The organism is Gilliamella sp. Nev6-6, from assembly GCF_001690605.1.
Classification (GTDB): domain Bacteria; phylum Pseudomonadota; class Gammaproteobacteria; order Enterobacterales; family Orbaceae; genus Gilliamella; species Gilliamella apicola_C.
The window spans coordinates 1-96,423 of sequence record NZ_LZHP01000068.1 but is presented as its reverse complement, the minus strand read 5'-3'; the positions used below and the strand labels follow the sequence as shown (position 1 = coordinate 96,423).

The 96,423-nt window shown below is 35.4% G+C and carries 80 protein-coding genes, 2 tRNA genes, 1 rRNA gene and 3 pseudogenes; 37 read left to right on the top strand and 49 right to left on the bottom strand.

Going from position 1 to position 96,423, the window contains the following annotated elements; genetic code table 11:
• Both A9G42_RS13375 and A9G42_RS14825 read left to right on the top strand, forming a co-directional pair.
• On the top strand, positions 1–337 hold a 337-nt coding region (locus tag A9G42_RS13375; protein WP_143426133.1), incomplete at its 5' end, for a DDE-type integrase/transposase/recombinase.
• A 12-nt stretch (positions 338–349) separates the two neighbouring features.
• Positions 350–544, top strand: a pseudogene (locus A9G42_RS14825) (integrase core domain-containing protein); the annotation flags it as partial.
• A gap of 366 nt (positions 545–910) precedes the next feature.
• Here A9G42_RS14825 and lysS read toward each other — a convergent pair.
• The 19 genes from lysS to A9G42_RS08335 all read right to left on the bottom strand — a co-directional run bounded on the left by lysS (position 911) and on the right by A9G42_RS08335 (position 23,351).
• Positions 911–2,425, bottom strand: coding sequence for a lysine--tRNA ligase (gene lysS / locus A9G42_RS08420; protein ID WP_065653184.1), 1,515 nt, complete (start codon positions 2,423–2,425; stop codon positions 911–913).
• A 31-nt stretch (positions 2,426–2,456) separates the two neighbouring features.
• Positions 2,457–3,555, bottom strand: a protein-coding gene (prfB, locus tag A9G42_RS08415; protein WP_141674654.1) for a peptide chain release factor 2 whose coding sequence is annotated in 2 segments (ribosomal slippage) — positions 2,457–3,479 and positions 3,481–3,555 — 1,098 coding nt in all. Because the reading frame shifts where the segments join, the coding sequence is not laid out codon by codon here.
• 184 nt (positions 3,556–3,739) lie between these two features.
• Positions 3,740–4,366 carry a Fe-Mn family superoxide dismutase gene (locus A9G42_RS08410; protein ID WP_065653182.1) on the bottom strand — a complete coding sequence of 209 codons (627 nt, stop codon included), beginning with the start codon at positions 4,364–4,366 and terminating at the stop codon, positions 3,740–3,742.
• 134 nt (positions 4,367–4,500) lie between these two features.
• Positions 4,501–5,328, bottom strand: a complete 828-nt coding sequence (locus tag A9G42_RS08405; RefSeq protein WP_065653181.1) for a VanW family protein — start codon at positions 5,326–5,328, stop codon at positions 4,501–4,503.
• 34 nt (positions 5,329–5,362) lie between these two features.
• Positions 5,363–6,091, bottom strand: coding sequence for a type 1 glutamine amidotransferase (locus A9G42_RS08400; RefSeq protein ID WP_065653180.1), 729 nt, complete (start codon positions 6,089–6,091; stop codon positions 5,363–5,365).
• A gap of 213 nt (positions 6,092–6,304) precedes the next feature.
• A tRNA-Asn gene (locus A9G42_RS08395) sits at positions 6,305–6,380 on the bottom strand.
• 80 nt (positions 6,381–6,460) lie between these two features.
• The gene (locus A9G42_RS08390) at positions 6,461–7,042 is read right to left on the bottom strand and encodes a YiiX/YebB-like N1pC/P60 family cysteine hydrolase (protein WP_065653179.1); all 582 of its coding nucleotides are present in this window, start codon (positions 7,040–7,042) and stop codon (positions 6,461–6,463) included.
• Positions 7,026–7,613 (bottom strand): biotin transporter BioY, encoded by a 588-nt coding sequence (locus A9G42_RS08385; protein WP_065653178.1) that lies wholly within the window; start codon positions 7,611–7,613, stop codon positions 7,026–7,028. Before A9G42_RS08385 ends, A9G42_RS08390 begins: the two co-directional genes overlap by 17 nt.
• A gap of 163 nt (positions 7,614–7,776) precedes the next feature.
• The gene (locus tag A9G42_RS08380) at positions 7,777–8,409 is read right to left on the bottom strand and encodes an MBL fold metallo-hydrolase (RefSeq protein WP_065587992.1); all 633 of its coding nucleotides are present in this window, start codon (positions 8,407–8,409) and stop codon (positions 7,777–7,779) included.
• Between the two features lie 4 nt (positions 8,410–8,413).
• Positions 8,414–9,817, bottom strand: coding sequence for a DHA2 family efflux MFS transporter permease subunit (locus tag A9G42_RS08375; protein ID WP_065653177.1), 1,404 nt, complete (start codon positions 9,815–9,817; stop codon positions 8,414–8,416).
• A gap of 128 nt (positions 9,818–9,945) precedes the next feature.
• Positions 9,946–10,911, bottom strand: a complete 966-nt coding sequence (gene panS, locus A9G42_RS08370; RefSeq protein ID WP_065653176.1) for a ketopantoate/pantoate/pantothenate transporter PanS — start codon at positions 10,909–10,911, stop codon at positions 9,946–9,948.
• 64 nt (positions 10,912–10,975) lie between these two features.
• Positions 10,976–11,755, bottom strand: a complete 780-nt coding sequence (locus tag A9G42_RS08365) for a TatD family hydrolase (RefSeq protein WP_065653175.1) — start codon at positions 11,753–11,755, stop codon at positions 10,976–10,978.
• Positions 11,756–11,764: 9 nt separating this feature from the next.
• Complete coding sequence (gene recC, locus A9G42_RS08360) at positions 11,765–14,974, bottom strand: exodeoxyribonuclease V subunit gamma (protein WP_065653174.1); 3,210 nt, start codon at positions 14,972–14,974, stop codon at positions 11,765–11,767.
• A gap of 77 nt (positions 14,975–15,051) precedes the next feature.
• A complete protein-coding gene (locus A9G42_RS13935) occupies positions 15,052–15,189 on the bottom strand; it encodes a hypothetical protein (protein ID WP_176700828.1) in 138 nt (45 codons plus the stop codon).
• Between the two features lie 176 nt (positions 15,190–15,365).
• Positions 15,366–17,039, bottom strand: coding sequence for an alpha,alpha-phosphotrehalase (treC, locus tag A9G42_RS08355; RefSeq protein WP_065653173.1), 1,674 nt, complete (start codon positions 17,037–17,039; stop codon positions 15,366–15,368).
• A gap of 74 nt (positions 17,040–17,113) precedes the next feature.
• A complete protein-coding gene (gene treB, locus A9G42_RS08350) occupies positions 17,114–18,541 on the bottom strand; it encodes a PTS trehalose transporter subunit IIBC (RefSeq protein ID WP_065653172.1) in 1,428 nt (475 codons plus the stop codon).
• Between the two features lie 178 nt (positions 18,542–18,719).
• Positions 18,720–19,682, bottom strand: a complete 963-nt coding sequence (gene treR / locus A9G42_RS08345; RefSeq protein ID WP_065653171.1) for a trehalose operon repressor TreR — start codon at positions 19,680–19,682, stop codon at positions 18,720–18,722.
• Positions 19,683–20,091: 409 nt separating this feature from the next.
• Entirely contained in the window at positions 20,092–21,204 is a 1,113-nt protein-coding gene (locus A9G42_RS08340) for a 5-methylcytosine restriction system specificity protein McrC (protein WP_065653170.1), read from the bottom strand.
• Positions 21,204–23,351: an AAA family ATPase gene (locus A9G42_RS08335; protein ID WP_065653169.1), complete on the bottom strand. Its 2,148-nt coding sequence runs from the start codon at positions 23,349–23,351 to the stop codon at positions 21,204–21,206. Before A9G42_RS08335 ends, A9G42_RS08340 begins: the two co-directional genes overlap by 1 nt.
• A gap of 466 nt (positions 23,352–23,817) precedes the next feature.
• Between A9G42_RS08335 and A9G42_RS08330 the strand changes: the two genes are divergently transcribed.
• Positions 23,818–24,345, top strand: coding sequence for a hypothetical protein (locus tag A9G42_RS08330; protein WP_065653168.1), 528 nt, complete (start codon positions 23,818–23,820; stop codon positions 24,343–24,345).
• 29 nt (positions 24,346–24,374) lie between these two features.
• Here A9G42_RS08330 and A9G42_RS08325 read toward each other — a convergent pair whose 3' ends face one another.
• The gene (locus A9G42_RS08325; RefSeq protein ID WP_065583189.1) at positions 24,375–24,704 is read right to left on the bottom strand and encodes a winged helix-turn-helix transcriptional regulator; all 330 of its coding nucleotides are present in this window, start codon (positions 24,702–24,704) and stop codon (positions 24,375–24,377) included.
• Between the two features lie 185 nt (positions 24,705–24,889).
• Between A9G42_RS08325 and A9G42_RS08320 the strand changes: the two genes are divergently transcribed.
• Complete coding sequence (locus tag A9G42_RS08320) at positions 24,890–25,525, top strand: NAD(P)-dependent oxidoreductase (protein WP_065589063.1); 636 nt, start codon at positions 24,890–24,892, stop codon at positions 25,523–25,525.
• A 396-nt stretch (positions 25,526–25,921) separates the two neighbouring features.
• On the opposite strand, the gene A9G42_RS08315 is transcribed toward A9G42_RS08320, so the two are convergent.
• Entirely contained in the window at positions 25,922–26,428 is a 507-nt protein-coding gene (locus tag A9G42_RS08315) for an NADAR family protein (protein ID WP_065583187.1), read from the bottom strand.
• Positions 26,429–26,759: 331 nt separating this feature from the next.
• On the opposite strand from A9G42_RS08315, the gene A9G42_RS08310 reads away from it, so the two are divergent.
• The 5 genes from A9G42_RS08310 (at position 26,760) to A9G42_RS08290 (ending at position 35,891) form a co-directional block, all read left to right on the top strand.
• Positions 26,760–29,339 carry a type I restriction-modification system subunit M gene (locus tag A9G42_RS08310; protein ID WP_065653167.1) on the top strand — a complete coding sequence of 860 codons (2,580 nt, stop codon included), beginning with the start codon at positions 26,760–26,762 and terminating at the stop codon, positions 29,337–29,339.
• Positions 29,336–30,505, top strand: coding sequence for a restriction endonuclease subunit S (locus tag A9G42_RS08305; protein ID WP_065653166.1), 1,170 nt, complete (start codon positions 29,336–29,338; stop codon positions 30,503–30,505). Before A9G42_RS08310 ends, A9G42_RS08305 begins: the two co-directional genes overlap by 4 nt.
• Before the next feature lie 13 nt (positions 30,506–30,518).
• On the top strand, positions 30,519–33,599 hold the full coding sequence (locus tag A9G42_RS08300; RefSeq protein WP_065653165.1) for a type I restriction endonuclease subunit R: 3,081 nt from the start codon (positions 30,519–30,521) through the stop codon (positions 33,597–33,599).
• A gap of 59 nt (positions 33,600–33,658) precedes the next feature.
• The gene (locus tag A9G42_RS08295) at positions 33,659–34,765 is read left to right on the top strand and encodes a hypothetical protein (RefSeq protein ID WP_065653164.1); all 1,107 of its coding nucleotides are present in this window, start codon (positions 33,659–33,661) and stop codon (positions 34,763–34,765) included.
• 1,049 nt (positions 34,766–35,814) lie between these two features.
• Positions 35,815–35,891 (top strand) — tRNA-Met (locus A9G42_RS08290).
• 39 nt (positions 35,892–35,930) lie between these two features.
• Here A9G42_RS08290 and metF read toward each other — a convergent pair.
• The 3 genes from metF to A9G42_RS08275 form a co-directional block, all read right to left on the bottom strand.
• Positions 35,931–36,806, bottom strand: coding sequence for a methylenetetrahydrofolate reductase [NAD(P)H] (gene metF, locus A9G42_RS08285; protein ID WP_065583329.1), 876 nt, complete (start codon positions 36,804–36,806; stop codon positions 35,931–35,933).
• A 132-nt stretch (positions 36,807–36,938) separates the two neighbouring features.
• Positions 36,939–39,212, bottom strand: a complete 2,274-nt coding sequence (gene metE, locus A9G42_RS08280) for a 5-methyltetrahydropteroyltriglutamate--homocysteine S-methyltransferase (RefSeq protein WP_065653163.1) — start codon at positions 39,210–39,212, stop codon at positions 36,939–36,941.
• A gap of 178 nt (positions 39,213–39,390) precedes the next feature.
• Positions 39,391–39,942, bottom strand: coding sequence for a YagU family protein (locus A9G42_RS08275; protein WP_141672105.1), 552 nt, complete (start codon positions 39,940–39,942; stop codon positions 39,391–39,393).
• Positions 39,943–40,188: 246 nt separating this feature from the next.
• Here A9G42_RS08275 and A9G42_RS08270 point away from each other — a divergent pair, with 246 nt between their 5' ends.
• From A9G42_RS08270 to A9G42_RS08245, 6 genes are all read left to right on the top strand, one after another.
• Positions 40,189–40,509, top strand: coding sequence for a hypothetical protein (locus tag A9G42_RS08270; protein ID WP_065589057.1), 321 nt, complete (start codon positions 40,189–40,191; stop codon positions 40,507–40,509).
• Positions 40,510–40,764: 255 nt separating this feature from the next.
• Entirely contained in the window at positions 40,765–42,426 is a 1,662-nt protein-coding gene (recN, locus tag A9G42_RS08265) for a DNA repair protein RecN (RefSeq protein ID WP_065589056.1), read from the top strand.
• A 51-nt stretch (positions 42,427–42,477) separates the two neighbouring features.
• Positions 42,478–43,704 (top strand): bifunctional phosphopantothenoylcysteine decarboxylase/phosphopantothenate--cysteine ligase CoaBC, encoded by a 1,227-nt coding sequence (gene coaBC, locus A9G42_RS08260; protein WP_065653162.1) that lies wholly within the window; start codon positions 42,478–42,480, stop codon positions 43,702–43,704.
• Positions 43,688–44,146 carry a dUTP diphosphatase gene (gene dut / locus A9G42_RS08255; RefSeq protein ID WP_065583177.1) on the top strand — a complete coding sequence of 153 codons (459 nt, stop codon included), beginning with the start codon at positions 43,688–43,690 and terminating at the stop codon, positions 44,144–44,146. The genes coaBC and dut overlap by 17 nt, the downstream gene beginning before the upstream one ends.
• Positions 44,143–44,736 (top strand): nucleoid occlusion factor SlmA, encoded by a 594-nt coding sequence (gene slmA / locus A9G42_RS08250; protein ID WP_065583176.1) that lies wholly within the window; start codon positions 44,143–44,145, stop codon positions 44,734–44,736. Before dut ends, slmA begins: the two co-directional genes overlap by 4 nt.
• 61 nt (positions 44,737–44,797) lie before the next feature.
• Complete coding sequence (locus tag A9G42_RS08245) at positions 44,798–45,631, top strand: mechanosensitive ion channel domain-containing protein (protein ID WP_065653161.1); 834 nt, start codon at positions 44,798–44,800, stop codon at positions 45,629–45,631.
• A 63-nt stretch (positions 45,632–45,694) separates the two neighbouring features.
• Here A9G42_RS08245 and cysE read toward each other — a convergent pair whose 3' ends face one another.
• Entirely contained in the window at positions 45,695–46,456 is a 762-nt protein-coding gene (gene cysE, locus A9G42_RS08240) for a serine O-acetyltransferase (RefSeq protein ID WP_065583328.1), read from the bottom strand.
• Positions 46,457–46,644: 188 nt separating this feature from the next.
• Positions 46,645–47,886, bottom strand: coding sequence for an oligosaccharide MFS transporter (locus A9G42_RS08235; RefSeq protein WP_065583174.1), 1,242 nt, complete (start codon positions 47,884–47,886; stop codon positions 46,645–46,647).
• Between the two features lie 210 nt (positions 47,887–48,096).
• On the opposite strand from A9G42_RS08235, the gene A9G42_RS08225 reads away from it, so the two are divergent.
• Both A9G42_RS08225 and A9G42_RS08220 read left to right on the top strand, forming a co-directional pair.
• Positions 48,097–49,101, top strand: coding sequence for a LacI family DNA-binding transcriptional regulator (locus A9G42_RS08225; RefSeq protein WP_065583172.1), 1,005 nt, complete (start codon positions 48,097–48,099; stop codon positions 49,099–49,101).
• A 558-nt stretch (positions 49,102–49,659) separates the two neighbouring features.
• On the top strand, positions 49,660–51,141 hold the full coding sequence (locus tag A9G42_RS08220; protein WP_065653160.1) for a SulP family inorganic anion transporter: 1,482 nt from the start codon (positions 49,660–49,662) through the stop codon (positions 51,139–51,141).
• A gap of 202 nt (positions 51,142–51,343) precedes the next feature.
• Here the strand turns inward: A9G42_RS08220 and A9G42_RS08215 are convergent, their stop codons facing one another.
• Positions 51,344–52,813: a glycoside hydrolase family 32 protein gene (locus A9G42_RS08215; protein WP_065653159.1), complete on the bottom strand. Its 1,470-nt coding sequence runs from the start codon at positions 52,811–52,813 to the stop codon at positions 51,344–51,346.
• Positions 52,814–53,128: 315 nt separating this feature from the next.
• Between A9G42_RS08215 and A9G42_RS08210 the strand changes: the two genes are divergently transcribed.
• Positions 53,129–54,088 carry an aminoimidazole riboside kinase gene (locus A9G42_RS08210; protein ID WP_065588942.1) on the top strand — a complete coding sequence of 320 codons (960 nt, stop codon included), beginning with the start codon at positions 53,129–53,131 and terminating at the stop codon, positions 54,086–54,088.
• A 96-nt stretch (positions 54,089–54,184) separates the two neighbouring features.
• On the opposite strand, the gene ispC is transcribed toward A9G42_RS08210, so the two are convergent.
• From ispC to deoC, 3 genes are read right to left on the bottom strand one after another with little or no spacing between them, the layout of a single operon-like run.
• Positions 54,185–55,363 (bottom strand): 1-deoxy-D-xylulose-5-phosphate reductoisomerase, encoded by a 1,179-nt coding sequence (gene ispC / locus A9G42_RS08205; protein WP_065653158.1) that lies wholly within the window; start codon positions 55,361–55,363, stop codon positions 54,185–54,187.
• Between the two features lies 1 nt (position 55,364).
• Positions 55,365–56,126: a DNA-binding transcriptional repressor DeoR gene (deoR, locus tag A9G42_RS08200; protein WP_065653157.1), complete on the bottom strand. Its 762-nt coding sequence runs from the start codon at positions 56,124–56,126 to the stop codon at positions 55,365–55,367.
• Positions 56,127–56,183: 57 nt separating this feature from the next.
• Positions 56,184–56,849, bottom strand: a complete 666-nt coding sequence (gene deoC / locus A9G42_RS08195; RefSeq protein WP_065588940.1) for a deoxyribose-phosphate aldolase — start codon at positions 56,847–56,849, stop codon at positions 56,184–56,186.
• Between the two features lie 986 nt (positions 56,850–57,835).
• Here deoC and A9G42_RS14330 point away from each other — a divergent pair.
• Positions 57,836–58,571, top strand: a pseudogene (locus A9G42_RS14330) (IS256 family transposase); the annotation flags it as partial.
• Between the two features lie 14 nt (positions 58,572–58,585).
• Here the strand turns inward: A9G42_RS14330 and A9G42_RS08185 are convergent.
• Together A9G42_RS08185 and A9G42_RS08180 are read right to left on the bottom strand one after the other, a co-directional pair.
• Complete coding sequence (locus tag A9G42_RS08185; protein ID WP_065653155.1) at positions 58,586–59,104, bottom strand: hypothetical protein; 519 nt, start codon at positions 59,102–59,104, stop codon at positions 58,586–58,588.
• 196 nt (positions 59,105–59,300) lie between these two features.
• Positions 59,301–59,993 (bottom strand): JAB domain-containing protein, encoded by a 693-nt coding sequence (locus A9G42_RS08180; RefSeq protein WP_065588936.1) that lies wholly within the window; start codon positions 59,991–59,993, stop codon positions 59,301–59,303.
• A 153-nt stretch (positions 59,994–60,146) separates the two neighbouring features.
• Here A9G42_RS08180 and A9G42_RS08175 point away from each other — a divergent pair, with 153 nt between their 5' ends.
• Positions 60,147–60,896, top strand: a complete 750-nt coding sequence (locus A9G42_RS08175) for a hypothetical protein (protein ID WP_065653154.1) — start codon at positions 60,147–60,149, stop codon at positions 60,894–60,896.
• Between the two features lie 437 nt (positions 60,897–61,333).
• Here the strand turns inward: A9G42_RS08175 and A9G42_RS08170 are convergent, their stop codons facing one another.
• Positions 61,334–61,771: a hypothetical protein gene (locus A9G42_RS08170; RefSeq protein ID WP_065653153.1), complete on the bottom strand. Its 438-nt coding sequence runs from the start codon at positions 61,769–61,771 to the stop codon at positions 61,334–61,336.
• A 90-nt stretch (positions 61,772–61,861) separates the two neighbouring features.
• Positions 61,862–61,939 (bottom strand): IS3 family transposase, encoded by a 78-nt coding sequence (locus A9G42_RS14820; protein WP_442903048.1) that lies wholly within the window; start codon positions 61,937–61,939, stop codon positions 61,862–61,864.
• A 524-nt stretch (positions 61,940–62,463) separates the two neighbouring features.
• Between A9G42_RS14820 and A9G42_RS08160 the strand changes: the two genes are divergently transcribed.
• The 3 genes from A9G42_RS08160 to A9G42_RS08150 all read left to right on the top strand — a co-directional run bounded on the left by A9G42_RS08160 (position 62,464) and on the right by A9G42_RS08150 (position 65,204).
• Positions 62,464–63,540: a hypothetical protein gene (locus A9G42_RS08160; RefSeq protein ID WP_065653151.1), complete on the top strand. Its 1,077-nt coding sequence runs from the start codon at positions 62,464–62,466 to the stop codon at positions 63,538–63,540.
• Positions 63,541–63,654: 114 nt separating this feature from the next.
• The gene (locus A9G42_RS08155) at positions 63,655–64,620 is read left to right on the top strand and encodes a hypothetical protein (RefSeq protein WP_065653150.1); all 966 of its coding nucleotides are present in this window, start codon (positions 63,655–63,657) and stop codon (positions 64,618–64,620) included.
• Positions 64,621–64,754: 134 nt separating this feature from the next.
• Complete coding sequence (locus A9G42_RS08150; protein ID WP_065580044.1) at positions 64,755–65,204, top strand: hypothetical protein; 450 nt, start codon at positions 64,755–64,757, stop codon at positions 65,202–65,204.
• A 158-nt stretch (positions 65,205–65,362) separates the two neighbouring features.
• On the opposite strand, the gene frr is transcribed toward A9G42_RS08150, so the two are convergent.
• The 10 genes from frr to miaB all read right to left on the bottom strand — a co-directional run bounded on the left by frr (position 65,363) and on the right by miaB (position 76,292).
• Positions 65,363–65,920 (bottom strand): ribosome recycling factor, encoded by a 558-nt coding sequence (frr, locus tag A9G42_RS08145; RefSeq protein ID WP_065568208.1) that lies wholly within the window; start codon positions 65,918–65,920, stop codon positions 65,363–65,365.
• Positions 65,921–65,949: 29 nt separating this feature from the next.
• The gene (gene pyrH / locus A9G42_RS08140; protein ID WP_065568207.1) at positions 65,950–66,684 is read right to left on the bottom strand and encodes a UMP kinase; all 735 of its coding nucleotides are present in this window, start codon (positions 66,682–66,684) and stop codon (positions 65,950–65,952) included.
• Positions 66,685–66,802: 118 nt separating this feature from the next.
• Positions 66,803–67,660 carry a translation elongation factor Ts gene (tsf, locus tag A9G42_RS08135; RefSeq protein WP_065568206.1) on the bottom strand — a complete coding sequence of 286 codons (858 nt, stop codon included), beginning with the start codon at positions 67,658–67,660 and terminating at the stop codon, positions 66,803–66,805.
• A gap of 84 nt (positions 67,661–67,744) precedes the next feature.
• Entirely contained in the window at positions 67,745–68,482 is a 738-nt protein-coding gene (rpsB, locus tag A9G42_RS08130) for a 30S ribosomal protein S2 (RefSeq protein ID WP_065581553.1), read from the bottom strand.
• 480 nt (positions 68,483–68,962) lie between these two features.
• Positions 68,963–70,144: a serine hydrolase gene (locus A9G42_RS08125; RefSeq protein WP_065653149.1), complete on the bottom strand. Its 1,182-nt coding sequence runs from the start codon at positions 70,142–70,144 to the stop codon at positions 68,963–68,965.
• A gap of 14 nt (positions 70,145–70,158) precedes the next feature.
• Positions 70,159–71,265, bottom strand: coding sequence for a peptidoglycan glycosyltransferase MrdB (gene mrdB / locus A9G42_RS08120; RefSeq protein WP_081302107.1), 1,107 nt, complete (start codon positions 71,263–71,265; stop codon positions 70,159–70,161).
• Positions 71,266–71,267: 2 nt separating this feature from the next.
• Positions 71,268–73,205, bottom strand: coding sequence for a penicillin-binding protein 2 (mrdA, locus tag A9G42_RS08115; RefSeq protein ID WP_065653148.1), 1,938 nt, complete (start codon positions 73,203–73,205; stop codon positions 71,268–71,270).
• An 18-nt stretch (positions 73,206–73,223) separates the two neighbouring features.
• Positions 73,224–74,255, bottom strand: coding sequence for a PhoH family protein (locus A9G42_RS08110; RefSeq protein WP_065567304.1), 1,032 nt, complete (start codon positions 74,253–74,255; stop codon positions 73,224–73,226).
• A 24-nt stretch (positions 74,256–74,279) separates the two neighbouring features.
• Positions 74,280–74,759, bottom strand: coding sequence for a zinc-ribbon domain-containing protein (locus tag A9G42_RS08105; RefSeq protein WP_065653147.1), 480 nt, complete (start codon positions 74,757–74,759; stop codon positions 74,280–74,282).
• Positions 74,760–74,864: 105 nt separating this feature from the next.
• Entirely contained in the window at positions 74,865–76,292 is a 1,428-nt protein-coding gene (gene miaB / locus A9G42_RS08100; protein ID WP_065581559.1) for a tRNA (N6-isopentenyl adenosine(37)-C2)-methylthiotransferase MiaB, read from the bottom strand.
• 444 nt (positions 76,293–76,736) lie between these two features.
• Between miaB and A9G42_RS08095 the strand changes: the two genes are divergently transcribed.
• On the top strand, positions 76,737–77,972 hold the full coding sequence (locus A9G42_RS08095; protein ID WP_065580051.1) for an N-acetylmuramoyl-L-alanine amidase: 1,236 nt from the start codon (positions 76,737–76,739) through the stop codon (positions 77,970–77,972).
• A gap of 44 nt (positions 77,973–78,016) precedes the next feature.
• Here A9G42_RS08095 and rsmG read toward each other — a convergent pair whose 3' ends face one another.
• Positions 78,017–78,616, bottom strand: coding sequence for a 16S rRNA (guanine(527)-N(7))-methyltransferase RsmG (rsmG, locus tag A9G42_RS08090; protein WP_065653146.1), 600 nt, complete (start codon positions 78,614–78,616; stop codon positions 78,017–78,019).
• Positions 78,594–80,486: a tRNA uridine-5-carboxymethylaminomethyl(34) synthesis enzyme MnmG gene (gene mnmG, locus A9G42_RS08085; protein WP_065588120.1), complete on the bottom strand. Its 1,893-nt coding sequence runs from the start codon at positions 80,484–80,486 to the stop codon at positions 78,594–78,596. Before mnmG ends, rsmG begins: the two co-directional genes overlap by 23 nt.
• 1,001 nt (positions 80,487–81,487) lie before the next feature.
• On the opposite strand from mnmG, the gene hda reads away from it, so the two are divergent.
• Positions 81,488–82,171 carry a DnaA inactivator Hda gene (hda, locus tag A9G42_RS08080; protein WP_065580053.1) on the top strand — a complete coding sequence of 228 codons (684 nt, stop codon included), beginning with the start codon at positions 81,488–81,490 and terminating at the stop codon, positions 82,169–82,171.
• Position 82,172: 1 nt separating this feature from the next.
• The gene (locus A9G42_RS08075; RefSeq protein WP_065567297.1) at positions 82,173–82,952 is read left to right on the top strand and encodes a Cof-type HAD-IIB family hydrolase; all 780 of its coding nucleotides are present in this window, start codon (positions 82,173–82,175) and stop codon (positions 82,950–82,952) included.
• 23 nt (positions 82,953–82,975) lie between these two features.
• Here the strand turns inward: A9G42_RS08075 and A9G42_RS08070 are convergent, their stop codons facing one another.
• The 3 genes from A9G42_RS08070 to tusB all read right to left on the bottom strand — a co-directional run bounded on the left by A9G42_RS08070 (position 82,976) and on the right by tusB (position 85,050).
• Complete coding sequence (locus A9G42_RS08070; RefSeq protein WP_065653145.1) at positions 82,976–84,082, bottom strand: anhydro-N-acetylmuramic acid kinase; 1,107 nt, start codon at positions 84,080–84,082, stop codon at positions 82,976–82,978.
• A 4-nt stretch (positions 84,083–84,086) separates the two neighbouring features.
• Positions 84,087–84,650, bottom strand: coding sequence for a Sua5/YciO/YrdC/YwlC family protein (locus A9G42_RS08065; RefSeq protein ID WP_065581564.1), 564 nt, complete (start codon positions 84,648–84,650; stop codon positions 84,087–84,089).
• 118 nt (positions 84,651–84,768) lie between these two features.
• Positions 84,769–85,050 (bottom strand): sulfurtransferase complex subunit TusB, encoded by a 282-nt coding sequence (gene tusB, locus A9G42_RS08060; RefSeq protein ID WP_065581565.1) that lies wholly within the window; start codon positions 85,048–85,050, stop codon positions 84,769–84,771.
• Positions 85,051–85,182: 132 nt separating this feature from the next.
• Here tusB and tsaE point away from each other — a divergent pair, with 132 nt between their 5' ends.
• From tsaE to A9G42_RS08005, 11 genes and pseudogenes are all read left to right on the top strand, one after another.
• Positions 85,183–85,656 (top strand): tRNA (adenosine(37)-N6)-threonylcarbamoyltransferase complex ATPase subunit type 1 TsaE, encoded by a 474-nt coding sequence (gene tsaE, locus A9G42_RS08055; protein WP_065581566.1) that lies wholly within the window; start codon positions 85,183–85,185, stop codon positions 85,654–85,656.
• A 62-nt stretch (positions 85,657–85,718) separates the two neighbouring features.
• A pseudogene (locus A9G42_RS08050) lies at positions 85,719–86,423 on the top strand (N-acetylmuramoyl-L-alanine amidase); the annotation flags it as partial.
• A 20-nt stretch (positions 86,424–86,443) separates the two neighbouring features.
• Positions 86,444–88,294 (top strand): DNA mismatch repair endonuclease MutL, encoded by a 1,851-nt coding sequence (gene mutL / locus A9G42_RS08045; RefSeq protein WP_065653143.1) that lies wholly within the window; start codon positions 86,444–86,446, stop codon positions 88,292–88,294.
• Positions 88,291–89,202 carry a tRNA (adenosine(37)-N6)-dimethylallyltransferase MiaA gene (gene miaA, locus A9G42_RS08040; protein ID WP_065653142.1) on the top strand — a complete coding sequence of 304 codons (912 nt, stop codon included), beginning with the start codon at positions 88,291–88,293 and terminating at the stop codon, positions 89,200–89,202. Before mutL ends, miaA begins: the two co-directional genes overlap by 4 nt.
• 279 nt (positions 89,203–89,481) lie before the next feature.
• The gene (hfq, locus tag A9G42_RS08035) at positions 89,482–89,727 is read left to right on the top strand and encodes an RNA chaperone Hfq (RefSeq protein WP_065567290.1); all 246 of its coding nucleotides are present in this window, start codon (positions 89,482–89,484) and stop codon (positions 89,725–89,727) included.
• A gap of 20 nt (positions 89,728–89,747) precedes the next feature.
• Positions 89,748–91,043, top strand: a complete 1,296-nt coding sequence (gene hflX / locus A9G42_RS08030; RefSeq protein WP_065653141.1) for a ribosome rescue GTPase HflX — start codon at positions 89,748–89,750, stop codon at positions 91,041–91,043.
• Positions 91,044–91,066: 23 nt separating this feature from the next.
• Positions 91,067–92,299 (top strand): FtsH protease activity modulator HflK, encoded by a 1,233-nt coding sequence (gene hflK / locus A9G42_RS08025; RefSeq protein WP_065653140.1) that lies wholly within the window; start codon positions 91,067–91,069, stop codon positions 92,297–92,299.
• Between the two features lie 9 nt (positions 92,300–92,308).
• Positions 92,309–93,268 (top strand): protease modulator HflC, encoded by a 960-nt coding sequence (gene hflC / locus A9G42_RS08020; protein ID WP_065653139.1) that lies wholly within the window; start codon positions 92,309–92,311, stop codon positions 93,266–93,268.
• A gap of 20 nt (positions 93,269–93,288) precedes the next feature.
• Positions 93,289–94,587, top strand: a complete 1,299-nt coding sequence (locus tag A9G42_RS08015; protein WP_065581573.1) for an adenylosuccinate synthase — start codon at positions 93,289–93,291, stop codon at positions 94,585–94,587.
• A 92-nt stretch (positions 94,588–94,679) separates the two neighbouring features.
• Positions 94,680–95,861, top strand: coding sequence for a formate-dependent phosphoribosylglycinamide formyltransferase (gene purT / locus A9G42_RS08010; RefSeq protein ID WP_065581574.1), 1,182 nt, complete (start codon positions 94,680–94,682; stop codon positions 95,859–95,861).
• 302 nt (positions 95,862–96,163) lie between these two features.
• Positions 96,164–96,423 (top strand): 16S ribosomal RNA (locus tag A9G42_RS08005); the annotation flags it as partial.

The following is a 96,423-nucleotide window of genomic DNA, read 5'->3' as shown; positions in this document are numbered from 1 at the left end:
GGTAAAGCGTAAAAAACGCATTCCTCCACGATGCCCGGAAAGGTTATTAGTCCCCAATAAACAAGGTGAATGTTGGTCAATGGATTTTATGAGTGACAGTAGTCGTAATCAACGTCGCTTTAGAACATTCAATGTCATCGATGACTTTAATCGTGAGGCATTAGGGATTGATATTGCAGTAAGCTTACCGGCAGGAAGGATTACCCGTTACTTAGATAAACTGGCCGAATATCATGGGTATCCATTAAAAATATGGGTCGATAATGGGCCAGAATTTACAGGAAAAACCTTTACCAACTGGGCTAAATTACATGGTATAACCATTGATTATATCTAGCCCGGTAGCCCGTATCAAAATGGCTATATTGAACGATTTAATCGTACCTATCGCACTGAGGTACTCGATTTATATCTATTTAATAATCTAGAACAAGCAAGAAAGGTAACCGAAGAATGGCTAACCATTTATAACACCGAAAGACCGCATGAGGCATTAAATAACATGACACCAATTGAATACAAAACACTAAAACAGGCAGCTTAATTTTCTACGTGAGTTGTTTTACTAAGTTGGGGATATTTACATGATAGATATAGGGATTAACATAAATTATTTTTAATAACGAAACGGTATAGATTCCTCAAAGTTTTTTACAAAAATAACCTGATAAGCGAACAAGTACGTCAAAATTTCAAAATTGCTATAAAATTCACATATAACATTACGTGAGCTGCTTTATGTTCAATCGATTTTACACATTTCTTTGTGACATAACGAAGTTGTTGTTTGTGACTTATTGTTTTTTTTATTATTGCTGTTATTTATAAAAAGCTTTAAGGATAGTCGGGAGGGGATTGGGTATAAAAACACACTTATCAGAAAATAAGTGCGTTTTTAGCAATAAACGCCTTATTTCACTGGTCGCATGGTTGGGAATAAAATAACATCACGAATTGTATGGCTATTTGTAAATAGCATTACTGTTCGGTCAATACCAATTCCTAATCCTGCTGTAGGCGGTAAACCATGCTCAAGGGCAGTAATGTAATCTTCATCATAGAACATTGCCTCATCATCGCCAGCGTCTTTTTGGGATACTTGATCTGCAAAACGTTGTGCTTGATCTTCGGCATCATTGAGTTCTGAGAATCCATTGCCAATTTCACGTCCACCAATAAAAAATTCAAATCGATCAGTAACAAATGGGTTTTCATCATTACGACGAGCCAGAGGTGAAACTTCTGCTGGATACTCAGTAATAAAGGTTGGTTGAATTAAATTTGCTTCAGCCACTTCTTCAAAAATTTCAGTGACAACACGACCAAGTCCCCAGCCTTTTTCAATTTTGATGCCAACTGATTGCGCAATGGCACAGGCTTTATCAAAATCATCTAAATCGGCATTATTGGTTTCTGGGCGATAGTGGCAAATGGCTTCACGCATTGTCATCTTGATAAATGGCTTACCAAAATCAAAAGTATGATCGCCATATTGCACAACAGCATCGCCAGTTACGGCAATAGCTAAACGACGGAATAATGCTTCTGTCAATACAATCAGATCTTTGTAGTCAGCGTAAGCCATATACATTTCCATCATGGTGAATTCTGGATTATGTCTTGGCGACACCCCTTCATTACGGAAGTTACGGTTAATTTCAAATACACGTTCAAAGCCCCCAACAACTAAACGTTTTAAATAAAGCTCTGGTGCAATTCGTAAGTACATATCTAAATCAAGCGCATTATGATGCGTAATAAAAGGCTTAGCTGATGCGCCACCAGGGATAACTTGCATCATTGGCGTTTCAACTTCCATAAAGCTATTTTCAATCATAAAATTACGGATTTCACTGACCACCTTTGAGCGCGCTTTAAACGTCTCTCTTGATTCTTGATTAGTGATAAGATCCAAGTAACGCTGGCGATATCGCATTTCTTGATCAGCCAGTCCATGAAACTTATCAGGTAATGGGCGTAGTGCTTTGGTTAGCAAGCGGATTTCTTCACAATGAATAGAAAGCTCACCTGTTTTAGTTTTAAATAGGTAACCTTTAGCACCGACAATATCCCCCAAATCCCATTTTTTAAATTGTTCGTTATAAAAACCTTCAGGAAGATCATCACGAGTAACATAAAGTTGGATTTGCCCAGCAACATCTTGTAAAGAAACGAACGAAGCTTTACCCATAATACGGCGCATCATCATACGCCCAGCAACAGTTACAATAATTTTATTTTCAATCAATTCTTCATTCGTTTTATCGCCATACTGTTTATGAAGATCGCTTGAAATTGCGTCACGACGAAAATCATTCGGGAAAGCAATGCCTTGTTCGCGAATTGCAGATAATTTTTCACGACGTATTGTAAGCTCGTTATTTAACTCTTCAATATGGTTTTGTTGCTCTTGCTGTGTTGACATAATTTTACCTTTTATTTATCACCAAGCAGGGTTATAAACCTGCTTTTAAGCTTTCTTCAATAAATTGATCTAAATCACCGTCTAAAACGGCTTGGGTATTGCGTGTTTCGACACCGGTACGTAAATCTTTGATTCGTGAATCATCAAGTACGTAAGAACGAATTTGGCTGCCCCAGCCAATGTCAGATTTATTTTCTTCCATCTGTTGTTTTTCGGCATTTTTCTTCTGCATTTCAAGCTCATACAGTTTTGCTTTTAACTGTTTCATTGCTTGATCTTTATTGCTGTGTTGTGAGCGGTTATTTTGGCACTGCGTCACAATCCCGGTTGGAACATGTGTAATACGTACTGCAGACTCAGTTTTATTCACGTGTTGCCCACCAGCACCTGATGCCCGGTAAACATCAATACGGAGATCTGCTGGATTAATGTCAATATCAATATCATCATCTACTTCAGGATAAACAAATACTGAAGCAAACGAAGTGTGGCGCCGATTGCCTGAGTCAAATGGACTTTTACGAACTAATCGATGCACCCCTGTTTCAGTACGTAACCAACCGTAAGCATAATCGCCAGACACTTTAATTGTTGCTGATTTGATGCCCGCAACATCACCATCTGACACTTCCATTACTTCTGTTGTAAAACTTTTTGATTCAGCCCAACGCAAATACATTCTAAGTAACATCTCTGCCCAATCTTGTGCTTCTGTACCACCTGATCCTGATTGGATATCTAAATAACAATCGGCACTATCGTAATTGCCAGAAAACATACGTCGAAACTCAAGGCTTACCAGTTTTTTTTCTAGTTGATCAAGCTCGCTGATTGCTTCATCGAAAGTATCTTGATCTTCAGCTTCAATAGCAAGCTCAAGTAGACCTTCAACATCGTCAAGGCCGTGAGTTAATGAATTGAGAGTACCGATGATTTCATCAAGTGCGACGCGTTCTTTACCTAAAGCTTGTGCTTTTTCTGGATCTGCCCACACTTCGGGCTGTTCTAATTCAGCATTGACTTCTTCTAGTCGTTCTTTTTTTACATCATAGTCAAAGATACCCCCGAATCACAGCCGTGCGTTCGGTAAGTTCAGCGATCTTTGACTTAACAGGGTTAATTTCAAACATGATTTAAATTGATCTGCTCAGTTTATGATTTTTTAAACAAGCACCCATTGTAGCGGATTTAGTCATAAATTAGCAATTGCCAATTTTAGAGGCTGTATTGATGAATAATCTATTGATGATAAAAAGATGACACATAAAATGCCATCTTTAACAGGTTGGATAGAAGCTTTATTGTAATAACTATTTATTTTTTAGCTTCTGCGTAGAGTTCAGCAACTTTATCCCAGTTAACTACATTCCAAAACGCACCAATATAATCAACACGACGATTTTGGTATTTTAAATAATAAGCGTGTTCCCACACATCAAGAGTTAAAATAGGTGTGCCAGAAACGCTGGCAAATTTTTCACCCATCATTGGTGAATCTTGGTTAGCGGTTGACACAATTTCAAGCTTGCCATTTTGTAATACTAACCATGCCCAACCTGAACCAAATCGAGTGGCTGCCACTGCGGCAAATTTTTCTTTAAAAGCATCAACTGAACCAAAATCGTTTTCGATGGCAGTTTTAAGTTCACCTTTAAGCTCGGTACCGACTTTTAATAATTCCCAGAAAAGAGTATGGTTAACATGTCCACCTACGTTATTTTTAACACCAGTAACTTTGTCGGCAGGGACTTTATCTAAATTTTTTAATAAATCACTTGGACATAAATCTTTCAATTCAGCCGGCAATGTTTCAAGGATAGTATTTGCATTGTTTACATAAGTTTGATGATGCTTATCATGATGAAGATGCATCGTTTCTGAATCAATATAAGGTTCTAATGCATCATAAGCATAAGGTAAGGGAGGTAAAGTATAAGCCATGAAATTTGCTCCTTTCATATAATTAGGTATTAACTACTATTTATAATGAGTATAAGGACTATTAGTATAGCCCTCAAACTATCACTTAGATAGCTGATGACTATCTATTGTTAAGATAATTATTGTATTTTCAATTACGCTTCATTATTTGCGATAAATGGAGTGTACATCATAATAGCGTGATTTTCACTGATGAGTTTCTCTTCCGTATGGTTATCAATTAAATGGGTTTTACGTTGCCAGATTTTATTATGTCTAGTGTAGCCTCCCCACCATTGTTGCTCAATACGGTGATCAGTTTCAAATACTTCATAATCATAAGACAAAGGCGAATCTGCAAGCAATTCACCATGTAAGTATTGATCATCAAGCCACAGGTTAAGTCGATAAGTTGTATTAGTTTTATTGATCAACTGTAAATCGACATAGTTATAAGACAAGGTTGCCCCGCAAGCAAATGGAATTGTACGATTAATATCAGGGAAAACATCAAAGCTGTGCCGCCAACGCTCCAGAATTGTTAAATCAGAATGTAATACAATCCAATAAATCAAATTACCTAATTGGCATAATCCACCACCAATATCTTTGCCTATCTGTCCATTATGTAATGATAGCCCTTCTAAAAATCCTCGTTTTTTGGATGGACGCCCTACTTTTTGCCAGATCGAAAAACGTTGATTGGGCTTAATGATTGAACCATTAAGTTTTTCAATGGCTAATCTAAGATTCGTGATCTTGTTATATTGTAAATACATATCAACATCTTTTAGTGGTCTTAATAAAACAGACTGATGTTTTTTGTGTGAATAACAACAGGTATTATTATTTATGTCGACAGTACTATAAATGTTACGATGTCGCCACCAATCTAATTTTCGTTTTAAGATAAAATACTCTTTGCCTAATTTCAGCCTTAATTTACTGCGTTTTATCGGTTTATCGACAATGATATCTTTCATATTTTCCATTCCCTTATCTACAATATATAATCAGTTATTTTTCTAAAGATGATTGATAGTGCTGGCTCAACTTGCCGAGAAAAGCGAAAAGTTTTTGATTCATTGCCGTGTAATCATGCGAGCGAAGCATTTCAGGCGTATCAACAAAGCGGTAATTGGCAGCTTGATTAAGCTCTTTTTGCGAATGGGCAATCAGCAATTCAACAACTTCAGGCGTGAACTCCATATGGCATTGAAACCCATAAACGAATTTATTATAAGCAATGATTTGGCGAGGGCAGCCTTCACTATAAGCAATAATTTGGGCATCTTTGGTTAAACCTGGCATATCATTGTGCCAATGGCCAACTTCTAATGCACTTCCAAAATCAGCAAATAAAGGATTGGCTTTACCGATTTCAGTTAGTGTAATAGGAAACTTCCCAATCTCTTTTTCTGGGCTTTTGGCATAGTTTGCTCCTAATGCTTCGCCAATTAATTGCGCCCCTAAACACACACCAATGACCATTTTACCCGCTTTTATCGCAGACAAGATCACACCTTGTTCTGCTATAGAGTCAAAATATGCACACTCTTGTTGAGTTGTTGACGGTGATTGAGGCCCGCCCATGATAATAAGAATATCAATCTTATCAATATGGTGAGGAAGCGATTCACCTAGATAAACACGAGAATAGGTTATTGTGTGATGATGCATCATGGCCCACTGCTCATAGGCACCAGGCGCTTCAAAAGCTTCATGAATAATAAAATGTACATGCATTGCTCATTCCTCCTTACCGATAAATATATCATCAACTTTATGATCGAATGGAGCTTTATATATCTAGCTCTGATAGATCTATTGCTAAATTATTATGAATAATTTATTTGTAAATACAATATAGATTGCTGATATTAACGTGATAAAAGGTGGATAAGATGACTTGGTATTAAAATATTATCTATTAAAGGTGAGATTTTAAAACATGAAAGTTGGCTCCTCCAACAGGACTTGAACCTGTGACATACGGATTAACAGTCCGCCGTTCTACCGACTGAACTATGGAGGAACCGAAATGTAGCGCGCATATTATAGATTTAATGGCACTATGTCAATAGTAAAATGCTTTTTTGTGTTAATTACCTCCTTTTAGGATAATTCAAGTGTTAGAATTGTCTTGAATAAGTGGTCTTGTCTAAGTAATTGCTGTGGATGTGAGCCAAGCTCTTGTTGTGGGATCCTCTGCTTTAGCTTACGATAATAATCAATCCAATAAGGTAAAATTTGATTTGTCGTTAAATCCTTAAAATTCATTGGATATAATGCGAAATAGTCACTACCATGCTTAGTTTTGAAAGTATAAGTGATCAGCTCACTACAATAAAATCCGTCCGAATCGGGATAAAAGCTATGATTGTAAGGTGAACCTAAACAAGTTTTAACTCGCTTAATTGCATTTTTAATAACAACTAAATCATCGATTCTGCCAATAATATTGCGCTTAGCTGCACAAACAAAATCAGCCAGTGGTTGTTCAATCACACCATATTGTTGCGTTGCTTCAATAACGATATTATTTCCGATATATAAACCGACATGATTGATATTTTTTGTTATTTTATCCATGTTAGGCACTGCGCCAGAACAGTTTATCGCGTCACTAAAATCATTATCTTCGTTAAGGCTTTGGAAGATGATATCGCCACTTTGAATATTATTGATTTTTAGCACGATAACGCCATAGAGAAAACATTACACAAGTTGCAATAATAAATTTGAGTGCATCAATACCGACAAATGGAAAGTAACCCACTTTTAAAGCATCAATAAAACTAATGTGCAAATAGCCCATCAAATAAACAACACCAAATGCAAATAATAATTGATGCGCACAAGCAAATGCAATTAAACCGAAAATAAAGCGACGATCATATCCCTTTTCTGCTGCAAACCCCGCTAAATAAGCGCTAAATACATAGCCGTATAAGTAACCAGAAGATGGTGAAGCCAGCGCCATAATTCCACCACTACCATTGGCAAATAGCGGTAATCCGATCGCACCTAGAAAAAGGTATTGAATTATTGCTAATGCACCTAATTTACGACCTAAAAAAGCGCCAATTAACAACACAGCTAATGATTGTAATGTAAATGGAACTGGATAAGTTGGAATACTAATATTAGCCGCTAGCCCTAAGAGTAATGCCGCACTTGTGGTAGCCAATAGTTTTCGTTGCCAAGAAGATAAGCTAACCAATGTGGTAATAAACGTTGGATAATACGAAGTCAGTTGTTGTTTCATTATTTTCTACCTTTTATTCATAAATAGTAGAACTATAATAACGTAATGCGTCTCAATGTAAACTATTTGTATAAAAAATAGTTTACATTGAGAGTAATGAGAGGGCTTTTATTATTACGCGCTAAAATAAAAATGTAATAACAAAGGCAATGTATTTCTTAAGTTAGATTAGATAAGGATTGCTAATTCGTTCATGACCAAAACTCGACATCGGCCCATGCCCTGGCACAAAAATAAAGTCATCGCCAAGAGGTAATAATTTATGGGTAATTGACGAAATCAAATCAGCATGGTTGCCACGAGGAAAATCAGTTCGCCCTATACTGCCTTTAAATAATACATCGCCGACAAAAGCCAATTTATCCAAATGATTAATAAAAACAATATGTCCTGGAGTATGCCCTGGGCAAAAAAGCACATCAAGGGTAATTTTACCTATTTGGATCTGATCCCCTTCTTTTAACCAACGATCAGGTAAAAAACTGTTAGTATGTGGAAAACCAAACTGTACGCATTGTTGTGGCAAAGAGGTTAATAAAAATTCATCTTCTTGGCTTGGCCCAATAATTTTAACGTTGTAATACTTAGCTAATTCAGCTGCTGCACCAACATGATCTAAATGCCCATGGGTTAATAAAATTTGTTTAATATTAACACCTAGTTTTTCAATCGCTTTTTTAAGTAGCTCTGGCTCACCACCAGGATCAATAACAGCCCCTTCCATAGTTTTATCACACCAAATAATGCTACAATTTTCTTGGAAAGCGGTAACTGGGATAATTTGGTATTGGAACATATGCTTATCTCCTTGTTTCTTGATGATGAGCAGTTAAATTTTGTCCATCTTCTCTTTTTAATTGCGCAAAAATAAAACTTGATAATATGGTAACGACACCAAGTATAACAAATGTCAGTTGGAATGCGTAAATAGTATTAGTCGTATTGCTTATCAATCTGAGTAAAACCGCCCCAAATCCTGTACCAAAACTAATTGCTAATTGTTGGTTAACTGCCATTAAGCTATTGCCACTACTTATTGTTTCACCTTGTAAATCAGCTAAAGTTATACTATTCATAGCCGTATATTGCATAGAGTTAATACCGCCGATACAAAATAATAACAAGCTGATTAGTATAAGTGATGTTGATAAATTTAACTGAGACATTAGCACAATCATTACACCCGCTAAAATCGTATTAGCGACAAGTACTAAACGATAGCCTAGGCGAGCTAAAATATGTGGAATAAAAATACGGGTGCAAATTGACGCAATCGCCATTGGTACAAGCATAATACCTGCAAAAATAGCCGAGTAGCCGAACCCCACTTGTAATAACAAGGGAATAAGAAATGGCACACCAGATATTCCTAATCGACAGATTAAATTTCCAATAATGCCTATTTTGAATGTGCGAATCTTAAAAAGCGATAGTGGAAATAATGGAGCCTGTTTTTTTCTTGCATATCGACGATAAATAACCAAAAAGAGCAGGCTAATGGCAGCAAGTAGCAATGGAAGATCATATTTCTGATTTTGGTTTAAAATCTCTACACTTAAAGTGGCACTAATAAAGGCAATAACAATAAATATAAAACCAAACAGATCAAAAGGCATCTGTTCACCTTTTAAATTGGGCATATATTTCCAACTAATGATTACACCTAAAATACCAATAGGCAAATTAATAAAAAACACCCAATGCCAACTTACCATATCAACCAGATAGCCACCCAATACAGGACCTAAAACAGGCCCAATTAGGCCTGGAATGGTGGCTGTATTTAAAGCCGCTAGAAAGTCACTACGTTTAAAAGATTTAATTAACACCAAACGTGATATGGGGACCATCATTGAACCACCAATACCCTGAATAATGCGTGATATATCTAAAAAAAGTAATGAATTGGATAAAGCGCAAAGCAAAGAACCAAGTGTAAATAGCGAAACAGCCATGACAAAAATATTTCTTGTGCCAAATTTATCCGACAAAAAACCGCTGACAGGAATAAACAATGCTAAAGTCAATGCATAACTTATTACTGCTGATTGCATATTTAAGGGGGACTCATTAAGATCTTTAGCCATAGTGGGTAGGGCTGTATTTAATATTGACGTATCAAGTGATTGCATAAAGAATGCAAACGCTGCAATCCACGGTAATATACGATAGACAAACGGTGGTAACTGTAATTCGCTATTCATTTTAATTTGGCCTAAAATTAATTTAAATGCTAGTGGAGCGGTTGGATATAAACTCTGAAAATTAAGCTCTCTTACTTAGAGTTGATTAAGAAAGAGAGCAGATGAACGCTATTTTACAATATTATTTGTTAATGATTGGATTTTTTCTTATTCTTTACTGGTTTACCTTGCCAATAGCCAGCCAGTAATGAGCCCGAAATATTATGCCAAACCGAAAATACTGCAGCAGGCAGAGCCGATAAAGCCGAAAAGTAGGTGGTGCCTAAAGTAGCTGCGAGAGCAGAATTTTGCATTCCTACTTCAAGTGACATGGTTCGGCAAGTTGATTCATCAAAACCAAATAAACGCCCTCCCCAGTAACCGCCAAGCAATCCTAACGCATTATGAATCACAACTGCAAAAATAACAGTGCCACCCACTTGGCCAATTTGAGTATGGCTACCTGCTACTACAATACAAAGAATTAATAAAACACAGATCATCGATAAAAGTGGTAAAAATTGTTCACATTTTTTAACGATAGGATTTAACAAATGGTGGATAATTAAACCCAATATAATTGGTATTAAAACAATCTGTACAATATGTACAAGCATTCCCCAAACAGGGACTTCAACTGTTGTGCCAACTAATAGCAGTGTTATCAGCGGTGTTATAACTACCCCCACAAGTGTCGAAACAGATGAAATTGTAACAGACAATGCAACATCACCTTTGGCAAGATAAATCATCACATTTGATGCCGTTCCACTAGCTACGCTTCCAACTAACACCATGCCAACCAATAGTTCTGGTCTCATTGTAAACAGTTTTGCTAAAATTAGAGCAGTTAACGGCATAACAATATAATGTAGTAAAGTACAAATTACCACCGCTTTAGGTTTGGTGACTACACGTTTAAAATCATCAATACTTAATGTAACTCCCATGGTGAACATCACAAACATAAGTAATTGTGATGTATGGGGGCGTATAGGTGTAAAAGTGTCAGGAGAAAAATAGGCCATAACAGCACACAAAACTGCCCACAAAGGAAATAATCGGGTAAGGGAAGAAATAGATCGAACAAATAGTTTATTCAATTGTCTAGCCATATAAGCCTACTGTCGGTTTACTAAAATAACTTCATAATAATAGTAAATTTATTTTAGTCGCTTGTTAACTTTTTATTCTATTGATTCTACTAAATAGCGTCAAGGTATTTGTTAAAATTGTGTTAAGTATGTGATCTGATGATTCAGTGCGTAATTGTGTCAAGATTTTAAAAACCTCAGTGATATATTCAGGACGATTAACTTGCCCTTGACGACCGCTTAATGGCATGTCAGGTGCATCGGTTTCAAGTACTAAGCTTTCAAGTGGTAATTGGGCAATAGTATTTCGCGTTTTATTCGCTCGCTCATAACTAATTACACCACCGACACCAATATAGTAGCCAAGCTTAATAAATTGCATGGCTTGCTGATAGCTACCAGAAAATCCATGTATCACGCCATGGCAAGGTAAGTTGGCTTGCTGCAATTCGTGGTACATAATATCGTGTGATTTGCGTGAGTGAATCAAAACAGGTAAATCAAACCGTTTGGCAAGTGCTAATTGTGATCTAAAAAACGATAATTGCTGTTGCCAATCTACTGTTAAATCATAGCGATCGAGTCCTATTTCACCAATGGCAACTAATTTTTTAGGTTTGGTTTCAACAATATGGGTTAACAGCTCTAAATCAGCCATTGTATGTTGATAGATAGGATGTAATCCCAAAGCAGCATAAAGTTCAGGGTAAAGATCCGTAAGTTGTAAAACAGTATCAAAATAATTAGCACTAACCGCAGGTATAATTAACCCAACAATACCCGCTTGACGCACCTTATACATTGAGTCACCAAGCGCACTAGCAAAAGGTGGAAAATCAAAATGGCAATGTGTATCAATAAACATAATGTCGCCTTATTCTACCGTTACTTGATGTAATAAAATGGGTAATAAAAATTGCTGAGCTGCAAATATAATCTGTTCAATTAACTCGTCCGTTAATTCAGGATACAAGCGAGCATAATAACTGTCACATTCAGCAGATTGATTAAAGCCACCTTGCCAAGTATTTAATAACTTATTTATTGCGCTTTCGCTGGCGACAATTTCACCTGTTTTCTTATTATAGGCTGCCATTAACCAGCCCCATGCACATTGCACAGGTAACAATAAAGGTTGATTGATACCATGCAAATAGCCATCTACTAACGTGGTTAGAATTGCCATAGCTTCATCATTTGGTAAATGTAAAAAACGCCATTGTTTACCATCTAGACCATAGATACGGCTTTGGCTTTCAACTTTACCAGGGTTTAAGATGCAATAAACTAAATGATCAATCCACAACGAAATCCCATCTCGAATTGAAAGTTTTGATGGGCGCCATGTCAATATACCGTCATCTTGAATATGAATTAACCAACCTTGCAATGAGTAATCTTTTTTATTGGTAGAAATGGTTAAATTGACTTCTTGGGTTGTCATGATCAAGCGTTCTTGGTTGATTTTATTCGCCAATGATTGTAGTGCTTCAAATTGTTCATCATAAATAATTTCACCAAATGCACCATCTGGTAACTCGCCAGTTAAGGCTAATTGTTGATAAAAACTATCCGGATCTTGGCTATTTGTTGTAATTTGTTGATTTAAAATCTGCAAGTTTAATTGATAACGTTTTAAATTATCCAAATTAAAATTTTCGGCATCGGGTAAAGTATCGTCTAGATAATTAGCATAAAAATTAAAACGCTTCTGTAAAAATAGTCGAATAGAATGATGATAAAATCGCTTTAATTCATCAAGATTAATGTCATCGACAGTAATTGTTGGAATTTCGCTGATAAATGATTGGCTTTTACCTTGTTGTAATGCAGCAGGTAACCACTCGTCGGCATAACTTTTAGGATCTTGTAAAAAATTTTTAGGATTAAATGGTGTTCGTGTATGGATGATTTTTAACGCATCAAGATGACTATGTTTATCTAAACTATTTACAGATTGATTATTATAGTATTGAACAATATATTCCCAAAGCTCATCAACAAGTATAGAAGGGTAACGCTCACTATTATCTTTCATATCACGACCGATATAACTGATATACAGCTGTTTTTGCGCAGATAAAATTGCCTCTAAAAAAAGGTAACGATCATCGGTGCGACGACTGCGATCGCCTCGTCTTGGATGCTGTGCGATTAAATCAAAGTCAAGTGGAAGCGACATTCTTGGATAATCCCCGTCATTCATTCCCAATAAACAAACAACTTTAAAGGGAATGGAGCGCATTGGCATCATGGTGCAAAAATTTACCTTCCCAACTAAAAAACGATGAGCCAAATAATTTTGCTCTAAACGTGATTGCATAGCATCATGCAAAATAGCGATAGAAATATTATCTGCATAATTAGCCGTTAAACCACTACTAATCAATTTTTGCCATTCTTCTTCAAGCATCAACAAAATGGATTCACGTTGCGAATTGCTGACAAAAAAATCATTAATCAATTTAAGGCAACAAGGTTGCCAATCAATTAGAGATTTTTCTTCACTTAAAATAGCAACCCACTCATTAACAACGCTAATAAACTCGGCTAATTGACCAATTAATTCAGCATCTAAGCCCGTTGCGCCATCATAAGGTAATATCTGTTGCCAGCCACCTTGTTCACTACTCATGGTATAGCCAAGTAATAACCGTTCAAGCCCAAATAACCAACTATGCCCACTATCAAGCCCAAAACGAATACCCGATTCCACAATCCAAGTTCGTAGCAAGGCTAATTGCGATTCACTAATGGCAAATTTTTCGGCAATAGCAGGGATTTCTAATAAGTTAAATAGCTCTTCGGCCGTAAATCGGCTTTGAGGAAAATTTAAGATAGTGAAAAAACCTTGCACAATCGGATCAATATTTCGGGCTTTTTGATCAGAAATAGTAAAAGGTAAAAATCGCTTTCCAGAAGCATTTGCAAAAACAGCGCGAATATAAGGAACATATTTATCAATATCCGACACCATAACAATGCAATCACGTAACTCCAATGTAGGATCTTCATCAAAAACCGATAACAGATAATCATGTAACACTTCAACTTCTCGCTGTTCATTATGGCAGGCATGAAATGAAATGGACTTATCCATAGGTGACATATGTTTATTACAAAATTCGCTTTGATAAAGATCCAAAATATCTTGTTGTATGGTCTGTAACAAACAAGAACAATCCAGATCGACAAACGCTTCAATATCTTGCTTATGGCTAAATTCTTGTAGTAAAAATAGATTATCTCGACCTAATTTCCCCCACGAAGTTAACAATGGATTAGGGATTTTATCTGGTGTGTTTTCGATATCTGATAATTGTTTTTCAACAATATCTCCCCAATACCATTTACATGGATTATTAAACATTAAATGGACATCAATATGTTGCCCAAGTGCTGAAAGTAATGAGAGATAAATAGGGGGAAGCGAAGTAATACCAAAAATAAAAATACGATCAGGTAACGGATCTAAACAAGCACGATCAAAATGTTTATCTAACAAAATCTCAAGCATTTGCTGATAAATATTAGCCCGATGATAAGGTTGGCTGATAGCTATTAGCTTACGCCAAAGCTCGGCTTGCCACGTTTCATCAGAATGATAATTTAATTCGGCAACAGTTTGATTGGCTTCCCATTTTGCCAGCCAATCAGGACGATAAACTAAATATTGGTCAAATAACCAAGCGATACGAGTTGCTAATTGATAACGTTTTCTATCGTGTTTATCATCATTAAGATAATGGCTAAGTGCACTAAATTCAGGCTGCTTAATAACTTGGGGTAATAAGTAATATAAACGCCACGTCATTGATTCAATATTATAACTATTTTCAGTTGGCGAATTGGGTAACAATTTTTGGTATAGCTGCCAAATAAACTGTGTAGGAAAAAGAAAGTCAACATTAGCCACAATACCCAATTCATCAGCTAACGCAATTTGCAACCATTGTGCCATACCTTGACTTTGCACCATAACGACATCAGGTATGAATACGTCTTCTAATGGTTGTCTGAGCATCAATTCACTTAATAGTGTCTTAAGTAGATCAACTTGGTTAGAATGATAAATGATAAACATATTAGTGTAGCAGCAAATTTGATAAGGTTGTTTAGGATTATCGCTGATCGTTAATAATAAATCTAGCCATCTAAAAACTATTCTTCTACTTTATATTTTTGCTTAATTTTGGCTAGCTGGCCAGATAGGTTAGTGAATGTTTGCCATTGATAGGATTTGTATGCGCTATTTGATGCTAAATTAAGCCTCCGCACTAACCAAATTGAATCGTACATGGTTTGCCATCCATTGTGACGAACATAATGGGCATTCAGCGATTTGATACACGAAATGTCAAATTCAGCTAAGGAAATATAAATTTTGGTTAATATGTACAAGTTTTTATATCACTTACTACTATTATGATCATATAAAAATAGGCAATCTATCTTTGATTGCCCATATTGCTTGCTTAATTATTTTGTTGTAGCCAATACATTGCTTCATAAGGCCTTAATGTTATTTGCGAACCTAAGAACGGGCTATCTGGATAATTACTTAATAATTGACTCCAGTTTAGATGTTGTAATTGTGTTGGTAATGCGTAATTGATTTTTTTATCAGTAAGATTAATTATTACCAATAGTTGTTGCTGATAGTAACTACGTACATAAACCCAATAATCGGCAATATTTGGGGTAAAATCGTGATAGTCACCTAAAATAAAAATCGGATGCTGCTTACGGAGCGCAATTAAAGTTTGATAACAATAAAACACTGAATCGGGATTATTGAGTGCAGTGTTAACATTAATTTGTGGATAATTATCGGCAACCTCAATCCATGGTTCACCTTGCGTAAATCCAGCATTAACTGAGTTATCCCATTGCATTGGGGTTCGACTATTGTCTCTGGATTTGCTGGCTAAAATGGCTAAGATTTCCTGCTTTGTCATGCCTTGCGCGAGTTTTTCTTGATAGATATTCAGGCTTTCAACATCGCGATATTGAGTAATATCCGTAAAATGAGGGTTAGTCATACCAATTTCTTCACCTTGATAAAGATAAGGTGTTCCTTGTAAACCATACAGCAACATGGCTAGCATTTTGGCCGATTGTGTATGATATTGGTTTTCGTTGCCAAGTCGCGATACAATGCGTGGCTGATCGTGATTACACCAAAAAATGGCATTCCATGCTTGATTATGCATGCCCGTTTGCCAATAACCGATAATTTTTTTAAGCTCAATTAAATCAGGTTTAGCTAAACACCACTTATAGCCATTAGGATAATCGACTTTTAGATGATGAAAATTAAAGGTCATAGTCAATTCTTTACCATCTAATGCGGCATATTTTCGGCAGTTTTCTAGTGTGGTTGATGACATTTCGCCAACCGTTTTCAACTGATAGGGTTGAAACACATTAGCACTCAGATCCTGTAAAAATTCATGAATACGTGGGCCATCGGTATAAAATCGTCTTCCATCACCATTTTCATCATTAGGAAAATTCTGTTGTTTAGATACTAAATTAACCACATCAAGCCTAAGCGCATCGACCCCTTTATTCGCCCAAAATTGACACACTTTCTTGATTTCATCACGAACGGTTGGGTTTTCCCAGTTGAGATCGGCTTGTTCTTTAGCAAATAAGTGTAAATAGTATTGCTCCGATGGTTGATGCCATTGCCACGCTTTACCGCCAAATTTTGATAACCAATTATTTGGCTCTGCTCCATTTGGAGAGGCATCTTTCCATATGTAAAAGGAGCGGTAAGGGCTATTTTTATCTAAAGCTGCTTTAAACCAAGGATGCTGGGTTGAAGTATGATTAAACACCATATCCATCATAATTCGGATATCTCGTTGATGAGCTTGTGCAATGAGTAGCTCAAAATCATCCATTGTGCCATAGCTTGGATCAATATCGTAATAATCCGAAACATCATAACCGTTATCAATTTGCGGCGACGGATAGATTGGCGTTAACCAAATGGCACTAATTCCAAGGTTTTTTAAGTAATCTAATCGCTTAATAATACCTTGTAAGTCTCCAGTTGAATTTGTGCCACTAGCTTGAAAACTTTTTACATAAATTTGATAGATAGTCCCATTTTGCCACCAAGGAATTGTAATTTTGTTCATTGTGCACTCTTTTTGTTAATCAGTTAATCACTTATCGTTTAGTTAATACAACGATAAAAAGTGACATCAATAAGTTAGCGGATATTTAACGTGCCTTGCTTCTGTTTTATTTTATAAACTAACGAGGTTAAAACAATCGGAACGACAATTGCTACCAACATAGCAACGGCATAAATTGACCAATATATCGGTTTGATAGTCAATATGCCGGGTAAGCCGCCAACACCAATGCCATTAGACAACACGCCAGCTAACCCACAAATTAATCCGGCTAACGCCGAGCCAATCATGGCGCATAACATCGGGAACTTATAACGCAAATTAATGCCATACATGGCAGGCTCAGTCACGCCTAAATAAGCTGATATCGCCGCAGGCACAGAGACTTCACGTTCATTTTGTTTTTTACTGGCTAAAATAATACCAACCACGGCTGAAGCTTGAGCTATGTTAGATAAAGCAATAATGGGCCAAATTGGTGTTCCACCCATACTATTGGTCATCTGCATGTCAATAGCAAGCGTGGTGTGATGAATACCTGTAATCACCAGTGGTGAATAAATAAAGCCAAAAATAGCCGAACCAATAAAGGCATAATCACCTGTCATTAAGTATTTAACAATATAAGCAATACCATTACCTAACATGCGACCAAATGGACCTAAAATAAAATGGGCTAAAAACACAGAAACAAGAAGCGCAACAATCGGCACAATCACTAGATTCAAGTAATCAGGTACAATTTTGCGTAATCGTGTTTCGATCCAACCCAACGCTAAACCAGCAAAAATAGATGGAATCACCTGCGCTTGATAGCCGACTTTTTCGATACTAAACCAACCAAAATCCCAAACATCAGGTATTTTACTGCCAAGATCATAAGCATTCATCAATTGTGGTGAAACCAAAGTGATACCTAAAACAATACCTAAAATTGGCGATCCTCCCATCTTTTTCACAGTAGACCAACAAATGGCAACTGGTAAAAAGTGGAAAATCGCTTCGCAAGGTAACCAAAGTATACTGTAAATTGGAGCCAGCCAATGATAGGTTTGTATAAGCGGCTTACCATCAATAGTTGGCATTTCGCCAATAATATTACGTAATCCAAGTAATAAACCACCAGCGATTAAAGCTGGTAATAATGGCACAAAAATTTCCGCTAAGTTAGAAATAAACCTTTCAAAAAAAGACATATTCTTTTTAGCTGCAACTTTAGTTTGCTCTTTGCTTGCTTCATCTAAATTTAATTGCTGGATCAATACTTTGTAATAACTATCAACATTGGTACCAATGATAACTTGAAATTGCCCAGCATTATTAAAACAACCTTTCACAAAAGGCAGTTCTTCTATAGCTTGGACATCAGCTAGCTTAGGATCAACTAAGGCAAACCTCAATCTTGTTAGACAATGGGTAACACTGGCAATATTTTCTTTCCCACCAATCAACTCGATCAATTGCATTATCGATTGGCTAGTTAATTGGGTATTTTTAGCCATAAAAGGTCTCCTTTAAATTAGAATTAGCCTTTTTATTTCACTAATAATCTGGCTATTTTGAATATAGATTAAGCATAGATGGAATTGAATAATTAATAAATGGGAACGTTCCCTTTTTTGTGATTGATATCACAAATTAGAGCAAAATAAGCACAAATTAAATAAAAATAACTACGGGTTAACTTATTAAATAGCAAGGAATGGTGATACTTTTCAGCTCAAATTGATTTTGTAACATATTCAGTAACTCTTGAGCCGCATAACTACCGGCTTTATCAAAACCGAGTTCAACTGCACAAGTCTTAGGGAAAAGAAAACTCAGTAGCTCACTAGTGCCAATACTCCCAACCACAATATGTTCAAACTGTTTTTCGTGTAAGTATTTATTTAATCCTAATGCGATGCTATCTGTTGCACAAACAATTGCCGATGGGTTTTGTGCTAATACCGGTATGGCGAGCTCATAGCCTGAGCGATAACTTAATTGACCTAAGGCCGCATTTGGGATCAGTTGATATTGCTGACAAAATTTCAGATAAGCTTGGTAACGCCGAGCGCCAGTGGTCTGGTCTTGTTGATCAATACCAAGATATCCAATTTTTTGATGTTTTTGTGAATGATATAAATAGGTAAGTAGCGTGTTTACTGCTCCTATATCATCATAACAAATACAAGTATGAGCAGGAAACTTTCTGGCAATCACCACACTTTTATTTTGCCAGAAGGGTAATAATGAATGTTCAAGCCCAGTAAAAGCAAAAATAACCACACCATCAGCTTGCTTGTCTTTTAGCATGGATAAATGCTCTTTAACTTTAGCAGCACTAAATTGACTCTCCATAATAATAGGATCATAACCATGCTGATAAAAAATAGGCAACATGCTGCGAACAGCTTGATTTTCTGACCATGAATCAAGACGGGTCACAATAATACCAATGACCTTATTGCCATAACCACGCATGGCTCGAGCTGATTTTGACGGCGTAAATTGATGCTGTTCAATCATTGCCATTACCTTGGAGCGTGTACTGGCTTTAACCATTGGGTCATGATTGATCACCCGTGACACCGTCGATTTGCTTACCCCACAAAGCTTTGCAATATCTTTAATCGTCAAATTGTTTGAAGATATGCCCATAATAAATTTAGCCAACAAAAATCAATAAAATCATACTAATCTATTTTAGAAAAAATAGCGATTTTAGATTGTTGATATCAACTTGATAAACTAGCGATACAATTAATGACTAAAACAAAAAAGATGAAAAATTTCATTGCATTTCTATATAAAAATCGTTCAGGAAAACCATTGATTTTATTGAAGTTTTTATTTGGCGTTTTTAAGTGAAATCAAGCAGTAATAAGGTGGATGCTGCCTGTAGTACTGTTAGATTTCAAGTTGTTTCCTTTCACAATATCTTGAAATTATTATCAATAAGCTTTCAGAAATGAACTTTCAGATTAAACCCTGTTTCAATATGATATTTAGGTTTTCCATTTTGACTGTTTGGTTTTTTAGCAAAAATTATCACAGCATCCAATTTAAGCTAGTAAGGTAAAAAATCATTTAATAATGCCAATAAGCTCTCTTTGATTTTTGTATTATCTTGGGTTAAATCAATAGTACAAAAGGATAATTTATGTCCTTGAATAGTCATATTTTCATTCACCGTCGCACCGACAGTTGGGTATAGCAACATGCCAGAGGCGCAAACGGATAAAGGATCACTATCTTTTTCCTGACTTCTTAAATAAGCATACAATTGATAAAGGTGATGACTACTAAACGAGTTAGATCTAAATCGTGTTTCTTTTAGAATTGAAGTACATTTAGTATCAATAATTAAACGTTGTGTATGACCGCGATTTTCAAGAATTAAATCGGTTTTCATAGTTGGCAAATAGGTGGTGATATTATCAGTCGCATTGCTATATTGCCAATTTAATTTTTTACCCGCATAAATAGTCCATTGCCGAGGATCTAAATTTACACGATAAAAGCCAACTATCGCTTTTTCAAATAATTCACGTAACCAATGATCGGTTTTTTTTAGTTGTTCAATGGTATGTAATCCTTGGAATTGAGTGGGAATTGACAAGCTAAAAATCAGTTTTGCTAAAGAGATTAAAGTATTATCTTTAAAATTTGCATGGTTAAAACGCTCCTTTTCATAGCAATAATGCGTTGTTTGACCAATCTTCAACGCAGTAAATTGATGAATGATTTTTCTACATTGTTCAATTAAGCTCGCATCTTTCAATTGTTTTACTAATAGATGAGCCGCAGCATGAATATAGCGATTTTTAGGGGTATCAATCGTTAAATCATCATATCGACATTGAATTTTACCTTTTGCCAATAATTGCTTACGCTGAGTAGTTAAAACCTCTATTTTTCCTCTGACACGATTAAGCGCTTTTGTTGTGAGCTGATAATCTGTGGCAAGATGATGTATTAACCATTTATTTGCTGCCTGACAATATAGTTTGGCAGCGAGCGTTATTAATTCGTCTGGGTTATTTTCTAGTTCTATTCTCTGCTTTTGCCCTACAGTTTTATAATAATCAGAAGCATAGAGCAAAAGTAGCCATATGTTTCTAATTGGTATTTTGGCAACGGTCGTATTGGTTAATAGCGGATGATTATTTATTGTGGTCATTATTGTGCATTACCTAATAATATATTCATCGCATCGCTAAATTTTTCAGGCTCGCCAAACCAATACTCTTCTAATAGAGGCTCGATTTCTGAACGAACAATATGTTCAAACCAATCTTGCGCAGCCATTTCTTGGTTAGGACAAGTAAAATAGCTATGTCCAATGGTAAATGCCTTGCCGAGTGAACTATCATTACTAATATATTGATTTAATGCCTCTATACGGTGCTTTATATCTCGTAATTGTTGCGGTGAAAAGGCGTGTTTTTCTTGCATATAGTTGAGCCAATTTTCGCCAAAATGAGGACTTAAATGGTAAAAGGCAAAACGACGACGTAAAGCAAAATCGAGCATCGCTAACGAACGATCGGCAATATTCATAGTGCCGATAACATAAAGATTGGCGGGAATAAATACGCCTTTTTCATTTTGGTGTTGGTATGTTAATTCTAATGCCTCATTTGGATTTCGTTTATCAGCTTCAAGTAGCGTTAACATTTCACCAAAAATTTGTGCTGGATTGCCACGATTAATTTCTTCAATCACAATCACATAATTTGATTGAGAATCTCTCCTTGCTTGATTAATTATCTCTAAAAAAGGTCCATCAATCAGCGCTAATTTTCCATCACTGGTTGGTCGATAGCCGCGGATAAAATCCTCGTAAGACATATTAGGATGAAACTGAATAGCTTTGATATTCTTTGAATCTTTATAACCAACAATAATATTCGCTAAACGCTTGGCTAACCATGTTTTACCTGTCCCTGGTGGACCTTGTAAAATAATATTTTTTTTAAACCTTAAGCTATTTAATATGGCTTGCAACTGTTGTTTATCAACAAAACAACCTTCATTGATTAGATGTTCTTCGGTATAAGATTGTTTTTTGATTACGGATTCAGTCATATCTTGGTTATTCAAATGATCTTGAGCTTTATAATCAGTATCTAAGATCGCATTTTCATTGTTACGCAATGCAATTAAATAAAGTTCAGGATAAGAGTGAACAGGAAAATTCTCATCAGCAAACCTCACAGTTAAATCATCAAGCAATCTCAGATAATCATTACCGCTGAAATCGCTTTTTCTTAAGTTTTTATTTTTGAAAATTTCTACATACTGACTTAAGTAACTTTTTGTTGCTTTATCTAACACTAAATACGCATTAGGACGAATCCAAAATAAACCATTGGTTAGTTGCCAAGAGCAGTAAGGTTGTGCCATAGCCAAATCAAATTTTTGCTTAAAATCCTCTTGATAATTGTTATCAATATTAGAAAAATTTAAAGCGACAGAATAAAGATCCCAAAGATTATCTATTTCTTGCTGTTGATTTTCTGAATCGGTAAAAAACCAAGAGATTTGATTATTTAATAATGGTATTCCTTCCCAAGAATTCGGTACCGGTTCCTTAACATCAAGAAATTCAGCCCATTTTTGAGCAATGTTTTTTCTGGTTTCTTCGGCAATTCCTCTATTGAATGTTCCCAGTGCAGTAAAAGGGCAAATATCGTGCAAATCTTTACCTATTAAATGGGATAGTCTAAACTCTAAAGCTAGCTGATTAATAAAAGTCATCAGTTTAAGTCTTTTATTTTTATCTTGGTAACTTAACAACTTATCAGCAATTTCCTCATAAAAAGGTATCCATTCTAAGAGTGGTTTATTATTATCGTTGTTGTCACCATAACGAGATTTCCAATATGGAGCATTGCGAAAAGCATCAATATCTTGTGGCTGATCATAAAATGCAAAATTAATTAATTGTTTATTCCGCCAGTTATTCGCTCTAATCTTCCAAATAACCGTTCGGTTAGTGTAAAAATACCACTTTTTGTTCAAATTAGTTTGTTGCCAATCAACTTCTAACAACTTTCCATCACCATGATTTTTCGTTACAATGCCAATCGCTTTAATTTCCATAACAGAAACAAACTGACCATTATTATCAAAGGGTAAATTATGTTTTTGGGTATAAGCTGATTTGATGGCAATTTGATCACCAACAGCAATTGAGCGCACGTCATCTAAATATTTCTTATCGTAACCATTTTCCCAAATGCCAGAATTAATGAAGCGATCGGTTTGATCTTTATTTCCAGTATAGTTAGCACCTAAAAACCAATATGTTTTTGTCCCGTCCAATTGCTTTCCTTTCTGATTATGTTATTTATTTTTATGTATATTTTAAACTAATTTATTGTTAACCAAAAATAGAATGTTGATAATTTTTTGCTGACTATTGTTATAAAGTTATTTATGTTTTTACAATACATAATCAAATAGTTAAATAATAAAAAAGTAGATGGTTTTGAATAAATCTATTAATGACTTAAAAGTGTTGTGCATGCATATCAGATTGAATTTTTTTACATAAAATGATCTTGTTGCTAGGCAAAAAGAAATTGGTTAAATTAGGCTATAAAATTATGCATCCTAATACATTGTCAATCACATAACTGATATAGGATGTAATATCATGTCCACCATTTTACCATTGCAATTAAAATGACTTTATTTAACTAAATTTTGATAAGCGCTATTCGATAAAATTATTTTTTGCAATAATACGAAATAATTGAAATGATGATTTTAAAAGGAAAATATAAAGGTGTCATACAGATTTTTATGCAGTTCACTGCTTATTTTCGGCTTTTCAACATATGCATTAGCGACCGAAACAAATAATACCATTGAGTCACAATTTAAAGCGGCTTTATTATGCAAGGTTGATCCAATTAATGGTCGTGATGCAAAAGTGGTTAAACAACTCAGCGAGCAAAACATTACCGTAAAAAATTTAGAAGAAGATGGACTGATTAATTTAGAGTATCACTTTGCTAAACCGCTGGAAATAATGAATACCACTGTGTCACAGATTAAATATCAAGGCGATAGTGGTTCATACTTTTATGCGATTGCTAAAGGTGATATAGATACATTTGCCAAATCAATGGCAGCAACCCCAATCCCTGCCGATTTAAAAGAAGCAATGTCTTGGGGTGATATAGGTCAATATTATCAATATACAGCCCCAGTCACGGAAGAAAATCCTTTTCCTAGTATCATTCTTATCGGCCGTGACAAAAATGTTAAATCAGATGAGTTTTATTTTGGCTGTGAAGAATTTGACGGCTAATCATGATTAATTTAAGGATGGGTAAAAAGTTACTCATCCGCTTTTAATTTGTAAGCCTTTCCCCACGCTAACATGGCATCATGCACCTGTTTTAGACTTTGTCCAACCTCAGTTAACGTATATTCAACCCTTGGTGGAACCTCGGCATACACTTTACGGGTTAATAGCCCACTTTTTTCCATAGCGCGCAAATGCTGAGTTAAAACTTTTTGTGAAATGCCGGTCAGTGATTTTTTTAGTTCACCAAAGCGCTTGGTTCCCGTAAGTAAATCACGCACAATTAATATTTTCCATTTGTCACCCATTAACATTAATGTGGTTTCAACAGGACAAGGTGGTAACTTTTCATTAAGTGACATAAATAATAAATCCTTTAAATTCAATAATAATATTATTTTGGTAACTATCTTACTAATTAGTACCTACTTTACAATAGAAACGTTGAATACTAATCTAAAAATACTTATTTAGTAACTAATTTTTTCGAAAAGATATTTATTAAATTTAAAAAATATTAATTTAAACAATACGAAAGGAGTATACAATGAAAATTGCTGTAATCGGTGCAAGCGGTAAATCAGGCTCATTAATTGTTAAAGAAGCGCTTTCACGTGGGCATGATGTCACGGCGATTGTACGTAAGCCAACTTCTCACGTCGATCCAAAAGCAAAAGTATTGGTTAAAGATCTGTTTGATCTGACTTATGAAGATTTAAAGCCTTTTGATGTGATTGTCGATGCTTTTGCCACATGGACACCAGAATCATTGCCATTACATCAAACCAGCTTAAAACACCTTACTGATATTTTAAAAAATAGACCTAATCGATTATTAGTTGTAGGTGGTGCAGGAAGCTTATACGTTAATCCAGAAAATACTATTCGTTTAGTCGATACACCTGAATTTCCTGATCAATTTAAACCATTAGCGACTAATATGGCTAATGCGCTTGATGAACTTAGAAAATGTGATGATGTGCAATGGACTTATTTAAGCCCTGCTATTGAGTTTATTGCGGATGGAGCAAGAACAGGCCACTATAAAGCTGGCGGTGAGCAAGTGTTATTCAATAATAAAGGTCGGAGCCAAATTAGCTATGCCGATTACGCCATTGCAATGATTGATGAAGCAGAAAACGCTAAACATATTAAGCAACGCTTTACCATTGTTACTGAATAATCACACTAAAATAGCGCGATTAAGTTTTTTGAGTAGTTATAGAGGTTTATGTTAAACAATAGCTAGTAGAATAATTCAGAAAAAATTTTTAAACCCTTTACACTTTTATTTATTGTTTAGCATTGTACCTCGTTTTAAACGTTTTTAGCGTTTAGTGAAACACATTAACCCAGAGCCATAACCCAAAGGGAGCGAGAGGATCCCTTTGGGTCATTTTATCGATACTCTCGTAAAGTGTTGCCTACGGTAAATTGCCCTACCAAGCGAGAATAATTTTGTTTAGACTTTAGTGAAAAGCAGTAAATTATTGTCGATAAGGCTTCAGGTAATATGGTATTTGAGTATACAAATCTACTTATTGGAGAAAATATACCTAAAAATGTAAGTCCGCCTTATTTAATAACTTAATTTAGATTGTTCTTTTAATGCCTTGCGCACTGCCATCAAAACTTCACCTAATAAGTTTTTTCCTCGCCATTTGGCCATATTAAATCGCATTTCATCATCCATGCTTAAACCAATTCCCCAAACTTTATCATAAGGGCTGGCTTCTGCTAAAACTTTATCTTTGGTTGATAATAACGATTTTTTAAGCTCCGCATTTTGAGAAAACTTTGCATAATTACCTTTAAAAACAATTTTTTTCTTATTGTTATCCCATATCGTTTCATCAAAATTACGCACAGCTTGCCCGATCTGCTTTTGCATTTTCGAGGAAGTGATAGATAAAATGGTATTGGCGCTTTCTACATCTTGAAATAACAATGCTTTAGCATACATCATCCACTGCTCTGCACTAGTAAATGTAATATTATCAATGACAAAATGGCAAGGGTACCATTGAGATAAGTAATTGTCAGGACTAAAAAAGAAAATCATTTTCTTTTTTCCAACTTGTTTCATCTTTTGAAATCGCTCCTTGTTTAGAATAATCAAGCTAAAAATTCATTAACATACAAATAAAACCTAACCATTGATAAAAGTAATACATATTGTATTGGGTTATCACATAATTTCCAATTTAAATACATTCTATCAAATAACAAGCTTCCAGATACCCTCAGCATAATATCTTTTCTTCCCTATTTTACAGCGATATTGACTTTGACTGATTTAGCTAGGATTTTGCGCTAATTATCGCTAAAATACAGCGCAAACTAGGTTGGTTATAAAACCATTAAAAATAACCCTGTTTTTATACCAAGATAACATTAGCAAACGAGGTTAATACGTTGTGATTACATCTGAAGAGATTAAAAGTCGATTATGGGATGGCGCCAATGAGCTGCGTGGTTCGATGGATGCCAGCCGTTATAAAGATTATATGTTAGGTTTAATGTTTTATAAATTTTTAAGCGATAAAACATTAGCTGCATTTAAATCGATGACAACCCGAGATGAGATCACCGAGTCCGAGCTTATCACCAATTATTACAATGGTATGGCTGAACGTGGTCCTCAATTAGAAAGCATGTTACAACGTACGTTGGGTTATTATGTTTTACCCGAGCATCTTTATCAAACTTGGATCGCGGATATTAATAAAGGCAATTTTGAAGTGCAAAAAGTGATCGACAGTTTAAATCACTTTGAACGTTCAATTGCCAATAGCAAAGATGCCGATGACTTTAAAAATCTATTTTCTAATTCAACCTTAGATTTAACCGATACCGCTCTTGGTAGTAATTTACATGAACGCAGTAAAAATATTAAAGCCTTAATCTTATTATTTGCCGATCTTGATATGGTCACTTTGCAAAAAGGCGATGTATTAGGCGATGCTTATGAATACCTGATTGGGCAATTTGCCATGGAATCGGGTAAAAAAGCGGGGGAATTCTATACGCCTCGCCAAGTAAGTGAAGTGATGGCACAAATCGCCGCCAAAACACCAAATATCCGTTCGATTTATGACCCGACGGTTGGATCTGGTTCATTACTGCTAACAGTTAAAAAACATTTAACTAAACAAGCACAACAAAGCTTAACCTATTACGGTCAAGAAAAAAATACCGCCACCTATAATCTAGTGCGGATGAATTTATTACTGCATGAAGTTAAACCCAATAAAATGACTATCAGAAATGGCGATACTTTAGCCCATGATTGGCCTGAAGATCCTGAACGTCCTAGCGAGGGCGTCCAATTTGATGCGGTGGTAATGAATCCCCCATATTCGGTAAAAAACTGGAATCGTGCAGGGCTAAAAGTGAGCGATCCCCGTTTTGAAATAGCTGGCGTATTGCCGCCTGATTCAAAAGGTGATTTTGCCTTTTTATTACATGGACTATTCCATTTAGGACAAAGCGGTACCATGGCAATTGTATTACCCCATGGAATCTTATTCCGTGGTGCAGCTGAAGGAGAAATCCGCAAACGATTATTAGAAAAGAATTACATTGATACCGTAATCGGCTTACCAAGCAACCTGTTTACCAATACTGGCATCCCCGTTGTGGTTTTAGTGTTGAAGAAGAATCGACAGCTCAGCGATCCCGTATTAATCATTGATGCCTCAAATACCTTTATCAAAGTCGGTAAGCAAAATGTCTTGCAAGAAAAAGACATCGCCAAAATTGTTGATACTTATGTATCACGTCAAGAGCAAGCTGGCTATAGCCATTTAGCCACTCGCCAAGAGATTATCGCCAATGAATACAACCTCAATATCCCCCGCTATATTGATGCCATTGATGATGATATTGCTCACGACGTTGAAGGTCATTTATTAGGTGGTATACCACAGCACAATATTGAGCAACTAACTGTTATCCGTGCCACCACCCCCGATCTATTACAGTCGGCATTAGAGCCTGTTCGTCCGAAATATTTCATTTTAAAAGAAGAGATTAGTCAATTAAGCGCTAAAATCTTAAATGATGTACGTGTTCTACAACAATCTGAGCAATTAGCGAAGCAAACGCAAGCTTATATTGACCGCTATTGGTCACAAATCATTGCAATTAATGATCCTGAACAGATTCACCCGCTGATGGAAGTAATGTTAAACGACATAAAAATCTTACTAGCAAGCTTTAATCATCTTGATATCTATGACGGCTATCAGATTATTGCCGAAATTTGGCAAAATACATTACTCCATGACGCTGAAATTATTGCCGCCACTGATTTTTATACCGCAGCACGTAACCGAGTACCGAATATGGTCAACAAAGGTAGCGGTGCTAAAAAACGGTCTGAGCAAGACGGCTTTATCAGCAGTCTGATTCCAAGCGAATTAATCGCTACGGAATTATATGCCGATGAATTAGCTAATATCGACCACAATAAACAGCAAATCCAAACGCTAGAAAGCGAACTTACGGATCTTATGGAAGCAGCCAAAGTCGAAGACAGCCCTGAGTACGATGCACTGTATGAATCATTGAAAAAGAATGATGATGACGAACCGCTTGATACATTTGATAATAAAAAACTCAAACAAGAGTTAAAAGAGACACCAAAAGATGCTGAAGCATATTTAACACTTAAAAAAGTCGATAAATTAATCAGCCAAAAATCGACATTAAGTAAACAAATTAAAGCGGACGAATTGGCATTAAAAGAAGCGGTACAAGAACGGATTTTGAGCTTAACGGATCAAGAAATTGACACACTAATGTCTAAAAAATGGTTTGGTAATACCATTGCATTACTGAGCGAATTAATCGAAAAACCGATTAAAGCCGAATTAAAAACCCTGCAAATGTTAAACGAACGTTATCAAGACACCTTAACTTCGATTGATAAAGAGATCGAACAACTCGAAGCCGAGTTACAAGCAATGATGCAAGATCTGGTGGTAACGCAATGAGTCAAAGTAAGAAATTAATTCCTAGGCGGCGGTTTAGGGAGTTTGAAGGGGCTAGTGAATGGCAAAGATACGAACTAGGTCAATTGGGCTGCGTTGCAATGAATCGCCGTATTTTTAAGGAACAGACAACAAATTCAGGTGAAATTCCTTTTTACAAGATAGGGACTTTCGGCGGAGAACCTGATGCTTTTATCTCTCGTGAAATTTTTGAAAAATATAAAGCAATCTATCCCTATCCTAAAATAGGGGATATTCTTATTTCAGCATCTGGAAGTATTGGAAAAACCATAGAATATGAAGGTAAGGATGAATATTTTCAGGATTCAAATATAGTATGGCTTAATCATGATGAAAGACTAATTAATAGTTTTTTAAAACAGTTCTACAAAATAGTAAATTGGCAAGGAATTGAAGGTAGTACGATTAAAAGATTATATAATAAAAATATTTTATTAACTGAAATTATTCTTCCATCAGCTAAAGAACAAACCCAAATAGGCGAATTTTTTAAAAAACTTGATAACCTTATTAATACTCAACAAAAAAAATTAGAAAAAGCCAAAACCCTAAAATCAGCTTATCTAAGGGAAATGTTTCCGAATGAGGGGGAATTAAAGCCTAGATTGCGGTTTAATAGCTTTATTAATGCTTGGCATATTAAAGATATAAATGATTTGGCAAATAGGTATGATAACTTTCGTATCCCAATTACAGCTTCAAATCGAAAAATTGGATTAACGCCGTATTATGGTGCAAATGGTATTCAAGACTATGTCCAAGGATTTACCCATGACGGAGAATACATACTAATTGCAGAAGACGGAGCAAATGATTTTAAAAATTATCCTGTTCAGTATGTAAAAGGTAAAATTTGGGTCAATAACCATGCACATGTACTACAAGGTAAAATAGGTATTTGTGATAATAAATTTTTAATGAATGCCTTTAAAAATATAAATATTGAACCCTATTTAGTTGGTGGCAGTAGAGCTAAACTCAATTCTGATACGATGATGAATATTAGCCTTAAAGTGCCTAATCAACAAGAACAAACCAAAATCGGTAATTTCTTTAAATTACTCGATGATAAAATCGCCCTAGAACAAAAAAAATTAGATAAATTAAAACACATCAAACAAGCTTATTTAAACGAAATGTTTGTATAAAAGGAGTTAAGGAATGAGTCAGGTTGTAAATGATGCCGCAGAAAAAATTTTTCAAGAAAATTTTGTCAGGGAATTAGAAAAACAGAAATGGCAGGCACCTGACTTTTTAGATGGTAATCGACATAAAGTGACCGTTAATGATTTAGTCGCCCATTGGCGTAATGAACTTAATCGGCTTAATGCCGATCAACTTGAAGGTGTTGAATTAACCGATAACGAATTTAGCCAAGTAATGGCAAAAGTTAACCAACTACAAAATAGTTACCAAGCGGCAAAATTGCTCGCCATGGAAGAGTCAAAAGGCAAAATTGATGGCATCTATCGCGATGATAACCCGCTTATCACCCGTAAACAAATTACCTTAACTATCTTTAAAAAAGCCGAAGTGCGTGGCGGTGATTCCAGTTATCGCATTGCCCGCGAGGTACAAACCCCTAACGGTAATCGTTTTGATTTGGTGCTATTAATTAATGGTTTACCGTTAATTAATATTGAACAAAAACGGACCGATAAAAACCTTGACGAAGCATTTGAACAGTTTAAGCGTTACTATCGAGATGGTGAATATAGCCACAATTTTATGGCTTTTTCGCAAATGATGGTAATAAGTAGTGAAATCGAAACTCGTTACTTTGCCACGCCTAAATCAATTAGTGACTTTAACCCTAGCTTTGTGTTTCATTGGGCAAATAAATTAAATCAACCGATCAATCATTGGCAACAAGTCATTGAACACTTTTTAATGATCCCCATGGCGCATCAAATGGTGGGCGACTACTTAGTCATTGATGAAGCCAAAGAGGAAGAAAACCGCCGACATATGCTAATGCGCCCTTATCAGGTCTTTGCTTTACAAGCAGTAGAAGGGGCGGCATTTGGTTGGGATAATCCCAATAAAAAACCACATGGCGGCTTTGTTTGGCATACTACAGGATCGGGTAAAACTATCACCAGTTTTAAAACTGCGCTATTTTTATCAACTCGAGCTTATTTTGATAAAGTGGTCTTTTTGGTCGATCGGCGTGAACTTGATAGCCGCACCAGTGATAACTTTAAAGCCTATGCTGCCTTTGAGCCTGTCACGGTTGATGACACGCACAGCACTGCGCAACTTAGAAAACACCTTAGCACGCGCCAAAATGGCATTGTGGTCACCACTATCTTTAAACTGCATAATTTGGTTAAAGCCCTTGAAGAGGGTAAAGATAGTCACTTAGCCGATAAAAAAATTGTCTTTATTGTTGACGAAGCACACCGTTCCACCATGAAAAATATGATGGGCGATATAAAAAGCCATTTTAGAAGAAATGGGTTATTTTTTGGCTTTACTGGTACGCCACTGTTTGACGAAAACAAAATTAAAGGCAAAATAAACGAAAACAGCGAAGTGATTAATACTACCGAGAAGCTATTTGGTCCTAAATTACATCAATATACCATTGATGAAGCCATTGCTGATGGCAACGTGCTCGGGTTTCATGTCGATTATATTAATACTGGCGAATTTAGCAGTTATGAAGATTTACGCGATAAGCTTATTGAGCGTATTAAAATCGAAAAACCAGAACAATCCGATCGCGAAATCTCCCGATTAGTACATAGCTGGAGCGAAACCGAAGTTGAAAAGCAAGCGATAGATAAAGAGCTATTAGTTTATCATGATCAAACTCATATACCACAAGTGGTTACAGAGATTTTAAATAACTGGCAAGCACAATCTCAACAGCAACAATTTAATGCTATTTTAACCGTCGCTTATAAAGAACGGGTGATTGCCTATTATCAGGAATTTAAAAAACAACTTGCAAGCCAACAGCAAAAAATCAATATCGCCATGACCTTTAGCTTTGGTAACGAAAATGATCCAGATAATGTCGATCCCGAAATTATCAGTGCCATGTTTAACGATTACGCAGCGTTTACTGGCATTAAGTTTATCGCCGGTGATAAAAAGCATGGCGAACAAGCCTATTTTGAGGATGTGGTCGAGCGTGCTACCCGTGGCGGTAGTGGTCGTAATAGCAAAAATATTGATTTAGTGATTGTCGCTGATCAGCTATTAACGGGCTATGATTCTAAACGACTTAATACCCTTTATGTTGACCGTACCTTAAAACTACAAAACTTAATTCAGGCTTATTCGCGCACTAATCGCGTGTTTGGTTCTAGCAAAGAGTTTGGCACAATTGTAAATTTCCAAACCCCACGCCTGACCGAACAAATGGTTAACCAAGCCCTTGAGCTATATGGTAGTGGTGGTAGCAGTAGCAAAGCGATTGTTGAAACCTATGCCACTGCTGTGCGAATTTTAGCTAACGATTTGGAGCAATTAGTTTTAACCTTAGCCGATCCAACCCAATGGCAATTAATTCAACATGATCATAAAAAACTAACTGAATTTAGCAAAGCGTTTAAAGTTGCCGATGATCAGCTTAATATTGTCCAACAATATTACGAATATCAATGGGATAATGCCACTTTTGGCATGACAGAGCACCGTTGGTTGCAATATGTTGGCGCATTTAAAAACTTAACCGCTAAAGATAATACGACTAAAAAGCCAATCGTAGCACCAACTTTAATCGGTAAAACCAAATTAGCGGGCACACAGGTGATTGATGCTGCCCATATTCTTAGCTTAATTGGATCTAAAGTGAAGCATGTTGATGGTGTGCAAACCGTTAACGACGAAACTAGGCGCATTATCTACGAACAAATCCAAGAATTAAGTCAAATGGGCGAAGATCAGCAAGCAAAAATATTAAAGGAATTTGTCGATACCGAATTATTAACAGGTCGCCTATCCAGCCAAGTCCATTTTGATCAAGCATTTGCCAATTGGAAAAACGATAAAATCAAACATGCCGTTAACCAGTTTGCTAACGAATGGGGTATTGATAGCAAGCTATTATTACAAGCAATAACTGAATTTGAACTATCAAAATCGGATATTGTGCCTTATTTTGCTGAAATGATTGAAACGATTGATTTAAGCAAAGCAAATAAAGATATTGATAATTTATTTATGCTCAATCTCGCCTTACATGACGAACTTCCACGTTGGATGACCGAGATTAAACAGCAATTTAACTGATTACTTTTAAATAGACCCAAACCATTAAAATAAGGTTAATTAAAAACGGATAATTATTTATGGCTTACTATACCAATATTTTTTCACCCGAAACGTATCAATCTTTTATGAATTCAGATAAAACAGTATCCGGTTTTCGGGTTCGACAAAAATCACTGGCAGAAAAAGTAAAAGCTGGGGATATTTTTATTTGTTATCTGGTTCGATTATCTCGCTGGTGCGGTCTGCTTGAAGTGGTTGATGGCCCTTATGAAGATAGCACACCACTTTTTTTAGAATCGGATGATCCGTTTATTGTTCGTTTTCATGTTCGTGTTAAAGTGTGGTTACCATTAACCCAAGCCATTCCTATTCATTCTGACCAAATTTGGCAACACCTTTCTTTTACTCAAAACATTGATAAAAGTAGTAGTCGTTGGACCGGATTGCTGCGTAATAGTTTAAATAAAATAAGCGAAAAAGATGGCAAGTTATTAACAAACTGCCTATTACAACAAAATAACATAACCACTGATTATCCCCTTAATGAACAAGATCAAAAGAAATTAAAAACGCATACAGTAAATCGAACCGAGAAAGTAGTTAAGGTATCAGTGCCCAGCGATAGCGAGCTAGTCGATGATGATGCGCCAACCCAAAACCCAGAGGTACGTGAATCAATCAAAATGCAGGCGTTACTTGCCCAAATTGGTACCTGTATGGGGATGAAAATTTGGCTACCGAAAGCCGATCGTAGCCGTGTATTAAAAGAGTGGAAAAAAGGTACCGAAGCATTATTAGAAAAATTACCACTGAATTATGATGAAACCACTTTAAATACCATTGAACAAATTGATGTGATTTGGTTAAAAGGGCGCTCTATCACTCGCGCGTTTGAAGTAGAACATACCACCTCGGTGTATTCGGGTATTTTACTCATGGCGGATTTACTCGCCTTACAACCCAATATGAATATTAAACTACATATTGTCGCCCCAGACAGCCGGCAGGAAAAGGTATTTCAAGAGATCCGCCGTCCGGTATTTTCACTACTTGAAAGTGGACCATTATCAGATCGTTGTAGCTATATCCCCTACAGCAATTTAAAAAATCTTAGCAAAGCCAAACATTTAGAACGTATGACTGATGCGGTGTTAGAAGATTATACGGAGCACGAGGAATTGTAAAAATCGATAATACCTGTATTTAATATAAACTAAAAAAAGAGCGGTAGTTGATCATCTTTAGTTGTCCCAACTAAGTGGTCTCTTTGCAACAACCTTCTGTTTGTGTTAGTTTTTAATTCAATGTTTGTAATTTTTTATAAGTCTCTTTCTGGGTATTACTAATCTAATTATGTTGCTAGCACTTTGTATGGTACGTTATCTTCGTAAAAATATTGTTTAAATGCATAAAAAGTCGAGAAACAGAAAATTATTTTTTTACATAAAGGTATCTATTACTTGAATCTCTTTGACCAGATTTTAGGGCGTTTAAGCATTTCAATATAAAATGCAACACAATGTGTTTTTATTGGTTATCTGATAATAAAGAATTCACCAACAAAGGTAAGGTCTAATGTTGTTAAATAGTGATAATAACCAAGATACATTTCATCTTTATAAATTTTTAAGCACATTTGAAAACGAGTTCATTATAATCTCCCGTTAAAATCATACTTAAGCTTTCATGAAAAGTAAGGTTTAGGTATCTTGTTTAGTATTAAGTTCTAGTTCTGTGTAGTGATCATTAAGAATATGTTGTAAGTTTGTCATAGCTACTTTTTTAAATTAGTATTGATTAATTCAATATCTGTAGATTTTAGATAATTAGATAGTAGCATCATGTTGATAACTCCCCCGATATTTGTTAATCATTATATTAACGTTAATGACTTTTGTTTATTTATCTAAGTGTACTAAAATGCTGATGTAAAAAAATCAGTGTGTTACTCATCAAAACTGTTCAGATAGAGAATTGATTTTATTTGATTTTTTATTTTTGTTTTTTAATTGAAATCATATGGTTATAAAATTATTGCTATTTTCAGCACAGTTGGATTTTGCTGTCTTTGTTTTTGGAGGAAGGCTAAAATTTTTGTTAAAAACTTTCAAGTAAATTTGTGTTTATATTAGAAAATAGTCTAGATTAACTCAAGAATGTTTAAAAATGTAGCGTTTAAGCTAAATAGGTATTGCTTTTTTATTTTATTACTATAATATAGCTACCTCTTTGACGCGGGGTGGAGCAGCTTGGTAGCTCGTCGGGCTCATAACCCGAAGGTCGTTGGTTCAAATCCAGCCCCCGCAACCAATTCCTATCAATCCTTGATATATCCTTTTTTCATCATTACTATTTTGATTTTGGTACAGCTAATAATGTTGCGACAGCTTCGCTAATGCGTCTGGCTATGTAGCTATTGTTCATAGTGTATAAATGAATGCCATCCACATTTTGTGAAACTAAATCAACAATCTGATCAATTGCATAAGCAATACCCGCATCACGAAATGCATCAGGATGATGTTCATATTTTTCCATCATTTGTTTGAATTTTTTCGGTAAATTCACCCCACACATCGATACCATGCGCTCAATTTGGTTTTTATTAGTCACTGGCATAATGCCGGCTTCTATCGGCACATTAATGCCCATATCGTGCGCTTTATCTAAAAATGCATAAAAATAGTCGTTATCAAAAAATAGCTGCGAAATCAGTTGATCAGTACCAGCATTGACCTTTTCTTTTAAATGGATCAGATCTTGTTTTAGGGTTGATGCTTCAAGATGACCTTCTGGATAACATGCACCAATCACGTTAAAATCGCCGTTTTCTTTAATAAATGTCACCAGTTCGCTGGCAAAACGAAAATCATCTTTAGGTTGCACATTCGGGCTGATGTCACCACGCAAAGCAAGCACGTTATCAATCCCTGCACATTTAAGATCGTGTAGGATTTTTTGCATTTCGGCTTTATCAAAATTGATCCCCGGTAAGTGCGCAACACTTTCGATGCCATAAGTATGTTTAACCGAATGCGCAATATCAATGGTGGTTTGACCATTTAAGCTACCACCAGCACCATAAGTAACACTAATAAAATCGGGCTTAAAATAACCAAGCTCTCGCAACGTGCTATAAATGGTTGCTAAAGGTGAGGTTTTTTTAGGGGGAAAAACTTCAAAAGAGAACACCGTTTTTTGATTAAATAATAGATTTGTTTTCATTTGTATCATCCATTCGTTATATCACTTATTTTCCTTATTAATATTTCCGCCACCAAAATAGGCGACGGAATTTTCAGGCTCGTAAAGTACGATGTCTTAGTAAATAAGCTCAGTTTTTTGTAAAAACAGTGCCTAATTCAGTGTTTTTCTTACTTCTAATGTAGCCTCAACAAGATGCTGCAAGCTTTCAATTACTTCTTTTTCGCCACGCGTTTTTAAACCACAGTCTGGATTAATCCATAATTTTTGCTTATCAATCTTCGCCAGTAATTTTTCAATCGTCGCTTTAATTTCAGCAACAGGCGGAACGCGTGGCGAATGGATATCGTAAACACCTGGTCCCACTTCAGTTTTAAAATTATTAGCATTGAGTACATCAATTAATTGCAGATTAGAGCGAGAAGCTTCGAAAGAAATCACATCAGCATCCATTGCATCAATATCTTTAATGATGTCAGCAAATTCGCTATAACACATATGTGTATGAATTTGGGTATCAGCTTGGACTTTGCTGTGTACTAATCTAAATGCCGGAATCGCCCAATCAAGATATTCGCTGTTCCAATCCGCTTTACGCAGTGGTAATTTTTCTTTTAAGGCGGCTTCGTCAATTTGGATAATCTTAATGCCAGCAGCTTCAAGATCTAACACTTCATCACCAATGGCCAATCCAATTTGGAATACCGATTCTTTTTGAGAGATATCTTCGCGTGGGAATGACCAATTTAAAATGGTGACAGGCCCTGTTAACATGCCTTTAACAGGTTTATTAGTCAGGCTTTGTGCATATTTCGAATATTCAACCGTAATCGGTTTAGAGCGTGAAATATCCCCCCAAACAATCGGTGGCTTAACGCAACGTGTACCGTAAGATTGCACCCATGCTTTTTCGGTAAACACAAAGCCATTTAAGCTTTCACCAAAATATTCGACCATGTCATTACGTTCAAATTCACCATGCACTAACACATCAATACCAATTTCTTCTTGTAATTTAATGCATTCAGCAATTTTTTGTTGATTAAACTCAGTGTATTCGTTCAGGCAAATTTCACCTTTTTTGAATTTAGCACGATTTAAACGTACATCAGGCGTTTGTGGGAATGATCCAATAGTGGTAGTTGGTAATAGTGGCAAATTAAAGGCCTTTTTCTGCGCTGCTTCACGCACTGAAAACTCAGGTAAACGGGTAAAATCAGACGCGTTTAATGCCGCCACTTTTTGGCGAACCGCTTGGTTTGCACCTTCACGTTCACGGGTAAATAGTGTTTGATTGGTTTTATAAGCGGTGTTATTTTCAGGATTTGCATCATTAAATAACTGACCAAGTTCAGCAAGCTCTTGCAGCTTTTCTTGGGCAAAAGCAAAATAAGCGCGTTGTTGAATGGTTAATTTGGTCTCATTTTGTAAGGTATAAGGAACATGGAGTAATGAACAAGATGTATTAATTACAATATTTGTGGCATTTTGTTTTATTTGACCTAGTAAAGATAAGGTTTTTTGGTAATTATTTTTCCAGATATTTTTACCATTAACAACACCAGCAAATAACACTTTATCAGTAGGAAAACCATGATTTTCAAGTAAAGCTAGTGACTGTTTACCTTCAACAAAATCAAGCCCAATACCATCAAAAGGTAAAGCGACAAGTTCTTTATAACAATCACGCACATCACCAAAATAGGTTTGTAGAATAATTTTGGTATTACCTTTAACCGATAAAATTGCTTGATAAAGTTCAGTAAATAAAGCGATATCGTCTTTATTTAGATCCGTCACTAAAATTGGCTCATCAATTTGGATCCACTCAGCACCAAGCGTTGTGAATTTTTGGATGATCTCTTGATAAGCTTTAATAATATCCGCTTTAAAATCACCAAACTGTTTTTTACCTAAATACTGAGCTAATTTAAAAAAGGTTAATGCACCAATCACAACTGGTTTGGTTTGCACGCCTAGCGCTTTAGCTTCTTGATATTCGTCAAAAGGTTTCGTACCTGTTAACTTAATCTGTACTGAATCTTCAATTTCAGGCACTAAATAATGGTAATTGGTATTAAACCATTTTTTCATAGCCAGCGCACGCACATCACCTTTTTCACCTTGATAACCACGTGCCATGGCAAAATAGCGGTCAAGTTCTGGTAAACCTAAATCTTGGTAACGTTTTGGAATGACATTAAGTAAACATGCTGTATCTAATACCGCATCATAAAATGAAAAATCATTCGATGAAATAAAAGCAATTTTTTGTGCCGCTTGTTGTTTTAAGTGCTCGGCGCGTAACGCCTTGGCTTCGTTTAATAACTCAGCTTGGGTTTTATTACCTTTAAAATAAGCTTCTGTTGCAAATTTGAGTTCGCGAAGCTTACCAACACGAGGATATCCAATAACAGCAGTATTCATTTTTATTTCCTTTTTATCATTTTTCTTTAGTGATAAAAAAGATAACAAAAAAAACAGATATTGAATAATTCTAGTTTTTTATTGATTGTTATAGTTTTATTCTATATCAAATAGAATAAAAAATCCCACTATAGCTTAATAGCAGGATCTAACATGAACTGATCTAAATTTAAATCAATTATTGACGCCACTTACCATGAATTGGTCTTGCAAAATGGGCTAATACCGCGATCATACACACTTCGATTGATGCTCCCCAATAAATATGGCCCAGAATTTCACTCCAAAGCTCATAACCATTTAAATTCCATAACCAACCCACAGTTCCTTCAGCATCATAAGCAGGATGGCGAAAGCCAAGTAACGGAATTAAAAAACCATGCATAACAACAGTTATAATAATGCCGTATAATGCACCATACCATAAGCGGATTTTATTACAATAATATGCGCCAGCAACATAAACAAAGGCAAAAGCAAAACTAAATAACCAGTGATAAAGTGTCACCGCCCCTAAAACACTTGCGCCTTGATAAATATAATCCAGTGAATGAGAATTAATGCCTAACCAACCAAGCCATGCATCAATGTGCGCTGCTGGTGGCGATATTTCACCTGGTACACGAGGAGGCATATTAACCTCTGAACCCCATTTTACTAATGAACTGAAAAAGCCACCAATGATAGTTGTCCAAATAATTACTTGGCGATTTGTTTTATTTCCAAACATATTGGGTTTCCCCATAATTAAAAGAAGAGGTGTTTAAAGTATACTCCACTGTAATTTTAGATAAAAGAAGAATAGAAAGAATCAGCTAACAGTAAACATGATTGAAATAATAGAAAGTAGCCATTTATTAAAAATAATCTGTTAAATTTTTATAAACGGTATTTTTATAGCACATAATTAATTAGTATTTTTATTGATAACAATATAATATAAAAAAGTTTTTAGATTTTGTTATCGGGTTTAAGTATGGTTTATTTTCTTTACGTGCTTTATTTTTTAGAAGTGTGTTTTATCTACCCGAGTTTGGGTAATAATGAAATCGGCACAATATCTCCACAGGAAATTATCAATTTCATTATTGTTGTTTTGTTCATTTTTAATTGTATTGTGAATATTTTTTACATCCTATTAAAAAAGCATAAACGTAGAGCTGATTATATTGCTGTAGCACTACTGTTTTCTTTTATTGCTTTTGTACCAATTAACAATACGATGAAAGAAATTAATGACGCAAAAAGCATGGAAAGAATAGAAAATAATATAAAAATCACAATAAAAACAGCATAAGTAGGAAGAATTGAGCAACAAATAAAGATAAACAAGAATTAAACAAGCCTCGCTTAATAATAGCTACAGAATGCTTTATGGCTATGTCTACAGATATAATATAAATAAGATCCAAAAACTAACAAAAAGCCAGAAAGTGCAATAATTCTGTTTAAGATAACAAAAAAATCGTTATTTTATTTAAATCGCTGTATTTATTTACAGTGCTTTTGTTGATATACTCGTACTAATTTTAATCAGCTGTATTTAATTATTATGATAACTCAACTTACTATTAATAATTTTGCTATTGTGGATCAGCTTCTTGTCGATTTTACTTCGGGAATGACCGCTATTACCGGCGAAACAGGTGCAGGGAAGTCGATTGCCATTGATGCATTGGGATTATGTTTAGGCAATCGTTCCGATGCCTCATCGATTCGCTATGGTGCAGATCGCGTTGATATTTCTGCAAGTTTTGTGCTGGATGATACACCAGCTGCTTTTGCTTGGCTCAGTGAAAACCAACTTGATGAAGGCAATGAATGTATTTTACGGCGCGTTATTAATCAAGATGGACGTTCTAAGGCTTTTATTAATGGTCGTGCCGTACCTATTTCGCAATTAAAAGATTTGGGTCAGATGCTCATTCAAATTCATGGTCAACATGAACATCAACGGCTTTTGCGCAGTGACTATCAACAGTTGTTACTGAATCATTATATGAATGAGCCAACACTGCTAACGCAGATGTATCAAGCTTATAAGCAATGGAAAGATGCAGTGCGCACTTACCAACAATACGAAGCTTCACGGCAAGAGCGTGATGCACATATGCAACTTTTGCAATATCAGTTAAAAGAGCTTAATGAGTTTTCGCCAATTGAAGGAGAGTATCAACAAATTGACGAAGAGTACAAGCGATTATCAAACAGTGAACAATTAATTAACCTTAGCCAACAATCAGTCATGCTATTAGATGAAGCTGATGATTATAATGTTAATAATTTACTAAGCAGTGTAAAAAATAGCGTTCAAGAACTAGCTGAACTCGACTCTTGCTTAAATAGCGTTTATAACCTGTTAGAAGAAGCCTCTATCCAAATTAAAGAGGCAAGTGATGAACTGCGCCACTATAGCGAGCGTTTAGAACTTGATCCTGCTCGCGCCATGCAACTTGAACAGCGGATTTCAAAGCAAATTGCATTGGCTCGCAAACATCATGTATCTCCCGAAACCCTACCCGAATTACATCAAAATTTGTTAGCTGAATTCAAACAAATTAACCAACAAGATGAGCAAAGCGAACAACTGAAAGCAGATATAAAGAAATATCATCAAATTGCTATTGAAATTGCAGCTAAATTACACCAAAAACGCTTAACAATCAGTAAAACGTTAGCTAAAAACGTGACCGCAACGATGCATGAATTATCGATGCCAAATGGACAATTGAGTATAGATATTGCTTTTAACGAAAATCGATTAAACAGCGATGGGGCTGATCAAGTAACATTTTTAGTCAGTACTAATGCCGGTCAAAATCCACAACCGCTGGTTAAAGTCGCATCGGGTGGCGAATTATCCCGTATTGCTTTAGCAATTCAAGTGCTAACGGCAAAAAAAATGGATACGCCTGCGTTAATCTTTGATGAAATTGATGTCGGTATCAGCGGACCAACTGCCGCCAAAGTAGGGCAGCTATTAAGAGAGCTTGGGCAATCAACGCAAGTTATTACCGTTACGCATTTACCACAAGTAGCAGGGCATGCTAATCAGCACTACTTTGTTAGTAAACAAACTAATGGCAAAAAAACTTCCACAGATATGCAAAAATTAGACAATAATGGACGGTTAAATGAGTTAGCGAGATTATTAGGTGGCGATAAAATTACAGATGCAACGTTAGCCAATGCAAAAGAGCTACTTATTATCTAACTTAATTGTGGTAATATAGCGCTTTCATTTTAGGTGTGAAGGAAGCTTCTCATGAGTTTATCTGGTAAACGTATTTTATTAGGAATTACGGGCGGCATTGCTGCTTATAAATGCCCTGATCTTGTTCGCCATTTAAAGAAAGCTGGTGCGCAAGTGCATGTCGTTTTAACTGATTCGGCTAGCCATTTTGTCACCAAAATGACCCTACAAGCCGTGTCTGGCAATCAGGTATCTTGTGATCTCTTCGATCCATCTGCTGAGCTTTCTATGAGTCATATTGAACTCGCCAAATGGGCTGATTTTGTCCTAATTGCGCCAGCAACTGCCAATATTATTGCCAAAATAGCCAATGGTATTGCTGATGACCTGTTATCAACCATTTGCTTAGCCACACCAGCACCAATAGCCATTGCACCTGCAATGAATCAACAAATGTATAAAGCTGTGGCAACTCAACATAATTTATCAGTATTAGCGTCAAGAAATACCTTAATTTTAGGACCAGATAACGGGTTCCAAGCCTGTGGTGATATTGGACCAGGACGCATGCTTGAACCACACGCAATTGTTGAAGAAATTGCACACTATTTTAAAGCAACTTCAGTACTTTCAGACGTATCCATTACCATTACCGCAGGCCCAACGATCGAAGAAATCGATCCAGTTCGTTACATTAGTAATTACAGTTCAGGAAAAATGGGTTTTGCTATTGCAAACGCGGCTGCACAAATGGGTGCAACAGTGACGTTAATTAGTGGGCCAGTTCATTTAGATACACCAAATAATGTCAACCGAATTGACGTTAAAAGTGCTAGGCAGATGTACGATGAAGCACTAAATCACGCGCAAAAATCAACTATTTTTATTTCTTGCGCCGCTGTTGCTGACTATCATGCTAAAACAATTGCGACGCAAAAAATCAAAAAAATAAGCGATAACGATGAACTTACTATTGAATTAGTGAAAAATCCCGATATTGTTGCAAGTGTCGCAGCACTAAAAAACCATCGACCTTTTGTCGTTGGATTTGCAGCTGAAACTCATGATGTCAAAACTTATGCACTAAAAAAATTAATCACAAAAAATCTAGATTTAATTTGTGCTAATGATGTTTCAGATAAAACTATTGGCTTTAATTCCGATCAAAATTCATTAACACTATATTGGCAAAACGGCGAGCAAACGTTACCATTAAGCAGTAAGCAACAATTAGCAACACAGTTACTTCAAGCTGTTATAACACGATATAAAGCGAGTCATGATGAAAAGAAAAATTGATATAAAAATATTAGATAAACGACTGGGAAATGAATTTCCACTACCTACCTACGCAACCGCAGGATCTGCTGGCATTGATTTACGAGCAATGTTTGATAAAACAACTGAAATAAAACCAGGTGAAACCATCTTAACGCCTACGGGGCTATCAATGCATATTGCTGATCCTAGCTTGGCTGCATTAGTATTACCTCGTTCAGGACTCGGTTCCAAAAATGGTATTGTGCTTGGTAATTTGGTTGGTTTAATCGATTCTGATTATCAAGGTCAGCTATTTGTTCCTGTTTGGAACCGTAGTCAAACGCCTTTTGTTATTGAAGCAGGCGATCGAATTGCCCAATTAATTATCGTGCCGGTTGTACAAGCAGAATTTAACATTGTTGATGAATTTGTTGAGTCAGCACGTGGTGAAGGTGGATTTGGGCATTCAGGTAAAAAATGATCGTGAGTAGCAAAAATAAAAATCGCAAAGAAGACATATTACAAGCATTGGCAACGATGCTTGAATCCAATGAAGGGACTCAAAGAATCACAACAGCTAAATTAGCCGCAACGGTAGGTGTATCTGAAGCTGCGCTATATCGACATTTTTCAAGCAAAACAAAAATGTTTGAAAGCTTAATTGCCTATATTGAAGATATTTTGTTGTCTCGCATTAATGTCATTATGCAAGAAGAGCCCAATACCTTTACACGCTTGCAACTTATTCTTGCGTTGATATTAGGCTTTTCTGAAAAAAACCCGGGATTAACCAGAATTATGACCGGTCATGCATTAATGTTTGAGCAAGAACAGTTACAAGAGCGGATTAGCCAACTATTTGAACGCATTGAGACTCAAATTAAACAAGTTTTACGTGAACGAAAAATTCGTGAGGGAGTGGCTTTTATAACAGACGAACGGATTTTATCTAGCCAGTTATTAGCTTATTGTGAAGGTATGATGGCACGTTATTCTCGTTCAGGTTTTAAATATCTACCAACCACTAATTTTGATACACGTTGGGCTTTATTAGCCAAACAATTGGTTTAGTCAATTTGGTAATCCAAGACTTTGATAAAAATTTTTATTACCTATTACTGAGGATAATACGATGAATTTTGAAGATTTTTTAAATCATGCCATTTCGTTTATCAAAAGGTACGATGGAGTGGTATTTAGCTATATTGCACATTTTTGTTTTGCTATTATTATTTTTATTATTGGTAGAACTATCGCTAAATTTATTAGCAACCAATTAAAACGCATATTATTAAATCGCCACGTTGATCCGACTGTAGTTAAATTTGTCAGCGCTTTGTCGTACTATGCCTTTATGGTAATGACATTAGTTGCCGTTTTAGGTCAATTGGGCGTACAAACGGCGTCGATTGTCGCTGTTATTGGTGCTGCAGGTTTAGCTGTTGGTTTGGCATTACAAGGCTCGCTATCTAATTTTGCCGCTGGGGTTATTTTAATTATTTTTCGACCATTTAAAATCGGTGAAACAGTAATCATCAATAGCCAGCAAGGTGTTATTGACTCCATACAGATATTTTCAACATCTATTGTTACCCCAACCAACGAACTAGTTGTTATCCCTAACAGTCAGGTTGTCAGCGCTAATATTATCAACTATACACGCTTACCTGAAAGGCGTTTAGATTTAGTGATCAATGTAGGCTATAACTCAGATATTCAAAAAGTATACCAAGTGTTAAAGCAAGCAGTTGATAAAACTAATAATATATTAACATCCAAAGAGCCTACCATTCGATTAGATGTTTTAGATGCGTCCTCGATGAATTTTAATGTGTTAGTTTGGACATTAAACGAAAATTATGGCACGGTAAAAGGTGATCTACTTGAAAATATCAAAAATGGATTAACTGAAAATAATATTAATATTCCATACCCAACAATGGATGTAAATCTTAACAATAAGTAGCCAATCAATTATTAAAAACTCCGTCTGTGTTTATCAACGGAGTTTTTTATTATCTAATAACAATTAAATATCTTGATCCATATTTAAAGCTGGTTTTTCACAATCAGGGCAACCCACCACTTTCGCTGGTACACCGGCAACGGTTGTATGTTGTGGCACGGGATCCAACACCACAGAGCCAGCACCAATTTTAGCGCCTTTACCTATCTCAATATTACCTAAAATCGTGGAGTGCGCACCAATCATTACCCCTTCGCGTATTTTGGGGTGGCGATCACCGTTTTGTTTACCTGTTCCGCCTAATGTTACTGATTGTAAGATAGAAACATCATTCTCAATCACCACTGTTTCACCAACCACAATTCCTGTCGCATGATCAAACATCACGCCACAACCAATTTGAGCTGCGGGATGAATATCAACACCAAACACTATCGCAATCTGGCTTTGTAAAAAAATGGCTAATGATTTACGGTCTTGCATCCAAAGCCAGTGAGCAATCCGATAAGCTTGTAATGATAAAAAGCCTTTATAATAAAGTAGAGGTGTTGAGTAATAATTAGTTGCAGGATCGCGAATATAGACAGCCATAATATCATTTATAGCTGATTGAATAATGCTTTCATCTGCTTCATACGCCTGCCGAGCAATTTCACGAATTTCAATAGCAGGCATAACCTGAGAAACAAGCTTATTGGCTAAAATATAACTTAAAGCATCCCCTAGGTTTTCATGGTTTAGTAAAGTTGCGTGGAAATAACTAGCTAGCATCGGCTCGCTTTCAACTAATGCTGAGGCTTCTTGTCGAATGGTTTGCCATAACATTTGGGGTTTAACAACAATCTTTGCATCGTTCACAACAAGTTCCTGTACACAATAACTAAAATTGTTAACATTGTTTCGCAAACTTAACCTAGAAGCAAGTTTTGTATTCATTTATCATCACATTAAAAAGCAAAATGGAAATTCCATGTTTCCATTTTGTTATCATTGTTAGCGCGAATTTAAGATTATTATTGTTTTGATTTTTGCTCATCGCTTAAAGTAAATATTGCTATCGCCGAAGTCAGTAAAACAACACCAGCAAGGACATAAAATGTTGTCGAATATCCGGTATTATCAAATAATTTACCAACTAGCCATGACAACCCAATAACGCCAAGATTGGATGAAATATTAAACCCAACTAAATAAAGGGTCGCCGATAATCTTGCATCAAAATTACCCACAATATATTTGAACATCGCCAAAATAAATAATGGAATTTCAATTGCATGAAATAACTTAACGAATGATATCAAATAAATATTATCTAACGTTGCAGATAATGCAATTCGGCAAATCATAACTAGTGCAGCAACTAATAACGATCTTTTAGCCCCCATTTTGTTAATAAAATAAGGAGCAATAATCATACAAGTTGCTTCTAAAAAGACTTGGAAGGAATTTAAATAACCATAAACTTGATAACCATCTTCTGGTTTTTCAAAAAAACCAGTATAAAAATTAGGAAATAACTGCTGATCATAGATAGTATAAAAACTATAAGTACCAATAACAAACAACACAAACAACCAAAATTTTTGCAAACCAAACAGCGATAAAATTTCGCCCATTGTTGGTATAGTCGTTGTTTTTTCTACTAAAACAGTATCGTTATTTTCAGTTGGTGATGCTTGATATTGTTTTGGCTTAAACATCATATTAATGGTAAAAAAGATAACCGCAACACCCGACGCCATCCAAAAGTTAATATGAGGATCAATGCCAAATAAAATACCCGCAACAAACGTTGCAGCAGCATAACCAAATGATCCCCAAAAACGAGCAGGGCCAAATTCAAAGCCAAATAATCGACTAATACGTTCAATAAAAGAGTCAATCAAAGCACTGCCCGAAATAAAGCTGGCACTTAAAACTGGTGCACCAATACAAACACCCCAAATAAAATCATTTTTTAATAAAGGCTCATACACATAAATTAAAAAAGGGCCAATAAGAACCATGATAATACTTTGGAAGGTCACTACGGCTTTACCTATTTGTAATTTATCTTGGATAATGCCATAGAAAATCATAAAAAACATGGCTGCAGCAGAATTAGCCGCATAAACAATACCTAACTGTTCACCCGATAAGCCAATTTTACTTTTTAACCAAATGGCATAAAAAGACCACCAAAGCGACCATGCAGCATAAAACGTAATAAGGTAGCCTGACGAGAACCAATAGTTTCTATTTTGTATCATATTCATGTTTATTACTCTTATATTGTTGAAATTTGATGAAGTTTAACGTTAACATGTTAATGTTAACATTATGACCATATTTAATACGAAATAGATAGAATCGATTATCATAAATGTTAACCTCCTCACACTTTTTATCATTTCTATTTGTGATATCATCATGCATAGTAATGGCTGTTAATCATTTTTTATCTTGTTAAACAAAAGGATTTAACTATGGCTTCACTTAAGGATGTTGCAAAATTAGCATCTGTGTCACTGATGACGGTTTCACGTGCAATAAATAATCCTGACAAATTAAATAAAGAAACCTATAAACGCGTTAAACAAGCTATTGAACAACTTAATTATGTGCCTGATTTATCGGCAAGAAAGATTCGTGGTGATAACTCGGGACCTTCTGCTATTGGTGTTTTAGCATTAGAAACCGCCATGACACCGTTTTCAGTAGAATTACTCCAAGCCATAGAAAAAACTGCCCAAAATCATGGATGGAATACCTTTATTGTTAATTTATTTGATGATAAAGATGCCGATCATGCCATTAATACCCTACTGTCATATCGCCCTAACGGTATCATCTATACCACAATGGGATTAAGAAAAGTTGAACTGCCTGAAAAGTTATTAGATAAAAATGTTGTATTAGCTAACTGCATAAGCGATTCAAAGCAACTTGCTTGCTATATTCCTGATGACTATTTAGGTCAATATCAAGCCATGCAAAAGGTGATAAATAAAGGTTATAAAAAACCATTATGTATCTATTTATCAGAAAAAACGCTAGCAGGAAAAACTAGGCGCGCAGCAGCCGAACAAGCATGGATTGATGCGGGTAACAATTTGGAGGATATTACCAGTTATCACACATCAATTTTGTCAGCTAACCTAGCTCAAGAATATATGATGACAATTGATATATTGAAACAACATTGTAATAAAAAAACAGATTTTGATGTATTAATTTGTGGTAACGATCGAATCGCTTTTGTCGCTTATCAATTTTTACTTGGTCGAGGTTTTCATATTCCAAATGATGTTGCTGTGCTAGGTTACGACAATATGGTGGGTACTGGTGAGCTATTTTATCCACCATTGACAACAGTGCAATTACCTCATTATGAAATTGGTGAACAAGCAGCTTTACATATTATTGATGGCAAAACCCAAAATGAAATAATACCTGTAGCGTCACCTTATTTAGAAAGACAATCCTTATAAGAAAAATTAAAGACTATTAAAACGAGTAATGCGGTATTTATCATTTAGCGTGTAATACGTAAAAATACCCATCATTTATATCATGTTATTATCAAACATAAATATACGCCATTCAATTGATAATTAAGTAGGTCTATATCTTACTAACTAGTGGTTGAATATTGCCACAAGAATATGAACAATTGTATTACTAAAGAGAGCCATTTGCTAAGGTCAGCATAGACTAATATTTGGGTGAAAACCCAACAGATTACATTTATTCTATTTAGGTTAGACATTACTAATGTTATCGTACTTTAACCTCATTAAGATATTATAATATTTAACTATAGTTAAGAAATTAACCTTGTACAACTAGTTAAGTTTTATTATTATAAAAAATAAATTTCATTTTGGAGTATAGCTGTGTAGTTTATTGCGAGTTGTTCTTATCAATAATAATTATAATTACTCGCGTGATGCACAGAAGTCAGGCTTCCCTATCAAATTTTGACAATTTTCTAACGCATTGCTTCACGCTGTAATTTTCTTTTGTTTTTTCAGTGGTGGTAAAATTCAATGCAATCTTTACGTCAAGAATGGTTTTCAAATATCAGAAACGATGTCTTATCAGGTATTGTTGTAGCTCTTGCTCTTATTCCTGAAGCAATTGCTTTTTCAATTATTGCAGGTGTTGATCCCAAGGTGGGATTATATGCTGCTTTTTGTATAGCGGTTATTACCGCTTTTGTGGGTGGCCGTCCTGGAATGATCTCTGCGGCTACTGGTGCAATGGCATTATTAGTTGCAAGTCTGGTTAAAGCGCATGGGATTGAATATTTACTAGCTGCAACCATACTATGTGGTATTTTTCAGATTATTGCAGGTTTTGTTAAATTAGGAAATTTAATGCGTTTTGTATCACGCTCAGTAGTAACCGGTTTTGTTAATGCATTAGCGATCTTAATATTTTTAGCACAACTTCCTGAACTGACCAATGTAACATGGCATGTCTATATGATGACTATTGCAGGGCTTGCTATTATTTATCTCTTCCCTTATGTCCCTAAAATAGGAAAAATTTTGCCACCACCGTTACTCTGTATTCTTATCCTTACGGGTCTCTACATCTATTTTGGGATGGATATAAGAACCGTTGGTAATATGGGAGCGCTTCCTACGAGCTTACCTACCTTTTTGCTCCCTAATGTGCCTTTTAATCTTGATACATTATTGGTTATTCTGCCTTACTCAATTTCATTAGCAATTGTGGGATTATTGGAGTCGATGATGACCGCAACTATTGTGGATGATATAACCGATACACCAAGTGATAAAAACCGAGAGTGCAAAGGGCAAGGTATCGCCAATATTATCGCCGGCTTTTTTGGTGGTATGGCTGGTTGCGCTATGATTGGTCAATCAATGGTGAATATGAAGTCAGGAGGGCGAACGCGTTTATCCTCATTGATAGCAGGATCTATACTTTTATTATTAGTTGTTTTTTTGCAAGACTGGGTGAGCCAAATACCCATGGCAGCATTAGTTGCTGTCATGATCATGGTTTCAATTGGCACCTTTAACTGGGACTCGATAAAAAACCTTAAATCATACCCACTTTCAACCAATATTGTTATGCTTGCAACAGTCATTGTCGTCGTATTTTCCCATAATCTTGCTTACGGCGTATTTACGGGAGTATTACTAGCATCATTGTTTTATGCCAATAAAGTTGCCCATTATTTGCAAATTAAAAAGGAGCAACCAGTTAAACAGCAACGTATTTATAAAGTATATGGACAAGTATTTTTTGCCTCTTCTGCAAAATTTATTAGTTCATTTGATTTAAAAGAGGCTGTGCAAAAGGTAACAATAGATCTTACCCAAGCGCATTTTTGGGATATAACGGCTGTAGCAGCCTTAGATAAGGTTGTGATTAAATTCCGCAAAGAAGGTGCACACGTAGAAGTTTTAGGGTTGAATAAAGCCAGCAGTACAATAGTTGATCATTTTGGTGTTTATGATAAACCCGATGCTAAGCAAACATTTAATAACCATTAAAAATAATGGTCTGCGTTGATGGCTCTACATTATCATTTATTGTGCGATTATGTGGTATGGAGTAATAATAAACTTATGACACAAATTGTATGTGTCAATTATGTTACCTAAAAAGCCATTTATCGCACAACATTTAAAACTTCTCAATAAAAAGCTCAGTATTCAAAGCCAAACTTCACTGCCAATTGGCAGTGAATAGGCATTACGCATAAATAGATTTTAACTGCCAACTTTCTAGATTGGTGATTTTAGCGTTACCATTTTCAGCAAATAGATTTACAGTTCGCTCTGCTGGTAACTTAGGATAGATACGGCTTGAAAAGCTATATAAATCACCATTAATAAAAACTTCAACAGATGAAGCATCAACATATATATGCAAAGTTAATTTTTGTTTTTTTGGTAATGGTACGCTACGATAACCTTTTAATTCAAGCCCCGATAAACTACGATCGAGTACAATCCGCTCAGATTGTAGATCAACATATAATAATGTAGCTTGTTTACCGTCTTTCGTTGCTGCTAGCTGTAAGCCAAATCGTTCAGCCGTGCTTTGCGTCAAATCAAATTCAACGTTCAGCTCGCAGCTAATAGATTCAATATTGGTGTTTTTAAGCTCATTAGTAAGGGTTAATTCCTCAAATGATTTTGGCTTTTCTCGTAATGCTTCAAGCTCTTTGATGGGACGATTTCTAACTTTATTATCTTGACCTAAAATGAGCTCACGGGGAAGGGTAAATGCTCCAGCCCATTTATCTTTTTTACTTGGCATGATTGATTCCCACATATCCATCCAAGCAAAAATTAAACGCCGGCCATCAGCAGCAAGAAATGATTGAGGTGCATAAAAATCATGGCCAAAATCCATTTCTTGAAAAGGTTTAATCATTGAGAATTGTTGCCCTGGTTGCCAATCACCCACAATGTAACCTGATTGAAAGCGATTACGATATTGATAACCTTTTGCTTTCATGCCTTGTGGCGAAAACATAAGGATCCATTTATCACCAAGTGGAAAAAAGTCAGGGCATTCAAGCATATAAACATCAGGATCGATATCACTCACCAAAACATGGTCAAATTGCCAATTTTTTAGATCATCCGATCGAAATAACAAAACTTGCCCGACATCTTGTGGGGTTCGTTGACCGACTACCATCCACCATTTACCATCTTGTTGCCACACTTTAGGATCGCGAAAGTGCATAATTCCGCTTTTTGGCGTAAGTATGGTGCCTTGTTTTTCAAAATGAATACCATCTTTACTAGTTGCAAGACATTGGGTTTGCTCAATTTGCTCATCATTACCTTGCCCATTTAACCAAATATGACCAGTATAAAATAAACATAATTTGTCATTATTATCCACCGCCGATCCCGAAAAGCAGCCTGATTTATCAAATTCTTGATCAGGAGCAATGGCTATTGGTAGCCTTTTCCATGTGACTAAATTATCACTAACTACATGCCCCCAATGCATTGGTCCCCAGTTTTCATCATAAGGATGATGCTGATAAAAAGCATGATATTGACCTTTAAAATAAATTAAACCGTTAGGATCATTCATCCAACCAGCAGATGGTGCTAAATGAAAATGCGGATAATATTGTTTATTCATTACTTTTTCTAAATTTTTGACAGCTTGATTGGCTTTATCAATAGCAGTAGACATAAAAATCCCCTTTTTATCCAATATTAGATACCTTTATCTAAATAGTATCCTAATTTAATTGTTAACGTTAACTATTAATGTGGTTAGCGATAAAATATGTGATGATAGTCACATATTTCTAATATCAACGATGAATTTTTTGTTAAATAATTTAGTTTATGGCAGACTTCTAAAAACAAGCCATAATTAATTGAACAAAAAATTAAACATCAATGATGTTATTAAAAAGTAAAAAAGATGATGTATTTTACAGAGATAGAGTAATCTATGCTTATGGTAGATTACCGCAGTAACTAACTATAATCGAGTTGAAAAATGAATAATACTAAAGTTTGGTCCCTTGGGGATGCTGTCATTGATTTGTTGCCATTTGGTGATATGAATTATCAAGCTTGCGCTGGTGGGGCGCCAGCTAATGTCGCAATTGGTGTTGCAAAATTAGGATTACCTTCCGCTTTTATTGGTCGGGTGGGCAATGATCCTTTTGGTGAATTTATGGAAACGACTTTCCGTAAATATCACGTTGATTGTCAAAGCCTTGAAAAAGACGAACAACATCGAACAAGTACTGTGGTTGTCGATTTAGGTCAAAATGGCGAACGCAGCTTTACCTTTCTTGTGTCACCTTCAGCTGATCAATTTTTGTCTCAGCAAGCAATACCTGATTTCAACCAAGATATTTTACATTTTTGTTCTTTGGCTCTCGTCGGGCATACTTGCCGGCAAACAGTCAAAACAGCAATCGAACGTCTTACAGCTAAAAGTGGTTTAATCAGCTTTGATGTTAACTTGCGCGAGCAGATGTGGACAAATAAAAACGAAATGCGCACAACTATTACGCAATTTTGCCATGATGCCGATATCCTCAAGTTATCGGACGAAGAACTATTTTGGTTAACACAATGCAATGATTGGCATGAAGCACTAAGTAAACTACAACAACACTATGAAGCACCATTAAAGCTCATTACCAAAGGTAAAGATGGCAGTATTGTATTATGGCAAGGTAAAACCTTTACTTTTGATTCGTTTCATGTAAATAGCGTTGATACCACTGGCGCGGGTGATGCTTTTGTAGCAGGATTATTAAGCAGTATTGCATCATCAGGCATGCCAGAAGATAAGCTCATGTTAGAAAGCATGATGACTATAGCTAGTGCTTGTGGTGCCTTAGCAACTACTCAAAAAGGCGCATTAACCGCATTACCTGATAGTGTATTTTTACAATCATTTATTAGCGATAACCCTACATTAACTGCGAAACAAATGGCCTAACAAAGAGTGCCACTAATGGGGTAGTAAAACCATAATTTTGGTTATCAACTGCCCTTACTTAAATTTAATTCATTGTTTGTTAAAACTAAATAATATTTAGCACTGGCCACATTGTGATCTTGCCCACTGATCTATTATAAAAACATCATCAATAGTTGACGGTTCAGGAAAAGTTAATTTTTCTAAGGTTTTTGATACATTTTTAGCAATATCCATAAAACCAATTTTATTTTGCAAAAAAGCCTCAACCGCAACTTCATTGGCAGCGTTCAGTGCTGTTGTGGCAGCCTGACCTTGATTGGATGCCTCTATCGCCAATTTTAAACAAGGATAACGATTAAAATCAGGTTGTTTAAATGTTAAAGCCGAAATTTGGCAAAAATCCAACGGTGGCACACTCGATGGAACCCGATCAGGGTAAGACATAGCATAGGCAATTGGCGTACACATATCTGGCACTCCCAGTTCAGCCAACACACTTCCATCTTTATAACGTACCATAGAGTGAATAATCGATTGCGGATGAATAAGAATTTCCATTTCCTCAGCACTGGCATTAAATAACCAACGTGCTTCAATGTACTCTAATCCCTTATTCATCATAGTGGCCGAATCGACAGAAATCTTTTTACCCATTGACCAGTTAGGGTGAGCAATGGCTTGCTCTGGTGTAACTGATACAAGCTTATCTAACGCCCAATCGCGAAATGGCCCGCCAGAACCCGTTAACACGATTTTAGTAATGCCGTGATCGGCAAGGTTAGTAAAACCTAAATTATGCTGTACCATCGTTGGTAAACTTTGGAAAATGGCATTATGTTCGCTATCTACTGGCAACAACTTGGCACCATACTCTTTAACCGCCTGCATAAACAAATGCCCACAGGTAACTAGCGATTCTTTATTGGCCAGCAAAATACGTTTACCTTTTTTAATGGCAGCAAGGGTTGGCTTTAGTCCAGCCGCACCCACAATAGCCGCCATAACTTGATCTATTTCTGGCAATTGCGCTAAATCACAAATGGCTTGTTCACCACTTAACACTTCAACATCCAATTTTAGATTAGCAAGATTTGCTCTTAATTGAGCAGCCGCTTGCTCTGTTGCCATGGCAACGTATTTTGGCTTAAAGTCTAAACATTGCTCAGTCATTTTTATCACATTATTGCCACCAACTAAAGCATAAGCTTTAAATTGATGTGGATTTTGAGCAATAACGGTTAAAGTACTACAACCAATTGAGCCAGTCGATCCTAAAATTGCGATATTTTTCATATTAATACATCAAGTTAATGTTATAGTTATTGAAAAAAGTGATAAATTCCTTAGCAGGCGCTTTATCTGTAATAATTTGATTAAAAAGCGTTAACTCGCCAATAAAAGCCGGCTTAACTTGATTAAATTTAGTATGATCGGCAATCAAAATATTCTGACCTGATTTTTTTATAGCTTGCAATTTCATATCAAGTTCATCAAAATGATAACAAGTTACACCTTGTTCAATATCGATCCCCGCGGCCGAAATAAACGCTTTATTTGGGCAAATCGAATTTAATTCACTATGCTGTCCAATAGCGCTAAAAATCGCATTATTAGCCTGATAATGACCACCACATAAAATTGTCTTACAATTCGGCTTATTTTGTAATGCTAAAAATGCGTTTAATGAATAACAAATAGCGGTAAAAGTAACGGAATCATCAATAGCATCAATAATAAAAGGTATTGAGGTACCGCAATCAAAAAAGACGGTATCATTATCAAAAACTAATTTGCTTGCTCGTTTAGCAATGTGTAACTTTTCGTTAACTTGTTTATCTTGTTGGTCTGAAACAAAATATTGTGTTGCTTGATAACGAGCATCGCTGACAATATAGCCACCTAAAACACTTAATGAGGCAGGAACACTATTTAAATCTCGCCGAATGGTCATTTCTGAAACCGCTAACAGCTTAGCAGCATCTTTTAAATGAATCTTATCAGTTTTTGTTAAAATTTGAATGAGCTCATTAATTCTTTTTTGTGATTGCATTTCCATTCAGATTCCATCAACAACAATAAGCAACATAACGTCGCTTATTGATGGGTTTATTGATTAATAATTGCTTGATGATGTAGTGTTACCAGAAACAATAGCAATACCTGCACTTGCGCCTAATCGTGTTGCGCCCGCTTGGATCATTGCTTCCGCCGTTTCACGATTGCGAATACCACCAGACGCTTTCACCCCCATCTTATCGCCTACGGTTTTGCGCATTAATTTAACATCTTCAACAGTGGCACCAGAAACACTAAAACCTGTTGAAGTCTTAACAAAAGCTACTCCGATTTCTTTACAAATGGTGCAGACTTTAACAATCTCTTCTTTCGTTAATAAACAGGTTTCTAAAATGACTTTTAATGGCACTTGACCACAAGCTTTAAATACCGCTTCAATATCATTTTTAACAGCGTCCCAATCATTGCTTTTTAACCAACCTACATTAATCACCATATCGATTTCTTGTGCGCCCCCTTTAATCGCCATTTCGGTTTCATAAGCTTTAACGCAAGTCTGCATAGCACCAAGTGGAAAACCAACGACCGAACAAACTTTAACATCACTGCCATTGAGTAAGCTTGCAGCTAAAGGAACATAACCTGAATTCACACAAACAGAATAAAAATGATATTCCTTGGCTTCATCACAGAGTTTACGAATTTGATCTTCCGTCGCATTCATTGCGAGTAAAGTATGATCAATATACTTTGCATAGCTCATAACGAGATCCTTAAATTGTCTTTGTAATAATGTCTAATAAATATTGTTAGTAGGTAAATGAATAGTAATGTTACAAAAATAACAAATATAAAGCCATAATGTTATTATAATAACATTATGTAACAATTGTATAAAATAGTACAGTCAAAAATAGCTTTTTAAAAAGCAGAGCGCGATCTTACAAAGATTAGATTTAAAAAAGTAAGATTTTTTGTGATGTGTTTAATTTAGCTATTCTTTTATATGCCAATTTTACCACTGCTAACACCGCTTTCGGCGTTGGCAGGTCACTTACGCAACCAATTCGCTTCGTTATTTAATTAGTTCACCGATCTTGTAAGCGAAAGGTCGTGCCTTACGCAGCAACCTTTCTTAAATAGCCTCGGCTAGATTAGTCCATATCAACCTCACGACCAAGGACTAGGGTTTAAGGACCGAGGCGCAAAAAGTCTGGCTAGAGTCTCTCGACCGGTATCTGTATATCTCACCAGTGCCTATCCACACAATGAACCGGTCGAACCGTTCACTATCCGGAGTAGCGTCACTCGTCCAGTGGTCGTCGGTACAACTGGCACCAGGGTAGTTGAGCAAGTTGCCCCACTCAGTGAGGAAACCGGCGTTAATATTGCGCTGGTAATGATTACTAGATGAAGATGGCGTGGTGCCGACTGAACCTTCACAGCCAGAACCACCCATGACACCTATACACTGCGAATTAGTAAAATCCCTTACTCTTGGCATCTGGTAACCGATACTTCTACACCAAGACAATGAATTAAAATAGCCATAGTAATTATATTCACCTCGGGTGACGAACCACTGCTTTAACTTAAATCCATACTTGATAACAGCACTACCATGACTATCTCGACCGACTAACTCGAATGTCGCTGGCAAAGAGGGACGAGGTATAATCGAATAAGTAGCAGAACATGTCTGACTTAGCTTCAGCCAAACGACGATAACTCCCCACAGAAATCCATTCACTTTTCAAACAGCTCACCGAAGTGGCATTATGTGCGGAGTTAGATTCTCATTTAGCCAATGATATTACCTCTAATCGACGAAACAGTGAAAGTTCAAAGACAATAAAAACCACATTAGGCAGCTTCGAACTTGATGCACCAAGAGATAGGAATGGTTTATTTGAATCTCAACTCATCAAAAAAATCACACAACATTAAGCGATTAAATTGGGCAAAAAATCCTGAGTATATATACGCTGGGAATGAGCTATAAAGGCATTAACCAGCATATTGAAGAGATTTATGTTTTTCGTGCCCTGCTACGATGATGGCAACAACGACCACTAGAGTCGGTTTACCCGTTTGTTTGGATGGATGCACAATCCATTATAAAGTAAAAAACGGGGGGCATCACAGCAAGGCTGTTTATACCGAACTAACCCTTAATTTAGCAGGGAAAAAAGAAGTATGAGGTTGATATTTATCTGAAAACGAAGGGGCGAATTTTGGGTTATCAGTTTTGACCGGTTTGCAAAACAGAGGGGTAAATGACATTTTAATCACTTGTGTGGATGCCTTGGTTGGTTTTTCTGAAGTGATTAATACCATTTACCCAAAAATAGCGGTTCAGCTTTGCGTTATGCATTAAATTCGTCATTCAATTAAGTATGTTGCTTCTAAATATCACAAAGCCTTGATGAGTGATTTAAAACCAGTCTACAAGGCGGTGTCTCGTGATGCCGAAGTTGATGCGTTAAAGTTTCAATCAATTTAGTTTTTAACTAATTTTTGCCCATAAGCATTAATTTGGTTATTTTCTACTTTGTGGGTAAATCTCCATTTCTTATTCAGTTCTTCGATTATTTTTTGGCTCAAAGCTGTATTTTCAAAACTTGGTCTTTTAGCGATAAATAGGTGTGAAAAAAGACTTTTATTTGTAGGATCTTTTTCTATTACTTTCAATGCATTATATGTTTTTATGGCATCTAGATGCGGTATGTAGTTACATAATAGTGTGTATTTATCATCTAATGAAAACACTTCACATGTGAATAACTCGATTAATAAATTGTAACAAATGGACTTAATTTGTTGAGTTTGTGTTTTATATTCTATGCATAATTGTTTTACTTTATTTTTTATGACATTAGTTGTGGAATTATAGTATTGATTATTTGTGATCACGGCTAAATCATCAGTATTAAAATTATTTTCTAAAATGTGCTTTTGAAGCTCTACTGAATCCTTTGCATAATTAATGGAAATAGGAACATTTGTTAAACCTAACAATGACGTTTTTTGCGCTGAACTTAACTCTGTTGATAATAGATTTATTATCTCATCATGATCAATTAAAGAATCATCCTCCCTGAGTTTATTTATATATTCCTCAAAATTATGGGTAATAAGCTCTAAAATATTGTCTGGATAGTTTTCTCTTATAAACTCTAGATCTTGCTCTTCTAACTGTTTATAAAATGCACTATTATTTTAAATTAATAATTCTCTTAACCACCCTCACTGTAGTCCCCAAAATCTTTGCAATATTTTCAATAGATACGCCCTTTTCCAGTAATGCATTAATCAGTATTTTCTTTTCAGATTCAGCTTTTTCTTTTATCTCTTTTGCTTTCTGCTGAGCTGTTTTGGTCTTATCCCTCTCAACCGCTAATTTTTCTTTTGCAATTTGTTTTTCTTGTTTACGGATGCGTTCAACTACTTGGTAAGTCGGAACATATTTCAAGCTTTGTTCAAGTTCAGCCATCAGTTTGATGTTGCGAAAGCTGATATAGGTTTTTGGGGTGATAATTAAGTGGTCGGTAAGCTCGATATTTAAAATATGGGCAACTTGAATTAAGCGGTCGGTGATATCTTTATCGGCCTCTGAGGGGATTAGCGATCCAGACGGGTGATTATGCACCAAAATCACCCGTGAGGCGTTTTTCATCACCGCAATACGAAACACGTTCATTGGTTCAATGTTGACCGATTTATAAGACCCAAGCGCAATTAGTTCAATATACAGGATATAACCCGCTTGATTCATACCAATCATCCAAAGATGTTCCTTTTCTTGGTCGATCTTATCTTCACGCAATAACACACGCTGCATAATGCTATACACGTCGTCTGTGCTTTCAATATAGCGTTTGTCATGTTTGGTTAGTTTAATATCCATCTTATCGCCTTGTAAAATCAAACGAAAAATAATATAGCATATTCTGTTTATGCTGGGCAGTCGTTAATCAAATAATTCCACCTGTTCACTTTTTAGGTTATATTATTTGTAAAAAATATTCAGGATTCTATACCGTTTCAAAGGAGATCAACAATGTATCACGCTATTTTACCCGAAGAGCAGCATTCTGCTGCTAAGCGCTTTTTGCAACGAGTCCCGTCATTAATCGCAACAAGTTCATTATGTCGACGCCTTAAGCCTGTCGCATTACTGATTGACATTGCGCCCATGACGTTAATTGCTCTGCCACATAGCTTGATTGCCAATAAATTTCATCTTTCACCACGAGCTGCTCAAAGGCGAGATAACGTTATTCGTCAGTGGCTAGCGCAGTATGAGCCAGATCTTTATCAAGCAATACTGAATCTTACACAAACGATGCCGGTAGAAGTGTCTAGACAAGCTCAGGCATTTAAGTTATGGCTGACCAAGCTACTTGGTACATCAGTTATGCCTTGCGATTATTGTGGATCGCTTAGTACAGTTCGCATTGGGCACCGCCTTAATTTTCGTTGCCGAGCCTGTCGCCGAACGTTTAATCCTCTCAAAAAGTATTATCTTGATAAATTATCTCATTGTGAACTGTGGTTACCTTTTGTTGATTTATTACTACAAGGTGAGGCATTTAAAACGATTAGCCAGCAATTGGGAATTAATACCGATACCGTCGCTAAGTGGCAACGTTATTTTTTGGAGATAATGGAATTACAAGGATTTTTGGCATTGGCTAACTATTATCAAATAAAGCGATGTCAACGTTATCGTCAAACATGGTTAGACATTCACACTGGTGACACGTTTTTACCCGCTAGCAAATCGCATTTTAGATCTAAATCATCATAATGTTTAATGCATTTGTAAAAAAGATTCAGGATTCTATACCGTTTCAATCATAAATTATTATGCTCAATGATTTGTTAATGGTAATAGGCAAAAGGCTTTAGCATCCTTAACGTGTTAAAAATTTAGATATAAATTAGAATAAATAACCTAAAGGAGTAGAAAACAAAAATTAGCAGAATTAGCACAAACTACATGATATCCATAGGCATTATACCTGTAATCAGGAGTGGGGATTTCCATCACCGAATCGTGATTATGATGTGCGTGGATAAGCGACACGCTTTCTGAACTACATTTTAAGGCGGATAGTTTAGATCGCTTTTTATACAAACATTGTTGAGCTTAAAATAAGACAAGAAATACAGGCGGCAATCCAATCTGATGAGTGCCACAATATAAAATAAGTGGGCGATGCTCTGGCTGATTCGGGTAATTAATTATTGCTTCAAAGCAAGCTTACTTGATATTTTTTGTATCCCACCAATAGAATAATGACAGCATAATAAAATTGCCGAATATATTATAAAATTAAGGGTTACCAGTGATGTAATACCTAAAAATCCCATAATAAAATCTAGATTAAAAACCGATTTATTAGCCTCATCCATAACTAACATGAAGACAATAGGTGACATTAAGGTAATTAGAATACCAAGTGGCACTCCGCACATCACTAAACCCATCGGCCGATTTATTTTATATAAAAGGAAGATTGAAATCAGAATAAAACAGAAATAACACAAACCATAACACATCAAATAATATAATTCTGGTGTGCGATGTTTTGCGATAATCATTCGATAACACCATTGGTAACTTAGATAGGCACCTATAAAATTAAACAATACGATAATTAATAAATTAATTATTTTCATTAGCTTGCCCTTTATTATCTTCAATTTCTTTTACAGCTTATGCCAAAGAGTCTGGTGGTATGTCCACACTTTTTAGTACAAAAAATAAGGTCATCGATTTCTTTTATATTCAATCGGCGACTGTCCATTTAATATTGAATGAAGCCTGTTATAATTAAACCAATCCACATAGTGATTAAATTCCAATTTAAGTTGCGCCAGTGATCAAAAATAGTATTTGGCATAAATTCTGGTTTTACGGCTTTAAATGTGCTTTCTGCAATTGCGTTATCATAAAGACAGTCTTTGCGACTTAACGACCGTTTAATTCCAAATGCTGTTAAGCATTTATCAATCAAATGATTATCAAACCCTTTTCCTCTATCAGAATGAAAAAACTCAATCGTCTGTAAGTTCATGGATATTTGACTCATCGCTTGCATGACCCGTGCCGCTGTTTTATGCCTGCCAGCACTTCGTCCCACTATTTCACTCAGCAATATATCTTGTGGTTGCTACGTCAATTGTCGCTGATAATAGAAACGATTTCCCGTTACATTTAAACATCGACATAATGCACGTAAACGGTATCGATTGCCATTGTTTTTAACTTAGGTTACTTATATAAAAATTAATTTTTTCTACCCTTAATCTTAGCTAATTTATATACTGGAATAGACTTAAAATCATTATTTAGTGAATAATAATTAGAAATGAAAAAAATAATATTAATATTATGTATATCAATAAGCGCTATCTGCAATGCTAAGGAGCATTGTTCAAACAAAATAGAAGCTAAAAACTATTCGTTCGAGATTAATTCAAAATCGTATAACTTTATATCTTATCGTTGTGATGATGAAAATAATGAATTTTCAAAACCCGCTATATTAGAAGTAAAAGGTGATAATGTGGATTATCAACTTGAAAATTTGATTGGATCTTATCATTCATTTGATGTTCAATTTGCCAATTGGAATAATCAACCCGCATTGTTTTACAAGCATGCAACAACAAATAATATTCAAGGCTACATTCCAATAACAATTCAAAACAACAGACTAACTATTGACTGCAGCTATGTTAAGAGACGGTTAATCAACTTGATGGAAACCCGATATTCTTATTGCACTGAAAGAAAGCAGATTAACAATATTAAAGATTTAAATGGTTCCTTGGCTCTTTTTGATCCTCGCCAATTAAATTCTTACTCCTATTTCCCTCACACTGATGAAAGTTTATTACATAAAAATTTTGATGTTTTTGTTGGTAAAGTGGGTGATATTAGTTTTTATCAACACTATCAATCAATTAAGGATTATGATTTAGATAAATATACAGTAATAATAGCAAATAAAGATAAGCAATATCATTTCAAAAATGTCGAAGTATTTCAAAGAATTAAAGAATTAGGTGAATTTGAATACCAACATATGATTGGTTTAGATATTCTCAATTCTAACGGTAATTTTACTTTTTATGATATGGACAGGCTTTCAGATATACTGGATAACTCAACCGAAAAAAGCGATATTCATTCTTATATTCAACTAGAAAAAGTTCAACTTTATGAACAACCAGACTTTCAATATCCAACTTATAACTATTTAAAAAGAAACGATTTTGTCAAAATTTTAGATGTAGAATTAGACAATGAGAAACTCAAAAAAACTAACCTTTATGAAATTTATAAAATGAGAAAGCTTTTATGGTTTAAAGTGAGTTATCAAAGTGAAAAATATGGTGAAATAATTAATTGGGTACCATGGAATGCATTTTACGCCGACTAGTAATTGCACGCCTAAATAAGCATAGACTATCAACTAAAATGCCATAAATTTCTATAAAATAATTCTTAAATGCTGTTAGTTTGAGAAGTGGATAATATGATTAAGTGAAAGAATATGAAAACAATAAAATACATTATAGTGGCTATCTTATGTTTATCCAACTTTGTATTTGCCAACTATTTTTATCGAATCGAAATCAGAACGAATGGCAAGTATAAAGAAGAGTATTATTACAATTATAATAATGATTTTGCTGGTAATGCAACTTTATATATCAATAATATCACCAATCATCCTAAGCTTTTAACCGAAAATGAGGATGGCACAGAGTCTGATGATAATCTTTCAGCTGATAAAAGATTAGCGTCATTACCTAAAACAGAATTAGAAAGTGAACTGCAATTTGGATGCTTTTCGGACTCAGAATTAGATATATTTGAAAAAAAATCTAAAGAAATAGAATTTTTACAACACAAGACAACTAAAGATTACTATTTCAAAATCGTTTTATCTATAAAAGGCTGCGCTTATAAAATGGTTGGCATTAATGTTTACCGAAAAAAAGACGGTAGTTTGTTACAAACAATTAATGATGCTGCTATTAGTGATTATGAATTTATGTCAATCGAAACAATAAAAAACGGTGATAGCACAGTAATTCATAGACCTGAAGGCACTGATGATTACAATTTTGATGGCATTGATAATGATTTTTTTATTTCTAAAACAACCGATGATGTAATGGGGGTGCCTACTTTTCATCGTTTTTACTCCTTTGATAAGAAAAAAGGAAAATTTGTTTATCTGAATTTAGATGGTCTCGATATTTCTTTTGATGAAAAGAAACAACAAGCCATTCAGAAAAAAATTTGTCCAATTAAAGAAGATAACGACATTGTAATCACTAAAACTTTTCAATTTGACACTAAAAAACATAGCTATACCTTACTTAATTCGGTATGTAATTATAAAAGACGTAGCACGAATGATTCAGATAAAGTGTTTTCTCGTCAATGTACACAAAAAGAAGATAATTATTGCAAAAACGCAGATGAACTAGATGATGATTTTGGGTTTTAAATAATTCTAAAAAACAATGAATAACATCAAAATAAATTTGAAATATTTTTATATACGAGATAGCTTTAATTAAAGCAAGAAATAAACCAAGCTGAAATTGAATTAGAAAATAAGGTAATTGACGGAAAAACAAGATGATTAAACGATTCGCTTATTTAATATTCATCAACTTACTATGCCTATCTTTTACATCAAAAGCTGATGAGATAACACTTGAATCGATTCCTTCAACAGAAGGCGCAGGATTAATATGTCGCAAAAATAAGATTGAGATTAATATATATGGTGAAACTTATCGTGGAAAAATTACCGTTATAAAAAACAGTAATAGATACCAAGTTATCTCAAATGCTGAATATTACAATGTCCCAATTTACTATCATGATGACAATGATGAAAATATAAAGTCAGAAGTAGTATTCACGGTTACTAAAAGATATTTTATACAGAATAAAAAAGTTGTTTCCGCAATATCATCAGATCCAATAGATAAGGAAAAAGCTGAAGAAGAATTATCATTAATATCTATAGCATTAAAGGAAGCCCATGAAAATAAAAAGTGTTTATCTTGGAATATTCAATAATAGTTAAAACAAACTAATATATCTTGTTTTTATCCATACCCATGCTATTTGTGCTGAAAAGTTGAAAATATTATATATATAAAATAGATAGCAACATTTTAGTAAATAAAAAACGCTCAGTTTTATAGAACTAAGCGTTTGCAAGGAAAAAAGATAAATTAGAATTCCATTAACTCTTTTTCTTTATCGGCCAGCACAGCATCTAATTTTTTGATTGCAGCATCGGTTGCTTTTTGGATTAAATCTTGTGCTTTACGCTCATCATCTTCAGATATTTCTTTATCTTTTAGCAATGCTTTAATTTGATCGTTGGCATCACGGCGAATATTACGAATCGATACTCGGCCTTGTTCTGCTTCATTACGAACAATTTTGGTTAAATCACGACGGCGTTCTTCTGTAAGCGGTGGCAAAGGTACACGAATTACTGTGCCTGCTGATGCAGGGTTAAGCCCTAAATCTGAAGTTAAAATCGCTTTTTCAATAGCTGGCGTTAATGATTTATCAAATACGGTTATAGCTAGTGTTCTTGCATCTTCAGCAACAACATTGGCTAGTTGACGAAGTGGCGTTGGGCTACCGTAATATTCAACCATAATGCCATCTAATAAACTTGGTGATGCGCGACCAGTTCTTACTTTAGAAATATGATTTTGAAATGCATCAATACTTTTTTCCATGCGCGTTTGCGCTTCTTTTTGAATCTCGTTTAACATAATAAAAGCCTTATTTAAGATAAAGATAATTAGCTGGTTACTGTTGCTTTGTTACTAATTAATGTTCCTTCTTGCTCACCTAATATGACGCGACGCAACGCACCTGGTTTATTCATATTAAACACACAAATAGGTAGATTATGATCTCTTGCTAATGTAAATGCCGCTAAATCCATGACTTTAAGTTCATCATCTAATACTTTTTCATAGTTAAGCGTCTTATAAAGTGTTGCATTCGGATCTTTTACAGGATCAGCTGAATAAACACCATCAACTTTGGTTGCTTTTAAAACAACATCTGCTTCAATTTCAATACCACGCAGGCAGGCTGCTGAATCCGTGGTAAAAAAAGGATTACCCGTTCCTGCTGATAAAATAACGACTCTACCATGACGAAGCAAGCTGATTGCTTCAGTCCAACGATAATCATCACAGACGCCATTTAATGGTATCGCTGACATTAAACGCGCATTAACTTCAATTCGGTGCAACGCATCACGCATCGCAAGACCATTCATAACCGTTGCAAGCATCCCCATATGATCACCAACCACTCGGTTCATCCCAGCTTTAGCAAGTCCTGCACCACGAAATAGATTACCACCCCCAATAACAACAGCAACTTGAACATTCATTTCAATCAGTTCTTTTATTTCTTGCGCCATACGGTCAAGAACAGTTGCATCAATACCAAAGCCTTCATCACCTTGTAGCGCTTCGCCACTGAGTTTTAGAAGAATACGTTTATAGAAAGGGGTCACCATATTGAAGTCTCACTATTTCGTTGTTTAATTACTCAATAAGCTAACAAATTAGCTTGTCGTAATTTTAAAATATTTTGTAGATAAACAAAACCGCCTTAACGGCGGTTTTTTGAAAAAATTAAGATTGTTTCGATATTGCAGCAACTTCTGCAGCAAAGTCAACTTCGACTTTTTCAATACCTTCACCTACTTCAAAGCGAATGAATGAAGCAACTGTGGCTTTCTTTTCTTTTAGTAAATCACCAACAGTTTTAGAAGGATCCATAACAAAAGCTTGGCCAGTTAATGATACTTCGCCAGTGAATTTACGCATACGACCTTCAACCATTTTTTCAGCGATTTCACGTGGTTTACCTGATTGCATTGCAATATCGATTTGAATGTTACGTTCATGTTCAACAACATCAGCAGGCACATCACTTGGATCAACATATTCTGGCTTGCTTGCTGCAATATGCATTGCAATATGTTTAACTAATTCATCATCAGCACCATTAGCTGCCACTAATACGCCAATACGAGCACCATGTTGGTAACTACCAACTACGTCACCAGAAATTTCAGCAACACGACGAATACCAATATTTTCGCCAATTTTAGCAACTAGTGCAGTGCGTTCTTCTTCAAATTTTGCTTGTAAAGCAGCAAGATCAATCATGCGATCATTTAAAGCTGCTGTTGCTACTTTTTCGCTAAATGCTAGGAAACCAGCATCTTTGGCAACAAAGTCTGTTTCACAGTTAACTTCTAAGATAACGCCATACTTTTTATCAGCAGAAATTTTAGAAATAATCACACCTTCAGCAGCAACACGACCTGCTTTTTTAGCTGCTTTGGCTTGACCTGATTTGCGCATGTTGTCAATTGCAAGTTCAATATCACCATTAGCTTCAACTAATGCTTTTTTACATTCCATCATACCTGCGCCAGTTCTTTCGCGCAGTTCTTTTACCATAGAAGCGGTAACTTCAGCCATTTTTTAATCCTCTATTTAACCATTGTGATGATTTTCATTAGAATGAGTGGACACTCAAGCATCCACCCGAAAATATTTGAGTTTTTACTCAGCTGCTGGTGCTTCTTCTACGAAGCTTTCTTCAGATACTGGAGATTGGTTTTGTTCACGACCAGAACGGACTGCCTCAGCAACCGCATTTACATATAATTGAATTGCGCGGATTGCATCATCATTACCAGGAACAATGTAATCAATACCATCAGGATCTGAGTTAGTATCAACAACAGCAATGACTGGAATACCTAAATTGTTAGCTTCTTTGATTGCGATATGTTCGTGGTCTGCACCAATAACAAAAATCACATCGGGTAAGCCACCCATATTTTTAATTCCACCCAAGCTATTTTCTAATTTAGCCATTTCACGAGCACGCATTAGTGCTTCTTTTTTGGTTAATTTGTCAAATGTACCATCACTAGCTTGTGTTTCTAAATCTTTTAGACGTTTGATTGATTGACGTACTGTTTTCCAGTTAGTCAACATACCACCTAACCAACGGTGATTAACATAGTATTGTCCACAGCTTTCAGCCGCTTGTTTAATGGCTTCGCTAGCTGCACGCTTTGTACCAACAAATAAAATTTTACCTTTACGCGCAGCAACTTTGTTTAATTCAGCTAATGCTTCATTGAACATTGGTACTGTTTTTTCAAGATTGATGATGTGAACTTTGTTACGTGCACCAAAAATAAATGGTTTCATTTTTGGGTTCCAATAACGAGTTTGGTGTCCAAAGTGTACACCCGCTTGTAACATATCGCGCATTGATACTGTAGTCATGATTTCCTCATTTTGACGTTGGGGTTATGCCTCCACATATCCGCTTTAACCGACCTAATAACAACAAGTAAAAGGCACCCCGGAAAAGTGTGATGATATGTGTGTGTTATAACGTTAATTAATTATTAAAATTTAATGCTTTATTCATTACTAATTGTCATTTACTATCTTATATAGAAAAACAACATGAAATGTAGCGCGCGTTTTATAACATAAATAGTATAAAATTACTAGTTTTATTTCTATTTTTTGTTCTGCTAGCTAAGCAAATGCTGGTTATTAGCATGTTTGTCTTTTCAAATAGCAAACAATAAAAATAAAATAATAAAAAATTCAATAAAATCAACACTTTTTCTGACTATCTTTTGCATAGCTATATTATGATTATGTTAAAAATATGTTATTTTATAAAGGATTAGCTCATTCTGTAAGTAATTACTTACAGAATGCAGAGCGATGATAGCAAAACTTGAATAAAAACTAGTGGAATAATCTATAGCATTGTAGCGTTATCCAATCCCATACACTACCAAAAAAGCCTGTTTCTTCAACATTTTGTAAAGAAACAAGTGGCTGTTCGTTAATAACTTTACCGTCAAGTAAAAATTGCATTTTGCCCACTGTTGCACCCTTAGCTATTGGCGCATAAATATAATCATCAATTTTATATTCAACTTGTACATCTGCTGAACGACCTTTTGGCACTGTGATAAAGGCACCATTAATTGCACCTAATTGAATTTTATTTTCATCACCATACCAAATAGTTTCAGTTGCTAATGGCGCACCTGCTTTTATAGGGTTTGCTGTTTCAAAAAAGCGAAATCCCCATACTAATAATTTTTTACTTTCTTCTTCACGACCTTTATAAGTACGGCCACCTAATACGGCTGAAATTAAACGAGTATTACCATCCACAGCAGAAGCAACTAAGTTATACCCCGCGGCATTGGTATGACCTGTTTTAATTCCATCTACATTCAGTGTGGTATCCCAAAGTAGCCCATTTCGATTAAGTTGTGGTTTAGATAATGTATAAGTAAATTCTTTTTCTTTGTAAATGGAATATTCTTCAGGTAAATCACGAATTAAAGCTTGCCCTAAAAAAGCCATGTCTTTAGCTGTTGTGTATTGCCCTGGCGCATCAAGCCCATGCACTGTTTCAAAGTGAGTATGATCTAATCCAAGTCTTTTAGCATAATCATTCATTAGGTTAACAAAAGCGCCTTGGCTCCCCGCAACGTGTTCTGCCATAGCAATACAAGCGTCGTTACCCGATGGGATAATAATGCCTTTATTAAGATCAGAAACCGATACCGTTTTACCGACTTCTAAAAACATCAATGATGATCCTTTTAAAATAGGGTTGCCTGTTGCCCATGCATCTTTACTGACCACAACCATGTCATCATTTTTTATACGCCCTGATTGTAGTGCTTGCCCCACCACGTAACTGGTCATCATTTTAGTTAAACTTGCTGGGTCACGTTGTTCCTCGGCATTATATTGTGCCAGTATCTCGCCTGATTTAGCATCGATTAAAATATAAGATTCTGCATCCAATTTTGGGATAGCTGGAATAGGAAAAGCCATTTCAGCATTTGCTGATGAGCAAACAGCAAGCGCGAATAACGCAAAAGATAATTTAAATTTCTTTTTCATTTATTTGGGTTCCGTTAAATATTTTTAGATAACATATATCGATGTGTGTGAATAGACATCATAATGCCAAAACTTGCCATTAATACGACTAAAGAAGAGCCACCATAACTTATTAGCGGTAATGGTACACCAACTACTGGTAAGATTCCACTGACCATACCAATATTAATAAACACATAAATAAAAAAGACTAAAATCAGCCCACCAGAAAGTATTCGACCAAAGGTGGTTTGTGCCTGAGCGGCAATAATAAGCCCTCGTACAATTAAACATAAAAAGAGAATAAGCAAAACAATAGAGCCGACAAAACCAAACTCTTCGGCAATAACGGAGAAGATAAAATCGGTATGTCGCTCAGGTAAAAATTCAAGTTGCGATTGTGTGCCTTGTAACCAGCCTTTACCCCATAGACCGCCCGATCCAATTGCTATTTTAGATTGAATGATATGATAACCTGCTCCGCTAGGATCAAGTTCGGGATTAATCAACATTAATACGCGTTTTTGCTGGTAATCATGCATTAAAAAGAACCACATAATCGGTAAAAAGACAGCGATTAAAATTAATGCAACAAGAATGTAACGCCAATTCATGCCCGCTAAAAATATAATAAAAATGCCTGACATAACAATTAATATTGCTGTACCTAAGTCAGGTTGCATCGCAACAAGTAATGCTGGCACACCAATGATAGCTAGTGTTTGTAATGTGGTTTTTAATGGCGGCGGACACCCATCTCGGTGAATAAATTTTGCTACCATTAATGGCACGGCTATTTTGGCTATTTCTGAAGGTTGAAATCGTAAAATACCTAAATCCAACCAACGCTGTGCGCCTTTACTGGTGTAACCAAAAATATCAACTAGTAATAGTATGATAATACAAACAATATATAGATACAGCGCCCATTTTTCATAAGCCCTAGGTGAAAACTGAGCTAAAATAATCATTACAGCAAAACCTAGTAATATTTGAATGACTCGTTTTTGCATCATATCGATATTTTGACCCGATGCACTCCAAAGAATATAGAGGCTATAGCCAAGTAATAGCGTAATAAATAAAAAAAATAAGGGATCGATGTGTATCTTTTGCCAAAAAGATTTTTTGCTATTATTCATCATTAATCTTCAGTTCCGTCATTGGGTGATGGCTCATCTAGCTGTGTTGAATCATTACCTAGAAGGTAAAAATCTAAGATTTTACGAGCAACAGCGCCACCGTTTGAGCTACCACCGCCACCATTTTCTAATACAATCGCTAGCGCTATTTTGGGTTTATCATAAGGGGCATAAGCAATAAATAATGCATGATCACGTAAATGCTCTGGGATCTTATGAGCATTATAGACTTCATCTTGCTTCAAACCATAAACTTGCGCAGTACCTGATTTACCTGCAGCCTGATATTTTGCATCAGCATAAATCTTACGTGCCGTTCCTCTTGATCCAAACATCACTCGGTGCATACCTTCCTTAGCAAGTGCCCAATAAGCTGGGTTAATATCACCTAAACTAGTTGTTTCAATATAATTATCTGAATTAATCTCTGGTTGCCGTTTATTAGCGTTTAAAATATCGCTCTTTTTATATAATAAAAAATGCGGTGTATAGGTTTTACCATTATTAATTAAAGTCGTTAGCGCTTTAACCATTTGCATTGGGGTTGCAGTCCAATAACCTTGACCAATACCAACAGGAATGGTATCACCTTGTAACCAAGATTTTTTATGACGCTTTATTTTCCATTCACGGCTCGGCATAACGGCACGGGTTTCTTCGTTTGGTGAAATATCAATACCGGTGCGTTTACCATAACCGAACTTAGCCATCCATAAGTTTAAGCGATCGATACCCATATCATAAGCAACTTTATAAAAGTAAGTATCAACCGATTCTTCAATGGCCTTTAATACATCAACCCGACCATGCCCCCATTTAAGCCAATCTCGATAACGTCGCTCAGTACCAGGTAATTGCCACCAACCAGGATCATCAACCACAGTTTTTGGCGTGATAACCCCTTCACTCAAAGCGGCAATAGAAATAAAAGGTTTAACGGTCGAAGCTGGTGGATAAGCGCCAAGTAACACGCGATTAAATAGAGGTTTACTAGGATCTTTGAGTAATTCGCTATATTTTACACTCGATATACCACCAACAAATAGATTGGAATCATAACTTGGACTAGAAACTAAAGCTAAAACCTCACCATTATTAGGATCCATAGCAACCACTGCCGCTTTACGCCCTGCTAATAATTGCTCTATATAAAGCTGTAATTTAAGGTTAATAGATAAATAGATGTCTTCACCAGCTTGTGGTGGATGTTTGTTTATTTGACGAACAATACGACCTCGGCTATTAACTTCAACCTTTTCATAACCTGGGGTTCCGTGTAATACGTCTTCATAATACCTTTCTATCCCCATTTTACCAATATTAAACGTAGCGACATAATCGCTGGACTTATTTTCATCATCTAAGCGCTGTTTATCTTGGCTATTAATTTTAGAAATATAGCCAAGAATATGAGTCAGTGATGCACCATAAGGGTAATAACGATGCTGTATCCCCACAATAGAAACAAATGGAAAGCGATGTTGATCCACAACAAAACGCGCTATTTGTTTTTTGGTCAAATTTTCTTTTAGCGGTACTGGGCGATGAGCTTTATAATTGCGTCGTTCTTTTTGAAACATCTCAATATCTTCATCAGTCAAGCCAACAATTTTTTTTAATTCATTGAATTGTTCATTAAGGTTTTTTGTTTTATCAGGAATGATATTAAGCTGATATGTGATGTTATTAATTGCCAAAGGTGTGCCATTACGATCATAAATCATGCCGCGGCTAGGTGGGATAGGTATAATTTCAATTCGATTATTATTGGATTTTGTACTGTAATAACTAAAATTAGCAATTTGCAAATCTGCTAAATTACCAAGCAAAATAATGACCATTAAAATAATCGTAACGAATGCAAATAGCGCCCTACGAAGAAATAAATTTGCTTCGGCAGAATGATCTCGAATTACCGTTTTTTCTTTTTTACGTGAAATAGGAATAATAAGACTCCTTTATATACTACTTTCCGTATGTTGCTGTTTAATATTCTGCTGTTGTTCTTCCCATTTTTCATAAGCATTAACAATTCTGGCAACCACTGGATGACGGACTACATCTTCACTATTGAAAAAATTAAAACTAATTTCATCAACTTGACTCAATACTTCAATAGCATGCCGTAAACCCGACTTTTGATGGCGTGGTAAATCAATTTGGGTAATATCGCCTGTTATTACCGCTTTAGAATTAAAACCTATGCGAGTTAAAAACATTTTCATTTGTTCAATGGTGGTATTTTGGCTTTCATCAAGAATAATAAAAGCATCATTAAGAGTTCGCCCACGCATATAGGCAAGTGGTGCAACTTCAATCACACTTTTTTCAATTAGTTTTTCAACTTTTTCAAATCCGAGCATTTCAAATAACGCATCATAAAGTGGACGTAAATAAGGATCGACTTTTTGACTTAAGTCGCCAGGCAAAAAACCTAATTTTTCACCAGCTTCAACCGCTGGTCTAGTCAATACAATGCGGCGGATTTGTTGCTTTTCAAGCGCATCAACTGCTGCGGCTACCGCTAAATAGGTTTTACCTGTGCCAGCAGGCCCTATCCCAAACGAGATATCATAATCTAAAACATGGGCAATATATTGTGCTTGATTTGCCGTTCTTGGTTTAATGATGCCTCGCTTAGTTTTTATCATTACCAGCTTGCCGCCTTGATGATCAATATAAGCAGGTAAATGCTCACTTGCCTTTTCTAGCGCGCCAGACTCTTTAATTGCTAGATGGATTTGTTCTGGCTCGATATCAATGATTTTATCTTTGGCTTTAGTTTGCTTATAAAGAGATTGTAAAATATCATTGGCTGCTTTGACACAAATCCGATCGCCAGTTATTGAAAATAAATTACCACGATGATTAATCTCAACACCTAGTCTACGCTCTAGCTGCTTAATATTGTCATTATAAGGGCCACAAAGGCTATTAAGTCGCTGATTATCAGCGGGGTCAAGCATAGTTTCATGTGTTATGATATTCAAATGTAAGCCCTCAAATAATTAAAACTAACTTTTAATGTGCCCTTCACATAAAGAACACTTTTCAATACCTGTTAAAAAGTCCATATTACAATGATGACATGTCACAATATTACCAGAAACAACATGATCAACAGCACGTTGGGATTGATCTTGATCAAGACCTTGTGCTTTTAGTTTATTAATTACCATTGAAATAGGTGTTCCACTTTTTAACTCTTGTTCAACATATGATGCAACTTGTTCTTCAAATGTTGGTGGCACATATTCCAGTACGTTTTCGTTGTAATCACTATTGCACTCATTACACTTTATATAACGTCCTAATGTTTCGTAACTAAAAATAGGAATAAAAAATAGCGTAAAATATTTTGCCACTTTTATTTGTGTATATTTTTGTTTTTTTTCATCGGTAGTGGTGTTTTGTTGCGAACAGCAATTTGGGCAATTAAATTGTCCACTATGTTCGTTAACTTCTCTTCCGCGAGTTCCAAATATTATAAACATATTATTTTCTTTTCCTTTAAATTCATCCGTAAGTTATTTTATTATCTTTATTATTTTATAAAAAATATGAAAAGCCACTCACATTGTGGCTTAATGATTACTACTTTAAGGTTGATAGATACCGACCCCTAGCTCGTTTTCTTTACGAGTGCGAGAAATAACTGACATTGGCGATTCACTAACTCGTAAATCCATTTCATCTTCAGTACGAACAACTCTACCACGTAGTGAATTTGGATAAACATCAGTAATTTCAACGTCAACAAACTTACCAATCATATCAGGACGACCTGCAAAATTAACAATTCGATTGTTTTCCGTTCGACCGGTTAATTCCATAAGGTCTTTTTTGGATGGACCTTCAACTAAAATACGTTGTACAGTATTTAACATACGACGGCTAAATTGCATGGCTTGTTGGTTGATTCGTTCTTGAAGAATGTAAAGGCGCTGCTTCTTCTCTTCTTCTGAAACATTATCTTCCATTTCAGCAGCGGGTGTACCTGGACGCGCTGAATAAACAAAGCTATAACTTAAATCAAAATTGACTTCGGCAATTAGCTTCATTGTTTGCTCAAAGTCTTCTTGTGTTTCACCTGGGAAACCAACAATAAAATCAGAACTAATTTGAATGTCTGGGCGCACTTTACGTAATTTTCGAATAATGGATTTATATTCAAGCGCAGTATGTGTACGTTTCATTAAATTTAATACACGATCTGAGCCACTTTGTACTGGCAAATGTAAAAAATTCACAAGCTCTGGCGTATCACGATAAACATCGATAATATCATCAGTAAATTCAATTGGATGACTAGTTGTAAAACGTATACGATCGATACCATCAATGGCTGCAACTAAGCGTAATAACTCAGCAAAGGAACAAATATCACCATCAAATGTGGGGCCACGATAAGCATTGACATTTTGACCTAATAGATTGACTTCACGCACACCTTGTTCAGCCAGTTGTGCAATTTCATAAATGACATCATCACAAGGTCGGCTAACTTCTTCACCGCGAGTATAAGGTACGACGCAATAAGTGCAATATTTATTGCACCCTTCCATAATAGAAACAAACGCAGTAGGTCCTTCGCTACGAGGCTCTGGCAAACGATCAAATTTTTCAATTTCAGGAAAGCTGACATCAACGACATGGTTACCATTACCACTTCGAATCTGTTCAATCATTTCAGGTAAACGGTGAAAAGTTTGAGGCCCAAAAATAATATCGACAAAAGGGGCGCGTTTACGAATATGTGCACCTTCTTGCGAGGCAACACAACCACCAACACCAATAATGATATTTGGATTATGTTGTTTAAGATTTTTCCAACGACCTAATTGATGAAAAACCTTTTCCTGAGCTTTTTCTCGAATAGAGCAGGTATTTAGTAATAAAATATCCGCTTCTTCGGCATTGTCTGTTAATGTTAAACCATGGGTAGATTCAAGGAGATCAGCCATTTTTGTTGAGTCATACTCATTCATTTGGCAGCCCCAAGTTTTGATATGTAATTTTTTGCTCATCAATAACTCAGCTATATTTAATTGTTAAAATGAAAACGGGTTTAAATCCGTGATTTTAGCGAGCCATATTGTAATCTTTTGTGAATGTAGGGTCTATAATAAAATAAGCATAGCAACCCAAAATAAAGCATTATATAAGCTTTTATAAAATGATTTGAAAATACAGTAAAAAATTTTCAATTAATATAGATGATTATAAAAAAAAACTGTTAATTGAATAATTGCATTTAATGGCGTTTTAAGATCCATACCAACTTTTTATAACAATAAAATCTAACATTGATCTTAGAAAAGGAAAAAATAATATCGCTATAACATAAAAAATGGATAGGTTATTTTATAAAAAAATCAGATAAAGATAAGAATCATTCTTTTTAATATCTTTATATTTTATGTTATTATTCGCGATTAACTCATATAGAAAATAAAGTGTTTAGATTAAATATGTCAGAAACATTCAGTCCTACAAAGCGCCTATTAGTTAAAGGTATTCTTGCGACTTGTTTATTATCTGTCACTCGTGTAGGCTTTGCTGCTTCAATGGCACAAATTGTTGCTGTGCGAGTTTGGCCTTCATCTACTTATACTAGGATCACTTTAGAATCCAATATTAGTTTAAAATACAAGCATTTTTTATTGAGTAACCCCGAAAGAATCGCAATTGATATCAGTGATGTCAATTTAAATACAACATTAAAAAATATATCTTCAAAAGTTTTAAAAAACGATCCTTATATTAAATCGATACGTGTTGTTCAACGTGACCCAAAAACGGTTAGAATACTGATCGAATTAAAACAAGGCGTCCAACCAAATACTTTTACTTTATCGCCAATTGCGAAATTTAAGCATCGTTTGGTGATGGATCTTTATCCATCTAAACCCGCTTCAACTTCCGATGCTGATCCTTTACTTGCTCTGTTAGAAGAGTATAAATCTGGAAATCTTAATAAAAAACAATCTGAAATAAAAACACCGGCTAATAAAAAGAAAAACGCGCCAATTGTTGTTATGTTAGATCCAGGGCATGGCGGTGAAGATCCCGGTGCTATAGGCTATAATAAAACCCGTGAAAAAGACATTGTTTTACAAATTGCACGTCGCACTTACAATTTGCTAAAAAAAGAGCCCAACATAAAAGTTTATATGACGCGTAATGAAGATGTGTTTATACCTTTAAAAGTACGAGTAGCTAAAGCACGATCTTTGCATGCAGATCTTTTTATTTCTATCCATGCTGATGCATTTGCTAATCGTTCAGTTGGTGGATCTTCCGTTTTTGCATTATCAACACGTGGGGCAAGTAGTTCTGCAGCAAGCTATCTGGCACAAACCCAAAATGAAGCCGACCAAATTGGGGGAGTAAGTCGTAGTGGCGATAAATATTTGGACAATACCATTTTAGATTTAGTGCAAAAAACAACTTTAAATAATGGGGTTTTACTGGGTAATGCTATTTTAAGCCAAATGAAGAAGATTAATAAGCTGCATAAACCTTCTCTTGAAAAAGCAGGATTTGCGGTACTAAAAGCACCAGATATCCCGTCTGTTTTAGTAGAAACTGCTTTTATTAGTAATACTACCGAAGAAAAGAAATTAAGAACAGCAGCTTTTCAAAATCAAGTATCTAAGGCAATTGTTGATGGTATAAAAGCCTACCTAAAAAAACGTAAAAATTAACCTAGTAAAGATGTTTAAAATTATGTAGACACTTTAGTATAAAGCTACTTAATAATAACTAAACATCTTTCAGCATTTAATTCAGGTATAGTTAATTTAATATTTTGTTTAAGCGTAAAACCATTAGGAATGGAATCAATATCACTTCCCTTTAATGCATAAAAAAGCCCTTGCTCATTAGGAAGGTGTTTACACCAACTTAGCATATCTTGCAAAGAGGCAAATGCACGACTGATAACCCCATCAAATTTTTTTGCAGTGTACTCTTCAATACGACTTTGCACAGGATTTATGTTTGTTAATTTTAATTCAAACTGTACCTGCTTTAAAAAGCGAATACGCTTGCCTAAGCTATCAACTAAATCAAATTGTTTTTCAGGATTAATAATCGCTAAGGGAACACCTGGTAAACCAGGACCTGTTCCTACATCAATAAAGCTTTTACCTGTTAAATAAGGTGATACAATTAAGCTATCGATAATATGCTTTACTAACATATCATTAGGATCGCGGATCGCCGTTAAGTTATAAGCCTTGTTCCATTTGTTGAGCATTTCAACATAATGGATCAATTGATCTATTTGTGATTCAGTGATCAAAAGATCCGTTTGATCAATAAGATTAATAAGTTTCTTTTTTAACATAATTCTTCTTTTTTAAATAAACCAACAACATTGAAATAGCAGCTGGCGTAATACCAGAAATACGCGACGCTTGCCCAATAGAAACAGGCTTGTGTTGTTTTAATTTAGCCACAACTTCATTCGATAATCCAGATATTTCGGCATAATCAATATGTTCAGGAATAAGTGTTTGTTCATTGCGTTTTTGACGTTCAATTTCTTCAATTTGCAATTTAATATAACCGTCATATTTAACTTGAATTTCAACCTGTTCTGCAGCTTGTGTATCTGATAATCCAGGTGAAAATAAAGAAAGCTTTTTCAATGTGTTATAACTCATTTCTGGTCGCTTAAGTAACTCTTCACCATTAGCTTCTTTGGTTAAATTAGCGCTTAAAACAGCATTGACTTCATCAATCGTTTCAATATGAGGATGTACCCAAATATCGCGTAAACGCGCTCTCTCTTGCTCGATTGCTTCAAATTTTTCGTTAAAGCGCTGCCAACGATAATCATCAACCATCCCTAGCTTACGGCCTATTTCTGTTAAACGAATATCAGCATTATCTTCACGTAACATTAAACGATATTCAGCACGCGAGGTAAACATGCGATAAGGTTCGTTAGTACCAAGTGTACAAAGATCGTCAACTAACACACCTAAATAAGCTTGATCGCGACTTGGATACCATTGATCTTGATCAAAAACAAAACGCGCTGCATTTAAGCCAGCAAGCATACCTTGTGCAGCAGCTTCTTCATAGCCTGTTGTACCATTGATCTGTCCCGCTAAAAATAGCCCTTTGATCACTTTGCTTTCCAGTGTTGGCTTAAGATCCCTTGGATCAAAATAATCATATTCGATCGCATAACCAGGTCTTACAATGTTGGCATTTTCTAATCCTTTCATGCTACGTACAAATGCGAGTTGTACATCAAACGGTAAGCTTGTTGAGATCCCATTTGGATAGATTTCATTACTGTCTAATCCTTCAGGCTCTAAATAGATCTGATGCGAATTTCGATCAGCAAAGCGCATTATTTTATCTTCAATTGATGGGCAATATCTAGGTCCTACACCTTCAATTACCCCGGTATACATAGGACTACGATCTAAGCTGTTTCGAATGATCTCGTGGGTTGTTTCGTTAGTACTTGTTATATAACAAGGGATCTGTTTAGGATGCTCACTTGCATTACCTAAAAATGAAAATACGGGTACAGGATCATCACCATATTGGGTGCCTAGTTTTGAAAAATCAATTGTTCTCGCATCAATTCGTGGTGGCGTACCTGTTTTTAGTCGTCCCATTCTAAAAGGATATTGGTGTAATGATTTTGATAAACCTATTGATGCCGGATCCCCTGTGCGACCACCACTATAATTATCAAGTCCTATATGAATTTTTCCATCTAAAAAAGTACCTGTTGTTAAAACAACAGCTTTAGCTTTAAATGAAATGCCCATTTGTGTTTTGACACCTGTTATTTGATCGTTTTCAATGATCACGTCTTCAACAGATTGTTGAAAGAGCATTAAATTTTCTTGATTTTCAAGAGTAGTGCGGATCACTTTACGGTACAGTGATCTGTCTGCTTGTGCTCTCGTTGCTCTCACAGCAGGTCCTTTACTACTGTTTAAGATCCTGAATTGGATCCCTGCATGATCAATAGCATGTGCCATTAGACCACCCATAGCATCAATTTCTTTTACCAAATGGCCTTTACCTATACCGCCAATAGCAGGATTACAGGACATTTGTCCTAATGTATTGATATTATGGGTTAAAAGCAGTGTTTTTCGTCCCATTCTCGCTGATGCCATTGCGGCTTCTGTTCCTGCATGACCACCACCAACCACGATGACATCAAAAAGATCTGGATAAAACATAAAAAAGCCTCGTATTTATTTGTGTATAGATGATCGCTAATTTAGATCCTGTGATCTAGTTATTTAGCGTAGGGAATTTTACTCATCTTTTCGATTACGTCAAATGATCTATTTTGATCGCGATCTAAATTAAATAAGATCTTTAAGATGATCTTTTATTTTTATTACTATTAAAGAGGATCCTTTTTGTTGATAACTTATTTTTATAGATATTTTATAAGATCTTATTTGTGATCCAATTCTGTGAATTGATCGGATCTTTTTTTTGTGTATACTTGTTGATAACTACTAAATTTATCCACAGATGTTTTTTTGATTTAAGTTATTAATGCGATTATAACAGCTTGTGATCCTAATTTATCACAGAGTTATCCACAAAAAAATAAGTTCGTTTGCTTGAATTTTATACTTGTACCGATGATCTATTTTAAAATATCTAATAGGATCAGTTGAAAAGATCAATGTGCGATCAAGGCATATTAGTATAAAACTTTTCTATAACATTTAATCTAAAATAATCGCTCACATATGGTGGTATCACCTACTGAGCCTGTTTTACCTTATTGGAAAAAGGAATTGCTAGTGCAATTTATCTTGGTTGAATAGACGATTGTCCTTTTCTATTAGGTGGTAAGGTAGCTGTGATTGCAAAAGATCTTTATGAACTTTATGCGTTAAGCCTGATGATCGAATTATTAGCACTTGCACTCATTGCTGTCGAGGAAAATTATTATTAAAAAATAAATTTAGTATAGCCATTTTTTTGTGGGTAAGATGGTTAAACTATTTTATAATAAGCAAATTATATTTATATAAATAGAGAGGATTTGATTTAGCCTTAGTTTATCTATTAAAAAGTAGATTAGCCTGTTTTTGTGCAATTAAAGTACACATTAAATAATTTAAGGGGCAGGATATTTTTCTTTTCTACAAAAGTGATTGATTTTTGTAAAAGCAAATTTATACTTAACATAATTGTATTTTTATTATGAGGTTATTTTATTACTCTTTCGCAGTTGCCTTTACCTTTTTCGTTACCCAATAATGAAACTTTTGATAGTTTTTATGTAGGCGATAATCGATTATTGTCTGATTCATTGCAATCCTTATTAGGTAAAGAGGGGTTTAATATCTTTTATATATGGTCGGTTAGCGCTGCGGGTCGGACGCACCTTTTACACGCATCAAGCCAAAACAAATTAGCTAGTTATATCCCGTTGAAGCAATATTATCATTTAGTACCTGAAATTTTACAGGGGTTAGATAATTATGATTTAGTCTGTTTAGATGATATTGATGCAATAGCTGGCCATCGAGATTGGGAAGAGGCTATTTTTGATTTATTTAATCGTTTGACTGAAAAAAATGTGAGTAAATTACTGATAACGGCAAGTGCACCTCCTAAACAAATTTCTTTTATATTACCTGATTTAGTTTCTCGGTTATCTTGGGGACAAGTTTATCAATTAAAAGAACTTAGTGATGATGATAAGCTTAAAGCTTTACAATTAAGAGCACAATTAAGTGGTTTTGAATTATCTACAGAAGTTGGGTTATTTTTATTAAAACGTGTTAACCGTGATATGCGCACATTATTTTCTTTGTTAGAAAAGTTTGAAGTTGCAACGCTTGCACAACAACGGAAATTAACTATTCCTTTTATTAAACATATTTTGGATTTGTAATATGAATGAAAAACCTGAAGCTATCGTTTTTTTTGATTTAGATGGCACACTATTTAATAGTCAGATTGATATATTACCTAGTTCTATTGAAGCTATAAAAAAATTAAAACAAAATAATATTACTCCAATGATAGCTACAGGCCGAACACCTTGTGAAGTTATTAATTTAATGAAAAGAACTCAGATTGATTCCATTGTTGGTATGAATGGGCAGGTTGTTTTATATAAAGGTGAAAAAGTTTTTACAAATGATATTGATAAAGAGGTGATAGCAAGAATATATCAATATTCTAAACAAAAAATGAATATTCCTTTATCCTTTTATAATGATGAATTGATGCGTGTATCAGCCCATAGTCAACCGGCTGAGAAGTTTTATCATTACCTTAAGCAACCCGTCCCTCCCGTTGATGATCAGATTTATTTAAAAGAACCTATCCAGATGTTGTTATTATTGTGTGAGGAAGGTGAATTGCATTATCGTGATGTTTTTCCTGAGCTAACTTTTATTCGTAATACGCCTTACTGTGTTGATGTTTTTAATCATGGAGGATCTAAAGGTTATGGTATTACTCAGTTGCTTCAAACTAAGGGATTTTCTGATGTACCAACTTATGCATTTGGTGATGGTATGAATGATTTTGAAATGTTCTTAACTGTTGATCACCCTATTGCTATGGGGAATGCTGTTGATACGTTAAAAGATAAAGCTGAATATATAACAGATACTAACAATAATGATGGGATAGCAAAAGCATTACAAAAATTTGGATTGATTTAATTAACTTTCATCTATTTTTTAGTTTATTGATAAATAACCCCCAAACAAACCGCTTGGTTTGCGCCAGTTACTTCAGGAATATTGGAGGGAAGATTATTTATTTTACAATAAGCAAGCCAAGCAAAAGCGATTGCTTCCATATCATCACCGTTTATGCCTTTTGTGTCTGTGGTTAATACTGACCATAAAGGTAATAATGCCGATAATCTTTGCATGATAAGCGGGTTTTTCGCTCCCCCACCGCAAACTAAAAGTTCACAAGGTAACGTGCTTTGTATCTTTAATTTATTAATTTCATTGGCAATGGATAAAGCGGTAAATTCAACCAGTGTTGCTTGAATATCTTGTGCTTTTAAATGTGTTCCTGCTAATTTTTTATGTAGCCACGGTAAGTTAAACAGCTCCCGTCCGGTACTTTTGGGAGCGGGCATTTGAAAATAGTCTTCTTTATATAAAAGGTTTAATAAGTCTTGGTTTATTTTACCTGTTTTTGCCCATAATCCATTTTTATCATAGTTTTTTCCTAAATGCTGCTTTATCCAACCGTCAAGTAACACATTACCTGGGCCTGTGTCATATCCAATAACTGTATGATTAGGAATTAGTACTGAAATATTACTTATTCCGCCTATATTTAATATTACGCGATTTATATGTTTATTTTGCAATATAGCTTTATGGAAAGCTGGAACGAGTGGTGCGCCTTGCCCACCATAAGCCATATCTTTACGGCGAAAATCAGCAATAGTCGTAATGCCTGTTTTTGCGGCAATAATATTGGCATCGCCAATTTGTAGGGTAAATGGATTGTTACTGTTTGGTGCATGATAAATTGTTTGTCCATGACAGCCAATGGCTTTAATTTGTTTTTTATCTATCTTATTATTTTCTAAAAAGTTATTTATACTATTGGCAAAAAGTTTACCAAGCTTGTGATCTATTTCACCTAAATTTTGTAATGAGGTTTGCTTGGTTTCACACAATGTTAGTAAATGCTGTTTTAAATTGCTGGGTATTGGATAGCATGCACTTGCTATTGATTTAACTTTTTTTTCGGTAATATTCACTAAAGCTATATCAATTCCATCCATGCTGGTACCGGACATCACACCTATATATAAATTTTGCATAACGTTATCCTTGCCGAAAAATTTGACCTGTTTTAATGTCTTTTATTTGTGATGGCTGTGAACGGTGACCTGTTTCACCATCTAAAATAGGGAAATCTGGACCAAACTGTTTGGCAACTTCGATAGCTGTTTTACAAGGAGGATGAGCAGAAATGTTAGCACTAGTTGAAACTATTGGTTTGCCATAAAGATCACAAAGTTTACAAACGACAGGATGATTTGTGACCCGTATAGCAATAGAATCGAATTTACCAGTCAAAAAATATGGTGTATTTTTATTTTTAGGGAAAACCCAAGTAATGGGCTCAGACCAATTAGTAAGGGCTAACTTTTTTTGTTCGTTGGTGATAGTTGATTCATCTATATAAGGTATGAGTTGTTGGTAATGGCTGGCAATTAGAATCAACCCCTTATCTATTGATCGCTGTTTTAGTTGTAATAGTTTTAATACCGCTGATTCGCAATTGGGATCACAGCCTAGACCAAAAACAGCTTCAGTTGGGTAAGCAATCACTTCACCATTTTTTAAACAATTATTGATTTGCGATAGCGTTAATAAATTAGCCATTAAATTTAAATACAATCAGATTACAGTTAATATTTATATTAAACCTCAGTTTTAGGTTTGGCAAATGGGTATTATTTAGTTTTTAAACACCGCTAATGGTAAGCTTAATGTGCTGTTGTTATTCCCAATTTATCTGTGGAAAATAGCTAGCAGTTAGTTCAACAACTTGTTGCATATTGATAATTTTAAGCCTTGAATCGATAATATCATTTAGCCCACGAGCTTGAATATCGCTGTTGATGATATAACAATGCGTCGTTTTACTGATAATATCATTTAATAATGGGTTGTTTTTGATAGCTAGAACAACCCCATTTTGCCAAAATAATATGGCATCTTGAGCGGATATTTGTTGTGGATCTAGAGCTAATGGATTTGCTGTTGAAATAGTATGTAACATTATTTTTCACTTTTTACAATGAAACGTAGGTTTTCCTGTAAGTTTTTTACAAAATCTAGGTTATCTTGTTTAGTACATCTTTAATGGTTATTAGTATATAATAAGAGATCATTATTGAGCAAAGAATTCATCATGAAACCGATTATTTTAACCAATGAGCACCAAACGATTTTGTTTGGTAGCAAACTTGCCAAACAGTGTTTAAACTATTTGTCTAAGCATGATGATACAATTGTTATCCATTTAATTGGCGATCTTGGCGCAGGAAAAACAACTTTTAGTCGCGGTTTTTTACAACAATTAGGCCATAAAGGTAACGTAAAAAGCCCAACTTATACATTAGTAGAACCCTATCATTTTGATAATTTTTCAGTTTATCATTTTGATTTGTATCGGCTTTGTGACCCTGAAGAATTAGAGTTTATGGGCATTCGTGAATATTTTGTTTCTCGATCGATTTGTTTAATTGAGTGGCCTGAGCGAGCAGGCGGTATCTTGCCTAATGTTGATCTCGAAATTCATTTAGCTTATTTAGCGCTTGAACGCACTGCTTGTGTACAAGCAAAAAGCGAAAAAGGCCAAGTGATTCTTAATTTATCACAATAAAAATAAACAATTAAAAGACAATGAAAAAATTACTTATTTTTTTTATGTTAGTACTGCTTTGTAGCTCTGCTTATGCAACCAAAGTTGTGATTGCTGTTGACGCGGGGCATGGCGGTAAAGATTCGGGCGCAATAGGACAAAATAAGTTATATGAAAAAACAGTTACGCTTTCAATTGCTAAAAAACTGACCAACTTATTAAATAAAGATACTAATTTTAAAGGTGTACTGACTCGTGACAGTGATAATTTTATTTCTGTCTCGCAACGTTCAGAAATTGCTCGTAAAAATAAAGCTAATTTATTAGTTTCAGTTCATGCTGATGCTGCGCCAAATAGGAATGCAACGGGGGCTTCAATTTGGGTATTGTCAACTCAGCGTGCAGATACAGAGCTGGGGCGTTGGCTTGAAAAAGGTGAAAAACAGTCTCAATTACTAGGTGGTGCTGGTGATGCGCTTAGTGATGATCATGATCCTCATTTAAGTCAAGCAGTATTAGATCTACAGTTTTCTTATTCTCAACAAGTGGGATATCAGTTAGCAATGCAAGTCTTAAAAGCGATGAAAGGAACAATACCATTGCATAAATCTGTTCCAGAACATGCAAGTTTAGGTGTATTACGTTCGCCAGATATTCCATCAATTTTAGTTGAAGTTGGCTTTATCTCTAACGAGGATGAAGAAAGACTACTAAGTAATAATGCCCACCAAGAGAAAATCGCTAACGCTATTTATCAAGGTATCAAAAATTATATTAAACAAAATCCAAAATTTGGAGAACAGCATTAATGGCAATTCATATTTTATCGCCGCAATTAGCTAACCAAATTGCTGCAGGTGAAGTAGTAGAACGTCCAGCGTCAGTTATTAAGGAGTTAGTTGAAAATAGTCTTGATGCGGGTAGTACTCAAATTGATATTGACCTTGAGCAAGGTGGCTGTAAATTAATCCGTATTCGTGATAATGGTTGTGGCATTGCTAAAGATGAATTAGCGCTGGCGCTTGCTCGTCATGCGACAAGTAAAATCAGTAAATTAGATGATTTAGATGCTATTATTAGTCTTGGATTTCGTGGGGAAGCGCTTGCAAGTATAAGCTCGGTGGCTCGATTAACATTAACTTCACGTACTGTTGAACAATCCGAAGCATGGCAAGTTTATGCAGAGGGGCGTGATATGAAACCGATCATTAAACCTGCTGCCCATCCTGTAGGATCGACTGTCGAAGTACTTGATCTGTTTTATAATACACCGGCAAGACGTCGTTTTTTAAAAACAGAAAAAACTGAGTTTATGCATATCGAAGAGTTTGTTCGGCGTATTGCACTTGCACGACCTGATGTTACCTTTAATTTACAACATAATGGTAAATTGGTTAAGCAGTATCGTTCATCCACCCTTGAAAAAAGAGTCGAATTGGTGTGCGGGCGTGCATTTATGCAAAAAGCTGTCAAATTAGATTGGCAGCATGATGATTTACTCATTCAAGGTTGGGTCACCAGTAGTGAAAGTAGTGATTTGCAGTATTTTTATGTTAATGGGCGAGTCATCAAAGATAAATTACTTAATCATGCACTGCGTCAGGCTTACATCAGTCGTACTAATGAACAACAAAGCTATGTGGTGTTTTTACAGATAGATCCAAAACAAGTTGATGTTAATGTTCATCCAGCTAAGCATGAAGTGCGTTTTCATGAAGCAAGGCTTGTTCATGATTTTGTTTATCAAGCTATTGTAATGGCGCTTGGGTCAAATTTAACCGAAGTGGAAGAAAAAGTAACAATACCTCCTAATAGGCAAGCAGCTGGTGATAATATCTTTAACCAACAAACAGCACCAAAAATTTATCAAGCAAGTAGCCAGTTATCGAAAAAACCAAGCAATTATGCAAAAGAAAATGCGTTGTATGGTCAGTTGGTGAATGTTGATCTTGCTCAAGATGTGGAAAAATCGGAGCCGAAAAAAACGCTTTTATCGACAGAAGAACATGAAGTAACTGAGCCACAAAAAGCGGTTATCGAAGCTTTATTTCCTAAGCGAAATATACCATTACAATCATTACAACAACAGCTTGATAACTCATCATTAGTACAATTTGGTCGGGTGTTAACTGTTATTCAGCCGGATATAGCATTGCTTGAAAAGTTTGAAGATAATCAACAAAAACTCATGTTAATGAAATTGCCAATTGCGCAGCAAAAAGTTGTTGCAATTAAATTATTATCGCAAGACTCTGAGAAATTGCTTATTCCATTAACAATTTTAATTAATCATAAAGAGCAACAAATTGTATCTACTTATCAACCTCAGTTAAATTTTTTAGGTTTTGAGTTTTATATTGATAAAGCTAAATTGTATTTACAAAACGTGCCTAAAATGTTGCGAGCAATGAACTGGCAACAAATTTTACCTGCTTTAATTAGTTTTATCTCATCATCTGAAAAGGAAGTATTCAATCCAACTCAAATTGCTGCTTGGTTAGCTAACCAGTACTGTGATAGTTGTACTGAGGTTTGGGGAGGATCTAAGGTAATTCAATTATTAGCACAGTTAGAGCAGATAGATATTAATTTGTTACAACAAGAATCATTTTTATATCCAATAGATATGCAATCTCTAACTCAATCAATTTTATTATGAATAAACCAAAAATTATTTCGTTAATGGGACCAACGGCATCGGGTAAAACCGCATTTGCTATGGCGCTTTATGATCGTTATCCAATTGATATTATTAGTGTCGATTCTGCACTTATTTATCGTGGCATGAACATTGGAACAGCAAAACCAACTCAAGAAGAGCAACAAAAATACCCGCATAAACTAATTGATATTTGTGATCCAGCAGAGAGCTACTCAGCAGCAAATTTTAGGCATGATGCCATTGTTGAAATTGAAAAAACCTTAAAAGAAGGTCGGATTCCATTGTTAGTTGGTGGAACAATGCTTTACTTTAAGGCTTTGATTGAAGGCCTTTCACCGCTTCCTGCTGCCAATTATGAAATTCGTGAACAAATAGAAGAAAAAGCCAATAAATTAGGTTGGCAAGCGATCCACGAAGAACTTAAGAAAATCGATCCAATTTCAGCTGAAAGAATTCATCCTAACGATCCACAGCGCCTTAATCGTGCTTTAGAAGTCTATTTAATCTCGGGTAAGAGTCTAACGGAACTGACAAAAGAAAGCGGTGAAGCATTACCTTATGATATTATGCAGTTTGCTATTATGCCGCAAGATCGGGCACAGTTACATGAGCGTATTGAGCAGCGTTTTTTACAGATGTTAGATCAAGGATTTGAGAATGAAGTAAAAGCGCTTATGCAACGATCTGATTTGCATTTAAATTTGCCCGCTATTCGTTGTGTCGGCTATCGGCAGATGTGGGAATATTTAAATGGTGATATAAGTTATGATGAAATGATATTTAAAGGTATTTGTGCTACACGACAATTAGCGAAAAGACAAATCACTTGGCTTCGTGGTTGGAAGCAACCTATTACATGGTTAAATAATGATAATATGGATTCAATTTTCCAAAAAATATTATGATTAGTAATCTTCATAGTGGTTTATAGTATATAATTGTAACATAGATAAATTTATGCAAAAAAATTATCTATTTTTTGTGTTTTTTTTATATTTTTGGTTTAAATTTATTAAAAATTTAGTTATTTGTGCATAAATTTTATATGATTGGTTCAAGAGAAGTGCTTTTTATGTTATTTTGGTAGATACTAGATGTATCTGAAATAGTATGTAAAAATACATTGATTATTTATAAGTGTATTTATTTTATCTTCATATAATTACTTTTTAAAGGATAAACTTATGTCAAAAGGGCAGTCATTACAAGATCCTTATTTAAATTTGCTTCGTCGAGAGCATATTCCTGTATCAATCTATTTAGTTAATGGTATTAAGCTACAAGGGCAAATTGAATCATTCGATCAGTTTGTTATTTTGCTAAAAAATACTGTAAGCCAAATGGTATATAAACATGCCATTTCGACGGTCGTACCTTCTAGACCTATTTCTGGACTCGTATCTCAGCCTGAAGAGGGAAGTGAAAGCTGATATTTCAGTGGAGATTCTGATTGTTTGAGCGATATAAAGGCGGTGAGACTGCCTTATTAGTCCATGTATTTTTCCCTCAAGAAAGCAATATTGAGGATCTTAAAGAGTTTGAAGTATTAGTTTCTTCTGCTCGAATAGAGATTCTCGATATTGTGACGACCTCAAGAAAATCGCCGCAAGCCAAATATTTCATTGGTGAAGGTAAAGCACAAGAAATAGCTGAAAAAGTTAAACAACTCGATGCTTCTGTTATTTTAGTCAATCATACTTTAACTCCTTCTCAAGAACGTAACTTAGAACAACTATGTAAATGCCGCGTTGTGGATAGAACAGGATTAATTCTTGATATTTTTGCCCAACGAGCTAGAACGCATGAAGGTAAATTGCAAGTTGAGCTAGCTCAGTTACAACATCTTTCGACACGATTAGTGCGAGGTTGGACTCATCTAGAACGGCAAAAAGGTGGTATTGGCTTACGTGGTCCTGGTGAAACTCAATTAGAAACTGATAGACGATTGATTCGCCATCGTATTCAATTAATTTTATCAAGGTTGGCTAAAGTTGAAAAACAGCGAAATCAAAATCGTCAGTCAAGAAATAAAGCTGATCTATCAACAATATCTTTAGTTGGTTACACAAATGCCGGAAAATCGACACTATTTAATGCCTTAACAAAGGCTGATGTATATGCTGCTAATCAGTTATTTGCTACACTCGATCCAACGCTGCGACGAATCGTTGTTGATGATGTTGGTGAAGTTGTTTTAGCGGATACGGTCGGTTTTATTCGTCACTTGCCACATGATCTTATTGCGGCTTTTAAAGCAACACTACTTGAAACTCAAGAAGCCACTTTATTATTACATGTTGTTGACGCAGCGGATCCTAATTTATTGGATAATATGCATGCTGTTGATGAAGTCTTGCTTGAAATTGATGCTCACGAAATACCAACATTACTCGTTATGAACAAAATCGATTTAATTGAGGGTAAACAACCAGGTATTGATCGAGATGAAAATGGTATGCCAATTCGAGTTTGGGTTTCTGCACAAAATGGTTTAGGATTAGATCAATTATTTATTGCTTTGAAAGAAAGATTAGCTAAGCAAATTCAAGTTTGCCATTTAAGCTTGCCAGCTTGCTTAGCAAAACTAAGGAGCCGTTTATATCAGTTAAATGCGGTTGAACATGAACTTATTAATGAGGATGGTAGTTTTCATTTAGATGTGAGAATTCCCTCTATTGAATGGAATCGCCTCTGTAAACAAGAACCAGATCTGTTATACTTAATCAATAAGCAAAATAATAACTAATTGTTAAATGGAGCATATAATATATGGCGTGGAATCAGCCCGGAAATAACGGACAAGATAATGATCCATGGGGAGGCAATAACAAAAAAACACCCAATAATTCATTAGGTGATTTATTTGATAAAATTAAAGACCTCTTAAAGAAAAGTAATTCAGGTAACCATAATAACGGTTCATCAGGCATTAAATTACCGATGGATGCGTCGAAAATTGTTGGTGCTATAATAATTGTTCTTGCTCTTATTTGGGGAGGGAATGGGTTTTACACTATTAATCAAAGCGAACGTGGTGTTATTACCCGATTTGGTCAAGTTCAGCCCGAAATTATTCAACCTGGATTAAATTGGAGTCCACCATTAATTGACAAAGTGTATAAAGTTGATACACAAGGTACGCACAATTTTAATGTAAATGGGTTTATGATAACAACAGATCAAAATTTGGTCTTTGTTGAGATGAATGTACAATATCGTATCAACGATCCTATAAAATATTTATTTAAAGTCACTAATGTTAAAGACAGTCTACAACAAGCTGCAGATAGTGCTTTACGCACAGAAGTAGGCAGCTCAAGTATGGATGATATTTTAACTGATGGGCGTTCCGCATTAGAAACTCGCACTAAAGATGAGTTGGTTAATGTGATTAATCATTATGATATGGGAATTAGTATAGTGGATCTTAATTTCCAATCAGCTCGTCCTCCTGAAGCTGTACAAGAAGCTTTTAACGATGCAATGAATGCTCAAGAAGATAAAAAGCGTGAAATAAATAAAGCGGTTGCTGAAAAAGTTAAGCAAGTTCAACAAGCAGAAGGTCGTTCTGCAAGAATTCTAGCAGATGCAAATGCTTATAAAGTTAAAGTAGAACTTGAAGCTGCTGGTGATGTCGCTCGTTTTGAAAAAATCTTACCACAATATAAGGCTGCACCAGAAATTACTAAAGAACGCTTATATATTGAAACTATGGAAAGAGTATTGGCTAAAACGAAAAAAATTTTGGTTAATGATAAAAGCGGAAATTTAATGATATTACCTCTAGAGCAACTATTGAAAGATACAAATGAAAAGCATTCTGAACCAACGGTGTTATTAAATGAAAATAGTGAATATAATTCTAATATGGTGCTCTCTTCTGAAACAATAAAACATCAACCTCAGACGACACAAGAATTATCAAAAGAGGTTAATAGTAATACAAATAATACCATTAGCACCAGCAATAGTACGCGAACTGCGCGATTTATGGGAAGATAAGGAGAAAGTATGCGCAAGTTATTGATTCCTATAATATTTATTTTAATTGGTGTGTTTTTTTCTAGTGCTTATGTTATTGAAGAAGGAACTAGGGGTATAGTTTTACGATTTAATAAAATTATAAGATTATCAGATCCTGGATTACATTTTAAAATCCCTGGGATGGATAATGTAAAAGTTGTTGATTCTAAAATTCAAACAACAAATAGTTCTGATAATGTTGGTAAGGAACAAAAGTTTATAACACGTGAAAATAAAGATTTAGTTATTGATTATTTTGTACAATGGAAGATTGTTGATTTTAATCGGTACTATGAAACTATTGCGGGCGGTAATAGTGTTGAAAACCTATTGCTTGCTCGGTTAAATGGCCGTTTAAGAGCCGAAGTGGGTAAATTAGATATCGTTGATATTATTAATGACACCAATAATAACTCTCGCAATTCTATTATGACACGTGTAAAAGATGCTTTAAATGGCACAGCACAAGAAGCGGTCAAAAGTGAATCTATTGAAGAGACTATTAGCGAGGTTGAAAAAGATTCTGAAAATAATAAAACTAGTATGAGATCTTTTGGTGTTGAAGTCATTGATGTCCGTATAAAGAAAGTTAATTTTCCTCAGGAAATATCTAATTCAATTTATGAAAAAATGAAAGCAGCTCGGAAAGTTGTCGCACAAAACCAACGTTTCCAAGGGGTTAAAAAGGCTGATGAAATACGAGCAGAGACTACACTAGAAGTTACAAAGATTTTATCTGAAGCTGAACGCCAATCTCGATCTATTCGTGGTGAAGGTGATGCAAATGCAGCTAAACTTTATGCTGATGCTTTTGGTAAAGATATGGAGTTTTTTAGTTTTATTCGTAGTTTAAAAGCTTACGAACAAAGCTTTACAGGTCATGATATTTTGGTCATTAATCCTGATAGTCAATTTTTTCAATATATGAAATTAAAATCTAATAAATAACAGAATGAGATAAATAATCTATGAGTAATAATGTTGTTGTGCTAGGTACACAATGGGGTGATGAAGGCAAAGGTAAAGTTGTTGATTTACTCACAGAAAAAGCAAAATATGTTGTTCGTTATCAAGGTGGGCATAATGCTGGTCATACATTAGTGATTAATGGTGAAAAAACAGTATTACATTTAATTCCATCAGGAATTTTACGCAATGATGTGATAAGTATTATTGCAAATGGTGTAGTACTTTGCCCTGATGCTTTAATGAAAGAAATGAAAGAGCTAGAAAATAGCGGTATTCCTGTTAAAGACAGGCTCCTTATTTCTGAATCATGTCCTTTAATTTTACCTTACCATATTGCGTTAGACCAAGCTCGGGAAAAAGCCCGTGGTAGCAAAGCAATTGGAACAACAGGGCGTGGTATTGGCCCTGCTTACGAAGACAAAGTAGCTCGGCGCGGGCTTCGAGTTGGTGATTTACGTGATCGCCAAGCTTTCGCTGAAAAATTACAAGAAGTTATGGAGTATCATAATTTTCAATTAGTTAATTACTACAAAGCAGAAGCAGTCGATTATCAAAAAGTTCTAAATGATACATTGGCAATAGCAGATATTTTAGTTTCTATGATTGCTGATATTCCCTCTCTTTTAGAAGATGCACGCAAAAAAGGTGAGAGAATTATGTTTGAAGGTGCACAAGGTACATTACTTGATATCGATCATGGTACTTATCCTTTTGTTACCTCTTCTAATACCACCGCTGGTGGCGTAGCAACGGGATCTGGTTTTGGCCCACGTTACGTTGGCTATGTATTAGGTATTGTTAAAGCTTATTCTACACGAGTTGGTGCTGGTCCATTCCCAACGGAATTATTTGATGAAACAGGAGAGTACCTTTGTAAGCAAGGTAATGAATTTGGGGCAACAACAGGCCGTCGTCGTCGTACAGGATGGCTTGATGCAGTTGCTGTTCGCAAAGCGGTACAACTTAATTCTGTATCTGGATTTTGTTTAACTAAACTCGACGTGCTAGATGGGCTTAAAGAGGTTAAGATCTGCATTGGTTATCAATTACCAAATGGAGATGTGATAAAAAATGCTCCAGCGTCTGCTGAAGAGTGGGGCTTAGTTAAGCCTGTGTATGAGTCAATGCCAGGCTGGAGTGAATCAACTTTTGGTGTTAAAAGTTATGATGCTTTACCACAAGCAGCGAAAGCCTATATAAAACGGATTGAAGAACTAACCGAAACACCAATTGATATTATTTCAACAGGGCCAGATCGAAGTGAAACTATGATTTTACGAGATCCATATTCAGTATAATTTTAAATTGAGAAAAATCGGGATAATTATCCCGATTTTTATTTTAAGCTTATTAATTAAAATACAGTGATATAAATCTATAAGAGAATATTATGGCAAAAATAGGAACACCATTATCATTAAGTGCAACAAAGGTATTACTTTGTGGTGCAGGTGAATTAGCCAAAGAGGTTGTCATTGAATTGCAGCGTTTTGGGTGTGAAGTTATTGCTGTTGATCGTTATGCTAATGCGCCAGCTATGCAAGTTGCACATCGTTCTCATATTATTAATATGCTAGACGGTGATGAGCTTAGAAAAATTATTGAGATAGAAAAACCTAATTATATTGTTCCTGAAATAGAAGCAATAGCCACCGATACTTTATTAGAATTAGAAAAAGAAGGATTTGTAGTTATTCCTACAGCTAAAGCGACGCAATTAACCATGAACCGTGAAGGTATACGTCGTTTAGCCGCAGAAGAACTCAAATTGCCAACTTCACCATATCGTTTTGCATTAAATGAAGCCGAGTATAAGCTTGCAGTTAAAGAAATAGGTTTCCCTTGTTTAGTTAAACCTGTAATGAGTTCTTCGGGAAAAGGGCAATCTTTAGTAAGAAGTGAAGCTGATATTGAATCTTCATGGAAATATGCACAAGAAGGTGGCCGTGCAGGTAGGGGTAAAGTTATTATTGAAGGTTTTGTTGATTTTGATTATGAAATTACGCTATTAACTGTTAGGCATATTAACGGGGTTTTATATTGTGAACCTATTGGCCACCGTCAAGAAAAAGGCGACTATCGAGAATCTTGGCAACCGCAGCAGATGTCAGCTAATGCATTATGTTTAGCTAAAAATATCGCTATGAAGATAACCGAAGCTTTGGGGGGATATGGGGTATTTGGTGTAGAGCTGTTTGTTAAAGGCGATCAGGTTTGGTTTAGTGAAGTATCACCAAGACCACATGATACAGGTATGGTTACATTAATATCACAAAACATCTCAGAGTTTGCATTGCATGCTAGAGCTATTTTAGGATTACCAATACCTTTAATTGAGCAATATGGTCCAAGTGCATCAGCGGTATTGTTAGCAAATGGTAACTCTGATCACATTACTTTTTCTAATTTGGACAAAGTATTAAATGTTCCAGGTACTGATTTACGCTTATTTGGTAAATCTGAAGTTAACGGAATAAGACGAATGGGAGTTGCTTTAGCTAAAGCAGCAACAGTAGAAGAAGCAATTAAAAAAGCGGTTAATGCAATTAATCAGCTAAAAATAACCTTCTAACCTTGTATTTTGACTAAAAAATATTCATTTGAAATGAAAAGAAAGAATTTTATGAAATAGGGGGTTGACGTGGGCAAGTGAAATGCGTAACATACTCAACCCTTGAGACAGCGAAGTAAATTAACGAAAAGTTAGTTGATTTAAAAAGGCTGTCAGCTCTTTAAAAAGAAGAAACAGACAATCTGTGTGGGCACTTGCGAGACGAAGAATGAAAAGTCTATGGACTTAAAAATTAAGTCTTGATAAGTGACACTGAAGATTCATTTGAATATGTCAGAGACAGTTATTGAGCATCAAACTTTAAATTGAAGAGTTTGATCATGGCTCAGATTGAACGCTGGCGGCAGGCTTAACACATGCAAGTCGAACGGTAACATGAGTGCTTGCACTTGATGACGAGTGGCGGACGGGTGAGTAAAGTATGGGGATCTGCCGAATGGAGGGGGACAACAGTTGGAAACGACTGCTAATACCGCATAAAGTTGAGAGACCAAAGCATGGGACCTTTGGGCCATGCGCCATTTGATGAACCCATATGGGATTAGCTAGTAGGTGGGGTAAA

Bases quoted from the DNA above. Each gene is read 5' to 3' on its own strand.
- lysS (WP_065653184.1), bottom strand. From the start codon at position 2,425: ATGTCAACACAGCAAGAGCAACAAAACCATATTGAAGAGTTAAATAAC.
- A9G42_RS08410 (WP_065653182.1), bottom strand. From the start codon at position 4,366: ATGGCTTATACTTTACCTCCCTTACCTTATGCTTATGATGCATTAGAA.
- A9G42_RS08405 (WP_065653181.1), bottom strand. From the start codon at position 5,328: ATGAAAGATATCATTGTCGATAAACCGATAAAACGCAGTAAATTAAGG.
- A9G42_RS08400 (WP_065653180.1), bottom strand. From the start codon at position 6,091: ATGCATGTACATTTTATTATTCATGAAGCTTTTGAAGCGCCTGGTGCC.
- A9G42_RS08385 (WP_065653178.1), bottom strand. From the start codon at position 7,613: ATGAAACAACAACTGACTTCGTATTATCCAACGTTTATTACCACATTG.
- A9G42_RS08380 (WP_065587992.1), bottom strand. From the start codon at position 8,409: ATGTTCCAATACCAAATTATCCCAGTTACCGCTTTCCAAGAAAATTGT.
- A9G42_RS08375 (WP_065653177.1), bottom strand. From the start codon at position 9,817: ATGAATAGCGAATTACAGTTACCACCGTTTGTCTATCGTATATTACCG.
- panS (WP_065653176.1), bottom strand. From the start codon at position 10,911: ATGGCTAGACAATTGAATAAACTATTTGTTCGATCTATTTCTTCCCTT.
- A9G42_RS08365 (WP_065653175.1), bottom strand. From the start codon at position 11,755: ATGTTTATTGATACACATTGCCATTTTGATTTTCCACCTTTTGCTAGT.
- recC (WP_065653174.1), bottom strand. From the start codon at position 14,974: ATGTTTATCATTTATCATTCTAACCAAGTTGATCTACTTAAGACACTA.
- A9G42_RS13935 (WP_176700828.1), bottom strand. From the start codon at position 15,189: ATGTACGATTCAATTTGGTTAGTGCGGAGGCTTAATTTAGCATCAAAT.
- treC (WP_065653173.1), bottom strand. From the start codon at position 17,039: ATGAACAAAATTACAATTCCTTGGTGGCAAAATGGGACTATCTATCAA.
- treB (WP_065653172.1), bottom strand. From the start codon at position 18,541: ATGGCTAAAAATACCCAATTAACTAGCCAATCGATAATGCAATTGATC.
- treR (WP_065653171.1), bottom strand. From the start codon at position 19,682: ATGGGCATATCTTCAAACAATTTGACGATTAAAGATATTGCAAAGCTT.
- A9G42_RS08340 (WP_065653170.1), bottom strand. From the start codon at position 21,204: ATGACCACAATAAATAATCATCCGCTATTAACCAATACGACCGTTGCC.
- A9G42_RS08325 (WP_065583189.1), bottom strand. From the start codon at position 24,704: ATGTCACTTAATGAAAAGTTACCACCTTGTCCTGTTGAAACCACATTA.
- A9G42_RS08320 (WP_065589063.1), top strand. From the start codon at position 24,890: ATGAAAATTGCTGTAATCGGTGCAAGCGGTAAATCAGGCTCATTAATT.
- A9G42_RS08315 (WP_065583187.1), bottom strand. From the start codon at position 26,428: ATGAAACAAGTTGGAAAAAAGAAAATGATTTTCTTTTTTAGTCCTGAC.
- A9G42_RS08305 (WP_065653166.1), top strand. From the start codon at position 29,336: ATGAGTCAAAGTAAGAAATTAATTCCTAGGCGGCGGTTTAGGGAGTTT.
- A9G42_RS08300 (WP_065653165.1), top strand. From the start codon at position 30,519: ATGAGTCAGGTTGTAAATGATGCCGCAGAAAAAATTTTTCAAGAAAAT.
- A9G42_RS08295 (WP_065653164.1), top strand. From the start codon at position 33,659: ATGGCTTACTATACCAATATTTTTTCACCCGAAACGTATCAATCTTTT.
- metF (WP_065583329.1), bottom strand. From the start codon at position 36,806: ATGAAAACAAATCTATTATTTAATCAAAAAACGGTGTTCTCTTTTGAA.
- metE (WP_065653163.1), bottom strand. From the start codon at position 39,212: ATGAATACTGCTGTTATTGGATATCCTCGTGTTGGTAAGCTTCGCGAA.
- A9G42_RS08275 (WP_141672105.1), bottom strand. From the start codon at position 39,942: ATGTTTGGAAATAAAACAAATCGCCAAGTAATTATTTGGACAACTATC.
- A9G42_RS08270 (WP_065589057.1), top strand. From the start codon at position 40,189: ATGGTTTATTTTCTTTACGTGCTTTATTTTTTAGAAGTGTGTTTTATC.
- recN (WP_065589056.1), top strand. From the start codon at position 40,765: ATGATAACTCAACTTACTATTAATAATTTTGCTATTGTGGATCAGCTT.
- coaBC (WP_065653162.1), top strand. From the start codon at position 42,478: ATGAGTTTATCTGGTAAACGTATTTTATTAGGAATTACGGGCGGCATT.
- dut (WP_065583177.1), top strand. From the start codon at position 43,688: ATGAAAAGAAAAATTGATATAAAAATATTAGATAAACGACTGGGAAAT.
- slmA (WP_065583176.1), top strand. From the start codon at position 44,143: ATGATCGTGAGTAGCAAAAATAAAAATCGCAAAGAAGACATATTACAA.
- A9G42_RS08245 (WP_065653161.1), top strand. From the start codon at position 44,798: ATGAATTTTGAAGATTTTTTAAATCATGCCATTTCGTTTATCAAAAGG.
- cysE (WP_065583328.1), bottom strand. From the start codon at position 46,456: ATGTTATGGCAAACCATTCGACAAGAAGCCTCAGCATTAGTTGAAAGC.
- A9G42_RS08235 (WP_065583174.1), bottom strand. From the start codon at position 47,886: ATGAATATGATACAAAATAGAAACTATTGGTTCTCGTCAGGCTACCTT.
- A9G42_RS08225 (WP_065583172.1), top strand. From the start codon at position 48,097: ATGGCTTCACTTAAGGATGTTGCAAAATTAGCATCTGTGTCACTGATG.
- A9G42_RS08220 (WP_065653160.1), top strand. From the start codon at position 49,660: ATGCAATCTTTACGTCAAGAATGGTTTTCAAATATCAGAAACGATGTC.
- A9G42_RS08215 (WP_065653159.1), bottom strand. From the start codon at position 52,813: ATGTCTACTGCTATTGATAAAGCCAATCAAGCTGTCAAAAATTTAGAA.
- A9G42_RS08210 (WP_065588942.1), top strand. From the start codon at position 53,129: ATGAATAATACTAAAGTTTGGTCCCTTGGGGATGCTGTCATTGATTTG.
- ispC (WP_065653158.1), bottom strand. From the start codon at position 55,363: ATGAAAAATATCGCAATTTTAGGATCGACTGGCTCAATTGGTTGTAGT.
- deoR (WP_065653157.1), bottom strand. From the start codon at position 56,126: ATGGAAATGCAATCACAAAAAAGAATTAATGAGCTCATTCAAATTTTA.
- deoC (WP_065588940.1), bottom strand. From the start codon at position 56,849: ATGAGCTATGCAAAGTATATTGATCATACTTTACTCGCAATGAATGCG.
- A9G42_RS08180 (WP_065588936.1), bottom strand. From the start codon at position 59,993: ATGGATATTAAACTAACCAAACATGACAAACGCTATATTGAAAGCACA.
- A9G42_RS08175 (WP_065653154.1), top strand. From the start codon at position 60,147: ATGTATCACGCTATTTTACCCGAAGAGCAGCATTCTGCTGCTAAGCGC.
- A9G42_RS08170 (WP_065653153.1), bottom strand. From the start codon at position 61,771: ATGAAAATAATTAATTTATTAATTATCGTATTGTTTAATTTTATAGGT.
- A9G42_RS08160 (WP_065653151.1), top strand. From the start codon at position 62,464: ATGAAAAAAATAATATTAATATTATGTATATCAATAAGCGCTATCTGC.
- A9G42_RS08155 (WP_065653150.1), top strand. From the start codon at position 63,655: ATGAAAACAATAAAATACATTATAGTGGCTATCTTATGTTTATCCAAC.
- A9G42_RS08150 (WP_065580044.1), top strand. From the start codon at position 64,755: ATGATTAAACGATTCGCTTATTTAATATTCATCAACTTACTATGCCTA.
- frr (WP_065568208.1), bottom strand. From the start codon at position 65,920: ATGTTAAACGAGATTCAAAAAGAAGCGCAAACGCGCATGGAAAAAAGT.
- pyrH (WP_065568207.1), bottom strand. From the start codon at position 66,684: ATGGTGACCCCTTTCTATAAACGTATTCTTCTAAAACTCAGTGGCGAA.
- tsf (WP_065568206.1), bottom strand. From the start codon at position 67,660: ATGGCTGAAGTTACCGCTTCTATGGTAAAAGAACTGCGCGAAAGAACT.
- rpsB (WP_065581553.1), bottom strand. From the start codon at position 68,482: ATGACTACAGTATCAATGCGCGATATGTTACAAGCGGGTGTACACTTT.
- A9G42_RS08125 (WP_065653149.1), bottom strand. From the start codon at position 70,144: ATGAAAAAGAAATTTAAATTATCTTTTGCGTTATTCGCGCTTGCTGTT.
- mrdB (WP_081302107.1), bottom strand. From the start codon at position 71,265: ATGAATAATAGCAAAAAATCTTTTTGGCAAAAGATACACATCGATCCC.
- A9G42_RS08105 (WP_065653147.1), bottom strand. From the start codon at position 74,759: ATGTTTATAATATTTGGAACTCGCGGAAGAGAAGTTAACGAACATAGT.
- miaB (WP_065581559.1), bottom strand. From the start codon at position 76,292: ATGAGCAAAAAATTACATATCAAAACTTGGGGCTGCCAAATGAATGAG.
- A9G42_RS08095 (WP_065580051.1), top strand. From the start codon at position 76,737: ATGTCAGAAACATTCAGTCCTACAAAGCGCCTATTAGTTAAAGGTATT.
- rsmG (WP_065653146.1), bottom strand. From the start codon at position 78,616: ATGTTAAAAAAGAAACTTATTAATCTTATTGATCAAACGGATCTTTTG.
- mnmG (WP_065588120.1), bottom strand. From the start codon at position 80,486: ATGTTTTATCCAGATCTTTTTGATGTCATCGTGGTTGGTGGTGGTCAT.
- A9G42_RS08075 (WP_065567297.1), top strand. From the start codon at position 82,173: ATGAATGAAAAACCTGAAGCTATCGTTTTTTTTGATTTAGATGGCACA.
- A9G42_RS08070 (WP_065653145.1), bottom strand. From the start codon at position 84,082: ATGCAAAATTTATATATAGGTGTGATGTCCGGTACCAGCATGGATGGA.
- A9G42_RS08065 (WP_065581564.1), bottom strand. From the start codon at position 84,650: ATGGCTAATTTATTAACGCTATCGCAAATCAATAATTGTTTAAAAAAT.
- tusB (WP_065581565.1), bottom strand. From the start codon at position 85,050: ATGTTACATACTATTTCAACAGCAAATCCATTAGCTCTAGATCCACAA.
- tsaE (WP_065581566.1), top strand. From the start codon at position 85,183: ATGAAACCGATTATTTTAACCAATGAGCACCAAACGATTTTGTTTGGT.
- mutL (WP_065653143.1), top strand. From the start codon at position 86,444: ATGGCAATTCATATTTTATCGCCGCAATTAGCTAACCAAATTGCTGCA.
- miaA (WP_065653142.1), top strand. From the start codon at position 88,291: ATGAATAAACCAAAAATTATTTCGTTAATGGGACCAACGGCATCGGGT.
- hfq (WP_065567290.1), top strand. From the start codon at position 89,482: ATGTCAAAAGGGCAGTCATTACAAGATCCTTATTTAAATTTGCTTCGT.
- hflK (WP_065653140.1), top strand. From the start codon at position 91,067: ATGGCGTGGAATCAGCCCGGAAATAACGGACAAGATAATGATCCATGG.
- hflC (WP_065653139.1), top strand. From the start codon at position 92,309: ATGCGCAAGTTATTGATTCCTATAATATTTATTTTAATTGGTGTGTTT.
- A9G42_RS08015 (WP_065581573.1), top strand. From the start codon at position 93,289: ATGAGTAATAATGTTGTTGTGCTAGGTACACAATGGGGTGATGAAGGC.
- purT (WP_065581574.1), top strand. From the start codon at position 94,680: ATGGCAAAAATAGGAACACCATTATCATTAAGTGCAACAAAGGTATTA.